The sequence below is a fragment of the Idiomarina sp. H2 genome (assembly GCF_004364275.1).
GTDB lineage: Bacteria > Pseudomonadota > Gammaproteobacteria > Enterobacterales > Alteromonadaceae > Idiomarina > Idiomarina loihiensis.
The window spans coordinates 1-115343 of record NZ_SNZY01000005.1 but is presented as its reverse complement, the minus strand read 5'-3'; the positions used below and the strand labels follow the sequence as shown (position 1 = coordinate 115343).

Sequence of the window (115343 nt, the reverse complement as noted above, 5' to 3'; positions counted from 1 at the left end):
ATCGCGGTCAACATCGGGGTGCTCTTCCCATTTTTGTAAACGCTGTTTGTCGAGCTCTAAGTCTTTCGTCAGTTCGGTACGGATGTCACAGCGCTCAAGTAGTTCGGTGACAGCAAACAGGGCGTTAAAAAAGGGTTCAGCCTGTTCATCAAAACAGACTCGGCTGGCTTTTAACTGTTCGAAGCCATGTTCTAAACGCAAATAAGTTCGCATACGCTCCTGAAGCGGATATTCATAGAGAATGTTGTCGTTATCAGTAGATGTCATGCGATTGCCGATTGTTGAACTCTGTTGCTATGATAGCGGATTACTCTTCCTGTGCAACGGTTGCCGCAAGATAGCGCTGATGCAGTTGGTTAACTTGCCGACGTAATTGGTCGATACTGCCCTCGTTATTCAGAATATCATCCGCTTTGCGAAGTCGTGTCTCACGACTCAGCTGAGCTTTCATTATTGCCTCAACTTCTTCTTTTGGACTCTCGTCGCGCTGAATGGTTCTTTGCAGTTGCAATTCTTCCGGAACATCCACGACTAATACCCGCTGGCAGTACTTATCTAAATTATTTTCCAGTAACAGCGGCGCTGATAAAATTACATAGGGTGAGCAGGCCTGTACCAGTTGAGTCAGAATTTCCTCACGTATGGCTGGGTGCAACAAGCTGTTCAACCAGTCTTTTTCTGCAGGGTCAGAGAATACTTTTTGGCGTAGCGCTTTGCGATCAAGCTCGCCTTTGTCGGTTAGCAGATCTCGACCGAAATGTTCTGCAATTGCTCGCAGGCAGGGGGTGCCCGGCATTACCACCTGACGGGACACAATATCGGCATCGATCACGGTTATGCCCAATTTTTCAAACTCAGCTGTGGCTGCCGACTTTCCGCTACCGATACCACCGGTTACACCAACTACATAGGTCATACTCAAGTTCCCCCTAACCAATGCCAGTAGCTGAACAACAGCTCCATACCATAGAAATAACTCAGCAGGCCTCCGCCGATTAGAAAAGGCCCAAAAGGTATGGGTTGAGAGCGGCTTTGCCGGCGTAACATAATCAGGCCTATTACGGCTCCGCAAACCGAGCTGGCAAGAATTGTGACCGGCAACAGAGTCGCGCCGGTAAAAGCGGTGATAGCTGCCAGCAGTTTAAAGTCACCATAGCCCATACCTTCTTTGCCGGTGATAAGCTTATAGGCCCAGAACACGCTCCAAAGGCTAAGATAACCCGCTGCGGCACCAATAATTGCGGAGGTTGGAGTCATGTCACTTAAGTCAGAGATAGACCAGAGCAAAGCCACCCAGAGTAAAGGGTAAGTGAGCTGATCGGGCAGTAACTGATGACGCCAGTCAATGACGAACAGGCAAATTAATAACGAAAAGACCGTAGCATATACCAGCGCTGGCAGAGTGAAGCCGAAATACCAGCCTATTATGCCAAACGCCAGGCAACTGATAATTTCAACCAGCCAGTAGGTAACCGGAATGCGAGTTTGACAATGGCGGCAGCGTGCGCGCAAAACCAGATAACTCAACAGCGGAATATTATCGTACCAGGCAATAGAGGCCTTGCATTCAGGGCAATGGGAACCCGGAAACGCGATGGAAAAGCGGTCCTGTTTGGTTACCGGCGTTCCGTTCATTTCGGCACATTCGCGCTGCCATTGACGTTCCAGCTGTATTGGCAGGCGTGTGATCACTACATTCAGGAAGCTCCCAATAACAGCTCCCAGCACCAGCGCGACCATCAATGTCGGTATTGATCCGGCAGCAAGCAAGTATTCCATACTTCTATTCCTTAGTTATTGAAACTGCTGCCCCATAGAAAACAGCGGTAAATACATAGCGACCAAAAGAGTGCCTATAATGCCGCCTAAAACGACCATCAGCAAGGGCTCTGCCAGTGCAATCAGGCGCTCACAATTTTCCTCAAAACGTTGTTGCTTGAAATCGGCAAGTGCGGCGAAGGCATTATCGATTTTACCATTTTGCTCGCCAACTTTAAGAAAACTGAGAGTGCGGGGCTCATTCAGCGCACTGGAACGGAAACTGTCTACCCAACCGTTACCGGACTCTAGTTGCTGATGAATTTGACGCAAGGCTGCTTTATGGGGCAACCAGTTCAGGGACGATTCGGTGCTGAGAATAGCTTGCCGGGTTTCAATACCGGCACGCAGAGCTACTGCCAACCGGTGAAACAGCTGCTGCAGTTTAATATCCTGTAGCAATTGACCAATAACGGGTAATTGAGCAAGTGTGCGTTGGGAGAACAGCGGAGCTTTGTTTTTAACGGTCAAAAGAGTAACTGCCGCAGCTAATATCGCACTGAAAATGACAAATGCCTGCTCTTTCAAAAAAGCTGATGAATTCAGTAAAACGGCAGTGAGCCAGGGTAGTTCGCCTTCGCCAAAAAGCTGAGCAAAGGCAGGCAAAACCCAGCCCATCATCATGAAGCAAACACCAGCTGCCACGAGTAATACAATGACGGGGTAACGCAGCGCTTTGGTTAATTGCTTTTTCAGTTGATGCTGGCGTTTTTCCAGTTCTTGTAACTGCTGTAACGCATCCGCAAGCTGTCCGTTTTGTTCCGCCCAGGCTATGGCATTTATGTCAGCTTTGGGTAACCAGTGTTCATAATAAGTCAGTGCTCGACTGAAAGAGAAGCCATGCTCAATGCTGCGAATACAATCTTCAATTAACCAGCGCAGGCTTCTGGACTTAGTTTCACAAATACTGTGCCGCAGAGCTTCTGAAAGCGGCAGGCCACTCTCCAGTAAACTGGCGGTTTGTTGCAACAGAATGTACCAGAGCGATAATTTAGGCCTAATAAGTTTTCTCTGACGCTTCGATAAGCGTTTCATTTTTGTACAACGGATATGATGTTGCGATAACAGCTGTTTCGCCTGCAACAGTGAGTCTGCATGAACCAGCCCGGATGAATTGCCTGCCTGCCACTGCCAGCAGTGATTAAGAGTCTGCATAACTGAAACGCTCCTTCTCTGCACTGCTAATCAAGCCGCTATCGATATAATGCTGTAGCGCCTGCGAAAAATCCGGAAGCTTCAAATGGCCCAGATAGTGGCGCAAATCTTTAATGGAGGCTCGGGAGCTGATTAGTTTCTGAACTTGCTCTTCAGAGTCATCCAACCAGGGCACAACCTCAAACACCGCCTGACGGTTTTTCTCCGTTTGGTTGTGGCGCTCGGCTACTGGCAGTAAACGTTGGCTGACAATAAGCTTTAATGAGCTGCGAATATCCAGCGGGTTAACACCCAGCGAATGCAAACGCTTTAACGTATCCAGGCAGTTGTTGGTATGCAGTGAACTCAAAACTAAATGACCCGTTTGCGCTGCCTGCACGGCAATTTTGGCTGTCTCTGAATCGCGGATTTCGCCAATAAGGATAACATCGGGGTCTTGTCGGAGGAGGGCGCGTAGAATCGATGCGAAGGTCAGTCCCTGGCGTGTATTCACCATCACCTGACTGCAACCCGGCAGCGGAACCTCAACCGGGTCTTCGACACTGCAGACATTGCTGCGCTCAGTATCCAACTGGTTCATTGCACTGTACAAAGTTGAAGTTTTGCCGCTACCGGTAGGGCCGGTCACCAGAATTAACCCCTGCGTCTGACTTAAACAGCGGGCAAACCAAGCGTACTGTTGTTCCAGCAGGCCGGTTTGCTGTAAGGGGGTAATGTTGTGAGTTGGTTGTAAACATCGCAGCACCAACTTTTCTCCACCGATAACCGGACAGCAGTTTAATCTGAATTCCAGTTGCGTGTTATCACGAGATTGCACGGACAAGCGGCCGTCCTGCGGTTGGCGTTGCTCAGTTAAATCAAGGTTGGCCTGTACTTTAATACGCGAATAAACCTGTTGAGCAAATTCTCGCGCTATAAAATCTAAACGGCGCAGCTGGCCGGCTTCACGGCCTCTGACAACAACACCTTGGTTCAGAGGTTGCAGATGCAGGTCAGATAATCCTTTCTCAGAGCAATAGAGCAGTAGCTGGTTAACGTATTCGATAGCCGAGTCCTTTGGCAGTTGAATACCAGGTAGCCTGCCTTTGCCACGAATCAGCAATACTTTTTTATCGCTGTAAAAGCTCAGTAATACCTCGTCGACCGGGGCAAACCCGGGTTGTTGTACTAACATGAGCCATGTTTTCCCCTGAGCAAAAAGCAGCAAACCATGTTGTTGTAGAAAAGGGTCGTGCTCATTCTCAGAAGAACTCGTCTGCCCGGCCAGATGAGTGAGTGAACAACGCGCGAAGTCAGTCATTAGTAGCTTACCTGCTGTTCACAGTTTTGCACGACTGAGCGCATTTCGCTGTAATCGGAACAGGCAATGTTCCAGTCTAAATGCGTATTCTCGGCGTTGGGTGTCAGTTCAATCTGCAGTGGCTGATTGTTAATATTGACTGAGTTTAGAGTTAGGCGCACGGCAGCGGACTCGGTCAGACTGAGGTCGCTAAGTTCATCGGGCAACGGAGAAGGTAAACCCGGTAGGCCTTTATTTCCCGGCTGATTGCACTGGTTTAACTGCCCTTCAATTTGCCAGCATAAAGCGATACCCAACTGTAACGGCTGGGCATGGGCTAAAGCTTTACTAACTTTGGCCTGCTGGGTGTAATAGGTGTACGACGGAACGGCAATAGCCGAGAGGATGGCAATGATGGCCACCACGACCATCATCTCGATAAGACTGAAACCGTTATCGGGAAAACGAAGAACGGGTAAACGGTGAAAATGTGCTTCCTGCATAATTCAGCTCCCTGTTTAAGAACAGCAGAACTGTGGTTCACCCGGGCGAATTAGTAAATTCTATTTTCCTGTAAGTTATTGGCTATCCACCGCCATTTTCTAGCTATCTTCTGAAATTCTCATTGATAAATCAATTGCCTGGACGTTCTTTGTCAAAGCGCCGGAGGAAATAAAATCAACCCCGGTGGCAGCCAGTTCCGGTAAACGCTCATCGGTAATATTCCCCGAAACTTCTAGTTGCGCGCTGTGCCCGGCATTGTCATGATTTTGCTGTACGGCCTGCTTAATGTCTTCAATACTGAAGTTGTCCAGCATAATCACGTCGGCTTCGGCCTTCAGAGCCTGTCCAAACTCATCCAAATTTTCGACTTCAACTTCCACCGTTTTACCGGGGTTCAGGCGTTTGGCCGCAGTTACAGCCTGAGCAATGCCCCCACAGGCAAAAATGTGATTTTCTTTAATCAGGTAGGCATCAAATAAACCAATGCGGTGATTCACACCGCCGCCGCAACGCACCGCGTATTTCTGCGCTAAACGCATGCCAGGCAGAGTTTTTCGGGTATCCAGTAGTTGCGTTTTATAACCGTCGAGCAATTTGCTGTAGTGATAAGTGGTGGTCGCAGTCGCTGATAAGGTTTGTAAAAAGTTCAGCGCCGTGCGTTCACCGGTTAGCAAAATGCGGCTGGGGCCTTTTAAACGGCAGAGCTCCGTATTGGCTTTCACGTTATCGCCGTCTTTTACCAGCCATTCAATTTCCACGTGATTTCCCATTTGGCGAAACACCTGATCAACCCAGGCACAACCACAAATGACAGCGTCTTCGCGGGTAATAATGCTGGCGCGGGACTGGCTTTGTTCCGGAATCAGTTGCGCAGTAATATCATAACTGGCGTCTTCGCCGGATAAATCTTCCTTTAGTGCGGCGCGCACACCGTCCTGAATAGCAAGTTGCAGCTCGGGCTGACTCATAGATGGCTTTACCTTTTAACAGACAATACGGATACTAGGGGGCAAACTTTACCGTTTTGTTGAGCCTGTGAAAAGCGACCCGATAAAAAATCATAAAATAACGACTGCGGTGCAGCATCCGTCCCCGCATTACGATGAGCGCCCACAGACCGCGGAAGTCAGTCTGCTGGTCATTCATTGTATTAGTCTGCCGGAAGGACAATATGGTACACCTTATATTCGCCAGTTGTTTCTGGGCGAACTGGAACCCGATGAACACCCGGACTTTGCTATTCTGAACGGACTGAGGGTGTCTGCCCATTGTGTGATCCGCCGGGACGGTACGCTTGAGCAATACGTGCCCTTTGATAAACGAGCCTGGCACGCCGGTATGTCCCGTTACTGCGGGCGCAGACGATGTAACGATTTCAGTATAGGCATTGAGCTCGAAGGAACCGACTACAGTGCCTATACTCAACAGCAGTACGAACAATTAATTGCAGTCACTAAGGCGTTAATCAGCACATATCCCAAGTTAAACCGTCGACGTATTGTCGGTCATCAGGATATCGCTCCGGGCCGCAAGACCGACCCGGGCAGTGAATTTGACTGGCAAACCTATTTAAATGCCCTATAAGGAGTCATGAATGGTCCTCATTGCGTTGCTGATAGCACTAAGCGTTGAGCGTTTGTACCACAGCCCTGCATTCTTGCACTGGGCTTTCTATATGGAACGTTGGCAACGTTGGAGCTCAGCCCGTCTGCAGGATGAAAAATGGGAGAGCGAGCCCTTACAGCTTGTGCGTTTGTTGATACCGGCACTGGCTGTTGGTCTGTTGGTGGTGCTACTGGACAACCTGATGGTGACTTTTATTGTCAGTATTCTTGCGCTGCTGCTGGCTTTTAACTGTGAACCGGCCCGGAAAAACTACAAAGAATATTTAAAAGCAGCTAACAGAGGAGATGAGCCAGGTATTATTGAACATCAACAGGCTCTGACTGAATTTGCCGGGCGTCATCAGCCTCACCAAATTAGCGACTCTTTAATCTGGATCAATTATCGGCAATATATTGTGGTAATGTTCTATTTTGTGCTGTTTGGCAGTTTCGGCGCTCTGGTATACGCCAGTCTGCGTTATGCAGAGAAGCAAATAAGCGAACAGCCGTCGACTAACCCCTGGCAGCAGTTTATGTGGTTTGCAGATTGGGTTCCGGCTCGCTTAGCCGGGTTCGGCTTATTAATTGTCGGGCACTTCTCGCGGGCGTTCCCGGTTTGGGTCAAGCACAGTCTGAACCCGCAGGCCGAACCGGATAAACTGCTTTTTAATGTCGCCTGCAAAGCAGAAGACAGCCCTCAGCACCCCGACGACAGAACCGAGCACATTGCTTGCCAGTTGCGCTTAATGCGTCGTCAGCAGATTTTCTGGGTGTGTGTTATTGCCGCCTTGACTCTGACCGGTTGGGTTAGTTAGAGGTTGTACCAGCTGAGAAAAATTTGGACTCAGCGGGTAAATGATTTAGAATAACCGCATCATTTGGTCTGACCAATTTACCGTTATGCCGGATTTACCCATAAAACAAACGAAGCTATCTGACACTATCGTCGCTCATCTTGAGCAGATGATAGTGGACGGACGGCTTGGTGCCGGGCAAAAGCTTCCGTCAGAACGACAGTTGGCTCAGCAGTTCAATGTGTCGCGCCCGTCGTTGCGTGAGGCTATTCAAAAACTGGAAGCAAAGGGTGTCTTAGAGCGTCGGCAGGGCGGTGGCACTTATGTTATTAACAGCATGAATGAGCAACTGACCGAACCTTTATTTGAATTACTGGCCAAACATCCAGAGTCACAATTTGATTTGCTAGAGTTCCGTCATGCACTGGAAGGCATCTCGTCTTTTTATGCAGCATTACGAGGCACCGAGGCCGATCTGGATCGGATTTCCGAGAGTATAAAAGACTTAGAGAATAGCCGGGCTAACAGCATCGATGATCAGGTCAATGCAATAGTGGAATTCTACCACCGTATAGCAGAGGCCTCGCACAACGTTATTTTGTTGCATGTCATTCACGGCATGCAGGAATTACTGGCCGAAAATATTAGGCAGAACCTGGAAATACTGGCGGGTCGTGACGACTTGCTGGGAAAACTGAATCAACACCGTCAGCAGCTGGTTAGTGCCATTGTTGCCGGTAAACCGGAGCAAGCGCGGGATGCGTGTCACCAACATTTGGCCTATATTGAACAAACATTGTTAGACTTAGGCAAAGAACAGTCACGTATTCAACGTTCGCTACGACGTTCCTGAATTGATAAAAAGGTAAGGAATAGCTATGAGTGAAGAATTAAACAAAGATGTCGACCAGCAGGAAACTCAGGAGTGGTTAGATGCTCTTGAGGGTGTGCTTGAGGCCGAAGGCCCGGAAAGAGCGCACTACCTGTTAGAACAATTGGTCGACAAAGCTCGTCGCAATGGCGCTTATTTACCCTATAAGCCAACCACCGCATATCTGAATACCATTCCTGCCAGCCAGGAACCCACTATGCCGGGTAACCAGACGCTGGAATCGCGCATTCGTTCAGCTATTCGCTGGAATGCCGCCATGATGGTGTTGCGGGCATCGAAAAAAGGCGAAGAGCTGGGTGGCCACCTTGCCAGTTTCGCTTCTTCAGCCATGTTGTACGATGTTGGCTTTAACCATTTCTTCCGCGCACCGAGTGAAGGTGACGGTGGTGACTTCCTGTTTATTCAGGGCCATGTGTCACCCGGTATTTATGGTCGTGCTTTCATTGAAGGACGCTTGACCGAAGAGCAACTCAATAACTTCCGTCAGGAAGTCGACGGTAAAGGCTTACCTTCTTATCCGCACCCGAACTTAATGCCGGACTTCTGGCAGTTCCCGACGGTTTCTATGGGCTTAGGTCCAATTCAGGCTATCTATTTAGCCCGTTTCCTTAAGTATCTTACGGACCGCGGCATTAAAGACTGCTCGAAACAACGCGTTTACTGCTTCTTAGGAGACGGTGAAACCGATGAGCCAGAAAGCTTAGGTGCTATTGGCCTGGCCGCTCGCGAAGAGCTGGACAACCTGACCTTTGTTATTAACTGTAACCTGCAGCGCTTAGACGGTCCGGTACGTGGTAACGGCAAAATTATCCAGGAACTGGAAGGCAACTTCCACGGCGCTGGCTGGGAAGTGATTAAAGTTATCTGGGGCCGCTACTGGGATCCGCTGTTGTACCGCGATACCGAAGGTAAATTGCAACAGTTAATGGAAGAAACCGTTGACGGTGATTACCAGAACTTTAAAGCCAAAGGTGGCAAGTTCACTCGTGAAAACTTCTTTGGTAAGTACCCTGAAACCGAAGAAATGGTCGCCAACTTATCTGATGAAGACATTTGGCGCCTTAACCGTGGTGGTCACGATCCGGTAAAAGTGTACTCGGCTTACCATAAAGCGGTAAACACCAAAGGTCGTCCACAGGTTATTTTAGCGAAAACCGTAAAAGGTTACGGCATGGGCGCCGCGGGTGAAGGCAAAAATATTGCCCACCAGGTTAAGAAAATGGATTTAGACGCGGTTAAGCACATGCGCGACCGTTTCAATATTCCGTTTGAAGACAAAGAGCTGGAAGACCTGCCGTACTACAAATTTGATGACGACAGCGATGAAATGAAGTACCTGAACGAGCGTCGCGAGAAGCTCGGTGGTTATATGCCGGTACGTCGTCCGGAAAGCGATGTAGAACTGGAATTGCCTGCATTGAAAGCTTTTGATGCGGTACTGAAAGGTTCAGGTGATCGTGAAATTTCCTCAACCATGGCCTTTGTTCGCGTGCTGACCGCGCTGTTGAAAGATAAGAAAATTGGTAAACGTATTGTGCCAATTATTCCGGATGAAGCTCGTACCTTTGGTATGGAAGGCTTGTTCCGTCAGGTGGGTATTTACTCACACCATGGCCAGAAATACACGCCGCAGGATAAAGACCAGGTGGCTTATTATCGTGAAGATAAGAAAGGCCAGGTGATTCAGGAAGGCATCAACGAGCTGGGTGCTATGGCATCCTGGGTTGCCGCGGGTACCAGTTACTCGTTAAACAACGAGCCGATGATTCCATTCTACATTTATTACTCTATGTTCGGCTTCCAGCGTGTCGGTGACTTAGTCTGGGCCGCTGGCGACAGTCAGACCCGGGGCTTCCTGGTTGGTGGTACCGCCGGTCGCACAACGCTCAATGGCGAAGGTCTGCAGCATCAGGACGGACACAGCCTGGTTCACTTTGGCACGGTGCCAAACTGCATTAGCTATGACCCGACTTACGGTTATGAAATTGCAGTTATCGTGCACGATGGCCTGAAACGCATGTTTGGCGACCAGGAAAATGTTTTCTATTACCTCACCGTAATGAACGAAAACTACCATCAACCAGAAATGCCGGAAGGTGTCGAAGAAGGCATCATCAAAGGTATTTACGAACTGGATAAAGTGAAGGCCAAGAACAAAGCTAAAGGCGATGTTCAGTTGTTAGGCAGTGGTACCATTTTGCAGCAAGTACGTGAAGCAGCGACAATCTTGTCTGAAGAGTACGACGTGAACTCAACAGTTTACAGCGTAACTTCATTCAATGAGCTGGCGCGCGATGGTCTGGATACTGACCGTTGGAACATGCTGAACCCTGAGAAGAAAGAAAAAGAAGCCTACATTACGCAAGTGATGAAAAAGGCGAAAGGACCGGCAGTAGCAGCAACAGACTACATCAAGCTGTACGCTGATCAGGTTCGCGCCTGGGTACCAACCTCTTACCGGGTATTAGGTACCGACGGCTTTGGACGCTCGGACAGCCGCGCTAACTTGCGTAAGCACTTTGAAGTGAACCCGCACTATATTGTGGTTGCAGCACTGAAAGAACTGGCAGACCAAGGTGATATCGATAAGAAAGTGGTAGCTAAAGCTATCAAAGACTACGATATCGACACTGACAAGCTGAACCCGCGTTTAGCATAAGGAGGTACTGAGATGGCCGATCAAATCGAACTCAAAGTCCCCGACGTGGGCGGCGAAGAAGTAGAAGTCATTGAAATTTTGGTCAGTGAAGGCGATACCGTTGAGCAGGAAGACGGTATCGTTACTGTCGAAAGCGACAAAGCTTCCATGGATATCCCGGCATCTTCAGGCGGTAAAATTACCGAGCTGAAAGTAAAAGTTGGCGATACCATTAGCGAAGGCGACGTGCTGGCAATGATTGAGGCTTCCGGAGGAGCCGACGAATCGGATGAGTCTGACAGCGAAGAGGAAGCTGAAGACAAAACCGACGACAAAGCGGACGAAGAAGCAACCAAAGACAAAGCTGAAGAATCGGAAGATAAACAGGAAGAAGAGAAAGATGAAGACTCTGAACCTGAGAAAAAATCTTCCGGGGGAAGCAGCAAAGTTATTGACGTAGAAGTGCCGGATATTGGTGACGAAGAAGATGTTGAAATCATCGAAATTCTGGTCTCTAAAGGTGATTCTGTTTCTGCCGAAGATGGTTTAATTACTCTGGAAACCGATAAGGCGACTATGGATGTGCCTTGCCCGGAAGACGGTGAAATTGAAGAAATGCTGGTGAAGGTCGGCGACAAGGTGTCGCAAGGCTCTGTTATTGCCAAGCTGAAAGTTTCAGGCGGTGCTGATGACTCTGGCGCTGAAGAGAAAGACTCAGCGAAAGAAGAGAAGTCAGAATCTAATAAAGACTCTGGCAAGAAATCTGAAGACAAAGATCAGAAGGATGAAAAAGACAGCGGCAGTAGCGTTAAGCCAAGTAGCGAACGCCAGCCGCCGGTTCCTGATCATCCAAGCCAACGTAGCGATCGTAAAGAAGGCATTCTGCATGCGTCACCTGCGGTACGTCGTGTGGCACGTGAATTCGGTGTCGACTTATCGCAAGTGAAAGGCTCGGGCCCTAAAGACCGTATACTGAAAGAAGACGTGCAGGAGTTTGTTAAATACGAACTGTCCCGTCCAAAAGCCGTGGCTGGTGCAACAGGCCAGGGTGGCGGTGGATTACAGGTTATTGACCCGCCTAAGGTCGACTTCAGCAAGTTCGGTGAAGTGGAAGAAGTTCAGTTGTCGCGCATTCAGCGTAAATCTGGACCAAACCTGCACCGTAACTGGGTGACTATCCCTCACGTAACACAGTTCGATGAGGCCGATATTACTGAGCTGGAAAACTTCCGTAAGTCAGAAAACGAAGTGGCTAAGAAGAAAGATCTGGGCTTCAAGATAACGCCGTTAGTGTTTATTTTGAAAGCGTGTGCCAAAGGCCTGCGTGAGTTCCCGACCTTTAATTCGTCCTTATCAGAGTCGGGTGAATCACTGTACATGAAGAAGTACGTGAACATTGGCGTTGCGGTTGATACGCCAAATGGTCTGGTGGTTCCGGTTATTCGTGATGTCGACAAAAAAGGCATTTACGAGCTTTCGGAAGAACTGGTGGAAATTAGTTCGAAGGCGCGTGACGGTAAGTTGAAAGCAACCGATATGCAAGGTGGGTGTTTCTCAATTTCCAGCCTGGGCGGTATTGGTGGTACAGCCTTTACGCCTATCGTGAATGCTCCTGACGTGGCCATTCTCGGGGTCTCTCGTAACGAGATGAAACCGAAATGGAACGGCAAAGAGTTTGAACCACGTCTGACTCTGCCATTATCGTTGTCATACGATCACCGTGTTATTGATGGTGCTGAGGCCGCGCGTTTCACCGCCTATTTAAGTGGTGTACTGGGAGATATCCGCAAATTGGTGCTTTAAGCACCAATTGGGGTAGGAAATACGAAAAAATTCGCGCTACAATAGCGCCACATTTAGCGTTGACTGAGCGCAGCCGGTGGCTCAACTGGCTGTGACAAAAAAGGGGTTAACATGAGCGACAAAATTACAACACAGGTAGTGGTGTTAGGTTCGGGCCCGGGCGGATATTCAGCAGCTTTCCGTGCAGCTGATTTGGGTCTGGATGTTGTTTTGATTGAGCGTTACAGCACCTTGGGCGGTGTTTGCCTGAATGTTGGCTGTATCCCGTCAAAAGCATTGCTGCATATGACCAAGCACATTGAAGAAGCTCAGCACCTGGCGGAAGAAGGTATTGAGTTTGGCGAACCAAAAATTGATCTGGATAAACTGCGTAAACACAAAGAAAAAGTGGTTGGCCAGTTAACCGGTGGCCTTGGCCAGATGTCAAAAATGCGCAAGGTAAAAGTTGTTAACGGTTACGGCAAATTTACCGGCAGCAACACCATTAAAGTTGAAGGCGACGACGGCGAAACCGAAGTTAAATTTGATAACGCCATTATCGCTGCAGGTTCTCAAGCCATTAAATTGCCGTTCATTCCACATGACGACGACCGCGTATGGGATTCCACCGACGCGCTGGAACTGAAAGAAATTCCTAAGAAAATGCTGTTGTTAGGCGGTGGTATTATCGCGTTGGAAATGGGGCAGGTTTATGCGTCATTAGGTTCTAAAGTCGATGTGGTTGAAATGACTGACCAACTGGTGCCGCCAGCGGATGCCGACATCATCAAGAACTTCAACAAGCAAATAAAAGGCCGTTTTGAGAATATTATGCTCAATACCAAAGCGACCAATGTTGAAGCGAAAAAAGACGGTGTGTACGTGACCTTTGAAGGTGATAAAGCGCCAAAAGATCCAGTCAAGTACGACGCTGTACTGGTTGCTGTAGGCCGTGCGCCAAATGGTAACAAAATTGACGCCGATAAAGCAGGCGTGAACGTTGATGACCGTGGCTTTATCAAAGTTGATAGCCAGATGCGCACTAACGTCGATCACATTTTCGCTATTGGTGATGTTGTCGGTCAACCTATGCTGGCGCACAAAGCGGTGCATGAATCGCACGTGGCGGCAGAGGTTATTGCCGGTAAGAAGCACTTCTTCGAACCTAAAGTCATTCCTTCTATCATGTACACCAACCCGGAAGTTGCCTGGGCAGGTGTTACTGAGAAAGAAGCGAAAGAACAGGGCATCGAATATGATGCAGTGACTTTCCCCTGGTCAGCTTCAGGCCGTGCTATTGCTTCAAACGCACAGCAAGGTATGACTAAGCTTATCTTTGATAAGAACAACCGTATTATTGGTGGTTCTATGTGTGGCACCAACGCCGGTGAATTGTTGGGCGAAGTTTGCCTGGCAATTGAGATGGGCTGTGATGCAGAAGACATCGCGTTGACCGTTCACGCACACCCAACCTTGCACGAATCGGTTGGTTTGGCTGCTGAAATTCAGGAAGGCTCTATTACCGATATGCCGAATCCTAAGGCGAAAAAGAAGAAGTAACATTTTGTTACGATAAATCATCGGTAAAACGGCTGCATTCATCGCGAATGCAGCCGTTTTTTTTGCGCTGAATTTCACAATGCGCTAGTTTAGTGGAGTTAAAATAACGAACACTAAAGAAAGGGTAACAACCGATGAAAAAATTAACCGCTGTAGCGCTTGGCGTATCTATGGCATTAACTCTGGGCGCCTGTTCTCCGCAGCAGGAAGAATCAAAACAACAAACCCAGCAGGCCGAAGAAACAAAACAAGAACTGAGCTCGGGCGTTGTACTTGAGAACTTTGATCACAGCGTTAAACCGCAGAATGACCTATTCCGGTATGTAAACGGTACCTGGATTGATAAGACCGAAATTCCTTCTGACCGTTCATCGGTAGGCTCTTTTTTCGATTTACGTGAGCAAAACCAGAAACGTTTACGCGACATCATCGAATCAGCAGCCTCATCTAACCCAGAGCCAGGCACAAACGAGCGTAAAATTGGCGACTTCTTCAACGCCTATATGGATGTTGAAACGCTAAACGAGCTGGGCGCAAAACCAATTGCAAGCGACTTAGACGCTATTCAGGCACTGCAAGATCATGGTTCAGTTGCTGAACATATGGCACGCATGTTCCGTGGGGGCGTTTCAATTCCATTTGGCTTTTATGTTTACCCGGATGCAAAAGACCCACAAATTAACGCGATGTATGTTTCACAGTCAGGTCTTGGTCTGCCAGATCGCGATTATTACCTGAAAGACGATGAAAAGTTTGAAGAGTTTCGCGACGCTTACCTTGAATACGCCGAGGACATTCTGGCAATGGTCGGTGTTGAAAATGCCGATGACGCCGCTGAACGTATTCTGGAACTAGAAACTCAACTTGCTGATATTCAGTGGAGTCGCGTAGAAAGCCGTGATGCTGATAAAACCTACAATAAAAAGTCAGCTGATGAAGTTGCTGATCTGTTGGCAGACTTTGACTTCAAACGTTTCATCGATACGTCCGACTTATCTGACGTTGAAGAAATGGTAATTCGTCAGCCATCGTACTTTGAAGAGTTTGGTGAATTATTTAACGACGTTGATTTACAGGCCTGGAAAGACTATTTAAGTTTCCGTCTGGTGAACGAGTACGCTTCTGCGCTAAGCGAAGACATCAGCAAGCGTCGTTTTGAATTTTATGGAAAAACCTTACGTGGTACGCCAGAGCAGGAACCGCGCTGGAAACGCGCAGTAGACGCAACCAATAGCGTATTGGGTGAAGTGCTGGGACAGGTCTACGTAAAAGAGTACTTCCCGCCAGAAGCGAAAGAAAAAATGGAAGGCTTGATTGAAAACTTGCGTGATGCTTATGGTCAATCGATTCGTAACCTGGAGTGGATGACGGACGAAACCAAAGAAAAAGCTTTAGAGAAGCTGGAGAAGTTTGACCCGAAAGTAGGCTATCCAAGCAAGTGGCGCGACTACAGCGAACTGGAAATTTCGTCAACTGACTTAGTTGCTAACTACAAAGCTTACGCTGAGTTCAATTATCAGGAAGAAATTGCCAAAATTGGCGGTCCTGTTGATGAAGAAGATTGGGGCATGACTCCGCAAACAGTCAACGCTTACTACAGCCCTGTACGTAACGAAATCGTTTTCCCGGCCGGCATTCTGCAGCCTCCATTCTTTGATATGGACGCTGAAATGGCGGTGAACTACGGTGGTATCGGTGCGGTAATCGGTCACGAAATGGGACACGGTTTTGACGACCAGGGTGCCAAATACGATGGCGACGGTAACCTGCAAAGCTGGTGGACTGATGCTGATAAAAAAGCGTTCGAGGAACGGACTCAGCAATTGTCTGCACAGTACAGCGAGTATGAACCTATCGAAGGCCTTAACGTTAACGGCGACCTGACTCTGGGCGAAAATATTGGCGATTTAGCCGGCCTGACCATCGCGTACGAAGCGTACAAAATGTCATTAGACGGCGAAGAAGCGCCAGTTCTGGATGGCTTTACCGGCGAACAGCGTGTGTTCATTGGCTGGGCTCAGGTATGGCGCGGCAAGTATCGCGAAGATGCTATTCGTGAGCAGGTTATGAGTGACCCGCATTCACCAGCCGTGTATCGTGTTAACGGTACCGTTGTGAACGTTCCGGCGTTTTACGAAGCCTTTGATGTTAAAGAAGGCGACGAGCTGTTCGTTCCGGCTGAAAACCGCGTTACTATCTGGTAAGCTACTGGTATGACGCAAGTAGCCTGATGTTTACATCAGGAGCAATATAGGACCTGACATAAATGTCAGGCTACGATATGAAAACACTAACGGTTGTCTGGGTATTAGTTGCAGCATTGCTGGTGGGAAGTTTCTCCTCACCAGCAGTGCATGCTATGCCTATGTCAGACACCGTTAGTGCTTCATCATCTCACGATATGTCACAGCATGACTGTTGTGATGAGTCCGATATGTCGATGGAACAGTCGAACTGCGACAGCGAAAGCTCCTTTTGTCAGCAGTGTGAACAACATTGTGCCGGTCAACTGGCGTTGATAAATCCATTCAAACAACTTTCACCAGCAGCATCCACACACGCTGTCGGCCCCCTTTATTCAAACCTTCCTGTTATTACTGAAACGCTGATACGTCCGCCGAAACACGCAGTTTAAGTCCAGTTTTTACGTCTTAAACCGTTGTTTTCGAGGAAATACCATGCGTTATTGGATAGCTATATTTGTCCTGATCCCATTTTTAACTTTGGCTCAGGAACACAATCACAATCATTCAGAAGATCAAAACCCGTTCGAGCAGAGCACCGAATATGTGTGCCCTATGCACAGTCAGGTGGTTCGTGACGAGCCGGGAACCTGCCCAATTTGCGGTATGGATTTGGTTAAAAAAGAACCTAAAGATGACCAGGCTGAGGACCATTCTGAGCATCAGCAAGGGAGTGCGGCTGCGAGTGAAAAAAGCTTCACCGTACCAGAGTCCAGTCAGCAGGCTATTCGGGTAACCACCGCAAAAGCAGTTCGTAAAGACTTACAGCCGCAACTCATGGCGCAGGCTCAGGTACGTTGGCAGGAATCTGCACAACGCCATATCCACAGTCGCGCCGAAGGCTGGGTAGAAGAATTACACGCCGACGTTGAAGGTCAGTGGGTAGAAAAAGGCGACAAACTCTACAGCCTGTACGCACCAGACCTGGTTGTTGCACAGGACGACTATCTGCAACTGCTTGATTCACTCTCGGATATCCGCAACGGTGACAACCAGAAAAGCTTTAAACGCCGTGGCCAGCAACGTTTGCGTTTGCTGGGTATGAGCGAGACGCAAATTAAAGCGCTGGAGCAAGGTGGCGAAACCGAATATGTGGTGGACTATTACGCGCCTGAGTCTGGCTATATTACCAGTCTGGATATTCAGGAAGGCATGTATGTGTCTCCCGGGCTTAAATTACTGACTCTGACGCAGGACAATCAGCTGTGGTTTTTTGCCGATGTTCCGGCGCGTTACAGTAAACAGTTAAAAACCGGACAAATGGCACATATATCTTCTGAACATTTTCCCGGCGGCCACTGGATGAACACCATTGACTACATTTATCCACAAGTCGACCCGAAAACCCAAACCATCAAAGTCCGCATTCCGGTTAACGACTCCATTGACCGGCTACGTGAAGGCCTATGGGCAACCGCGCACATTGAACTGGAGCCAGTAAAAGACGCAGTGGTTGTGCCGGTTGCTAGCTTAATTGTCACCGGAACCAATAACCGCGTGGTGGTTAAATCCGGTGAGCGCAAATTTGAAGTGCGTGAAGTAACGACCGGGCTGCGTGTGGGCAACGAAATTGCCATTGAAGAAGGTCTTCGGGAAGGTGAGTTAGTGGTCACTTCCGGGCAATTCCTTCTGGATTCTGAAGCCAGCTTGCAAGGCCTCGGCCTGGGTAGCAGCGACGACGCTCCTGCGCCACAACATAACCACTAGGAGGTTTTATGTTAGCTCGTATTATTGAAGCCTCCATACGTAATTCGTGGATGGTGTTATTGCTGTTCTTAGGTCTGGCATTCTGGGCCTGGCAGTCGCTGCAGCAGACCAAACTGGACGCAATACCGGACTTATCGGAAGTGCAGGTTATCGTCAAAACCAATTACCCGGGACAAGCGCCGGCGGTAGTGGAAGAGCAGGTGACGTATCCGCTGTCCAGTGTAATGCTTTCCGTACCTAAAGCCACCTCCGTACGTGGGTTTTCGTTCTTTGGCGACTCGTATGTATACGTTATTTTTGAAGACGGAACCGACCCCTACTGGGCCAGAAGTCGGGTGAACGAATACCTGGATCAGGCACAAAGCCAGCTTCCGGACCAGGTTCGGCCGGAGTTAGGTCCCGACGCATCTGGCATTGGCTGGGTGTATCAATACGCATTGGTCGACGAAACCAATCAGCTCAACTTAGGCGAACTAACCCGCCTGCAAAACTGGTTTTTAAAACAGGAGCTGCAAAGTGTGCAGGGCGTGGCTGAAATTGCCACTGTTGGTGGCATGGTCGAAACCTATCAGGTGGTGCTGCAGCCGGAAGCCTTGCATCGTTATAACCTTACTCTGAACCAAGTAAAGCAAAGCATTCAGCAGGCCAATAATGAAGTAGGTGGCTCTGTGGTTGAAATGGGCGAAGCCGAATACATGGTACGTGGCTTAGGGTATTTAAAAAGTGTCGAAGACATTCGCAAAATTCCCTTGCCGCTCACATCAGAGCAGCAGGGTACTGTGCTGTTGGAAGAAGTGGCTGATATTCGCATTGGGCCGCAGGTGCGCCGCGGTATTACCGAGCTGAATGGTGACGGCGAAGTCGTGGGTGGTATTGTGGTGATGCGTCATGGCGAAAATGCCCTACAAACCATTGCCGCAGTAAAAGATAAACTGGAGGAGCTAAAACAGGGTCTGCCCGACGGCGTCAAAGTGGTGCCGACCTATGACCGCTCAAACCTGATCCAGGCATCGACAGATAACCTCACCACCAAGCTGATAGAAGAAATGTTCTTTGTTGCTGTGGTGTGCATTTTGTTTCTCTGGCATGCGCGCTCGGCAGTGGTGGCCATTATCAGTTTGCCGCTGTCGGTGTTGTTCGCGGTGTGGATAATGAACATGCTGGGTATCAGTGCCAACATTATGAGCCTGGGGGGAATCGCCATTGCGATTGGTGCGTTGGTGGATGCTGCCATTGTCATGATCGAAAACACCCACAAGCATCTGCAGAACTATCAGGAACGGCATCAGATAGTAGCTAAAGGCGCCGCGCGGCTGAAAATTGTGAATGAAGCCTGTCGCGAAGTGGGGCCTTCACTGTTCTTCTCGCTACTGGTCATTACCGTCAGCTTTGTTCCGGTATTTGTGCTGCAAGGCCAGCAGGGGCGTCTGTTTGAGCCTTTAGCCTATACCAAAACTCTGGCCATGGCCGCTGCCGCAATTATTGCCGTGACACTTATTCCCGTGCTGATTGCGTTACTGGTTCGTGGGAAAATACCTGCTGAAGAAAAGAACTGGTTGTCGCGTGGGTTAATTGCGCTTTACCGGCCACTGCTGGCTTTCACACTTAAGTTCCCTAAAACCATTATCGTGCTGGCTCTTTTGGTTACGGCTTCTGCCTGGCACCCGTATAAAGAACTCAATTACGAGCTGATGCCGCCGCTACATGAGGGTGACCTCATGTACATGCCCACCACTCTGCCGGGTATCAGTGTTGAAAGTGCCGGTGAGTTGCTACAGCAAACCGATAAGCTCATTGCAGAGCAGCCCGAAGTTGAGCGTGTGTTCGGTAAAGTCGGTCGTGCTGACACCGCCACCGATCCGGCACCAATGACGATGATAGAAACCAGCATTACTCTCAAGCCTGAAAGTGAATGGCGTGAAGGAATCACGGTGGACGACATCATTGCTGAGCTGGATGACCGGGTGCAAATACCTGGCGTGACCAACGCCTGGGTTCAGCCTATTCGTACCCGCATTGAAATGCTGGCCACCGGCGTTAAAACCCCGTTGGCTATTAAAGTCAGCGGTAGTGACTTTCGTGAAATAGAAAAGTTGGCGACCCGTATTGAAAATACTCTTTCTGAAGAGGAGGCGACAGGTTCGGTCATTGCAGAGCGCTCTGGTGGCGGTCGTTATATCGAGATAGAGCCGAAACTGCGTGAAGCTGCCCGTTACGGCATTAGCCAAAGCGACATTCACGATCATATTCAGTACGCGATTGGTGGTGCGAATATTGCGACATCGGTACAGGGAAATGAGCGTTTTCCTATCAACTTGCGCTATCCGCGAGAGCAACGCGACCATATCGAGAAGCTGAAAACTCTGCCGGTTAAATCGGCCTCCGGAAAATGGCTGACGTTATCCGATGTGGCTGACATTAGGGTGACTCAGGGCCCGGCTATGCTGAAAAGTGAGGACGCCCGCTTAAGCAGCTGGATCTTTATTGAACCGGCTAAAGGCATCACGGTTAGCGACTACATTAATCAAGTCGGCGATGCTATGGCTAAAATGGAAATACCGGTAGGTTACAACTGGAGCTGGACCGGGCAATACAAAGCCATGCAACAGGTGGAAAGTGATTTAAAAGAGATCATTCCTCTGACGTTGCTGGTTATTCTGTTGTTGCTTTACATGACCTTCCGTTCGCTACCGCAGGCATTACTGGTGATAGGTACCTTACCTCTGGCATTAACCGGTAGCTTATGGCTGATTTATCTGTTGGATTACAATCTGTCACTGGCCGTTATTGTCGGCATGATAGCTCTTGCCGGTGTCGCCGCGGAATTCGGCGTGGTGATGTTGTTGTATTTAAACAATGCCTGGAAAGCCGTGGCGTACGACAAAAATCAGCTAAAAGCAGCAGTAGAAGAAGGCGCGTTGCTGCGGGTACGACCCAAAGCCATGACCGTGCTGACCATTATTGTCGGCCTACTACCGATAATGCTGGGCGGCGGTGTTGGTAACGAAGTCATGCAGCGCATCGCCGCTCCTATGGTGGGTGGTATGGTACTGGCACCACTAATTTCCATGCTAGTGATCCCCGCCGTGTTTTATCTAGCGCGGAAGTAATTACTTATGGGTCTGAATTTATAGGTCAGGTGGTGTGGTGGATAAAGAGTGCGCCAGACGGCTGTAGTGAACCATTGAGGAGGTGTGCAGCGCCATGGATGGCGCTGCCCAAGCCCTACAGGGATGTATTCACGGGCGTCCTCCACAATGGTTCACTACAGCCTCCAGCGCTCGTCATCCGGCACACCACCTGACGTGAACGTTAGGCAAACCGCTGCCAGATAGCGTTAGCAGCGGGGCCTAACGTCCTGTTTGCAGAGCGCACCAAATGAATTTCGAGGCGCACTTGCTGAACGAATCCGGGAATGCTAATTTCAACCAGCTTGCCCTGCTCAAGGGCGTCCAGGGCAATGTGTTTGGGAATAATGCCCCAGCCAAAACCGGCCATTAGCAATTCAAACTGAGTATTCACCTCGTTCACCCTTATGCGCTGCTGACTGGGCAGACGCAGTACTGCATCCAGATTAATGCCTATCTCCAGATTCTGCGGTACCAGCATAGGCAGCTCTAATAAATCCTGGCGACTTTGCGGCATACGACCAAACTCTTTCATCAGCGCGGCTGACATCACAACCGTTAATTCAAACGGTGCCACCGGCAGAGTTTCAAAGTCGCCGTACTGGCGAAATAAAGGCAGCCAGGGGCACAAAGCTAAGTCGGCGCTGCCGTTATCGATACGCTTCAGCGCCCGCATTTGTGACTCGCCGTCTACGTGCAGTTCGGTAGCAGGGTATTGTTGTTGAATGTGCTGAATACTGGGTACCCAGAGTTTGCTGTCACAGGTATGGTCATAGCACAGCGTCAGCAAAGGTTCTGCACCGTGCTTTAGTTGGTTAGCAAGTGATTGCAGCCGTTGCTGCTGACGTACCACTTCCTCTGCCTGCCGCAGAAAATGCTGACCTTGCTCGGTCAGTTCCAGGCGATAACCGTCACGGTTAAATAAGGCGAAACCGGCGTTCTCTTCCAGTTTTTTCAACGCCATACTCACTGCAGACTGTGTGCGGTTGAGTTGCTCGGCTGTTTTTTGCAGACTACCGAGGTTAGCTACGGTAATCATCATTTTTAGGTGAGATAAATTCATTAAATTTTTCTGATTATCTTTTTAATTTTAATTCAATATAACTGTAACTATACTTACGGTAAACTTATTCCAATTAAATTTCCCTGAAAATATCGGAACTGAATTCATGCGCTGGCTGAAACCTCTTTCTATCGCTCTGGCTGCTGTTGTTATAGCGGCGTGCAGTGAACAAGCAGAAGTTAATGATACTCAACAAGCGCGCCCGGCGCGGCTTATGCAAGTGACTGAAGCTGACGGTCCGCGGTTACGCGAATTTCCGGCGGTGGTCGAGGCGGCTAAAGTGGCGCAATTGACGTTCCGCGTTGCAGGAGAAATTACCGAGTTACCAGCCCGGCCGGGTACCGAAGTAAAGCAGGGCGACCTTATCGCACAGTTGGATCCAACCGACTATCAACTGGCTGTCGATCAGGCAAAAGCACAATATGAGCTGGCGTCTTCTCAATATGAACGAAACCAAGTTTTAGTTAATGAAGGTGTCATGTCGGAAGGGCAGTTTGACCAAATAGAGTCAGAATTAGCCGTTGCTAAGTCAAACTACGAAACCGCAAAAGCGAACCTACGCTATACCAGGCTCACAGCACCTTTTGACGGCGTTGTAGCTAACCTGGCCGTGGAAGCTTATGAGAATGTGCAGGCTAAACAGCCCATTGTGACGTTACAAATCAGCAACGCTATTGATATCAGTATTAATGTACCGGAAAAACTCTTTGCCAAGGTTAAAAAGCAAATCGATTATCAGCCTGAAGTGCGCTTTGATGCCGCACCGGAATTTACTTATCCGGCTCATTTAAAAGAGTGGGACTCGCAGTCTGATGGCGCGACGAATGCTTATGAAGTCGTATTCACTTTACCTAAACCTCAAGATATCAACGTGCTGCCAGGCATGACCGCAACGGTTATTGTCGATATTAATGAAGTGCTGCGCTCCTCTCAAATTGGCATGGTGGTTCCGGCTAAAGCGGTGTTTAGTGAAACAAACGACGCTTCCTATGTCTGGGTTGTTAACGACGATATGCGCGTGCAAAAACGTAAAGTGAATGTCGGACCAATGACCAACGATGGCCTTACGGTACTCGACGGGCTGCAGGAGGGGGAAACCATAGTCATAGCAGGCGTTCATCAGCTGAAAGAGAATCAGCAAGTTCGTGAATGGCAACGTGAACGGGGTCTGTAATGAATATAGCTCAATACAGCATGGAGCGAAAAACCACGAGCTGGATGTTATTCCTCATCCTGTTAATTGGTGGCCTGGTTGCCCTGACTCAGCTTGGTCGTCTGGAAGATCCCAAATTCACAATTAAGCAAGCCATGGTCATTACGCCATACCCGGGAGCATCAGCTCAGCAGGTAGAAGAAGAGGTGACCTACAAGCTGGAAAATGCCATTCAGGAGCTAAGTTACGTCGACCACGTAAAGTCGATTTCCAAGCCCGGGTTGTCGCAAATAACGGTTGAGATGAAAAGCATCTACCGTGAAGAGCACTTGCACCAAATATGGGACGAATTGCGGCGTAAAATTAACGACACCAAAGGTCAGCTTCCTCCTGGCACCAGCGAGCCTATTATTCGCGATGACTTTGCTGACGTGTATGGCGTTATGATGGCCATTACCGGGCCCGATTATTCCTACAAAGATATTGAGCATTATGCTGACTTTTTGCGTCGTGAACTGGTTTTAGTTGATGGTGTAGGCAAAGTCACTCTTGCGGGAGAGCAACAAGAGCAGGTTGTGGTAGAAGTGTCGCGCTCACGCCTGGCAAATTTTGGGGTTCCCCCCAGCCGTATTGCTGGGCTGCTGCAAACTCAGAATGCCGTAGCAAACGCCGGACGGGTAACCGTTGACCAGGAAGCATTGCGCATTGCAACCAGCGGTGAATTTGCCAATGTGGAAGATATGGCAAAGCTGGTTATTAGTAACCCCGGCGCTGAACAGCGTATCTACTTGCGTGATGTAGCGACCATTTATCGTGAAACCAAAGACATTCCGGATCATGTGGTGCGCTATAACGGAAAGGCTTCCTTGTGGCTGGCATTGTCATTTGCGGATAACGTGAATGTTGTCGAAGTGGGAGAGCGTCTGCAAAAACGAATGGATGAGCTGGAGTATGCTAAGCCTATAGGGATGTCTGTCGACCGTATTTACGATCAGCCGCATCAAGTTGAAAACTCAGTTAATGATTTTCTGCTGAACCTGGTAGAGGCGGTGGCCATCGTTATTATTGCATTACTGCTGACCATGGGCTTCCGTAGTGGCTTGCTGATTGGCACGGTACTGTTGTTGACGGTGCTGGGCACCTTCATTTTTATGCGCCTGGGAGATATTAACCTGCAACGAGTTTCCCTCGGTGCGTTGATTATTGCGCTGGGCATGCTGGTGGATAACGCGATAGTCATTGCCGACGGTATTATGGTTGGTATGCGACGGGGCATGAGTAAAGTGGATGCCGCCGTTAGCGTGGTCAAGCAAAACCAGTGGCCGCTACTGGGAGCGACTGTTATCGGCATTATTGCCTTCGCGCCAATCGGTTTATCGTCAGACGCCACTGGTGAATTTGCCGGGAGTTTATTCTGGGTGCTGCTGATCTCCTTGCTGCTGAGTTGGGTGACTGCACTGACCCTCATTCCGTTTTTAGCCGACCGCTTATACTCTGCGAAGGACATTGGTAATAGCGATGAGCAGGACGATGTCTTTTCTCATCCGGTTTATCGTGGCTATAAGAAAATGCTGGCTGTTTGTTTGCGTCACCGCATTATCAGTATGCTGGTAATGCTCGTGACGTTGGTGGCAGCGGTGGTTGGATTCGGACAGGCGAAACAAGCATTTTTCCCGCCATCGACAACGCCGTTATTTTATGTCGATCTCTGGTATCCTCAGGGTACCGACATTCGTCATACCGAACAGGACTCTAAGCGCCTGGAAGATTATCTTCTGGAGAAAAGTGACGTCACTTCGGTTGCGACAACCATCGGGCAGGGCGCGCCGCGATTTACCCTGACGTATCTGGTGGAAAAAAGTTACGAAAGTTATGCGCAGTTGCTGGTACGGGTAGAAGGCAAAGACGCGATGGATGCGTTAATGCGTGACATTCGTGAGCGAATTCGTGAAGAGCATCCGGACGTTGAGGACAAACTGATACGGGTTGAAATTGGTCCGGCTACTCCGGCAAAGATTGAAGCACGTTTTTCCGGCCCGGATATTGGTACCCTGCGTGAGCTAAGTAAAAAGGCCCAGGCTATTCTTGCCGAGGATTCAGGCGCAGTAAACATTCGTTCCGACTGGCGTACGCCGACCAAATTGTTGCGGCCGGAATACGACGAAGCGGCAGGCCGGCGCGCCGGCATTACAAAAGAAGACGTGAACAATCTGCTACTGGCTAATTTTGTTGGCCGGCAAATTGGCATTTACCGCGATGGCACCGATTTATTACCGATAGTGCAGCGTGCACCCGCGGCAGAGAGGGTCGATTTAGACAACTGGCAGGAGCTGCAAATTTACAGTCCGGCGTTCGACCGTTTTGTACCTTTGGCTCAAGTTGCGCGTTCAATTGATGTGGTTTGGGAAGACCCTTTAATACTCCGTCGTGACCGTAAGCGAACACTCACTGTTATGGCCGATCACGACTTACTGGGTGAGGAAACGGCCGCGCAAGTATTTGAGCGGGTCCGGCCTAAGCTTGAGGGTATCGACTTGCCGCTAGGTTACGAATTAACCTGGGGCGGCGAGCATGAAGCCGCCGGTAAAGCCGAAAAAGCGTTGTTTGGTGCCTTGCCCTTAGGTTTTCTGGTGATGTTTATTATCACCGTGCTGCTGTTTAACAGCATTCGTCAGGCCGCTGTGTTGTGGACGACCGTACCACTTTCCATTATTGGTGTGACTGTTGGGCTCTTGCTTTTGGATAAACCCTTTGGCTTTATGGCGTTACTCGGCTTCCTCAGCCTTTCCGGCATGCTGATTAAAAACGGTGTGGTGTTACTGGAACAGGTTAATGCTGAGCTTGACGCCGGTAAAGAAGCAACCCAAGCGTTAAGCGATGCTGCGGTTAGCCGTGTTCGTCCGGTAGGCATGGCGGCAGCCACCACCATTTTGGGGATGATCCCGCTGCTGTTCGATGACTTCTTTGCCAGCATGGCAACGGTCATCATGTTTGGTCTCGGTTTTGCCACTTTGCTGACCTTGTTTGTTGTGCCTGTCATGTACGCCATAGTGCAACGAGTACCGCGCCCGTAACCCGGGCGCATTCACCCCATTTATACCCTGAATTATCTGTTTTATAGCCCCGTGTCATGGGAATTTAACAGTAAAATCCGTATAATGCGCCGCACTAGTGAACCGTCTAGAATTCATGCAAGCAAATGAGAGGTACTATAAGTGCTTAAAGAATATCGTCAGCACGTAGAAGAGCGCGCCGCAGAAGGCATCCCTCCGAAGCCATTAAATGCCGAGCAAGTAGCCGATTTAGTGGAATTACTGAAAAATCCTCCAGCAGGCGAGGAAGACTTTCTGGTCGAGCTGTTAGCCGAGCGTGTACCACCTGGTGTGGACGAAGCGGCTTATGTTAAAGCAGGCTTTTTAAGCGCCGTTGTTAAGGGCGAAATTGAAAGTCCGGTTGTGAGTAAAGAATACGCAGTGAAGCTGTTGGGCAATATGCACGGCGGTTACAACATCGTCACTTTGGTGGAATTGCTGGACGACTCTCAGCTGGCTGAACTGGCGGCAAAAGAACTGAAAGAAACCATCTTAATGTTCGACGCCTTCCACGACGTGGAAGAGAAAATGAAAGCCGGTAACGCGCTGGCGAAAGAAGTGGTTGAATCCTGGGCCAATGCTGAATGGTTTACCAACAGCGACGAGCTGGCTAAGTCCATTAAAGCAACTGTCTTTAAAGTGACTGGCGAAACCAATACCGATGACCTGTCTCCGGCACCAGATGCATGGTCTCGTCCGGACATTCCTTTGCATGCTAAAGCGATGTACAAAATGCCACGCGAAGGCATTACCGATGCAGGCAAGCAAATTGAAGAATTAAAAGAAAAAGGTCACCCGGTTGCCTTCGTTGGCGACGTAGTGGGTACCGGTTCTTCACGGAAGTCGGCAACCAACTCCGTATTGTGGAACATTGGCGAAGACATGCCGGGCACACCGAACAAACGTGCCGGCGGTATCTGCATCGGATCTAAAGTTGCGCCGATTTTCTTCAATACCATGAAAGACGCAGGTGCGTTGGTGTTTGAAGCCGACGTTGAAAAAATGAACATGGGCGATGTCATCACTATCTACCCATACGAAGGCAAAATCGAGAACGAAGCCGGCGAAATTATCGCTGAATACGATTATGCGTCTCGCGTAATTTTAGATGAAGTCCGTGCCGGTGGCCGTATTAACCTGATCATTGGTCGTGGCCTGACAGAAAAAGCACGTGAATCTCTGGGCATGGGTCCATCAGACTTATTCCGTAAGCCAGAGCAACCGGCAGACAGCGGTAAAGGTTTCTCGCTGGCGCAGAAGTTGGTCGGTAAAGCTTGTGGTATGGAAGGTGTTCGTCCGGGCGCTTATTGCGAACCTAAGATGACCACTGTCGGCTCTCAGGACACTACCGGTCCTATGACTCGTGACGAACTAAAAGACCTGGCATGCCTTGGTTTTAACTCAGACTTAGTTATGCAGTCGTTCTGCCACACCGCCGCTTATCCTAAGCCCGTTGACGTTGAAACTCAGCACACCTTGCCTGACTTTATCATGAACCGTGGCGGCGTAAGTTTGCGTCCTGGCGACGGTATCATCCACAGCTGGTTGAACCGTATGTTGTTGCCAGACACTGTTGGTACCGGTGGTGACTCACACACGCGTTTCCCGCTGGGTATTTCATTCCCGGCCGGCTCTGGTCTGGTCGCGTTCGCCGCAGCTACAGGTGTTATGCCGCTGGACATGCCTGAATCGGTATTGGTGCGCTTCAAAGGCGAAATGCAGCCTGGTATCACCCTGCGTGACTTGGTTCATGCCATTCCTGCATTCGCTATCAAAGAAGGTCATCTGACCGTTGATAAGCGTGGCAAGAAGAACATTTTCTCAGGTCGTATCTTAGAAATTGAAGGTCTTGATCATTTAACCGTTGAGCAGGCATTTGAATTGTCTGATGCTTCTGCTGAGCGTTCAGCGGCCGGTTGTACCATCGATTTGTCTGAAGAGTCGGTTGCCGAGTACCTGCGTTCAAACATCACTATGCTGCGTTGGATGATCAACGAAGGCTACGGCGATGCGCGTACGTTGGAGCGTCGTGCCCGTAAGATGGAAGAATGGTTAGAGAACCCGCAGCTAACGCGTGCCGACAAAGATGCCGACTATTCTACGGTTATCGAAATTGACCTGAACGACATTAAAGAACCTATCGTTTGCTGCCCGAACGACCCGGATGACGCGAAGTTCCTGAGCGAAGTTTCAGGTAATAACGTTGATGAAGTCTTCATTGGTTCGTGCATGACCAACATTGGTCACTTCCGTGCGGCGGGTAAATTGTTAGAGAAAAACTCTGACCCATTAAATACCCGTTTGTGGATTGCTCCACCAACGAAAATGGACAAAGCGCAGCTGGAAGCTGAAGGTTATTACGACATTTATGAGCGTAATGGCGTGCGTACCGAAATGCCGGGTTGTTCGCTGTGTATGGGTAACCAGGCACGGGTAGAACCGGGCGCAACGGTGCTGTCTACCTCAACCCGTAACTTCCCGAACCGTTTGGGTGATGGCGCTAACGTTTACCTGACCTCTGCAGAGCTTGCCGCTGTCGGTGCAATTGTGGGTCGTCTGCCAACTCCGGAAGAATACCTGGAGTACGCACAGGACATCAATTCGATGGCTGGCGAAGTCTATAAATACCTGAATTTCGACCAGATGGATGCCTTCCGCGACGCAGAAAAAGCGGCCAAGGAAAACATCATCCCAACCATCAACGTGGCTTAATGAGTGCTTAGGTTGCAAGGACTCTTTACGAGGACGCCCGCAAGTACTTCCCTGTAGGGCTTGGGCAGCGCCATCCATGGCGCTGCACACCTCGTTAAGAGTCCTCGCAACCGTTGATCGCACTCATTAGCAATTTATAAAACCGCTTCGGCGGTTTTTTTGTGTCCGATATTCAGTAGCCTGATGTTCACATCAGGTGGGATACTGTCTCTTAGTGAGGAAAAAGAAAGATTAGCGGGTGCGTAAGAAAGGGGCAGGTTCTTCACTTATGAGCGTTATGAGTGTTGAGTACTTCTGTGGCGGAGTGTCGAAGGCCATGGATGGCCTTCGTCAAGCCCTCATGGATGAGCTCGTAGCGTCTCCGTCACAGAAGTACTCAATGCTCAAGCGAAATAAGTGAATAACCTGCCCCTACCTGATAGCGGGGGGCTGTTCTATTTCTGCTCAGCAATCCAGTCGTTGATGTGTTGTTCTAGTACTTTCAGTGGCACGCTGCCGTTTTCCAGTACCGCATCGTGGAACTCACGAATATCGAACTTATCACCCAGCTGTTGCTCGGCTTCTGCACGCAAACGCTTAATGGTCAGTTCGCCCAACTTGTACGAAAGTGCCTGCGCAGGCCAGGTAATGTAACGGTCAATTTCGGTTTTCACGTTATGCAGTGACAACGCGGTGTTGTTGGCCATAAAGTCCATTGCGCGTTCACGGCTCCAGCCTTTGGCATGCATACCGGTATCCACCACTAAGCGCGCCGCGCGCCACATTTCGTAGCTTAAACGACCAAAGTTGCTGTAAGGGTCTTCATAGAAACCGGCTTCCAGACCTAAGTACTCAGAGTACAGACCCCAACCTTCACCAAACGCAGAAATATAGGTTTGCTGGCGGTACTCTGGTAAATCTTCCAACTCGCCGGCAATAGCGTTTTGTAAATGATGACCCGGAACGGCTTCGTGCAATGTCAGCGCTTCCATCTGATATAACGGACGGCGATCCAGTGCGTAGGTATTGACCCAGTAGAAACCGGCGCGGTCGTCGCGATTCGTTCCAGAATAGCGACCTGTGGTGTATTTCGGTGCTATTTCTTCAGGAACCGGGGCAATGCCGTATGGCTTCCGTGGTAGGGTCTTGAACAGCTTGGGTAATTCGCCATCCATCTTTTTTGCTATCCAGGCAGCGTAATGCAGCAATTCTTCTGCGGTTTCCGGATAGAACTGGTCGTCGGTACGTAAGAACTCGACGAACTCATCAAAGCTGCCATCAAACCCGCTTGCTTCAATAGCTTCCAGCATTTCACCACGAATACGCGCCACTTCCTGTAGACCAATTTGGTGAATTTCATCCGCAGTTAAATCTAACGTAGTGTAATGTTTAATACGGTTTTGATAAAAAGCGTCGCCATTCGGCAGTTCGCTGGCACCAACGGTTTCACGTGCATTTGGAAGATACTCGGTGACCATAAAGTTGAAGTAGTCGTCATACGCCGGCATGACTTGCTGGTCAATGGCTGTTAAGGCATCTTCTTTTAGTTGCTTCCATTGCTCGTCATTAATAAAGCCCGGTTGTTCGGAAAACGGCGAGAAATAAACGCTTTGATCAGCGTCCTGTACAATGTAGGCCAGTATACTCTCTTCAAAGCCCGCCATTGCGGCAGCTGGCTGGGTATAACCTTCTTCTATCGCCTTACGTAACCAATGCGTTTGTTGTTCCATGTAACGAGGAATGGAACGCAGTTTCGCAATGTAATTCTGATAATCTTCAGCCGAAGAGAACGAGGTGTACGATGGCATAAAAGCAAGAGAACTATGGAAACTACCCTCTGCTGTCAATGGCATGTAGTGTGCTTTAAAACGATACTCATCTACTTTATTTTTTAACGTATAATGGATCATCGCATGATTAATTTGGTCATCCCGGCTAAGCGCGTTAAGGTTAACGGCGTTAAGCTGTTCGAGCCACTTTGAGCGTTGTTGATAGCGTTTTTCTAACGCCTCCGGTGACATATCGGTCAGCTCAGTATCGCTGGACTTATTCAGTTCTTCCCAGATAGTGTCAGCCAGCTGATGAAACTCGGCAGCAGGGCTCAGTTGCTGTGTGCTGCTACGCTGGGTTTGGTTATCAGCTGTGGTGGTGCAGGCAGTAACGCCCAGCAAACCAAAAATAAGTATCAGATTGCGCATGATTTTTCCTTGCGGTGTCATAACGAATACAGGCATTCTATAATGCCTCTTACGCTAATTAATGTAAAAGCGAATAGAACGAACCCACAAAAATAACAGTTAAATGGGAGAATAGGGTGGATAAAGCTCAGTCAGGAGTCTACGCGGAACCTAATCTGCATGGTCTGACGTTGTTTTGTCATGTCATGAGCGACGACGTTGAAAGTTTACGTCGCAAGTTAGCTCGTTTTCCAGCAATTTTACGCGATCTTGACGCCCGTTTCTCTGAAGGCATGTTAACAGGCTTTGTTGGCATAGGGGCGGACTACTGGGATATTCTTTATCCGCATAAGCGACCGCTTCACTTGCAGGCTTTTCCCGAGCTCAGCGATGGCGACCGTGAAGCGCCAAGACACCCCTATGATCTTGTTATACAGATTCGTTGTGATCGTTTTGACGCTAACTACTTGGCGGGACGCACGTTAATGGAATGGTTTGGCTACGACATTGAAGTGGCTGAGCAAATCCGTTCCTTTCGTTATCTGGACGGCCGCGACTTAACCGGCTTTATCGATGCGCCGGATAACCCGCGGGGTATGCGCAAGCGTAAAGTCGCTTTAGTTGAGGCGCAGGACGATGCGGACTTTGTCGACGGCAGCTACTTATTCGTACAGAAGTTTCGGCATGACTTGCGTCGTTGGGACTACTTAGGCCCTGAAAAGCAGGAACTGCTAATGGGACGCGAGAAAGTATCTGGTGAACGTTTATCAGAAGCCAAAATAGAAGGTGTCACTCACGCTGCGAAAAGTCGCTTAATTGATAGTAGCGAACAGCCTATTCCACTATTGCGGCAGAATATGCCCTGGGGCGACTTGCGCGAACAGGGGCTTCTGGCAATGTATTTTAGCCATTCGCCTAAAATGGTTGTTCAGTGGCTAAAGAACCGTTATTACGCCGACGAACAGGGAGCTTACGACCCTTTACTAGATTACTCACAAGCCGTGTCCAGCTCAGGTTTTTTTGTTCCTTCAATGCGCTTTATGGAAGCGAACAAAGAAGTTGCCGAAGACATAGCGGATTATGAAGAGGGCAGTACCGCCTGATTCGCAAACAGCTCGCGTACTTTTCGCAGAGTGAATTCAATATCAGCAACTTTAAGCGGTGCAATAAAAATCGTGTCGTCACCAGCAATAGTGCCAAGTACACCTTCTTTTTTACCGACCGAGTCCAGCAACCGCGCAATTAACTGAGCGGCGCCCGGACTTGTGCGAATAATGACCATCACATCATTATGCTGAATATCCAGTACAAGCTGGCTTAATGGTGCCCGGGTGGAAGGCACGGCTAAATCAGGCGGTAAACAGTAGACCATTTCCTGTTTCGCATTGCGGGTACGAACCGCTCCTTGCTTACTCAGCATGCGCGACACTTTAGACTGGCTAATGTTATCAAAGCCCTCGGCTTTTAAGGCGTTAACAATTTCCCCTTGAGAGCCATAACGCTCTTCGCGGAGCAAAGTTTTAAAAGCTTCGAGTAACGTGTCCTGCACCATGTGAGTGTCAAATTCCTATGCTGTTTACGTGCTATAATAATAGACAGTGTACTGCATAAAGATGCGCTATTCGAGTGCTGAATGTGTATCGCGCAAAGTTGTATTTTTATTGATATAGGAGTACAGTTTTGCCCCAAATTCTGCATTTTTAAGCAGTTTAAATTGACCAACAAAAACGGAGTCTGAGATGAAAGTAGCCGTATTAGGTGCGGCCGGTGGTATCGGCCAGGCATTGTCATTACTTCTGAAAACCCAATTACCAGCAGGTTCAGAATTATCGTTGTATGACGTTGCGCCAGTAGTTCCAGGTGTGGCGGTTGACTTAAGTCATATCCCTACCGACGTGAAAGTAACAGGCTTCGGTAAAGACGACTTAGCATCAGCATTAGTTGGCAGCGACATCGTATTGATTCCTGCCGGCGTACCACGTAAGCCGGGTATGGATCGCTCTGACCTGTTCAACATGAACGCCGGCATCGTTAAAAACCTAGTGCAAGGCGTTGCAGACAACTGCCCTAACGCCTGTGTTGGCATCATTACTAACCCAGTAAACACCACGGTTCCAATCGCTGCCGAAGTCCTGAAAAAAGCAGGCTGCTACGATAAGCGTAAACTGTTCGGTGTTACTACGCTGGACGTTATCCGTTCAGAAGCCTTTGTTGGTGAGTTGCGTGGTCTGAACCCGGAAAACGTTAATGTACCAGTTATCGGTGGGCATAGCGGCACAACCATTTTGCCATTGCTGTCTCAGGTTGAAGGCGTTGAGTTTACAGAGCAAGAAATCAAAGACTTAACTCACCGTATCCAGAACGCAGGTACCGAAGTAGTTGAAGCCAAAGCTGGCGGTGGTTCAGCAACCCTTTCTATGGGTCAGGCAGCAGCACGCTTTGCCTTGTCACTGCTGAAAGGCCTGCAAGGTCAGGACACTATCGAGTGCACCTACGTAGAAGGCCCGGGCGACAACGCTAAGTTCTTCGCGCAGCCAGTACGCTTAGGCAAAAACGGCGCAGAAGAAATCCTGTCTTACGGCAAACTCAGTGCATTCGAACAAAAATGCATGGACGAAATGCTAGACGGCCTGAAAGGCGACATCCAAACTGGCATCGACTTCGCCAGCTAAGCTGAAATAACTTTCAGCAGTCCGCTTTTGAAAATATTGGGGCGGCTATTACAGGAGACGCTACAAGCTCATCCATGAGCGCTCGACGAAGGCCGTCCCTGGCCTTCGACGCTCCTGTAATAGCCGCCCCAACATTTCCACGCTACTTGCTGAAAATTATCTCAGCACTTTCTCCAGATAACCCACAATGGCGTATCGCCAATACTGACCAACCCCAATATCTGCATGCTACTTGCTGAAAGGTATGTAGCCTGACGTTCACGTCAGGTTCAATGTTCAAATATCTCACCTGATGTGAACATCAGGCTACGGAAATGGTTGATGGGGCAGGCTGTTGGATTGCGAGCGTTACGAGTGTTGAAGGTTTCTATGGCGGAGTGTCGAAGGCCATGGATGCTTATTGGAAATGCCTAAAGCGGGAAGGGTTGTGTTTCGGAGGTGTGTAGCGCCATGGATGGCGCTACCCAAGCCCTACAGGGATGTATTCACGGGCGTCCTCCGAAACAGAACCCGCTCCCCCAAGGCATTTCTTACGCCACTCGGTCGACTGCAAGGTGGGTTAGGGTGAGCAGGGCTTGTTTGTAGTCGGAGTCGGGGAGTTCACTTAGGGATTCACGCGCTTGTTCGGCGGCTTCTAAGGCTTTGTCGCGGGTGTACTGCAATGCTCCCGTTCGTTCCATAGCGGTCAGCACGGTTTGTAAGTGCTCACGTCCGTCGCCTTGCTCAATGGCTTCGCGAATCAGCTTTTGTTCTACTTCGTTGCCGTGCCACATAGCGTATAACAACGGCAGTGTGGGCTTACCTTCCGCTAAGTCATCACCCGCATTTTTGCCCATAGATTCGCTGTCCGCGGTGTAATCCATTAAATCATCTACTAGCTGAAACGCGGTACCCAGGTAACGACCGTAATCAGCCAGTTGCTGAGTCACCTTTTCGTCTTGTGCGGTTAGTACACCGGCTAACTCGGTAGCTGCTTCAAACAACTTGGCGGTTTTGCCGTAAATAACATTAAAGTAGCTGGCTTCTGAAGTATCCGGGTCGTTACAGTTCATTAACTGTAAGACTTCGCCTTCAGAAATGATGTTGGTGGCGTCCGCTAAAATACGCAGAATCCGCAGGGAGTCTAAATCGACCATTAACTGGAAGGCGCGGGTATAAAGGAAGTCACCAACGAGTACGCTGGCTTCATTACCGAACACTGCGTTGGCGGTTTTGCGTCCGCGGCGCAGTTCCGATTCATCAACGACGTCGTCGTGAAGCAGAGTCGCGGTATGAATAAACTCGATAATCGTAGCAAGTTTGCGGTGATCGTTACCTTCATAACCCAGAGCCCGACAAGCTAATATGGCTAGCAGCGGCCGTAAGCGTTTACCGCCACTGTTGACAATATAAAGGCCTAACTGGTTAATTAAGGCAACATCCGATTGAAGTTGTTCACCTATTAATGCATTAACACCAAGCATGTCGTCTTTGGCTAATGCGTTAATGGACTGCATATCCATCATAGATATCTGTTTATTTACAAAATTTAACGGAAAACAGATGGTACACTATTTATAGCAGAGCGGAAACTCAATCCGCGGTAAGCGGTGCCGCTTTTAAGTTCAAATTAAGGGTTGCGATCGCTGACTGGATTACGTACAATTCGCGCCCTGATTTGAATTTGGATGCCCAATAGGGTTGTGGAGAATAATATGTACGCAGTATTCCAAAGTGGCGGTAAGCAGCACCGTGTGTCTGAAGGCCAAATCGTCCGCCTGGAAAAACTGGAAGCAGCTACCGGTGATGTAGTTGAATTCGACCAGGTTTTGATGGTTTCTGACGGCAACGATGTAAACATCGGTGCTCCGTTCGTGTCCGGTGGTAAAGTGAAAGCGGAAGTGATTGATCACGGTCGTGGCGATAAAATTAAAATCGTTAAGTTCCGTCGTCGTAAGCATTCTCGCCGTCAACAAGGCCATCGTCAGTGGTTCACGGAAGTGAAAATCACTGGTATCAACAGCTAATTAAGGAGTAACGACATGGCACATAAAAAGGCTGGTGGTTCTACTAAAAACGGTCGCGACTCAGAGAGTAAACGTCTCGGTGTTAAGCGCTTCGGTGGTGAGTCTGTGTTAGCAGGCAACATCCTGGTTCGTCAACGTGGTACTAAGTTCCACGCTGGTGCGAACGTTGGTATTGGTAAAGACCACACATTGTTTGCAACCTCAGAAGGCAAAGTGTCTTTTGATGTGAAGGGCAGCAAAAACCGTAAATTTGTGAGCGTTATTACTGACTAATAATGCGAACATAAACTGAAAAGTTTCGGTTCTGAAAGCCCTGCCTTACGGCGGGGCTTTTTCATATGTGCTAGAATTTTGCACAGTATTCTATAAGTGATAAGTAGCAGATTGCGATGAAATTCGTTGATGAAGTAGAAATCCGCGTAGACGCGGGTGACGGTGGTAATGGTTGTATCAGTTTCCGTCGCGAAAAATATATTCCCAAAGGCGGCCCTGACGGCGGCGATGGTGGCGACGGCGGTGATGTCTATCTAGAAGCAGACGAGAACCTGAATACCCTTATCGATTATCGTTTTGAACGTTTTCATAAAGCTGAACGCGGTAAAAACGGTATGGGCAAAAACTGTACGGGCAGGCGCGGTAACGACATCGTGCTGCCGGTTCCTCCTGGTACCCGCGCTACCGATATTGATACTGGCGAAGTTCTTGGCGATTTGACGAAACATGGTCAACGTTTAATGGTAGCCAAAGGTGGTTTCCATGGTCTGGGTAATACGCGTTTTAAAAGCAGTATAAACCGTGCGCCACGACAAAAAACCGATGGTACTCCTGGCGAAGTACGCCCGCTAAAACTGGAACTGATGTTGTTGGCTGATGTTGGTTTGCTGGGTATGCCGAATGCCGGTAAATCGACTTTTATTCGCTCGGTTTCCGCAGCACGCCCTAAAGTGGCCGACTATCCGTTTACCACCCTGATACCAAACCTGGGTGTTGTGCGTCCCGCTCCGCATCAGAGTTTTGTTATTGCCGATATCCCCGGTCTTATTGAAGGCGCGGCCGAAGGTGCTGGACTAGGCATACAATTCCTAAAACATTTAGAGCGTTGCCGTTTATTACTGCACTTGGTAGATTTAGCCCCGTTTGATGAAACCGACCCTGCCGAGCAGGCGCGTATTATTATCAACGAGCTGGAAAAATACAGCCCGAAACTGGCTGAAAAGCCACGCTGGCTGGTCATCAATAAAGTCGACTTGCTGCTGGACGAAGAGGTTCAGGAGAAAGTAGACGAGCTGGTTAAATCTCTGAACTGGGACGGCCCGGTGTTCCAAATCGCAGCTCTGGAAGGGCGTGGCAGCGACGCGCTTTGTCGTGAGGTAATGTCTTATCTTGAAACATTGCCAGCACCTGACACTGAGCAGCATGAAGAAGCCGACCCGGTTGAGTTCATGTGGGACACTTACCACGAAGAAGTTCTTGAAGAAGAGATGGATGACGAAGATGACGACGACGATGACGATGATCACGACGTCGAAGTTATTTATCAGAAGTAGCCTGACATTGATGTCAGGTGAGGTCTTGGTCCTGACGTAAGCGTCAGGCTACGCATTAAGGATATCGCCGAATGAAAATATCACTCGTGGTTGCTATGGCCGATAATCGGGTTATTGGAAAAGATAACAAAATGCCATGGCACCTGCCGGACGAGTTGCAATATTTCAAAAAAATTACCTTAGGTAAGCCAATTGTTATGGGGCGCCGGACTTTTGAGTCAATTGGTCGTCCTTTGCCCGGCCGCAAGAATATCGTTCTAAGCCGTCGAACGGATCGTTCGGAAAATCAGGACAGTCAGGTGATTTGGGTGTCTGGGGTGCAACAGGCAATAGCCGCTGCTGGTCCAGTTGATGAACTAATGGTGATTGGCGGAGGAAAAATTTATGAGAAATTTTTACCCCTCGCAGACCGACTATATGTTACTAAAATAGACCTAAATGTTGAGGGTGATACTTACTTTCCTGATTACCATCAAGTCGCCGACTGGCGAGAGGTAGAGCGGCAAAACTTTGCCGCTGATGAGCGCAACTCCCATAACTTTAGTACTCTTATTTTCGACAGATTAAGTTAATAAGAAGTTATAAATTCAGTAACTTACATGAATTTTAAGCCATTGCAGCAAGCTTGAGTTCGTAGTATCATCTTGATGAATTTTTGAACAATCTTGTGATGGGGTTTTAGATGAAAGCAATTGTATTAGGCACCATGATGGCTGCCGTTGCGGCAACAGGCGTAACTTTTTCAAAGAGCGCAGAGGCAAATGAATTAGCCTTAAGCTTGTGCACATACGTACAGGGTGATGACACCATGCGTATGCGTAAAAAATTACGTGATGCTCGCGTTCGTGTACGTGATATTTACACTGGAATTCAGTGCAATGGTCAAAGCTTATTGCAATTTGCCATGTCGAATGGTTCACAAGACATTGGTGAGTTCATTGTTGGTCGCTTGTCCGTAGACGAACTGAAAGCTTCTGGCGACTACGAATGGGCACAGTCTAATGGTCATGGCAGTAGCGCAATTGCAGTAGCAATTAAAGATCGCGCTGGCCTATAAGTTAGGTACTAATAAAGTTACTCTCTAAAAGCCTGCAATTTTTGCAGGCTTTTTTACATCTTCTAACAAATCAATCAGTGACTTACCTTGTAATTCTCCCCTGTTCTCTACGACAATGGATCCGTTGCATATATAAACGGAATCGCTATGAAACGATGGATGGCATTATCGCTACTGTTACTGGGTCTGGTACCGCTCAGCAGTCAGGCACAGACAAAATCAAACGAAGCTTCGAGCTGTTATTTGCCGGGTGTGCAAGAGAAACTGCACTGTGGCACAGTTTCAGTCCCTGAAAACTACGAACAACCGGACGGTAAGCATATTGGTATTTACTACGCTATTCTTCCGGCTGTTCAGGAAGGTTCGCAAGCCGATCCTATGCTCATTCTGGCCGGAGGGCCGGGGCAGGCCGCTACCGAATTAACTCCGATGATAGCGCGTATGTTCGAAGCGGTGCGTCAGAAACGCGATATCCTTCTAATTGATCAGCGTGGCACGGGCAAAAGTCATCCGCTTGAATGCGATATTGAACGTCCTGATGAATTGATACGTGCTGACGACGAGCAGGATCTTAGAGCCCTGAGTCGTGAATGTCAGGAACAGTATCCCGATACAGATACAACGCAATATCATACCGTTAACGCCGTAAAAGACTTTGAACGGGTACGTGAACATTTAGGTATAGAGCAACTCAACCTTTATGGAGGCTCTTACGGAACGCGTGTCGGGCTAACTTATTTACGTGAAGCGCCTACTTCGGTTCGTACGGCTACGCTCGATGCTGTGGCCCCGCCTCAGGTAATTATTGGGCCCTTTGGTCAACACGGAGCCAATGCGTTTGACGAAATGCTAAAAGATTGTTCAGAACAAAGCCCCTGCCACGAGAAGTTCCCTAACCTCGAGCAAGAATATTATGAGGTGATGAATGAGCTGGAAACCGGAGACATTCTGCTAGAAACGCGGGATCCTCTGTCGTTTGAGCCGCTGGAAATAAAACTGACTCCCGGGCGTTTTAGTTCAATTATCCGTGTTGCCTTATATCACCCCAATACTCGTCAGTTATTGCCCTATGCCATTCATTCTGCAGCTGCAGGAAACTACCACGCCATACTGGGTTTGATGGGCGGTACTATGTCGCAGAACAGTATTTACCTCGGACTTATGCTGTCGGTTGTGTGTGGCGAAGATTTACCCCGGGCTACTCCGGAGCTTTTTGCGCAGGACGGTAACAATCAGTTTATTGGTAGCCGAACAGGTGATGCCTTTGTTGATATGTGTGCGGGCTGGCAGTCATCAAGTGTCCCTGCTTACTGGTCCGATCCTGTTGTCAGTGATAAACCGGTACTGCTGTTATCGGGTGAACTGGACCCGGTTACTCCTCCCGAATGGGGCGAAATGGCTCATAGAACCTTACCTAACAGCAAACACCTGGTAGCCCCTAACGCGGGACATACTATTGCTAGCCATACCTGTGCTAATACACTTATTGCAGACTTTATCGAGCAAGGTTCTATCGAGAATATTGAAGGTAGCTGCCTGGAAGAGCAAAGGCTTAAGCCATTTGTGCTGAACCAAAATGCAGCGGGGCTATAAATAATGATAAACGTAGATGCACTGACAAAAACATTCAAAAATGTGCAAGCGCTGGACTCACTCTCTTTTCAGGCAAAAGACGGCCAAATCACTGGTCTTCTTGGACCAAACGGAGCCGGGAAGACCACTTGTCTGCGGATTATTTACGGGCTATTGCAGGCTGATACGGGCAAGGCTGAGATTGAAGGTGTTGATGCCAACCAAAACCCTATTGGTGCACGCCGTAACCTCGGTATATTTCCTGATAAGTTCGGCTTATACGAACGTTTAACCGTGCGCGAGCAAGTAGCGTATTTCGCCGGTTTACACGGGCTAAAAGGCACGGAGCAAAAGCAGGCGGTTGAGAAGGTGATAGAAAAGCTGGATATTAAAGAGCTTGCAGACCGCCGCACGGCAGGGTTTTCACAAGGCCAGCGGATGAAAGTTGCACTGGCTCAGGCTTTAGTACACAGCCCAAAGCACTTGATTCTTGATGAGCCCAGCCGCGGTCTGGACGTTATGAGTACCCGAATTTTAAGGGATGTGCTGCGCGAGCAACGCGCTCAGGGTACCTGTATCTTGTTTTCCAGCCACGTTATGCAGGAAGTTGCTGCGCTATGTGACCGAGTGGTGGTTATGGCAAAAGGCAAAGTTGCGGCTGAAGGAACACCACAGGAACTTTGCGATATGACCGGCGAGCAACAACTGGAAGACGCCTTCGTTAAAATTATCGGTACGGACGAGGGGATAGCAGCCTGATGAGTGCATTAACTTCTGTATGGAAAAAAGAGTTCCGGGACGCTATCCGTGATAAACGCTCCGTTTTAGCGGCAATGTCCTATGCGTTTTTCGGCCCCTTATTAATGGCGGTAGCCTTCTTTTTCTTAATAACGCAACTGACCGATCCAGCGGACGTTGAAATTACCATTGAAGGCAAAGAAAACGCCCCTCAACTCGTTGAATTTCTGAGCGAACGTGGTGTTGTTGCCAAAGAAGGGGAGTGGGCGAAAACCGAAACGCCGATAATATTAACCTTACCGGAAAACTGGCAGGAGAATGTGAGTAAAGCCGAGCCGGTAGAGGTAACATTGCGTGCCGACTGGTCGGCACAAAAGCAGCAAACCGAGATTAAACGTGTTGAGCAAGCAGTGCAGGCTTACTCAAGTCAAATAGCGGCTTACCGGTTGACATTACGGGGTGTTGATCCGCGTGTCATGCAACCGGTGCAACTGCAAAAACAGGACCTGGCAACCCGGGGTTCAAAAGCGGCCTTGATTATGGGCAGTGTGCTGGTGTTTATTATTTTGTCCGTGTTCTGGTCTGGCATGAATGTCGCTATCGATATTAGTGCTGGTGAACGCGAGCGTAACTCACTGGAATTTTTGTTGAGTCAACCGCTAAGCACCTGGGACATTGTTACCGGTAAAGCACTGACCGCAACAACCTTCTCATTGTTTGGCGCAATACTGTCACTGGTACTCATACCCATTATATTTGCCTACGTTCCACTACACGAAATAGGCATGAACGTGAACTTTAGCGTAGGTATGATGGTACTGATGTTTGTTTTGCTGGTACCGCTGGCTTTGCTTGCGACCGCGCTGCAATTGTTCGTGTCCTTCCGCGCTAAAAACTTTAAAGAAGCACAAACCTACATCAGCTTCTTATTGATTATTCCCATGGCAGCGTCATTCGGTGTCGAATTTGCACGGCTTAAAAATCCAATTCTCTACTATCTCCCGCTAACCGGTCAGCATCAGGCTTTTCTGTCACTGATACGCGGTGAGAACGTGAATGTCATGGGAACGGTCATCAGCGCAATTGCCACCCTGGCAGCGGCATTGCTGCTAATGAAATACATAGCCCGAATGCTCAAAAGCGAAAAAATCGTCTTCGGCCTGTAGCGGGGCTGAATAGCGAGCGCTGAGGTTACAAGGGCCATTGTGGAGGACGCCCGTAAATACATCCCTGTAGGGCTTGGGCAGCGCCATCCATGGCGCTGCACACCTCCACAATAGCCCTGTGTAACCGTCGGCGCGCTCACTATCTTCCGCTTCAGTTAAGAAGCTACTTAAGCTGTGATGAGAGAGATTAGAAGGGCTGGCTGTTCACTTGTGAGCGTTACGAGTGTTGAAAGCCTCTGTGGCGGAGTGTCGAAGGCCATGGATGGCCTTCGTCAAGCTCTCATGGATGAGCTCGTCGCGTCTCCGTCATAGAGGCTTTCAATGCTCAAGCGAAGCAAGTGAGCAGCCTGCCCCTGTCCCCCCTCAGTCGCGTAGGCGGCCGTAGTGGTAGTAGAGCCATTGGCCTAGGCGGCGGAAGCGTGGTAATGGGAAGGGTTTTAGTTGAGACTGGTAGTAGGGCAGTTCCGGCAGGGGCTTTTCCATGGCGGCTTCTGCCAGTCTTTGACCGGCCAGGGCGGTAAAGCTAACACCGGCGCCGCAGTAACCCATGCTGGCGTAGATATTATCTTTCACTTTGCCTATTCGCGGGTAATCGTCCAGTGACACACTGACCCAGCCGCTCCAGAAATACTCCCATTTGTTCACTTCTCGTAGTTGCGGGAAAGTCTGATGTAATGCCTGCAGTAAGCGTTTAGCATATATCGGCTTCTCTGCGCTTTTCCCTTGAATGGCACCACGACCACCAAACAATAAGCGGTTATCGGGCAGTAAGCGGAAGTAATACTTCAGGATGCGTGTATCCATTATGGCGTATTGAGGTGAAAGTTTAATACTCTCAACCTGTTCGTTACTCAGAGGTGGGGTGGTAATAATGCTTGAGAGTACCGGTAGCGAGCGGCTGGCAAGCTCCGGCAACAGTTTCCCTGAGGTATAGCCATTAGAACAAACCAACAGCTTACGGGCGCGTACAGAGCCTTTGGCGGTTTGCAGATACACTCCTTTGCCGCCAAGCGACACTGCCTGAGTTACCGGGCAGTGTTCAACTAATTGCGCACCAGCGGCAGTTGCCCTTCGCGCGGTAGCTGCTGCTAACAAAATGGGGTTAAGAGCAAAGCAGTCGGTGAAGCCTAATGCGGCATGGGCCTGTGGGCTTGAAATAAGCCCCGAGAGTTGATTTTGGGTGAGCCATTCAACGGGTTGATTAAACTTTTTAAGCTGCTCATATTGTTGTTTCAATGGTGCCACGGCGCTGTTGCGGTGCGCTATTTTCAGGTAGCCGCCGTTTTGGCGCTGGCACTGCGACGGGCAATAACGCAAAGTTTCTTCAACCAGTTGCAGTGCCTTTTGATGTTCATCGGCAATGTCTTGCGCAATGTCAGCACCAAGGCGTTCAGCCCAGGCCGACAAGCCCAGTCGGCCGGTACTTTTCATCACAAACCCGGCATTACGCGACGAACAACCCCAGGCCAGTTGGTTGGCTTCAAATACTGCAACAGAATGCCCATTTTCGGCCAGAACCCGAGCCGCGTTTAAGCCCGTGTAACCCGCACCAATAACAGCAAATCCCACTTCCTCCGGCGCATCCACACACTCCGGAAACTCGGCCTGCGTATGCTGCTGCCAATAACTAGGCTCAGGAGCATCATGAGGCCCCGGAGGCGCATTAACCAAAGGATCATACATAAACACCCACCTATAAAACGGAGAGGGAAGACAGCGAGCGCTGAGGTTACAAGGGCTATTGTGGAGGCGCCCGTGAATACATCCGTGTAGGGCTTGGGCAGCGCCATCCATGCCGCTGCACACCTCCACAATAGCCCTATGTAACCGTTGGCGCGCTCACTATCTCCCGCCTCATATAAAAAGCCAACTTAAGCCGCTATGAGGGAGGCAAAAGGGGCAGACTGTTCACTTGTGAGCGTTACGAGTGTTGAAGGCCTCTGTGGTGGAGTGTCGAAGGCCATGGATGGCCTTCGTCAAGCCCTCATGGATGAGCTCGTCGCGTCTCCGCCACAGAGGCCTTCAATGCTCAAGCGAAACAAGTGAGCAGTCTGCCCCAAGCCCATGCAACCTCAGCGCTCGCTATTCGGAGCCTTACGTATCGAATTTCAGCAGCATTTCGCCGGCGTTGCAGTAGCAGATGCCGTCGCATACTGGGCAGTAGTAGCCGTCTTCTACTGAGGCTTTGTACCAGCGCTTTTCATGTTGCTTAATCATTTCACCGCCGCAGCGGGTGAAATATTCATAGGCACTGTTATTGGGGCTTTGCATCCAAATGTGTGCTAAACCACCACGGCAGCCCAGCTCTTTGGCGGCTTCAATACTACGGAACAACAGTTCTTTGCCTATGCCCAGACCGCGTGCCTTTTCTGACACGGCTGCGCATTTAAAGTAGCACAGCTTATCGGCCGGAATTGGCCAGGCGTCTGGGGTGCAAAAATCATCAATTGGCCATTGTCCGGGCGCCAGGGTAATGCGCACGCCCAATGGGGTCTCACCGCGCAGAGCTATCCAGTTCAACTGTACATTACCAACGGTACCGCCGGCTAAATACTGCTGAAAACTCTCTTCGTTCAGGTAGTTGTCACCATGAACTTCATTGGCCAGATCAATAACGGCCGCCATATCGGCAGCCGTTATTTCACGATAAATAATATCGCTCATTAGTAGCGGTACTCGTCTGTCTTAAACGGACCTTCCACATCAACGTGAATGTAGTTAGCCTGATCCGCTGTCAGCTTAGTGATAACACCGCCAAAGCCCTGCACCATATAACGCGCAACTTCTTCATCCAGTTGCTTAGGCAGAACTTCTACACGCAGATATTCTTCCTGCTTCTTATTTTCCATGTCGGCAAATTTCTGCTCGAACAAGTGAATTTGAGCAAGTACCTGATTAGCAAAAGAGCCATCCATAATACGGCTGGGGTGGCCGGTTGCATTACCTAAGTTCACCAGACGGCCTTCGGCTAACAGAATCAGGTAGTCGTTGTCGTCGTCTGAACGGTAAATTTTATGAACCTGTGGCTTAATTTCTTCCCAGCGCCAGTTTTTGCGCATAAAGGCCGTATCAATTTCGTTGTCAAAGTGGCCAATGTTACAAACCAGGGCAGTAGGCTTAAGCGCAGCCAGCATGTAACGGTCACATACGTCCATATTACCGGTTGTGGTCACAATCAGGTCGGTGTTTTCCAGCAAGGCTTTGTTGATGTTGTCGCCGGTACCGTTGTTTTTGCCTTCAAGGTAAGGAGAGACCACTTCAAAGCCGTCCATGCAGGCTTGCATGGCACAAATTGGGTCAATTTCGCTGATTTTAACAATCATGCCTTCCTGACGCAGGCTAGCGGCAGAACCTTTACCCACATCACCATAACCAACGACCAGAGCTTTCTTACCTGACAATAAGTGGTCAGTAGAACGCTTAATGGCATCGTTTAGTGAATGACGGCAGCCGTACTTGTTGTCATTTTTTGACTTAGTTACAGCATCGTTCACGTTAATGGCCGGTACTTTCAGAGTGCCTTTTTCCAGCATATCGAGCAAACGGTGAACACCGGTAGTGGTTTCTTCAGTAATGCCGTGAACTTTCTCCAGCATCTGCGGGAATTCGTCGTGGATCATCAGGGTTAAATCACCGCCGTCGTCCAGAATCATGTTGGCATCCCACAACTCACCGTCTTTATGGCAAGTCTGCTTTAAGCACCAGTCGTATTCTTCTTCGGTTTCACCTTTCCAGGCAAATACCGGCACACCGGCAGCAGCCATAGCGGCAGCAGCGTGATCCTGAGTAGAGAAAATGTTGCACGATGACCAACGCACTTCGGCACCCAGTTCAAGCAATGTTTCAATCAACACAGCTGTTTGAATGGTCATGTGAATACAGCCAATAATACGAGCACCGGCCAGTGGTTTGCTGTCAGCGTATTTACGGCGGATAGTCATCAACGCCGGCATTTCAGATTCAGCAATCGCAATTTCCTTGCGGCCCCATTCGGCTAAGCTAATATCTGCTACTTTGTAGTCTTGTGAATTTTCTGCACTCATAGTGACTCTCTTTTTCAGTGATTTCTGTCAGTGAATTTTAAGTAAATTCAAGCAGTTTGGGCGCTCATAATGCGCTCAATTAATTGTTGCTGTCGGTCTTTATTCAGTCGGGGACCAAATTCAGTGACCAGCTCCGCCGCCGCATGGCTGGCTAAACGACCAGCGTCTTCCAGCGACATATTACGCGTTAAACCATAAAGCATAGCACCAGCAAACATGTCGCCTGCACCATTGGTATCAATGGCTTTAACCGGCACGCCCGGAATATGTACCTGACGTTCACGGTTAGCAATTACAGCACCGTCTTTACCTAAAGTAATAGCAACCGTGTCGGCCTGCTTTAGTAATACGGATAAAGCCGCCTGAGGATCGTCCTTACCGGTTAATAATTCTGCTTCTTCGCGGTTGCAGAACATTAAATCGACACCACCATCCAGAATTTCATCAATTCCGCTACGGAAAAACTTCACCATGGCAGGGTCAGAGCAAGTCATAACCAGCTTTGTATTGTTTTCCCGTGCCACTTTTTTCGCATGCTGGATCGCGCCACGCGCAATTTCTGAGGTAATTAAATAACCTTCAATATAAAGGTAGTCGGCTGCTGCAATGGCATGGTCGTCAATTTCCGCGCTAGATAAATCGGCCGTTATGCCCAAATGAGTACGCATGGTGCGTTCGGCGTCAGGAGTCACCATAACCAGACAGCGCCCAGTAGTGCCCGGATTCTTCTGTTGGTGAAGGCTGGTTTCTATGCCTATTTGTTCTAAATCCTGACGGTAAAACATGCCGGCTTCGTCGTCAGCAACTTTACAGCAGTAGTAGGCCTTGCCGCCGAATTGAGCGAAAGCCACCAACGAGTTAGCTGCTGAGCCACCGCCGCTTTGCTTTTTCAATTCGCCCAGTTGACTAAGTTCTGCAATCAGAGTGTTTTGAGCGTCTTCATCAATCAGCTCCATCATGCCTTTTTTTAAATCGTGCTTCTGCAGGAAGTCTTCAGAGACTTCAAACTCCTGATCCACCAGCGCATTGCCAATGCCGACTACATCAATGGTTTTCATAATATTAAACGGTTGCTTATTAGGGCGCGTAGTATACCCGATGAGTCACTCAGGGTCGATAAATGAACAAGGCAAAAAGTGCAATAACCAGACAAGCAACGAAAAAAACCTGCCACTGCCTTTGCCAGCGGGGCGCTCTCGATATCAACAACTCGGCGGGACGTCCTTCAAAACGCTGTCTCGCTATACGAGTTCCCTGCACTTGTATAGGCCCGCCCAAACTGACCCGGTGACAATAGCTGAAGCTTTGTATCCAGCTGAGCAGAATAGTAGAGAACAAAGGGTTACGTTTTAACGGCTGCAGCCTGAATTTATTACGCTGAAATAGCGCTATAAACCGTGCAGCCAAGGCCAGCAAAAATGAAGGCAAGAAATGGGTTACGGTGTGAAGCCAGTGTGTTGCCAGACCAAAGTGTCGGTACTTTGCCTGTGCAACCGGCCAAACCTGAGTCAGTTCGGAAAGGGTTCGTACCCCAAGTGCCGCTAGTGGCCCACCAACAAACCAGAAGAGCAAAGGCGTAAAGCGATGCTCCAGAATGCTGGTTGCGCGCAGTTCGATGCTGGTTTTGGCAATGCCATGTTCACTCAGTAAGTCGCAGTCGCGCCAGGTTATGCGGCTTAGCCAGGCGCGGGCGGCATTCTTGCGGCCGCGTTGCAGGTGGCTATCGGCTAATTTTATGGCGTGACTGACGGGCTGCTGACGCAGACTCACCAGTAAAATTAGCCAGCCAATAGCCAAAGACACTTCAGCACCGGCAAATACAATAGCTGCTGGCAGCAATACCAGCAGTGACATAGTTAACCACGCCAAAAAACCGGCAAGGCGCTGTTGGCCGACAGGGCGGTTGGGTTTGTTAACCTTGCCGCTCATGTAGGCGGCCATTAGCCGCAAAACGGCAAAGGGGTGCCACTGCTCTGGCCAGGGAAACCAGCGCTCTGCTAGCAAAGCCAGCAGAGCCAGAGCGACAGGTGATAATAATATGTCGGTTAAAAGTTCCGTGTTCATGCAGCTATACTGCCACGGAGCAAGTTAAGCGGCAATCGGCTGGTTATTCTTATCTTTATTTGTTGGTACCGCAGCACGAACATGTTCAGCCTGACGGATTTTACCGTGAATGTAGTCGTGCAGCTCGGCAACGCGATAGCCGGGTTTTGCTTTAAAGCGCAGGAACGGCAGTCCGGCAGCAGATAAGGTGTTCTTCAGGAATAAGTTACGTTTCTGCTGGTTCATTGACGACTGACCTGGCTCCAGCTCAATAGCTGCTTTAACCTGCATGGTGTGAATATCGCATAACACGTAGTCAAGAATGCGTTGGCTGGCTTTGTTGTGGGCATCTTTGCGTGCGGTAGAGGATAAACCTGAGCGCACGGTAACAATGTCGCTTAAACGAACTTTGGTGAATATGCGGAAGCTGTCGCCGACCGACTTTTCCAATAGTGTCAAAAACTGATCTTCCTGCGCGGTGCACAAGGAAACGTCTTTTAGCTTATAGGGGTAGGGTACATAGTTTTCAGACATTCGGCTGGCAATAATAGCCACCGCAATTAACACTACAACAAACAACAACAGGATAATTTCCATTTTTCACACCTCATCAGAAAATTGACGCTCTGTGAGGTGTGAAGCAAAAGCTGTGCCAGCTATGGCTGCTTATGGAATTTATTTAACCAAGGCTATGCCGAGTAACCGCCGGGAACACCTTTGGTCGTGACACTCACCGCGTCGTGTGCGTGCAGTGACTCGTAATGGTTAACCCGCAACCAGAAATCACGGAAGTTCGACATCTGGTTTAACTGATGTTGTAAGCGACGCGAGGCGTCCTCACAGAACATCAGGTTCTGTCCATTTAAACGCGCAAACTCTTGCTCGTCTTCACGTTTAACGGCCGCTTGTACTGGTGTTTTAAGAGCCCCTTCAATGGCGTCAATGAGTTCTACAATGGGAAAGTCATTAACACTGTCGCTTAAGGCAACTTTAACCTCAGCAACTGAACGTTGGCTGTGCGGTGTTGCAACAATACCTTCGGTGGAACCCAGCCACTCGTGCATGATGCTGGCATCTACCTGTTCCTGACCGGCAAATTTCTCGCTAAAGGCATCCTGAATTAACTGGCGCGCTAAAGCCGCAGAGCAAGGGCAAGTCGATGAATAAGGGACATCGACAGACAACTCCAGCTTTAACTGACCCGCATCGTAGCGGCCGGTTAAGCTGACGGGGTACGCTTTCCAGCCCTGCTTTTTGCTAATCAGCGATTTGCGGCGCAGGTGATAGTCAAAATCAAACTTAATAAAGGCCTGATCACTGATGTCTTTATGGCTTTCGATAAAGTCATTCAGCAACTGCTTTAAAGTATCGTGACTGAGCTCACCTTCGGTCGACATTTTGTCCAGCAACAAATACAAGCGAGACATGTGAATACCCTTGGTTTTCGGGTTTTTCAGATTGACAAAAGCTTCCACTTTAGCTGCTACCGGGCGTTCTGGTACGCCGGCTGCTGCTACCATCAATGGAACTTCAATATTGCTCATGCCAACCCAATCGAGAGCTCCCTCTGTCTGGGCCTGCGTTTGGTTGGCTACGTCGGGCATAACTGTTGGCATTCGTTGTGAACTCCAAGTGTCGTGAATATTGTCCGGCCTGTTTGATCTTGATCAATGAGGCTCAGTCTAAAGGTGGGCATTATATCGCAGAATTTCACCAGGTGACACCGATTGCCCTAATCGATTCTGTCTGCACAGTGGTTGACTCAAAACAGGAATACGCCGAGGATAGGGTTTTGGATTGATGGAGCATAAAAAGATGGCAGAAAAATCGGCGATAGACACCGAGTTATTACAGCAATACGTCGATACCTTAGGCGTTGAAGGCGTGAATTCAACGCTGGCGACTTTTGACGGTATTATTCAAAGCTATGCGCAATTATTGCATCAGGCAGCTAAAAGCCGTAATGAAGACGAGCTACGCAAACAGGCGCATAAAGTTAAAGGTGCTTGCGGTTCAGTCGGTTTAACTGAGTTATCTAAGCTGATGGAAAAGATTGAGAAAGAAGAGTGGGAGTGGCCGGTAGCTGAGCGTTTATTAATTGAATGGGCCGATGCGGTTATTCCGCACCGACGCCAAATTGATGCCTGGTTAGCTGAGCATCACTGAGCTTGCTGATCAACCTCGCCGATAAAGCGATAGCCTTCACCATGGATGGTGGTTATTAAGTTCGGTGTTTCCGGGTGAGACTCGAAATGCCGACGAATTCGGCGAATGGCAACGTCAACGGTACGGTCATTCGGACGCAGTTCTCGATCCAGCATACGTTTAACCAGAGTTTCACGGTCAAGAATGCGGCCCGGGTTAGATAAAAATAACTCCAACGCACGATACTCACTTTTCGGCAAGCGGAACATTTGGTTTTCCGGTGAGTACAGGCAGCGACTGTCGCTGTTCAAACGCCAGCCATGGAACTGGAATTCAACACTGTTGTTTTCAACCGGACTGCCTGAGCGTGATGCTTCAATACGGCGACACAGGTTGCGTACACGAATTGTCAGCTCTTTTGGGTTATAAGGTTTAATGAGGTAGTCATCAGCCCCTAACTCCAGTGCTAACAGGCGGTCATCTTCGCTGTCACGACCGGTTAAGAAAATTAACCCAATGTTGTCGCTTTCACGTAAGGATTCCGCAAGTTCCAGACCATTTTTACCTGGCAAATTGACGTCCATAATTACGACATCCACACGTTCCTGACGCATGATGTTTTCCATTTGCAGGCCATCAGCAGCATCAAAAACTTCGTAGCCTTCTTGTTGGAATAGACGTGTGAGGGTCTGGCGCGTAACAACTTCGTCTTCAACAATCAGTATTCTGGCATTCATAAGCGTTGATTTTCCCGGAAAGTTCGTCGCTGTGCGTACGGTGTTGAACTTATATTTATAAAAGTTATGACGTTACATTATGACTTTTGTTTGAGATTTTTCAAGCATTGCTGACCAAAGTGACAGGAAAACGGACAATAAACTCCACGCCGTTCTTTTCTTCACTAAAGAAGTGAATGTTTCCGCCCAGTACCTGAGTCACTAAATTGTAGACCAAATGCAGACCCAGCCCGCTGCCGCCGGAACCTCGTTTGGTGGTCACAAAAGGGTCAAATATTTTACGGTTAATATCACTGGGAACACCTTTACCATTGTCGGTATAAACCATTTCCAGCTTGTCATCACCTACCATAGTAAAGCTAATGTCCACTCGTCCGCTGCTATACCCTTCAAAAGCATGGATCATAGAATTGACAATAAGGTTAATCAGCACCTGATTTAACGGTCCGGCTTTAGCGCGCACAGTCAGCCCTTCAGGGCATGAAATACGGATAGGGAATTTCTCCGGATCCAGGCGTCTGGGCTTAACCGAAATAAGAACATCGTTCATGAACGACGGAATATGAATATCCCGGTCAATTTCTGATGACTGATCAACTGCCACCTGCTTGAAGCTGGTAACCAGATCCGCCGCCCGGCCCAAATTACGGTAAATAATTTGCAGGTTTTCATCGCAATCACTTAAAAAGCGCTCGAACTCTGAGGTTGAAATTCGCTTCTCGTCGAATTTCTCCTGCATTATCGTTAATTTGTCCTGCAGCAAAGTGGAAGCGGTAACTGACAGACCTATTGGTGTATTAACCTCGTGGGCAATACCGGCCACCATGTCGCCCAGTGACGCCATTTTTTCCGATTCAACCAGTTGCCCCTGATACTGGTGCAGTTGTTCCAGTGTTTTAAGCAGCTCACTGTTGGATTCTTTTAGTGCCTGGGTACGCTGAGTAACCTGACGTTCCAGCTCGGTATTTAACTGACTGGCTTCTTCTTCGGCCCGGCGCTGCCGGCTAATGTGTTGCTGCACACGATCAAGCATGGTGTTAAATGCGTGCGCCATCATATCGAATTCAACCAGCTTTGACGGCGCCAGGCGCAATGAATAGTTTTTGTCCCGGGCAACCTGAGAAATCACATCAACTACGCTGTCTAATGGCGTGACAATAGTCTTTCGCAAGCGCAAAGTTATTAGCCAGCAAAGTAGCAGTGTCAGTACGAAAACCACGCTGGCAATGCCAATTGAGCGCCACATGAATAAGCGGGCCTGCTCCAGTGAGCCACGCAAATACACGTAACCAATGACTTCATCGTCAAGTACTACGGGCTGAGAAACTTCAATGTAGTTGTCGTTAGTTTGCGGTGTTGTCAGTTTATCCAGTTTAGCGAACCGCGCCGGAATAGGGGGCAGGCCTTTTTTATTGTAGCTCGAGAAAAAGGTCAGTTCGTTACTGGTTTCATCCATTTTGTAGACATGAACATGCTGAATAAACGAGGTGTTCTCTAATGAACTCAGGCGTTGTTTTTCGTTAGCGTTGTCATTAAAAACTAAGCTGCTGGCAGCGTTGCCAGCCACAATGCGGGAATAAGACAAAGCCTGGTCATGCAATGATTCCTGATATTGTGCAACCTGACTCACAATATTAACCGTAAAACCGACGAGAAGCGCGAAGCTGGTGACCAACAACACGATATAAATCAGTATGCGCTTCAGTGAAATGGTATGCATTCAGTCTACGGCTCAATCTCTGAAAAAATTATATGTTTACTAATGTTAGCAAAGCGTTAACAAAAAAGGCATCAGTTAAACAAAAAAACGGGTTATTTATCGACAAGTTGCATGGTAAACACGATAACGGCCATTATCGGCTATAACACTGCAGTTGCCAAACACCGATTCAATAACCTCTGGCCAGGGCAGAAAACGGTTAGCAACGACTCTAAAAGCACCTTGTTTATTAAGGTGTTGCCGGGCATTGCTAATAAATTTCCGTGCAATTTCATAGTCGGTTCTCTGTCCGGTGTGAAACGGGGGATTACTGACAATGAAATCAAACTGTCCGGCATTTTCCGGTATGCCATCGGCTAAACGCAACTCGGGTGTTATTGGTTCATTGGCCAGTGTTATCTCACTGGCGGCAATGGCAATAGGACTCACATCACAGGCCATAAGTTCAGTGGCCACTGAAGCTAACTGCTTAGCGATAACTCCCGCACCGCAGGCAAAATCCATACCGCGGCCTTTGGGTAGATCCTTAATATGTTGCAGTAACAGCAAAGTTGCCGGGTCAATATGCTCACGACTGAATACGCCAGGCAAAGTAACAAAAGACTCTTGTTGCTGGTTTAATTCATAAGTGATGTTTTTGGCGTAGTCCTCAACCGAGGCGCTTTGATGAACCTGCTCATTGCGTTCACTGGCAAAAAGCAGGCAATGGTTTGCCGAAGCCAGTTTCTGCGGCGGCTGTAACCAGGCAGGCAAATGTTTCATTAAAGGTTGAATACCAGAGCGTTTTTCGCCGGCAAACCATACCGGAGTGCCAGTTGGTAACGACGCTAACTGTTCCAGTAAATACTGATTCAGCTCTTTTTCCTTTGCTACCAGAAATAAAACACCGTCGTAATGACTAAGGTTAGGAGGTTGAATTTGGCAAAAAACCGGGCGCCCGGCTGCTTTCCAATAAGCCGCGTGACCCGCGTGAAAACTCCAGGCCGAGGCATTAGGTAAGGCAGATAATTCGCCACCACCGGGATGAATAACCAATAATGAGCCATTAGCCCAGGGTTGCCCGGACTGACGTCCAAGCATAGATAAAATTGCAGCTGACATAGTGATACTCAACGGCTTAGAGCAAGCTGTCTACTCGTAGTTTTTTGTCCTGAAGTAAGAACATTGTACCATTTCGATGTTCTTTTATGCGCAGACTTTTCTCTTTAAAGATAAACAAAATACCCGGGAAGACTTCTTTGCTGACCATAGTGCGCAAAACGGGGTGGTTTTCGAATGCTTCCAGTATCGAATCTATGCTGGTTCGGGTATTAACAATGCGAGCTTTAAGTTTGCGTAACTCAATTTTTAGCTTTTTCTGGTATTCGAGTTTTTTCACGCCATCTTCCAGTTTGTCGCAACGGTTTAACCCCTGCTGTACCACTTTTACTCTGGCCAGAGTTTTTGCCAGCAGCGCACGCATACTGTTTAAGTGCTGAAGTGACTGGGGGTCAGCGGGCGGAAGCGACCAGTAAATACGGGTTTTAGTGCCAGCCGGAGCGCCCAGCTGTCCACAATAGACATGATCACAGGTTTCAATAGTGCCACCAATGAGTTTGCCGCGGGCATTACGGCCTTCACCACCAATGGCCAGCGGTCCTTTGGTTATGACATGGCAATGGGTTAACTGTTTGTCCGTATTCACACCGGTTTGAGCTTCAAAGTAGGAATACTGAGCATAGGCACACCAGATGGAACCACCGGCAACAAGCTTGGTGGACACATCGGGTATCCATTCATCGGCGTCTTCGTCGTTCTCAGCATTATCGCCTGAATGAATCAGGTGACCGATACAACCTTTACGCACCGTGATATTGCCTTCGGCATGTAACTCGGCTGAATCGACATAGCCACCTACCGTAATGTCGCCTGTACAAGTTACCTTCATTCCTTCACTGACATTGCCGGTGACAATCACGCTGCCCTTAAACTTAACGTGACCAGTTGATACATCGACGTTGTTTAACTGCATAACATCATCAACCTGCACGCTGTTTTCGTTAAAGCTGGGCATGCCGGTCCGGTCTGCAACAATTAAATTGGCATCGGTATCGCTAACACGAGTGCCTTCACCGGGTTTAAAGTCGCGGTCCTCACCGTCGCGGGCTTCCAGTTCCTGGCCAAAAACAGTAAAGCCAACACGACCTTTGCTCGGAGGTATCTTCTGCAATAGCGGAGAGTCTGGATCAACCGTGACTTCGGCTCCTAAATCGCGCATGTCCGCCGTACCGTCTTCACGCAACTGAGGGCGTAACACGCGTTTTCGAGCATCATCTGTCAGGGGTTTAAATTTGGCATTGCTGCCATTGATAGGGTATTTTCCCTTGGCCACGGTAACCGATAGCTCAGCACCGGGTGGAGCTTCATTAGTGTGTTCAACCAAGGCGTCAATAGCCTTGCGCTGAATGCCCGAGGTGATTTTCTTTTCCTTCAGCTTGGCAATGATAGATTCCTGCGTCAGGGCTTTGCCGCCATAACCGACAATACCGCTGGCAGTGACTTTCATATCATCGTCGCTTACTTGCAAATTTAAATCAGCGTCAAAAATCTCGGCAATAGCGACTTGAAAGGGAATGCTGCTGTTAGAGTCTTTACTGTAATGCTGGGAATACTTTGTTGCGGTTTGCAGCAGCATTTGTGGATCAAGCAATTTTGCAGCCGAAAACTTAGAAGCCTGCCAAGCTTGCTGTAGTTTATCTGCTTTGACCTCTGAGGGAGGGGTGCCGGCATCAATACTGATGTACACATCTCTTTCAGAAACCCGGAAACTGACCGGACTGGACATAGGGCGCCTGTACTCTAATTGTTGTTATAATTTTTATCGGGCTATTTTAACGAATGTTTACCCTTTTTTGTATTAATTTTAATCGTCCAGGACAACTTCATTACAGTAGCTTGCTATTTTTTCATTCACTGCGGCTAATTCAACGTTAACTTGTGTAATTGCTTCAGCGCGCTGCTCATAAGTCTTCTGCTGCCAGTTTTTGAAAAGTTGTGCAGCCAAAAGGCTCAAGTCAGTCGCGCCAATAGTAGCACTTAAACTTTTTAACGTATGTAACTGTAAGCGGGCCGCTTCAACATCTTCTAATAAGTCCTCTGTATTCAGCAAAGGAGCAAACTGTTCCAGGTAACAGTTCAGCACTTCCCGGTAGAGGTTGTGCTGGTTATCACAATGGCGCAGACCGCGGTTAAAATCAATCTGTACTGAATTACTGCTCATAAGGTTTGTTCTCGTAAACCTCGGTAAAAGAATCAACGCTTTCGGTAGCGTCCGACATGGCGTCTTTATCAAACTGTGCAACGTTGAATAAGGCTTCGCCTTCATTAGCTACCGGAATATTACTGCAGCCTATAATAATGCCGCGTACCGGAGATTCAACCGCATCGCCTTCGCCACCATGCGGGTTAACGCTTAAGGCTAATACTTGTTGTTTCTGAATGGTTTGTCCTAGCTCAACTTTGGGAATAATAAGGCCGTCGCGTTCTGCCCGAACCCAGGTGGAACGACGGGCAATGACAGGTGTAATACGACGACCACGACGGCGGCCTTTCATCATTTTTAAGTGCTTCATTACATTCTGTACGCCAATAACGCCGGCACTTATCGAGGCCTCATCAAAGCGCAGTCCTTCACCTGCCTCATATAAAATGAGAGGAATACCGAGCTCATTGGCTAAAGCCCGCAAGGAACCGTCGCGCTCTTTAGAGTGCAGAATAACCGGCGTGCTGAAAACCTTCGCCATGGCCAGTGCTTTTTCGTTTTCAACGTCTACCCGAATTTGCGGCAGGTTACTGCGGTGAATAGCTCCCGTGTGCAAGTCCACAATGTGGGTCGACTTTTTGACCAGCTCTTCACTGAACAAATACGCCATACGACTTCCCAGAGCACCGCGTTCCGAGCCGGGAAAGCAACGGTTTAAATCACGCCGGTCAGGCAAGTATCGAGACTGCTGAATAAACCCAAATAAGTTAACAATAGGCACCACGACTAAAGTGCCGCTGAGCGTGCGGGCGTCGGTGGTATTAATTAAGCGTCGGCAAACTTCAATGCCGTTCAGCTCATCACCATGAATAGCCGCGCAAACCAGCAATACGGGGCCGGGCTTGGTGCCATGAAACACATCTATGCGTAAGTCCAGCGGTGCGTCGTTATACAAACGCAACGCGGGCAGAGTTATATGCTGATGCGATCCCGGCTCTACCCATTGTCCAGCCAGTTCAAAACCGTTCATTTTATCCTTGCCCTTTGGTACGGGTTTTATGCGCTTTGGCGTTTTTCTCAAGGAAGGTAATAATTTGCGACGCAACGTCTTTCTCGGTTGCCTGTTCAATACCTTCAAGCCCTGGTGACGAGTTCACTTCCATAACTAATGGACCGTGGTTAGAGCGTAAGATATCCACACCCGCTACGTTAAGCCCCATGGTTTTAGCGGCTTTAACCGCCGTTGCGCGCTCAGCCGGAGTTAGCTTAACTAGTGACGCGCTGCCGCCACGGTGCAAATTTGAACGAAACTCACCGGCTTTTGCCTGGCGCTTCATTGCTGCAATGACTTTGTCGCCAATAACCAAACAGCGAATGTCCGCACCACCAGCTTCTTTAATGTATTCCTGCACCATAAAGTTGGAGTGCAGACCCATAAAGGCTTCAATAACACTTTCAGCGGCCTGACGGGTTTCGGCTAACACCACACCAATGCCCTGAGTACCTTCCAGCAATTTAATAACCAGCGGTGCACCGCCAACCATGTCAATGAGGTCAGGAATGTCCTGTGGCTGACTGGCAAAACCAGTTGTCGGCAGGCCTATGCCTTTTCGCGACAGCAATTGCAGCGAGCGCAACTTGTCGCGGCTACGGGAAATGGCAACCGACTCATTTAACGGATAGCTGCCTATCATTTCAAACTGGCGCAAAACAGCGGTGCCATAAAAGGTCACTGACGCTCCAATACGCGGAATAACGCAGTCGTAGTGGGGCAGTTCCTTGCCGTGCTTATGGATAGATGATTCACGCGCATTAATGTTCATGTAACATCTTAGCGGGTTAAGCACGTCAACTTCGTGTCCACGCTCTTCAGCGGCTTCCACTAAGCGGCGAGTTGAATAAAGTGAGGCGTTACGCGATAAAATCGCAATTCTCATTGCTCTTCTCCTAATAAGTGAGAGGCTTGTGGATCTACGATAAAGTTTCCGCGCATGGCTTGTCGACCCAATAACATACGGAACTTCATGGTGTCTCTATTAGTTAATGTCAGTTCGACCGCCTGGTCAAACTTACCCAGTTGTAATCGGGTTCGGATCACATAACGGGTTTCAGTATGACCGCCGGAGTCGGTTACTTCACGTTTATCAAATACCGGGGCTTCGCACACTTGTTCGCGCAAAGAGCCTTGCTCCGGGTGCATAAAAATACGCAACCATTCCTGGCCGTCGCGTTCAAAAGGTTCAAGTTTGAACGCGTGTAAACACGAAGTTTTGGCGCCAGTATCGACTTTCATATGAATCAGATTAATATTGAGTTCAGGAAGTGCTCCCCACTCTTGCCAGCCAATTGTTGTCATTGTGCTACCTTGTTGTAAATCTTGAATGCTTAATACAGTATTTTTGGTAAAACGCAATTTTTATTGATCGATAGCCATAATTTTTACGTTCGTTTTGAAAACTGCTAGGTTTAATAAGATACTTAGTAATAAGACTCAACTTAAGGATAGCTCATGTCTGTTTGCCCATCTTGTGATTGTCGAAAACCTTTGGGGTTTGGCATTAAAATGGCCTTTCAGCCCATTGTCGATATTTCCAGGAAAAGCGTATTCGCACACGAGGCTCTGGTTCGCGGAGAAAACGGCGAGGGTGCCGGACGAATATTGGGGCAAGTGACTGAAGACAACAAGTACACTTTTGATCAAACCTGTCGGGTTAAGGCAATAGAGACAGCTTCTCGTATTCAATTACCGGGCAGTTTGAGCATTAATTTTATGCCTAACGCCATTTACGAACCGGAAACCTGCCTGGCAACCACTTTATCGACAGCCCGCAAAACCGGGTTTGACCGGAATAAAATTATTTTTGAGGTGACTGAGCAGGAACAGGTTGTGAGCCAGGAGTTTCTGGTGGAAGTGTTTGAAGCTTATCGTAAAGAGGGGTTCAGAACCGCCATCGATGACTTTGGTGCCGGTTACGCCGGGTTGAATTTATTGGCTGACTTTCAGCCGGACATCCTGAAAATTGATATGAAGCTGATTCGGGACATTAATCACAATAAAGTGAAGCAAACACTGGTTCGTTCCATTCAGCAAATTTCAGAAGAGCTGGGTATCCAGCTAATAGCCGAGGGTATTGAAACCGAAGACGAGTACAAATACCTGCGCGACAGTGGCATTACCCTAATGCAAGGCTACTTCTTCCAGAAACCCATGCTGGAAGCCTTCCAGGACATTAATTTCCCGTAACCTGACATTTATGTCAGGTGAGATCCTGGTTCTGTGCGCCCTGTAACCTGACATTTATGTCAGGTGATATATCGCTCCTGACGTAAACGTCAGGCTACTTACGCGATGCCTGTAACTTCTGCAAATGGGCTTTAAAATCGTAAATGTCGCGGTCCAGCGCATTGGAACTTACGTAAAGGTCGTAACCAAGTAATTCCCGCATTTGTTCCATGCGCTTACCAAACACACCAATTAGCCCCTTATAAACAGTGCCATTAGGGCTAATGTAACTGTCCGGAATATCAAAATAAGGTGTATAATCCTCGCGCTCCGGTGCCTGATGCCGCAACGCCATAGTCAGCAACTGACGTTGTTCGAACAATAAGGCAGAAGCAAGCCGGGGCGAAATATCATCCAGCACTTCTTCAACCTGATACAACCGGAACCCCAGAAAGGGGGCGTCTTCAAGCTCCAGCACCCGGTTCACTCGGGGAACGTCGTAACGGATAATATTTTCCCAGCGAATCTGCCATTGTCCACGGCGGTGCAAATAACGAATGCCGTCTTCGGTTATCACCAGTGAAACCGGAGGCTCTATCACTTTACCAATGCCTAACAGCAAGAATATGCCGGACGTTGCGCCGAGCACCACAGTAACACCCACCGGAATATCGTCTCGCACCAGATGAAGGAAAACCAGTAGCGCAAACAACAATACCGCCAACCCACAAAAGGTTAATGCATTGCGCTTAGCCTGAGGACTGACATTAAATTGCATAGTTTCTCCTGTGTACAACCGATGATTCCTCGGATTACATAAACATCCGCTGCAATATCTGCCGGGTGAAATCCTTCTTAAGATAAAAGCCCCGTGGGCGCACTTCAATTATAGTACCTTCCGGGCCAATGGCCTCGGTCAGCGCCGAACCGTCTGCGGCTTTGGGGCGAATTTGCATGGCTTCCCCCTGACGTGCGGTAATACTCTCAACCTGGCCCAAAGCAATACGGTCCATATGCTCTTCCCAGTCGTTGCGCAGCAAGGCTTCTTCCTGTTCGCTAGGTATCCACAAAAACGCACTGCCAACTACCCGCTTGGCTAAAGGCACTTCGCGGCGGCCGTCAATGGGCAGCCACAACACCTGTTGTAATTTATTTCGTACGTTAGAAGTGGTCCATTGGACTCCCTGAATATTTACTAAAGGAGCGGTACAGACAAAAGTGGTTTCCAGCGGTTCACCGTCGGGCGTTACCGGCAGCGTTTTGAGTTCAACACCCAGCTCAGGGAAGTCCTGCGTGGGCTTAGAGCCCGCAGTGGCGCCCAGTTGCAGCTCCAGTAGTTGTCCTACCCAGCCTTTATCGCGGCGCAAATCTTTGGGTACCTTTAATTCGGTTTCAGCGGCCAGATCAGCAAATGTACGGCCGGCTAAAGCCGCCGCGCGCTGAAACAATTCATCAATGGACTGAGGGCGTTGTGGCTTGTCGGTCATGACTTAAATCTTCGTAAATAGTGAATCAGCATTTGCCCGCAACCGGGCTTTATGGAAGAATCCACTGTAACAGAGAATAATTGAGGATGCTCGCGTGATAGATGCAGAAGGGTTCCGGGCAAACGTAGGAATCGTCATCTGTAACGGGCATGGGCAGGTATTTTGGGCTCGTCGAATTAACCAGCAAAGCTGGCAATTTCCGCAAGGAGGAATTCACGAAGGCGAGACCCCTGAGCAGGCAATGTACCGCGAACTCTACGAAGAGGTCGGGTTAAAGCCGGAGCAGGTTGAAATTCTGTACACCAGCCGACAGTGGTTGCGTTATCGCTTGCCAAAGCGCTTAATTCGACGTGAACAGCGGCCCATGTGTGTTGGACAAAAGCAAAAGTGGTTTTTGTTACGGCTAAAATGTCGTGAAGAAGACGTAGATGTTTTACATTCAGGCCACCCTGAATTTGATGGCTGGCGCTGGGTCAGTTATTGGTACCCGGTGCGGCAGGTCGTATCCTTCAAGCGCGATGTATATCGTCGGGTGATGAAAGAGTTTGCCACGCAGGCGATGCCATTTCGAGCTTCGGGAGGGCGTCAGCACAGGCGCAAACGTTAAATATGATGTTGGTTACATTGCAAAGGATAGTCCAGGGCGTCAATAAAGCGCCTGATTTCAACATGGCATTAACTACCATGGTGAGTCAGGTGCGCGAAGCCTTAGAAACCGACAGTTGCAGTGTATTTTTGGCCGACAACGACCAGCGTCAGTTTGTTATGGCGGCCAGTGACGGCTTGCGTGCCGAAGACGGAAAACCCGTCCGGGTCGACTTTGGCGAAGGTATTATCAGTTTAGCGGCACAACGAGAAGAGCCGCTAAACATTGCCGATGCCAGTATGCATCCCGCCAACAAAAAACTCAGCGACACCAACGAGAATATTTATAAGGGCTTACTAGCCGCTCCTATTATCCACCGCCGCAAAGTGCTGGGTATAGTGGTGGTGCATCAAAGTGTGGCGCGCAGTTTTAGTCGTGAAGAAGAAGCTTTTATTGTTACTTTGGCAGCGCAGTTGGCGGCAGTTATAGCGCATGCCGATGCCAAAGGTTTGCTGGTTAGTGAACACTCCCCCTGGATACACAGCTTAAGGGGCTTGCCCGGTTCGCCCGGTGTGGCCGTGGGTGAGGCTTATGTGTCGCGACCAGAAGCGCGTATAGATGAAGTGACTCCACGACGTTCCGACAAACCCATTCACGAAATTCGCAAGTTCCGTCAGGCGGTTGCACGTACCCGAGCCGACTTAAAAGAACTGTCCAGGCGCATGGCGGGGCAGGTGCCGGATGATACGCTGGCAATTTTCGATGTGTACCAGGGCATGCTGGACGCGGCCAGTATGGGCGACGCCGTCGAAAACATGATTAAAGAAGGCTGGCGCGCGCAAACCGCATTAAAATACGTGGTCGAGCAGTTTGTTGCTCAGTTTGAGGCATTAGAAGACTCTTATCTGCAAGAACGCGCCACCGATGTGCGTGACATAGGTCAGCGGGTGCTGTTGCACTTACAAAACCGTCAGCGCAAACGCAAGCCCTTGCCGGACAACTTCATTTTGATAGCGGACGAAGTCACTGCTTCAATGTTGGCCGAGCTGCCGCGAGACCAAATTGCCGGTATCATTTCATTAAATGGTTCGAGTAACTCGCATGCCGCTATTATGGCGCGCAGCATGAACATTCCGGCGGTGCTGGGTGTCGACGACATCGAGCTGCACTTCTTCTCCGACCGCTTGCTGGCAGTAGATGGCTACACTGGCGAAATTTATGTGGACCCGCCAGCGCAAGTATTAACTCAGTTTCATCAGTTAGCCGAAGAAGAACAAGAACTGCGTGACATTGTTACCGAGCACAGTCATTTGCCTGCAGAAACGCAGGATGGTCAGCGCATAAGCCTGCACCTGAACCTTGGGCTGGATGTTACTCACGACTACCTGAAAACGCTGAACATCGATGGCGTGGGTCTGTATCGCTCAGAAATACCTTTCATGATGCGCGACCAATTGCCCACAGAAGACGAACAAACCGAAATGTATCAGGAAGTGCTGGATCAGTTTCCTGATCAGCCAGTGGTTATGCGTACTCTGGATGTTGGCGGAGACAAGCCGCTACCCTATTTTCCGTTAAAAGAAGACAACCCATTTCTGGGGTGGCGCGGTATAAGGTTAACTCTGGACCATCCGGAAATTTTCCTGATTCAAATTCGCGCTATGTTGCGAGCCAGTATTGGCAAAAGCAATTTGCGTATTTTGCTGCCCATGATAACCAGCACCAGCGAAGTTGACGAAGCGTCACGGCTTATCAAACAAGCGTATTTTGAGGTAGCCGAAGAGCAGGGCTGTGAAGTGGGTGTTAACCTGTTTCAGCCGCAGCTGGGCGTGATGATAGAAGTGCCCGCCGCTATTTATCAGTTGCCGGCTATGGCCAGCAAAGTCGACTTTTTCTCGGTCGGCAGTAATGACCTGACACAGTATTTGCTGGCGGTGGACAGGAATAACCGCCGCGTTGCCAGCCTTTATGACGCCTACCACCCGGCAGTATTAGCCAGCCTGGATGAAATCGCCCGGCGCTGCGAAGAAATTGGTAAGCCCGTTAGTGTCTGCGGCGAGTTAGCCGGTGATCCGGGCGGTGCTTTACTGCTGGTGGCTATGGGTTATCGACAGCTCAGTATGAACAGTTATAACGTCGACCGGGTGCGCTGGATACTGCGTAATGTGCGTTCCAGCACGTTAAACGTGATGCTGGCTAAAGCTTTGCAGGCACGTAACCCCGATCAAATTCGCAAAATGATTGCCGAGAAGATGGAAAGCATCGGACTCGGTGGTTTTGTCAGAGCAGGGAAATAAGCATGTTACTCACCACCTGGATTTGGTGTATTGGCGGCGGAGCAGTGGCGGGTTTATTAGCCGGCTTGCTAGGTATTGGCGGTGGTCTGGTTATTGTGCCACTACTCATTTATTTACTGCCTATTATTGGCGTGCCGCCGGAGCTGGTTGTCCCCAGCGCAATTGCCACCAGTCTGGCAACCATTTGCATGACCACAGCCAGTGCATCACGTGCGCATGCTAAACATGGTTTGATGGAGAAATTCTGGCTAATTAGGGTATTGCCGGGCTTGTCTGTTGGCGCAATGACGGGCGCTTTTCTGGTCACTGTTGTTGATCCGGACTGGTTAAAAATCATTTTCTCAATTGTGTTAATAGCCCTGGCTGCCCGCATGGTACTTCCGCAGAAAACTGGCGAACCATTAACTTCAGTTTCTAAACGGTTAGTGGCGCTGGGCAGTTATATTATCGGAACCATATCGGGCCTGGTTGGCATTGGCGGTGGTGCGCTGACCGTGCCATTTTTAAGCCGTATGCGCTTACCGGTGCGCCAGGCTATCGCCATTTCCTCGCTCGGCAGCTTTGTTATTGGTTGCAGCTCGGTCGTAATGTTCATTTTAAATGGCTGGTTGTCGGGTAGGGAAACCGGTGCTTTAGGTCTAATTAATGTGCCTGCCTGGTTAGGGATTTCCGTTGCATCGGTGCTATTCGCCCCACTGGGTGCTAAACTGGCGCACAAATTACCAGTTAAACAGTTACAGCGCGTTTTTGCGGCGTTTTTAATTCTGGTCGCCATACAACTTATTTTTAATTAACTATAAAGCAGGGAGTACAAGCAGTGCCGTCTAATGACTATTGGCAATTTCCCGCCATTGATCCTGTTCTTTTTCATATTTGGGGACCTTTGGACATTCGCTGGTATGGCCTTGCCTATATAGCGGCTTTTGCCTTCGCTTATTTTTGGGGCATGCGCCAGACCAAAACAGACCCTAACTGGAGCAAAGAAGAATTCAGCGATCTGATGTTCTGGGGTTTTATCGGCGTTATTCTCGGTGGTCGTATTGGTTATACCCTGTTCTATCACTTTGACTACTTTATCGATAACCCGTTGTACCTGTTCTACATTCACGAAGGCGGTATGTCATTCCACGGCGGCTTGCTGGGTGTTATTGCTGCTATGTATCTGTATGCCCGCAAAAAACAGCGCTCGTTTTTGCAAGTAGGCGACTTTGTTGCTCCGTTAGTGCCTATGGGGTTATTTTTCGGACGCATTGGTAACTTTATTAACGGCGAGCTTTGGGGGCGTGCGGCAGAAGTGCCCTGGGCTATGTATTTTCCCAGTGGCGGGCCGGTGCCACGCCATCCGTCACAGTTATACGAAGCTTTGTTAGAAGGCCTGCTGTTGTTCGCTGTTATTCTGTGGTTCCAGCGCAAACCCCGAGGCGTTGGTGCGGTTAGCGGGTTGTTTCTGTTAGGCTACGGCGTGGCTCGTTTCATAGTTGAGTTCTTCCGGGAGCCCGATGCACACTTAGGTTTATTATCACTCGGCATGTCCATGGGCCAATGGCTGACCCTGCCAATGATTATTCTGGGTATTATTCTCATGGTACGTGCAAAGCGCGCCGCTTAAAATGGGGGTCGCGGGAAGCGGCTGTTGGGTCACATGTTTCGCTTGAGCGTTAAGGGGCTCTATGCCAGAGACGCTGCAAGTTCATCCATGAACGCTTGACGAAGGCCATCCATGGCCTTCGACACTCTGGCATAGAGCCCCTCAACACTCGTAACGCTTACATGCGCCCCAACAGCCGTTTATCAGCCTTTAGCCCTTAAACGTCAGCGCTACACCGCAAATGGGTATTTAATAGGCTCGTGGCACTCGTAGCCGCTGACGGTGAAATCATCTTTGCTGACCCAGGTTTCAATATCTTCAAGAGACTTAATTTCTGGATTTATGTGCAACTTAGGCGACGGGAAAGGTTCGCGCTTCAGCTGTACATCACGCATGAGTTCCAGCTGGTTCTCATAAATGTGAGCGTTCACTATCTTGTGGTAGGCCTTGCCCGGCTTGTGACCAGTAATTTGTGCCACCAAAGCTAAAAGAGCAAAGCACTGAATTTGGTTAAAGTTGAGTCCCAGTGGCACGTCACAGCTGCGTTGGTAAGAGGTTAGGTAAAGCGTGTCGCCTAACAGCGAAAAGTTGTGGGTATGCATGCACGGACGCAAACAACCCAGTTCAAATTCACCAGGGTTATAGAAAGTAACAATTTCCCCACGGTCATCAATGCCTTTCGACAGGTTATTAATGACCTTTTCCAGCTGGTCTAAGTGGCTGCCATCCGGCTTTTGCCATGAGCGCCCCTGCACACCGTAAACGCGGCCCATGTCGTCTTCGCCTTTGCGATTCGCATTATTCAGCCATGCCTGGTTTTCGTTGGCATTGGCGTCCCAGGTTTTGCAGCCAATATCGCGGAATTGAGCGGCGCTATCGTAGCCACGTAAATAGCCTAAAAGTTCAGCAATAGCCGACTTGTAATAGCTTTTCCGGGTAGTAATTAGCGGGAATTGGTTGTTGGCAACGTCGTACTCTAAGTCGGCGTTTATAACCGTTAGACAATTAATGCCTGTACGTTCATTTTTAACCCAGACCCCTTCGTCGACAATGCGTTGACACAGTTGTAAGTATTGCTTCATTTTTTAAATAAATTGTGTTGTGCGTAATGTTTTATATCGTACCTGATGCAATAGCATCAGGCTACTGTGTGCGCTAGAATAAAAGCATTCAACAATGGCCGGGAGCCTGAATCTATGACGTTAAAAGTCACCCTGTGCGATGATTCCAAAATGGCGCGTAAGCAGCTACTACGCACGCTGCCAGATGACTGGGATGCAGAGGTTCACCAGGCGGAGCACGGAGAGCAGGCGCTGACGTGCGTGCGCGAAGGTCGCGCCGAAGTACTGTTTCTGGACTTAAACATGCCGGTAAAAGACGGCTACGAAACTCTGCAGGCTATAAAAGAAGAGCAACTAGAGACTCTGGTTATTGTCGTGTCCGGTGACATTCAGCCCGAGGCTCAAAAGCGTGTGCAGGCGCTGGGGGCTATGGCTTTTGTGAAAAAGCCCATGAAGCCAGAAGACATACAAACTCTGTTGCAGCAATTTGGTTTGTACCAACCGGCCGCGGGTCAGCTTAAACTGGCCGATGAAACACCACAGGCTCCGGCGAATCCGCTGGATGTTTACCGGGAAGTATCGAACGTTGCCATGGGGCAAGCAGGTGATCACTTAGCCCGGGTGCTGGATACCTTTATTGAACTGCCTGTACCTAATGTCAATTTTATCGCCCCTTCCGAGCTGCACATGGCCATAGAGTCTATCGACACCAACAAGCAGGTGGCCGCGGTAAGTCAGGGGTTTTCCGGCAGCGGTATTCTTGGCGAAGCGCTAACGCTGTTTAATGACGCCTCTATTGACGATATTGGCAAGTTGCTGGGCGCCAAGCTTGGTGAAAGCGGCTCAATTAAGCAGCAACGCATAGAGTCATTAATGGATGTCGCCTCCATTTTGTCCTCGGCGTGTTTAAACGGCTTAGGCCAGCAACTGCATGTGGAATTTGCGGCGTCGCAGCCGGTGCTGTTAGGCGAACATCAGTCAATGCGGGAATTAATTAAACATGGCGAACATCGCTGGCAGAAAATTCTGGCAATAGAAATAGGTTATCAGTTACCGGAGCACAAACTGGCTTTCGACTTACTGCTGTTATTTCCGGCCGACGCGGTTAAAATTCTTGACCAGCAGCTGGCTCATTGGCTTCAGGGAGACGACGAATGATAGACGATATGGACGAACTGCACAGTAAACTGAGCATTCTGGGCGCCATTGATGTCGGTATTGTGGTTATTGATAACGACAACAACATTCAGATGTGGAACGAGTTTATGCAGAATCACAGTGGCCTGCGGCCTAGTGAAGTACGCGATAAAAACTTATTTCGCTGCTGTCCGGGTATCGAAGAGGCTTGGTTTCAGCGTAAAATTGACCGGGTGCGGCAGTTAAATTCGCGGGTGTTTATTACCTGGCAACAACGTCCTTACGTCTTTCGTTTTCGCCACAGCCGCCCAATAAGCGGGCAGAGTGAATGGATGTACCAGAATGTCACCTTAATTCCGCTGAAGAACCCGCGTGGTGAAGTGCACCAGGTGGGCATTATTATTTACGATGTGAGTGAACAACCCAGCCATGAGTGAAGAAGTACCTGATCAACGTTTTGGCGGCGTAAGCCGTGTATACGGACAAGCGTCGTTAACGCAGTTTCAGCAGTTACATATTGTGGTCGCCGGGCTTGGCGGCGTTGGCTCATGGGCGGTGGAAGCTCTGGCGCGTACAGGTATTGGTAAGCTAACGCTAATCGACCTGGACGATGTGTGTGTCACTAACATTAACCGACAGCTACCGGCTACCGATGACACCATAGGCCAGCTTAAGAGCGAAGTACTGGCGCAGCGGGTGAAAAGCATTAACCCTAACTGCGAAGTGCGGGTAATTGACGACTATTTGCTGCCGGAAAACTTTGAAGAGTACTTAACCGGCGCCGATGCCGTGCTCGATGCCATAGACAGCGTTAATACTAAGTCTGCTTTGGTGGCCTGGTGCAAGCGTCGCAAGTTACGCATAGTGGTGTGCGGCGGAGCGGGTGGGCAGATAGACCCTGGTATGATCCGCGTCGGTGACCTTGCCAAAGCCAAACAAGACCCGTTGTTGGCTAAGGTGCGCTCACAACTGCGCCGCGACTACGGCTTTTCCAAGAACCCCAAACGTAAATGGGGCGTTGACTGTGTCTATTCCGAAGAGCAGTTGCGCTATCCAATAATTTCCGGTGAACACGAAGGCGAAGTCACGCTGCAAAAACCGGGCTCCGGCACCATGCGCATGGACTGCAGCTCCGGCTTTGGCGCCGCCATGGTAGTCACCTGCAGCTTCGCCATGCAAGCCACCGCTACATTATTGAAGCGATTGACATCCAAAAAATAATCTTTTGCGTGATATAGGTTGCAAAAATAGATTTTTTTGTCTATTTTGAGTGTAATATCACTCAATTTTAAGTGTGTGCTGTACATTATTATAACTATGTCCGAAGGCGGGTTAGCAAGTATTCCAAGAAAGTTGAAACTCTGGGGGCTGCTATGAGCAAAAATAACCGGCTTAGCGGCGAAGAGCGAGAAGCTCTTATTGAGCGCATTGCGCTACAGCTATTACAGGGTGAAATAAGCCAGGGACAAGCGTTGCAGGAGTTCAGAAAAAAAATTACTGCAATGAATCAAAGCGACTATGCCGAGCTCACGAAAACTTCCCGAAAGACCGTTTCGGAAGTGGAAAATGACTTGGGTAATTATTCTAGTGATGTCATTAATAGACTGTTTAAGCCTTTTGGACTAAAAGTTGGCCTGGTTCCGGCATCCGCTCGGTTAAAGCGCCGTACATTGAAGGTATCGTGAGCGCGCCCGACAGTTATGGGAGCTACTGCGGAGGTGTGCAGCGCCAAGGATGGCGCTGCCCAAGCCCTACAGGGATGTATTCACGGGCGTCCTCCGCAGTAGTTCCTATAACCTCAGCGCTCTCTCACGCCTCAATAACCCGCAGCTTCAAGGTTTTGGCTACCTGGTACAGGCCGTTGCTGCGCGAGGGGCTGAGCGCGTTGTCCAGGCCTTCGGCGCGGTAAAAGGCGTCAATGTCAAAGGCCGCTATTTCCGCTACCGGGCAGCCATCCAGCCGTTGTTGCAAAAACGCCAACAAGCCGCGCACTATGCGTGACTCCGAGTCAAAACGAATTACTACGGCCTCCACATCAGAAGTATCCAGCCACAGCCACACCCGAGCCTCGCAGCCACCCACCAGATGATCGTCATCACGACATTCCGACGGGTATTCTGGTAGACTTTTAGCTTGTTGAACTAAGTGACGAAAAAGCTGTTCCCAGCTGGCCATGTAAACTCTCCCTTACGGCAATAGAGTTTTATTCTCCCATAACTTGTGAGATCGACGCCAGTCTAGGATAATGGCAACATAATAAATACCAACATTCAGAACATTCCAGAAAAAGGAAGACAACATGAAGATACTTGTCGCGGTTAAGCGCGTCATTGACTACAACGTCAAGGTGCGCGTTAAACCAGATCAGTCCGATGTCGATTTGGCAAACGTCAAAATGGCACTTAACCCATTCTGTGAAATTGCGGTAGAAGAAGCCGTACGCCTGAAAGAAGCAGGCACAGCAGACGAAGTGGTTGTCGTTTCTATTGGCCCTAAAGCGGTTCAAGAACAACTTCGCACCGCCTTAGCACTAGGTGCAGACCGTGCTATTCAGGTTGAAACCGACGACATGCCTGACTCTTTATCTGCCGCCAAAATCTTAAAAGGCGTAGTAGAGAAAGAAGGCCCCGACATGGTTATTCTGGGCAAACAGTCTATCGACTCAGACAACAACCAGACCGGCCAGATGCTGGGTGCTTTAACCGGTATGCCACAGGGCACTTTCGCGTCTAAAGTGGAAGTGGGCGACGGTTTTGTTAACGTCACTCGTGAAATCGATGGCGGACTGCAAACCGTTAAGCTGACTCTGCCAGCGGTTGTCACCACCGACCTGCGCCTGAACGAGCCGCGTTATGCATCGTTGCCAAACATTATGAAAGCCAAGCGTAAGCCGCTGGAAACCACAACTCCGGACGAACTGGGTGTGGAAGTTAAGCGCACTATTAAGCTACTGAAAGTTGAAACGCCTGCGGAACGTAGTGCCGGCGTGAAAGTCGCTGACGTAGATGAGCTGGTCGACAAACTGAAAAACGAGGCGAAAGTATTATGAGCATCTTAGTGGTAGCAGAACACGACAATAACGCGGTTGATCCATCAACCCTGAAAACGTTAGCCGCTGCACAGAAAATCGGTGGCGACATCGAGGTACTGGTTGCCGGCAAAGGGTGCTCAACCGTTGCTGAAAACGTAGCAAAAGCCGACGGCGTGAAAAAAGTCATGCTGGCAGACAATGAAGCTTACGAGCATCAGTTGGCGGAAAACATTAGCGAATTGGTAGCCGACTTAGGTAAAAACTACAGCCACATTCTGGCTCCGGCCACAACTACCGGCAAAAACTTCATGCCGCGCGTTGCTGCATTATTAGACGTAGCGCAGGTGTCTGACATTATCTCGGTAGAAAGCGACGACACCTTTAAGCGTCCTATCTATGCGGGTAACGCCATTGCCACCGTGCAGTCAGAAGACAAAATCAAAGTCATTACCGTTCGTGCAACAGCGTTCGATGCTGTCGCAGAAGAAGGCGGTAGCGGCGAAGTTGAAAGCATCGATTCTGTTTTTAACAACGACAAATCGGAGTTTGTTGAAGAGCAACTGGCAGAATCAGAACGTCCTGACCTGACTTCAGCAGAAATCGTTATTTCTGGTGGTCGTGGTATGCAGAACGGCGAAAACTTCCACTTGCTGGAAGACGTCGCCGACAAACTGGGCGCTGCCGTAGGTGCATCACGCGCTGCAGTAGACGCCGGTTTCGTACCTAACGACATGCAGGTTGGTCAAACCGGTAAAATTGTTGCACCGCAGCTTTATATTGCGGTAGGCATTAGTGGTGCTATCCAGCACTTAGCCGGTATGAAAGACTCTAAAGTCATTGTTGCCATAAACAAAGACGAAGAAGCACCTATCTTTCAGGTCGCAGACTACGGGTTAGTTGCCGACTTATTCGATGTACTACCGGAATTAAACAGCAAAATCTAACGCCTATAGAGCTGTTAAAACCGCTACTGACGCGCAGTTTTAGCCGTCAGTAGCGACATTTCCCCGCACTTTTTCTAACAACTTGTTATATTTTCGTGTTCATATACTTGCATATTTTTAACTCATCGGACATGATTCAGACATAACCGCCAAACAAGTTAAAAAGATTAGGTGGCTCACAATGAAAAGAAGAACAACTATGCTAAAAAAACTTCCTCTGGCTACGGCCATTGCACTGAGCTTTGCAGCATCAGGCCAGGCAGCTGACTTTGAAGTCGGCGATTATGAAATTAAATTCGATTCTATTCTGTCTTACGGCGCAGCGTGGCGTATGGAAGATCAGGCTAACCATCTGATTCATCCGGGTAACATGGCTGGCGGAACGGCAGGTTCTAGTGTCGGCGACGACGGTAACCTTAACTTCGATAAGGGTGACTTAGTCTCGTCGGTATTCAAAGGCGTACACGATTTAAGCATTGATGGCGGCAGTCATGGTGCCTTTATTCGTTTCAACTATTGGTACGATCATGTGGTTTCAGAAGAAAATATGCCGCATGGTCACGCGGGTAACAATTATTATTCTGATACCAAATTAAATGACGATATCTTTGACGATTACTCACAAGGTAAAGGTGTCGAACTATTGGATGCCTTCGTTTACGCTAACTTTGACTTAGGTGGCATGCCAACTAACGTTCGTTTGGGCCGCCAGGTATTAAGCTGGGGTGAAAGCTCTTTTATTTTTAACGGCATTAACGACATTAACCCGTTAGACGTTAACGCAGCCCGTCGTCCGGGTGCGGAAATTAAAGAAGCCCTGCTGCCAGTTGGTATGTTCAGCACCAGTATTGGTTTAACCAACTCACTCAACTTAGAAGCGTTTTACCAGTACGAGTGGGATAACACCAAACTCGATGGTTGTGGTACGTATTTCTCAAGCGTTGATATTATTGGTGGTCCGGGTTGCGGCAAGGTTACGCTTAACCCGCAATTAGTTCCGGGTGACCCTAATAGTTACCTAAGTGACTTTGAATCGGTACAAGCAGGTGCTTATATTGGTAGTAACCCAGTTTTAGAAGCCTCTGACAGCGGCCAGTGGGGGGCAAACCTGCGTTATTATTCGTTAGATCTTGGCGCTGAATTTGGCGTTTATTATCTTAACCTGCATAACAATACGCCTATTATTTCGGCTTATAACTGGACAGAAGATCCTCGAGCGAGCCAGGAAGGCGTATCGCCTCTTGATCTTGGTTTTACCTGGTCTTCTCCTAATGGCTACCCTATTGATGGCCCCCGGTTAGTACTCGAGTACCCAGAAGACACCGAAGTGTATGGCTTTAGTTTTAGTACTAACTTAGGCCTATGGTCAGTTTCCGGTGAATACAGTTACCGTGATGGTGTGCCTGTGCAAATTAACACCACCGAAATTTTAACGACTGGTCTGCGTCCAAATGTGCCAAGTACCTTTTCAAACCGCTTTAATAACACCCCGTTTGGCGGTAATGGTTTAGCTCATGGTTATGACCGTTTAGACGTTAGTCAAACCCAGTTAAGCTTTGTGCGTTTTGTTGACCGCTTGTGGGGCTCTGATCGCATGACTTTCGTGGGTGAAGTAGCGATGAATAACGTTCACGACATGCCGGGATTACAAGAGCAACGTTATGGTCGTCTGCCATTGTATGGTAAGTGTTTAACTCAGGCTGATATGAACCCGCTTATTGGGGCAGCCGAGCAGGCTGGCCGTGGTGATGTTGCACAACAATTCCAAAGCCGAGTCGGTAATTGCGAGGGTTTTGCTACATCTACTGCCTGGGGTTACCGCACTCGCTTCCAGTTTGAATATTCAAACGTTTGGCAGGGCTGGGGTTTAAACCCAACTATTCAGTTTAACCATGACGTAAACGGCTACTCAACTAACAGTAACTTTATTGAAGGTCGTAAGTCATTAGGTTTGAATTTGGTAGCCGACTACCTGTCAACCTACAAGGTTAGCTTAGGTTACACCATGTATTCTGATGAAGAACTCGATCCGCTTTCTGACCGCGATTATGCGTCAGTCAGCTTCTCATACGCGTTCTAATACATTGATTCACACCGTGAATCACGATAAAACCGTCTCTACTGAGGCGGTTTTTTTATTATGTAGCCTGACATTTATGTCAGGAACAATATCTCACCTGACATAAATGTCAGGCTACATCACGGCAGGTTACATTTTCCGGGAGAACAACAATGAAAAAATGGATAATAACAGCGGCGGCGCTGATGCTTTCAGGTACAGCCGCAGCCCAGGAAAAACTCCAGTTAGAAGACATCTTCACGCTGGAATACGCATCATCACCAACTATTCATCCCAGCGGCGAATGGACAGTATTTGTTCGTCAGTCTATGGACATAAACAACGATCGCAAAGTGGGGCGTTTATGGGCCAGCCTGCCAGACGGTGATATTCGCCCGTTAACCGGCAGTCAGGGCAGTGAAAGCCAGCCGGTCTGGTCACCCAGTGGCGACCGCCTGGCGTACGTATCAACCGAAACCGGCTCCCCGCAAGTGCATATTTACTGGGTCGATTCCGGTGACAGCGCAGCAGTTACTCAGCTAACACAAGCGCCGTCTGGCTTAAGCTGGTCACCCGACGGCAGCCAAATTGCGTTTTCCATGTTTACACCTAAATCGCAACCGGCACCGGTCAGCTTACCGGGCAAACCCGAAGGTGCCGACTGGACTGCTGCGCCTAAGTATATCGACAAAGGCAACTACCGTTATGACGGCGGTGGTTATGCCAAAGACGGACACCAGCAAATCTATGTTATTCCGGCGACCGGTGGCTCTCCGCGTCAGCTAACAGACGAAGAATTTAATCACGGTGGGCAACTCTCGTGGTCGCCGGACAGTAAGCATATTTTCTTTTCGGCAAACCGCCGTGATGACGCATTCCGTCAGCCAGTTAACAGTGAAATTTACCGCTTAACTCTAAGTACCAAAGAAATTACCGCAATGACAGAGCGTGACGGCCCCGACGGTTCGCCAAAAGTCTCTCCAAACGGCGAGAAAATTGCTTTTACCGGTTATGACGACACCAAAATGAGCTTTCAGGCGGCTAATTTGTACGTAATGGACTTAGACGGTTCCGATGTCGAACTGCTGACAGGAGACTTAGACCGCAGTGTTACCGGGTTTGAATGGGACCGCGACAGCGAAGGTGTTTACTTTACCTACGACAACAATGGGGTCGGACAGCTGGCGCGCACCGACTTAGACGGAGATCATACCCAACTGACCAACAGAGTCGGCGGTCTGTCTTATGCCCGGCCATATGGCGGAGGTGACTTCAGCGTAGCCAAAAACGACCGCATAGCGTTCACCATCTCCAACCCAATGCGTCCGGCGGAGCTGGCACGGTGGGACGACGGAGATGTACAGCAGCTCACCCGGTTAAACGAGGACGCGCTGGCGCACAAGCAGTTAGCTAAAGTAGAAGAAATTAACTATAAATCGAGTGTTGACGGCCTCGACCTGCAGGGCTGGATAGCCTATCCACCGGGTTTCGATAAAGACAAAGATTATCCGCTAATGCTGGAAATCCACGGTGGTCCGCACACTAACTATGGTCCGCGCTTTGCGGCTGAAATTCAGTTATTTGCTGCGGCCGGCTACGTGGTGCTTTATACCAACCCGCGGGGCAGTACCAGTTATGGTTCGGACTTTGCCAATGAAATTCACCACAACTACCCCAGCCACGACTACAACGACTTAATGGACGGCGTAGACGCAGTTATTAACAAAGGCTTTATCGATAAAGACGAGCTTTACGTTACCGGTGGTAGTGGCGGCGGCGTGCTAACCGCCTGGATAGTCGGCCATACCGACCGCTTTAAAGCGGCGGTTGTGGCTAAGCCGGTTATTAACTGGTACAGCTTTGTGCTTACCGCCGATATGTACAACTTTTTCTATCAGTACTGGTTCCCCGGTCTGCCATGGGAGAATATGGAACATTACATGAAGTATTCGCCTATCAGCTATGTCGGCAATGTGACTACGCCAACCATGCTGCTGACCGGTGAAAACGACTACCGCACGCCTATGTCAGAAACCGAGCAGTACTATCAGGCACTGAAATTGAAAGGTGTGGACACCGCTATGGTTCGCATTCAGGACTCAGGCCATGGTATTTACGCGCGGCCCAGTAACCTGATGAACAAAGTAGCTTATATTCTGCATTGGTTTGAAAAGTACAAAGGAAAGACAAAGTAGCCTGACATTCATGTCTGGTGGGATGCCGTTCCTGACGTAAACGCCAGGCTTGCGCGTCTGACAACATTATTCAGAAAAAACGACTACCGGAGGCTCATTGCAGATTTTTCTGCAGTGAGTCTTTTCACATTCAGTTAATTGCGTCAGTAGTCAAAACCGTGTTTAATACGCACATATTTTGCCATATCCTTTCTACGTATACACAGCTTTAAAGCGTATTCGAAGACACTCACTTATAAACAAAAAGCATTGCATGAATTACAAAACCTTTTTGATTAATTTAGATCGTTCTAAACAGCGGCTGGCCGACGCCAAAACACAGCTTGATGCTTTAAATATTCCATTTGAACGTGTCAGTGCCGCTGATGGAAGTAAACTGACGGAATCTGAGCGAGCCTGCTTTGATAAATCAACGGCTCAGCAGCGTTATCATTATGATCTGACATGGGGCGAAGTCGGTTGTTATTTAAGCCATATTCGCTGTTGGCAGAAAATTGTCGATGAGAAGCTCGATTACGCCGTCATTTTGGAAGATGATCTGCATCTGAATGAGGATTTCGTTAAAATCCATGGCGTTTTGGAACAACTGGAATACCCCTGGTCATTTATTAAACTAGGCAATCCATTTAAGTCTCGTCAGGAAACCCCCTTGGAAAAGCAGGATGGATTTAGTCTGGTGAGTTATGACAAAGCGCCATCCGGAACGTGCGCCCAAGTGGTCAGCTATGAAGCCGCCAAACGTTTGCTGGCTGCAAGATCGAGTTTCTTCCGTCCTGTCGATGTGGATTTACAATGGCAGTGGGAAGTACCGATTAAAGTGCTGGGACTCACTCCTTATGTAGCAGGGCATAATTTGAGTTTCTTAAGCGAAATTCAGCAAATTGAGCAACGAAAAGATAAACAGAAAAGGCGTTTGGTAAAAATAAAGGAAATGTTACGCTTTAAATGGCAACAGCGTAGGAGCCGGACATAAGCATGAAAATTGTTACTGTAATTCCCACCCTGACCAGCGGCGGGGCTGAGAAAGTTTGCTTACGCTTACATCAGTTAATGTTAGATAATGATATAGAAAGTCATTTGGTGGTGTTATCTCAGCAAGCTCACTACCGTACAGATGACTTTCCGAATCTACATTTTTTACCGTTGGATACACCGAAGAATATCGATTTCTTTTTTAAAAGACGGCTCGCTACAAAACTACTGCAACAGGTTTTTGACGATATTGAAGCTGAAGGCTCTATTGACGCGGTTTTCTCACACTTGGATGAATCACATTTAATTGTGGCGCAATTACAGACTTCTGCTAAACGCCACTATGTTGTTCATACATCGGTAGTCGAAGAATTGCTGGCTAGTCGGCGTGGGATACTAAAACACCGCCGTTTATTACGAAAAAAGAAGGTACTCAATGGTCGTTCAATTATAGCCGTATCACAAGGGCTGGCTGACGAAATTCGTGAGTTAGACTGGTTGAAACCAAGTCAAATTACTACAATTCTTAATCCGCTTGATGCAGAACAAGTTGAGCGCGAATCCAGGGAGCCGGAGCAGGTGACGGTTGATAGTGACTATATTTTACACATAGGCCGCTTTGCTCGCGCTAAACGCCATGACGTATTATTTGACGCTTTTGCAATATTACGAAAAAGTCACCCCAATCTGAAACTGGTATTATTAACCCGAATATCAAAAAAGCTCAAAAAGCAATTAAAATTACGAGATTTAAACCATTGTGTGATAACGCCTGGATTAGTCCAAAATCCGTACCCATGGATACGCCATGCACGCTTGCTAGCGTTAAGTTCTGACTTTGAAGGTTTTCCTAATGTGCTTAATGAAGCATTAATGTGTGAGACACCCTTTGTATCTACTGACTGTCCGCATGGGCCCAAAGAAATTGTGGCTAACTTTCATCCGGAATGGCTAGTGCCTCGTAACAATCCTCAGCTACTTGCCGAAAAAATTGATGAGCTGCTTAGAGACAGGCAAAAAGTTGATTTAAATGCCTGGCCGCTACGTAAAGAAGTGGAGCCAACGCGAGTCCTTGAGCACTATATTGCAGCAGCAAAGGCAGCAGGGACTGGTGTATGAAAATAGTACATGCCATTTTGACACACAGCTTTGCGGGTAGTGAACGGCATGCGGTAGAACTGGCTAATCTGCAGGCGGAAGCCGGGCACGATGTCAGTATGATTTTGCATTGCCGGGGCACTGAGCAACGCGATAACGCCATTATCCAGCATATTAATAAAAACGTTACTATTCATGTAGTAAGTGGTTGGCGTGGACTGGCACGCTGGCGCTGCCGTAGACTCATTAAAACAATAAATCCAGACGTTGCACATGCGCATTTGAGTGCTGCCTGTAAAGCTTTGAAAGGGTTGAAAGGTCAGTGTTTACGAGTTGCGACGTTACATATTTACTATAAGCCTCAACAACATAAACACTTGGATGCGTTAATCGCTATTGCGCCGTGGCAACTTGATGCGATTCCGGCTGCTTTACGACAGAATTGCACACAGATAGATAATTGGAGCAAGCCCCTGGCGGCTAGCGGCGATGCACGCCAGCGGCTACGCAAGCAATATGACATAGCTGATGATGCGATAGTTTTTGGTGCGCTAGGCCGTGTTGTCGCCAGTAAAGGACACGAAACGCTAGTTGATGCTTTTAACTTAGCTGAGGTGCCTAATAGCCGTCTGGTAATTGTTGGTGATGGAAAAAACTGGCAGTCTATTAGAGATAAAGCTGACGATAGTATTGTTATGCCGGGGTTTTCTCAACAGCCGCAGGACTGGCTGGCGTGTTTTGATGTCTTTGTGAGTGCAGCCAACAGCGAACCTTTCGGATTGGTTTTCCTTGAGGCAATGCATGCTGAGCTTCCGGTTGTCGCAACCGCTTCAGAGGGCGGAAAGTATTTACAATCATATTTCGGCTATCCGTTAAGTGAAATTGGTAACGCGCAACAACTGGCAACTCAAATGCGTCAGGCGGCTGAGAACTCTTCTCCGGTAAGCTATGATATGAGTAATTTCGAACCGCAGGCTAAATGTGCAGAAGTTATTAGCTTTTATCAGCAGCAGTTGAAGCGGTTAGTACAACATCGGTAAGTTAGTTAGAATAAATAACACCAGTTATCAAGCGGACGGCTATGTCACAAATTTTAGTTACCGGAGGTGCCGGTTACATTGGGTCACACACTGTAGTTGAGTTAATCATTGCGGGACACGAGGTGGTCGTTCTGGATAACTTAGTTAACAGCTCTGAGCAGAGTCTGAGGCAAGTGCAGGAAATTACGGGCAAGCCGCTGACCTTTATTCAGGGCGATGTGCGCGATACCGTTAAAGTAGCGGAAATTTTAGCAACTCACGACATCGACAGCGTTATCCATTTTGCCGGACTAAAAGCCGTAGCCGAGAGCGTGAACAAGCCTCTGGAGTACTACGATACGAATGTAAACGGAACTTTGTCTTTATGTTCGGCGATGCATAAGTCTGGAGTGAAAAGCATCATTTTTAGTTCATCAGCAACGGTTTATGGCGCTGAAGCGCCTGTGCCTTATGTTGAATCTATGCCGCGAGGCAGTACGTCCAACCCTTATGGGGAGAGCAAAGCCATAGTGGAGCGTATACTCACCGACTTAGCTCATGCAAACCCGGACTGGTCGGTCAGCTTACTTCGCTATTTTAATCCTATTGGCGCGCACCCCAGCGGACTTATTGGTGAAGACCCAAAAGGTATTCCTAATAATTTGTTGCCCTTTATCACACAGGTAGCCATAGGGCGAAGAGACAAGTTATCCATTTTTGGAAACGACTACCCGACCGAGGATGGTACCTGCGAGCGTGATTATCTTCATGTAGTCGATTTAGCTAAAGGCCACCAGGTGGCTGCTGAGAAATGTGCGCAGCACTCGGGAGTACATACCTACAATTTAGGAACCGGTCAGCCAGTGTCGGTGCTGAACATGGTTAAGGCCTTCGAGAAGGCGAATAATGTGTCAGTACCTTTTACCTTTGAAACGAGAAGACAGGGTGACTTAGCGGCATTCTGGGCAGATACCGCGAAAATTCAGCAAGAACTAAACTGGACGGCACAACACAGCCTGGAAGATATGGTGAGAGACGCGTGGCGGTGGCAACGCCAAAACCCTAATGGTTATGAAACGTAATTAATTGTAGCCTGACACAAAACAAAGGAATAGGACCATGCCCTGGAGCACTCTTTTAGCCGAAGAAAAGCAGAAGCCTTATTTTCAGCAACTGTGGCAGCGCGTAGAGCAGGCGCGGCAGGAAACCGTAGTGTATCCGCCCAAAGAAGACGTCTTCAACGCACTTAAGCTCACCGACCCGGAAAACATTAAAGTGGTTATTCTGGGGCAGGACCCATACCACGGCCCCGGTCAGGCGCATGGTTTAAGTTTTTCGGTACCCGAAGGCGTCAAGTTTCCGCCGTCGCTGCGCAACATGTTTAAAGCCATAGCCATAGATTACCCCGATACGGTATTGCCACAGCATGGTGATTTAACCAGCTGGGCCGAGCAGGGTGTGTTGTTGCTGAATACGGTACTTACGGTAGAGCAGGGTAATGCGCACAGTCACGCCAGTTGGGGCTGGGAAACCTTCACCGATACCGTTATCAGCAAAGTGTCGGACGCAACCGATCATGTGGTGTTTTTGCTCTGGGGCTCGCACGCGCAGAAGAAAGTACCGCTTATTGACGGCAACAAACATTGCATTCTGACCGCACCTCACCCATCGCCGTTATCAGCGCATCGCGGGTTCTTCGACGCCAACCATTTCCGCAAAACCAACGATTATTTACAGCAACACGGCCGCCAGCCCATTCGGTGGGTGTAGTTCACGTAAAATTAAACAAACCGCTGCAGCAGCTTGGCGACCATGGGGTGTTCGAACGGGCGCTTCAGGGTTATGGCGTAAAAATGCTCGAATACATTGGGCAAGGTTAAGTAGCGCTTCAACTGCCCGCTGGTCAGCTCGTCCCGCACCACAACGTCGGGAATGACCGCCAGCGCGCCGGTATCCCTGGCTAACAGTCGCAGCATCGCCATATCGTCGGCCTCGGCCAGCACTCGCGGTTGCCAGTTGTATTCCGCACTGAGCATATCGAAGGCCGCACGCAACGGCATATTCTCCGGCGGCAACACCCAGTTATTTTCGCGCAACGCCGCATCGGTTAACTGTTCTATGTCGCGCCCCGGTGGCCCAATAACAGACACCGGCTGCCGCGCCAGCAAGCGGCTTTGCCACAACTGCTTATCGCTGCCGCGCACACTGGTATTGGCCAGCGCAATATCAATTTGATGATCCGCCAGCTCATTAAATAACTGGTCCGGCGTCATCGAATGCAGCCGGTACTGAACGTCCTGCTGATGCACCAGCTCGTGAATAAAAGCTTCCACAAAGTTACGCGACATAGTCGAGGCATGACCAATGCGCACAACCAAATCACTGCCGTCCATGCCTTGCTTTAGCTGGTTAACCAGGTTCTCACCCTCGTGGAAAATACGGTCGGCATACTGGCGTGCAATGTACCCGGCCTGAGTCAGCACTAACTTACGCCCTGTGCGCTCAAACAGTGGGGTACCCAGCCACTCTTCCAATTGTTTTATTTGCGCCGACAACGCCGACTGCGACACATGAAGCTTCTGCGCGGTTTGGGTTAAATGCCCGTTTTCTGCCACGTGCCAAAAATAATAAAGGTGTTTATAATTCATCGGGCTTACCAACCGTTCACTTAAAACGAATGAAATTATAGTTTATATCTATTTTACTTAACATCAAGCCAGCCTCCATAATTACTCCAAATAAGACACACGAGGCGCATTCATGGCAGAATGGTTGACACTATCGGGCATACGACCGGTTTTACTGGTGCTGGTTGCAGTATTAGCGTGGGTCGTTACGCGCTACGCCTTCAGAAATTTCCGGCTGGATCCGCGCCGCCGCTCATTCGTCACCAAGCTGGTTGGCTGCCTTACAGCGGTCTTCATTCTTATTGTCAGCAATAACCTTATTGTCTTTTTCGCCGCCTGGATGGCAATAAGCCTGCAGTTGCACAGCCTGCTTATGTTCTACCCTGAACGCGACCGCGCCGTACTGGCTGCGCACAAAAAATTCATTCTGGCACGCTGCTCCGAAACCTTTCTGGGCACGGCGTTTATTATTATGTACTTAACCACCGGCAGTCTGCAGCTGGACACGGTTTTGCAGCAGTTCGGCACTGCCCCCACGCACCTTTCTCAGCACATTGCCGCGTTGTGTCTGGTTATGGCGGCTCTCATTAAATGCGCCCAGCTACCCTTGCACGGCTGGCTCATTCAGGTGGTTGAAGCACCAACCCCGGTTTCTGCTTTACTGCATGCCGGCATTATTAACCTGGGCGGTTTTTTGCTGCTGGCAACCGTACCACTATGGAGTAACAGCGCGCCGGCCGTATGGCTGCTGTGTCTGGTGTCGGCGGCGTCGTGCTGCTTTGCCGCCCTTATTATGGCCACCCGCATTAGCATAAAAGTGCGTTTAGCCTGGTCTACCAGCGCGCAAATGGGGCTTATGCTGCTGGAAATTGGTCTGGGTTATTATGACTTAGCCCTACTGCACCTGGTGGCGCACTCAGTGTATAAAGCCCATGCGTTTTTGTCGGTAAGCGAGGTCGCAATAATAAAGCAGCCTCAGGCCCGGTCGTTGTGGCGTATTGGTGTTGTCTTTATAGCGTTTCAGGGAATTATTGCCGCCGCCTGCTGGTGGTTTCTCGGTAACCCTAAATGGCTTCCGTCGGCGTTACTCGCCATGGCGCTAACTACCTTATGGATGAACCTGCATCAGAAGCTGCTGCGAATTGCGGTGTCGGCGTTAACTGTCGTAGTTTACCTTTTGCTGGGTGCGTTGGCGCATCAGATTATTGAGCCGCAGCCACCATTCAGTAACGTCTGGCTGGAACCCGCGGTAACCCTTATGTTTAACGCCTTCGCCTTTACCTACTGGCTGGTGCATCACACGCCGTCGCACCGGCTTAGCCAGCGCTGGTTCATTACCTTAAACGCCGGGTTGTATCTAGACGAATGGTTAACGCGGCTGGTGCTGTGGCTCTGGCCCAGTCACCCCATTCACTATTACCAGCGGCAGGGTCGCATTCAGCAGGAGAAACACTCATGAGCGCAGCGAATCGTTTAGCGACTATTGCCGAACAAGTGAGTAAAGCCATTGCGCCGCAGTGGCCGTTGTCTCAGTGGATAGCGGTTAACCCCTTCTGGCATTACCGCCAACAGCCGGTAGCCGGTGTTGCTGCGCACTGGCGTTACAGCGCCGGAACGCGTTTGCTCATGAGCCCGGACTTTTACTGGCAACAATGGCAGCAAAACCGAATAGACGCAGCGCTGGTCACCAACAAAATGGTAAACGAGCTGGAGCAGCGGTCCCTGCTAAAAGCGCAACTGCCGCAGTGGCGTAACCTAAGCCAGTTGGTGGACAAATACACGCGGCGTCGCCGCAAAATGCGCTGGAACGACGAGGTGGTGCTGCAAATTAGCCAAACCTGTGGCTTATTTATGCAGTTTCCAACCCGCTTTCAGCAGGCCGGTAAAGACAGCTCGTTGTATCAGCATTGGCTGACTATTTCGCGTGCCGATCGCGGCATTGAAACCTTAATGGACGAGGCTGAACTCACCGAATTGTTCGCACAATTGCCGGATGACCCACACAAGCTTATTCAAGTGTGCCATGACAACTTTTTAAGTGACGCGTCAGATTACGCTCTACGCTGTTACAGCCAGGCGCTTATCAGTGACTTATGGGGTTGGGCTGCCGCATTTGCGTATCAGGACGCCCGTCAGGACAGCCAGTGGGTATTCGAGTTGTTGTGCATTCGGCTGGCCTGGGAATATATTCTGTGGCAGCTGGCCGAGCGCACCAATACTAAGGTTTACCAGCAGCTGCAGCAGGCTTTAAGCGCACAAATTGAAAATTGTGAAGGGCAGGTGGCTCATATTGAGCAGCACAATAGCTTATTGTGGCAGTGGCAGGCAGCTTACGAACGCTCGCAGCTAAGCAGGTTGCAGTTTAAACCCGACACGGCAGAAGAGAACAACACGCCGGACGTGCAAGCGGTGTTCTGCATTGATGTGCGCTCAGAGCGTTACCGCCGTGCGCTTGAGCAGGCCGGAAAAAGCCTTGGCAGCTACGTACAAAGCAAAGGCTTTGCCGGGTTCTTCGGGGTGCCGCTGGCCATTCAGCGCAAAGGTCGCGATGTTCCTCATGTACCGGGGTTACTGCAGCCGGCGTATTACATTAAAGCACCGGCGCGTAAGCAATCGGTTGGTTCCTTATTAAGCAATATGTTCAATGCGCCAGTATCCATGTTCAGCGGCGTTGAGGCGCTGGGCTTAAGTAAACTAAAGTCTTTACTCACTGGCGTGCCCGGACAACTGGCTACGGCTAATAATGCGTACATTGCTGACGGCAGCATTTGTGAGCACAGCGGTGAAGCGTCAATAGAATCGCTGGTGAATATATGTCAGCAGGCTCTGGCGGGAATGCAGTTTGAGCGTTTTGCGCAGCATATTGTGCTGGTCGGGCATGGCTCGCATCACAGCAACAATGCTCAACGAGCAGGGCTTAACTGCGGCGCCTGCGGCGGTCAAACCGGTGCGTTAAGTGCCCGGGTGCTAGTACGGCTGCTTAATAATCAGAATATTCGTGAGCATTTACGCGAGCAGGGCGTTGCTATTCCTGAAGCTACCCAGTTTCATTCCGCTCTGCACGAAACCGTCACCGACAAGGTTATCTGGTTATCTAATAACGTGCCGGACAGCGTCAAACAAGTGTTCCGCGCAGCAACAGAAAAGCTAACCCAGGCCAGTGGCGAGTCAGCAAAAGACCGTGAAACACGCTCCGGCCACTGGGCTGAGCTACGTCCGGAGTGGGGGTTGGCTGACAACAACGTCTTATTTTTCGGGCAGGCTGAGCGGCTAACCTCTGCTGAAACTATCGGCGGTAACTTTCTGCACGACTACAACAGTAAAAATGACCCGAATGGCGAACTGCTGGCTCAACTCATGAGCGCGCCGGGTCTGGTCGCAAACTGGATAAACTGGCAGTACTACTGCTCGGTAACCGAGCCCAAACAACTGGGTAGCGGCAATAAGTTGCTGCATAACCGGGTAGCCAACGATATTGGTGTTTTTGAAGGCAACGGTGGCGACTTGCGTCAGGGGCTGGCCTGGCAGTCGGTGCATAACGGTAGCGACTTTGTGCATCGGCCTATGCGGCTGCAGGTTGTTGTCGAAGCGGCCGAAACGGCCATTCATCAGGCGCTGGCCAGAGCTAACGCCTTTAATGAACTTTTTGAACAACAGTGGGTCAATCTGCATCGACTGAACGCGCGAGGTGAACTATGTCCAGTGACAACACCAGTAACAGCAAAATGACAGCGACAACCTGCCGTACCCTGAAAGCCTTTTATGACTGCGTGCGCTCGCGGCCGTTTAACCAGCCCTTCGCCCTGCGCTACAACGACGGCAGCATCGACCACGGGCTGAACTCCGAAGAAGCCGCCAAAGAAAGCCTGCGCACCCACCACAACCCCTACCTTGAACAACCCGTTGTTGTTGAGTGGTAGTAGCCTGATATTTCGATCCTATCACTAATGCGACTTATCTATGGAGTATATTAAAACGTAAATTTTAAAATTTGTGTTTTCTTTGTTTTTTTACTATATTTAAATTCAATTTTTTGCTTTGGATAACAGTAATGGCAAGGGTTAGAGTACCACTTTCTATGGAAAAACTATTTTCGGAATTTCCACCTGAGGCGGTTTTTAAAGCAATGAAAACTTATAGTATCACCAACTCGAAAGGTGAGTACTTACCGTGGGACAAATTCAAGTGGCGGGTTAAAAAAAGCGATAACGCAGAGCTCGCATGGTTAGCAACCAAAATTGCCAGAACCAATGTGAGTCGCAATTTATCAGAGTTATGCATTATCAATGACGCATCTTGCTTTAAAGCCTGTATCCCCGACTCTTTACAGGCAAAACTCCATTATATTGATAAGCTGACCGGAGGTTCGCAAAGCGTTTCCGATCATCCTTTCTTCGGAAAGCAGGAAAAGAATGCCTATTTAGTCCAAAGTTTATTGATGGAAGAGGCTATTACGTCTTCGCAACTGGAAGGAGCGTCGACAACGCGCAAAGTTGCGAAAGAGATGCTTGAATCGGAGCGTCAGCCACAGAACAAATCCGAACAAATGATCGCCAATAACTACCGTTTAATGAAGCGGGCGGTCAGTCTGAAGAGTGATGAATTAAACATTCCTCTTATTTTGGAGTTACATGAGATAGCGACCCATAATGCTATCGATAATGACGCGGTTCCGGGTGAGTTCAGAACGAGCGACGATATTGATATACGCGACCAATATAACGACGTAGCGCATGTGCCGCCGAAAGCGAGTAGCCTACAGGAACGTATGGAAAAGCTGTGTCAGTTTGCCAATGAAGAGCACGGACAACTTAACTCGGATAATTTCATTCATCCTTTAGTCAAAGCTATCATTCTGCACTTTATGGTGGCCTATATTCACCCGTTTGGCGATGGCAACGGACGTACTGCAAGAGCTTTGTTTTATTGGTTTATGCTGAAGTCGGGCTACTGGCTGTTCGAGTATGTGTCCATTAGTAAACTGATTCAGGAAAAACGTACCGACTATGATCAGGCGTTTTTATACACCGAAACTGACGATAATGACCTAACGTACTTTCTGTATCATCAGGTCGGCATTGTGGTGAATGCAGTTGATGCCTTGAGGGACTACATAGAGCGTAAACAAAAAGAAATATTCGAGTTCATGAATTGGGTTGAAAAAAGCTCTGTTGCCAAAGCTCTAAAAAGGGGGCAACTGGACATATTAAAAGAAGCGGTGAAGAACCCGGGGCGGGTATTCACCGTGAAAACCGTGGCAAACAACCTTGGATGTAATGAGAATACCGCACGGACCTATTTAAACGACCTCGCCAAGCGAGACTTGCTATTGGTGGGTAAAGCCAGCAAAGGCAAAGCCATGCGTTACATTGCGCCCGCTGATCTTGCCGAACGGCTGTAGTCGTACTCCTGACGTAATTACGTCAGGTGCGGTATCTATTCAACAAAGTAGCTAACAGGAAGGTTAAAATATCTGGCAAAGCCTTTTGCTTGGTTTAGGTTGACAGTGCGCTTGCCGTTTAATAGCTCGCTTATTACGCTTTGAGGCGCTATATTCTTCAAGTCTTTCTGTTTTACTGAGCGGGTTTCCATTAGCATTTTTAGCTTCTCGGCAACTGGAACAGTAGGTATTTCCATTTGATTTTCAAATTCTTCGATGCGATCAGAAATTGCGTTAGCAAACACTAGCACAATATCGTTTTCGTGCTGAGCCAAATCCATTAAGTAGTCCATAACAGCGGCTCTATCAATAAGCTCTTTTTCAGACTGAATGGGTGTATAAGTGTAATGAAAAAGTTCAACGGCAGTTCCAGCAAACTCCGTTGCTGTAGCACTTATTGCAGAAGCTACTTGCCCTAGTGCGACCATTTCGTCCTGTTGAGCGTTCATAGTCATTACCTTTTTAATTTGGTTGTAAGAATGCGCATTAAGAGAGCTTTGACTAAAAATATGACACCATAAATCTAACCCTGCTTGCCACTGAGGGTATTGAAGCATGGCATTTTTTACTCGCTTCTTTGTGATAATTCTCAAAATGCATCCTATGCTGATAAAAATATCGCATTTTGCGATATTTAGCAACTTAAAGTGAAACTAAGATTTCGGTGAACCAAGTAACAAGGCTACACAAGCCGGTATGGGAAAAGAATCAGACAAAGCATACTGTGCTGTATGAAAAAGCCATGCGCTACATTGCGCCCGCTGATCTCGCCGAGCGGTTGTAGCTGATCTTATTTACATTCGTTTTAAAATTCATTCGTTCAAATGAATTTTGGATTTAAAAACTCGGGTATTGTCTATTTTCATTCTTTCGAGTGAATTATGTTGATTTTCTGCATTCTTAGATCTATATTCACTCAATCTAATGAATTAAGAACCGCACCTGATGCAATAGCATCAGGCTACAAGGCTTTCGCATCGGGTTGCACGGTGCATGTAGCCTGACGTTATTACGTCAGGTGCGGTCCAGAAAAGGAGCACCCATGTTGCTGGAAGCAAAAGACACAAAAACCATCGGGCGCATTGCAAAAATCGTGCGGCAGCAACAAGAGCTGGATCAGACAACAGCTGGCGCTTTTGCAGGCTGTGGCATTAATTTTGTGAGTCAATTCGAAAATGGCAAGCCAACAGTGCAACTGGAAAAAGCCCTAAATGTACTGAATGCGCTTGGCATAAGAGTCTACCTAGACATTCCTGACAGTGTTTCAAGTAACAAGCTCACAGAATTAACCGGACAGTCCAATCATGAGTAGTTCACTTGTCGAAGAGCGAAAACTCGACGTTTACATTAACGACAAGCCTGTTGGGCAGCTAAAAGAGCACAACGGGCTTTGGGTTTTCGAGTACACGCAAAGTTGGCTAAAAGACCCCAAAAGTTTTGCTTTAACGCCCTCGCTAATCCTAAACAAAAAAGAGCACATAGATACCGGAACGCAACGTCCCGTACAGTGGTTTTTTGACAACCTTCTGCCAGAGGAAAAAGCTCGGGAGGTTCTGGCAAAAGACTACGACTTAGACAAAGAAGACGCGTTTGCTCTGTTAGAAGCAATAGGCGGAGAGTCTGCCGGAGCTATTACATTATTAAACCCCGGAGAGGCTTTACCGCCGGGTGACCTGTTCCCGTTAACCGACGGTGACATTAGCCGTCGTATTCATACGCTTCCGAAAGGACAAATGAATAGCAAACAGCGCAAGCGTATGTCGCTGGCTGGCGCTCAGCATAAAATGTTGTTGGTTATTAACGACGAAGGCCGGTTCGAACCCAGCGGAGAAACACCCTCTACCCACATTTTAAAACCAGAGCATACCCAACCCGAATTTTACTGGTTTACCGTTCGTAACGAATATTTCGTGATGACGCTGGCACAGCGGTGCCAGCTAATTGTGCCTAAAGTTTCTATAGATTACGTGCCAGAACCCATATACATCGTTGAGCGTTTTGATCGCGCAGGCACTTACCCAAATACCCAGCGTTTACACGTTCTTGATGGCTGCCAAATGCTGGATATTTCAGCATCTGCGAAATATCGTGCAAGCAACGTAACAGCGTTAAAACGCTTGGTCGATATGACCCGGGCACCAGCACAAACGGCTTTTCGACTGTTTCGTTGGGCGCTGTTTAATTTTCTTGTCGGCAATGGCGATGCGCACCTTAAAAATTTAACGTTTCGCTACAGCGTAAATGACTGTCAGTTAATGCCTCATTATGATTTGCTCTCTACAGCGGTATACGCTGACGCAAGAGATCATGTCAACGAAGAGCTGTCGCAACCCATTGGCGACGCTCATCATTTTGGGCAGGTGACACGACAATCTGTTTTAGCGTTCGCAGAGGACTTAGGGCTTAACAAGTTCGTCGCAGAGCGAGAAATAGAGCGGCTGTGCAGAAGCATTCAGCAAGAAGCCGACAAACTTATCACCGAGCTTGAGCAACAGCCCAATTTTGAGTCAAAAGCCAGCGAGTTGCAGCTGTTGCGCAATATACGATACCGCTGTATTGGTGAATTCGCGAGCCAACTCAGCTGACGACTATCCCATACCGATCTTTTATTTTCGCAGCCAACGCCAAACGGGCGTCGGGCTCTCCGTGAATTAAGCGTATGCGCTTCACCGGAGCTTCGGTGGCATCTATAAAATCTAAAAGCTCTTGTTGGTCGGCGTGAGCGGAGTAGCCGCCTAAGGTGTAAATGCCCGCCTTTATGTAAACACGCTCGTGGTCTAAGTCGACATAACCACCGCGCGGACCGTAGGTTTGTATATCGCGCCCCGGGGTTCCGGCGGCCTGGTAGCCCACAAACAACACATCGGTGCGCGAATCGGGCAGCAAGGCTTTTAAGTAATTGAGCATACGTCCGCCGGTGCACATACCGCTGGCGGCAATAACAATGCAGGGGTCGCCGCTGCTTTTTAAATAATTCACTACGCGCTCATGGTCACTGTGGTCGTCTACCGTCATCATACGGTCGAAGTTTAACGGATGTCGGTCTTCGTCAACCCGTGCCAATGCCTCTTCGTCCCACAACGCCTTCATGGCTCGGTACTGTTTGGTAAATTGCGCGGCCAGTGGCGAATCTAAAATAACCGTCATTTTGTGCCATACGGCATCCGCTACCCCAGTCTCCGCTTCCTTAGCCCTTGCTTTATGAATAATGTCTTCTAACTCGTACAAAAGCTCTTGCGTACGGCCAATACTAAACGCCGGAATTAAAATAGTGCCTTTGTTCTCCACACAACGCTCAACCACCGACTTCAGGTGTTGCTCGCGGTCAAGGCGCGACTCATGGTTCTTGTCGCCGTAAGTGCTTTCCAGCAACAGAAAGTCGGCGCGCTCCAGCGGGGTAGGGTCGGGCAGCAACGGCGTGTTTTTACAACCCAGGTCACCCGAGAACACCACACGGTAGTGATTATTCACATTCTCAATTTCCACATAAGACGACCCCAGAATATGGCCCGCCTGACGAAAGCGCAGCTTAAAGCGCTCAGTAGAGAAGTCGGCAGGCAGTTCTAACCAATCATCGTACTCCACCGGCTGTAGCTGGCGCTGCAGGCGAGTCACTACTGCATCAATAATATCGGCGTTGCGGGTTAAGCCCACCTTTAACGCGTCTTCAATCACCAGCGGCAACAAATGGGCGGTAGCTTTAGTGCAGTAAATAGGGCCGGAAAAGCTGGCAATCAACAACCAGGGAATGCGACCCACGTGGTCAATGTGGCAGTGGGTCACCACCAACGCCTGCACCTTAGTAATATCGAAATCAATTTCTTGGGTGTTTGAGTCCGCGCCCGAACCCGAGGTTTCAGCCCCCTGAAACAACCCGCAGTCAATTAAAAGTGAGTGGTCACTGTCTAACAACAGTTCGTGGCAAGAGCCTGTAACGCCCTCGAACGCGCCGTGATGAATAACATCCATGTGTAGGTTCCGTCTCGTTTAAAACAACCAGATTACAAAAACCAACGGAAAAGCGCTATCGGACAAAAGGGTGATATTGGATCATTCCAAATAACCGAGGTCTTTAAGTTTACAGTAGGTTATCTTTTTTGATAACTAATTGTAGACCTAATTGGTTGCTTGGTGTACGCTAGGTTATTAAGTTTATTAACCTAATGTGAACCTATGAGCACACATCAGTTGAAAGGTAAGTTACATGCGTTGCAAAAATATACACATCATGCGCTTGTATCTATGCCACAATTTAAGATGTTAATGCCAGAATATTCAAACGATGCACTAAAAGTCCGTCTAAATTACCTGGTAAAAAAAGGCGTCCTTCAAAAGATTTGTCGGGGAGTATGGGCTTTTCCTGAAAGCCACTATTACCACTCGACGAGTATTTTTCACTTACCGCATTTGGTGCGGCCATCAAGCCTTAATTACCTCAGTTTGGAATCTGTACTCAGCAAATATAGCGTTATTAGTCAGCAGATGTTTGATTATGCCACTGTAATGACAACGGGGCGGAATGGAATATTCAAAACTCCGCTTGGGACGCTCGAGCTTACACATACTAAGCGTGACCCAATGGCAATCACTAATGAGACGTATCCATTAGATGATTACCCATTGAGAGAAGCGACAATAAAGAGAGCGTACTTAGATTTGAAAAACGTCGGACGAAATCTCGAATTGGTTGACCAGGATGCTTTAAGTGAAGCGATTACAAGACAAGGAAGTGATAACTATGAACATTAAATCTCTTGCGCAAAAAATTTGTGCTGATTCGTCTGAGTTAGCGGGTCTTACAACAACAGTTGAAAAAGAGCTGCTCCATTATGAAGTACTAGCTTCAATGGCAAAGCACGGTTTTCTTAAACAACTTACCTTTCAAGGTGGTACCTGTCTGCGAATGATGTATGGATCGAGTAGGCTATCGGAAGATTTGGATTTTGTCGGCGGCGCAGATTTTGACTTTGATCAGCTAGCTCATCTTCGTGATTGCCTACATGAAGACCTGTCGCAAAGGCACAATCTTAAAGTCAATGTGACTGAACCTAATTATGGAAAGTTATCGAATAAAGAGGCGATTCAGGTAGGCCGTTGGAAAATATCTATTGAAACCGAGCCTGATAAGAAAAGCCTGCCATGGCAGAAAGTGAAATTGGAAGTTGCAACAGTTATTGCCCATACGCAAGTTCTAAGGCCGCTTGTAAAAACCTATCCTAGTGTTCCCGATGCCTACGTAAGCATTCTTCTCAACTGTGAAACTCTCGAAGAAATTGCTGCTGACAAGTTTGTTGCTCTAGCCCTGCGCCGTTCGATTAAAGCACGAGATGTTTGGGATATTGCTTGGCTAAATCAGCGTAATGTACAGGTAGATGCGGAGTTAGTCCGAACCAAGTTTCAGGACTATCATCAACCTGCCGGTTTTGAAGCGCTTTCCGGGCGGTTACAAGAACTACCTTCTTATATGGCTTCAGGTGATTTTCAGCAGGAAATGCGACGCTTTCTACACTCATCAACGGTCGCTAATAGTATCGAGCAGGATGGTTTTATCGACTATCTTACCGATACCGTGATCCGAATGGGCGACCAGTTGTTACGAGAGCAAGGTAGTGACTCGCCAAAATTTAAGATGTGAGTCGAGTAGCAGGAACAGATTAGCGTTACAGTTATGTTCAAAACCAAGTTTAATGCGACAGTTATGTCAAATTAATAATCGACAGATTCGTCAGTACCGGTTTACTCCGCCGGTAATGTAATCCGGCAACTGAACTAACCGCTTAAAATATCATCAATTACTAACAATAAAGCCGTTGTAGGAAAAGGGCTGCATACGGTATGATACCCGCTTGATCAAAATTCAGAATAATACGAATAAATTACATAATTACCTGCACCACCGGCCTATGGGAACCGCAACCCATGGGCGGTAGCGTGCCTGAAGGCCCAATAATGACAAACGATACTCATAACTACGACCCTCAACGGCATTCGGATTACCAAGACGACGAAATTGACCTGCGCGAGCTGTTTGGCATTATCTGGCAGGGCAAATGGTGGATTATTGCCATTACTTTTGTGTTCGCCGTGGGCTCGGTTATTTACTCGCTAAGCCTGCCGAATATTTATAAGTCAGAGGCAACCTTGGCGCCGACGGAAGAAGCTAGTGGTGGCGGACTCTCGCAAATGGCGGGGCAATTGGGTGGTCTGGCAAGCTTAGCTGGCGTTAATCTCGGTGGTGGTAATACCGACAAAACCACAATCGCCCTCGAAATTTTAAAGTCTCGCGCCTTCATAAAAGGCTTTGTCGAAAAGTACGACATTTTGCCAGAGCTTATGGCGGTAGAGGAATGGAACCGAGGCAGCGGTGTTGTCTTTAACAACGAGCTGTATAACCCGGACACCAAAGAATGGGTCAGAGAAGTCGAGCCACCTAAACAGCCGGAACCGTCTAGCTGGGAGTACGTAAAAGTTTTCAGAGAGAGTGTACTGGAAGTTAGCAAGGACGACACAACCGGTCTCGTAACAATAGCAGTAAACCATCAGTCACCCGAAGTAGCTGAACAGTGGGTAGTTTGGCTTATTGAAGAAATAAACAACCACATGCGTGAGCGTGACATTCAGGAAGCCCAGCGAAGCCTTGAATATTTAGATAAAGAACTGCAAAGCACATCGTTAAGTGACATGCAGCAGGTATTCTATCAGCTAATAGAAAAGCAAACACAAACAATTATGCTGGCGAATGTGCGCCCAGAGTACATTTTCCAAACGCTAGACCCAGCCGTAGTGCCAGAACAAAAAGCCAAACCATCGCGTGCGTTAATATGCATTATTGGCACCTTCTTAGGCGGCTTTTTAAGCGTCGGCTTTGTGTTAGTCAGAAATATATTTAGAAAAGAGACGAAAATATAGTGAAGGGCTGAAATTTTGTAATAGCAGGACCTATTGCTAAATTTGTAAATTTAATCTTATTAATCAATAAGTTAAGTAAGATTTAAGTGCCATTTTTCAGTCTCAAACACAACAAAAATTGTCTTTCCAAGAAAAAATCCTGAGTTTTAATACCGAAAATTTTCGGCATTTTTTTCGTTTGAATGAGAATTTTAAAGTAGTACATCTTTTCCATTTTTAAACTAAGTGGTAATCCTGTGAAAGATTTCAAAAGTGATTTAGTTGAATTATTAAACAGTAAGAAAGCCAAGATAGGTATCTTAGGTTTAGGTTATGTGGGGCAACCGTTAGCACTTCGCTACAGCTCATTAAATTACAAAACGATTGGCTTTGATGTTGATGAAACAAAAGTTGCTGAACTTAACACGGGGCACAGCAGCATCGAACATATAAGCGATGATGCTATGAAAGCTGCGGTTGATAATGGCTTTGAAGCCACCGCCGACTTTGAGCGAGTTTCTGAATGCGATGCGCTTATCTTGTGTGTACCAACACCGCTTAACAAATACCGTGAGCCGGATATTAGCTATGTGACTCGCACCACTGACATGATGGCTCCCTATTTGCGAGAAGGTCAGGTGGTGTCATTAGAAAGTACGACCTATCCGGGTACAACAGAAGAAGAGCTTTTGCCAAGAGTTGAGCAAAATGGTTTAAAAGTAGGAAAAGAGATTTTCCTGGTCTATTCACCTGAACGAGAAGACCCTGGGAACCCGAACTTTAATACACAGACGATTCCTAAAGTGGTTGGCGGTCATACACCGGCTTGCAGAGAAGTTGGAGTGGCGCTTTATGAGCAAGCTATCGATAAGGTTGTTCCCGTAAGCTCAACCAAAGCTGCGGAACTGACTAAGTTATTAGAAAATATTCATCGCGCTGTGAATATTGGCTTAGTTAACGAAATGAAGATAGTTGCGGACAGCATGGGCATTGATATTTTCGAAGTTGTTGACGCTGCGGCAACAAAACCATTTGGTTTTACCCCTTACTATCCGGGACCCGGGCTCGGTGGACACTGTATTCCTATTGATCCATTTTACTTAACCTGGAAAGCTAAGGAATACGGTCTTAATACACGTTTTATTGAGCTATCGGGTGAAGTAAACCGTGCTATGCCCGAGTATGTCGTGAACAAACTCATGGACGGCTTAAACAAGCATCAAAAGTCAGTAAATGGCAGTCGAATATTGGTATTAGGTATTGCCTATAAAAAGAACGTTGATGACATGCGCGAATCTCCTTCTGTTGAGATAATGGAGCTAATTCGCGATAAGGGCGCAGAAGTTGCGTACAGTGACCCACATGTACCAACTTTCCCCAAAATGCGTGAACACAGTTTTGATTTAGACAGTACTGAATTAACACCAGAAAACTTGAATAGTTTCGATGCTGTCATTCTGGCAACTGATCACGAAAAATTTGATTATGACGTAATATACGAAAATTCTCGGATAATTATTGATTCGCGCGGCAAGTATAGAGAAAAGAACGGAAAGGTGATTAAAGCGTAATGACTGATTCAAATACGAATAAGAACTTTGCCCTTGTAGGTGCTGCTGGTTATATAGCCCCCCGCCATATGAAAGCGATAAAAGAAACCAACAATATCTTAAGTGCGGCTTATGACACTAACGATTCGGTCGGTATTATTGACAGCATTTCGCCACAAAGCGAATTCTTTACTGACTTTGAACGTTTTTATGAGCACGCTTGGCAGTTAAAGCGGAACAACAGCACAAAGTTAGATTATGTTTCGATATGCTCTCCAAATCACATGCATGCTTCGCATATAGCCGCCGGTTTACGTTTAGGTTGTGATGTTATTTGCGAAAAACCTTTGGTTCCAACGAGTAACGATTTAGATGAACTAGAACGGGTTGAACAAGAGACGGGCAAGAAAGTTTACAACATCCTTCAACTACGCCATCACCCGGCAATCATTGAGTTACGGGATAAGGTGGCTAATTCAAAAAAAGATGAGAAACACGAAGTTGAGCTTACTTACATCACGTCTCGTGGTAAATGGTATCTCGAGAGCTGGAAGGGTGACCCAAGAAAGTCATTTGGTGTGGCAACTAATATTGGCGTGCATTTTTTCGATATGCTGCATTTTATTTTTGGGAAGTTACAGACGAATGTGCTTCATTACACTGATGACCTGAAGGCATCTGGCTACTTAGAATATGAAAATGCACGAGTAAAATGGTTACTTTCCATTGACGCCAATGACTTACCGGATGAAGTGAAAGGTAAAAAAACAACCTACAGAACCATTAATTGCGATGGTGAAGAGTTAGAGTTTTCAGGTGGTTTTACCGACCTTCACACAGTGAGTTATCAAGAGATACTAGCGGGTCGAGGTTATGGTATTAAAGATGCCCGACATTGTGTGGAAACCGTAGAGCAAATTCGTACTCAGCAGCCGCAATCTGCAGAAACTAAGGAAGCACATCCTTTTCTGGCATTACTTCTTAAAAAATAATACACAGTATTCAAGGCGAACAGGTACATACTATGAGTTACTATCAACATGAATCGGCAATTGTAGATGAAGGAGCTCAAATTGGTGAAGGCAGCCGTGTCTGGCATTTCGTGCATGTTTGCGGTGAAGCCCAAATTGGCAAAGGTGTTTCATTAGGGCAAAACGTTTTCGTCGGTAACCGAGTGAAAATTGGCGATAACTGTAAAATACAAAATAATGTTTCAGTCTACGATAACGTGTATTTAGAAGAAGGCGTATTTTGTGGGCCCAGTATGGTTTTCACCAATGTGTATAACCCTCGTTCGCTGATAGAGCGCAAAGACGAATATAAAGACACTTTAGTTAAAAAAGGGGCTTCTTTAGGGGCTAATTGCACTATTGTTTGCGGTATTACTATCGGTGAGTACGCTTTTATCGGTGCCGGAGCCGTTGTGAATAAAGATGTGCCTGCTTATGCACTTATGGTGGGTGTACCGGCTAAACAAATTGGCTGGATGAGTGAACACGGCGAACAATTAGATTTACCGTTGACTGGTGATGCTAAAGCTGAATGTTCTCATTCAGGCGCAACCTATACATTAAATGGACAAACCGTGATTAAAGAAGGTTAATTAACATGCAGTTTATTGATTTAGCCGCTCAGCAGGCAAGAATTAAAGATAAAATTGATGCAGGCATTGCGCGCGTTCTTGCCCACGGCAAGTATATTCTAGGCCCGGAAGTTCAAGAGTTAGAAGAAAAATTAGCCAATTATACAGGTGCAAAGTACTGTATTACCGTGGCAAACGGAACCGATGCCCTTCAAATTGCACAAATGGCATTGGGTATTGGTCCGGGAGATGAAGTTATTACACCAGGCTTTACTTATATTGCGACGGCAGAAACCGTGGCCTTATTAGGCGCAAAGCCGGTTTATGTTGATATTGATCCTAAAACTTACAATATTGACCCAGAACTCATAGAAGCCGCTATTACTGAAAAAACGAAAGCGATTATTCCTGTATCTCTATATGGGCAGCCTGCTGACTTTGACCGTATTAATGAAATTGCCAATAAATATAATATACCCGTTATTGAGGACGGTGCACAAAGCTTTGGTGCAACCTACAAAGGCAAAAAGTCGTGTAACTTGAGCACTATAGCTTGTACAAGTTTCTTCCCAAGTAAACCTCTGGGATGTTATGGCGATGGTGGCGCTATATTTACTAATGATGAAGAGTTGGCAGCGGTCATGCGTCAGATTGCTCGGCACGGTCAAGACCGCCGATACCACCATATTCGAGTCGGTATAAATAGCCGTTTGGATACTCTACAAGCGACTATTTTACTGCCTAAACTAAATATACTGGATGACGAAATTGGACTGCGCAATACTGTAGCTGAGAGCTACACGCGGCTTTTGAATGAGGCAGGAGTTAATTCAACACCATTCATAGAGCCTCACAACACATCGGCGTGGGCGCAATATACTATCCAAGTAGACAATAGAAGCGAAGTTCAAGAAAAGTTAAAGAGCAAAGGAATACCAACAACAGTGCATTATCCCATTCCTTTGAATAAGCAGCCAGCAGTCGAAAATAAAACTTCGAACCTTAATGTCGGTGACACTGTTGCTGAAAAAGTTATTAGCTTACCTATGCATCCTTATCTGGATTATTCATCGCAAGGATTGGTAATAAAGGCCCTGAAATAATGAAAGTTCTGGTTACAGGCGGGGCAGGCTTCATAGGCTCAGCCGTTATCCGCCATTTAATAAATGACACTGACTACAGTGTTGTCAACGTTGACAAGCTCACCTACGCAGGCAACTTAGAAAGCTTGACACCAGTCAGCGATAATAACTGCTATGAACTCGAGCAAGTCGATATATGCAACGCTAAAGAAATAAAGCGCGTATTTGAGCAGCATCAGCCAGATGTAGTCATGCACTTAGCGGCAGAGTCTCACGTGGACCGCTCCATTGACGCCCCTGGTGAGTTCATGCAAACCAATATTATTGGTACTTATACGCTGCTAGAACAGGCAAAAGCTTACTGGCAAAACTTGACGGAGAGTCGAAAGGCGACCTTTAAATTTCATCATATTTCTACTGATGAAGTTTACGGTGACTTACCCCATCCAGACACGCATGCAGATGAACTCCCACTATTCACCGAAACCACCGCATACAAACCCAGCTCACCGTACAGCGCATCAAAAGCCAGTAGTGATCACTTAGTCAGAGCCTGGCATCGGACCTATGGTTTACCAACCGTTATTACTAATTGCTCCAATAATTACGGCCCGTATCATTTTCCTGAAAAACTCATTCCATTAATGATATTGAACGCTCTAGACGGTAAACCGTTACCCGTTTACGGCAAAGGTAACCAAATACGAGATTGGCTGTACGTGGAAGATCACGCCCGAGCTTTAGTTAAAGTAGCAGCAGAAGGCCAAGTCGGGGAAACCTACAACATTGGTGGGCATAACGAAAAGCAAAACATTGAAGTCGTCACCACTATTTGCGGCATACTCGATGAGCTAGTACCGAACAACAGCTCATATAAAGACTTAATAACGTACGTTGAAGACCGCCCCGGCCATGACATGCGCTACGCCATTGACTCCACCAAAATTAAAAACGATTTAGGCTGGATACCCGAAGAAACCTTTGAATCGGGTATTCGTAAAACGGTGCAGTGGTACTTAGACAACCAAGAGTGGTGTCAGCGAGTACAGGACGGTAGCTACCAGCGAGAGCGGTTAGGAAGTGCACAGTCAGGAGAAGTTGAATGAAAGGAATAGTATTAGCAGGCGGCTCAGGCACGCGCTTGTATCCAATAACAAAAGGTGTGTCGAAACAGTTATTACCTATTTACGACAAGCCGATGATTTACTATCCGCTGTCGGTATTAATGCTGGCGGGTATACGTGAAATACTCATTATTTCCACCCCTGAAGACTTGCCAAATTTTGAAAAGCTGCTAGGTGATGGCTCTCAGTTTGGAATGGAGCTTACCTATAAAGAGCAACCAAGCCCTGATGGTTTAGCTCAGGCCTTTATTATTGGTGAGGAGTTTATTGGTGAAGACAGTGTGTGCTTAGTGCTTGGTGATAACATTTATTATGGGCATGGATTTAGACCCAAACTACAAGATGCCGTAAAACGGACGGAGACTAATGGGGGAGCAACCGTCTTTGGCTACCAAGTAAAAGACCCTGAGCGTTTTGGTGTAGTGGAGTTTGATGACAAGAAGCGGGCTATTTCAATTGAGGAAAAGCCTGTGGAACCTAAATCTAATTACGCTGTCACCGGGTTATACTTTTACGACAATGATGTAATTGAAATAGCAAAAAAAGTAATACCTTCAGCGCGTGGCGAATTAGAAATAACCTCAATTAATGAAGCTTATTTACAGCGTGGGTACTTGAATGTTGAGCTTTTAGGGAGAGGGTTTGCTTGGCTTGATACCGGAACAAATGAAAGTTTGCTGGAAGCTGCGCAGTTTGTGGAAACGATTGAAAAACGACAAGGCTTTAAAGTAGCTTGTTTGGAAGAAATAGCATTTAATAATAATTGGCTAGATAGAGAACAGGTAGTTGAAGCCGGTAGACTAATGAATAAAAATGGTTACGGGCAATATTTAATAGCTCTTGTTAAAGGACAACTATGAATCATAAACCTATTTATGTGACGCAACCCTATTTGCCACCACTAAAAGAATTCATTCCTTATTTAGAAGAAATCTGGCAAAGCAAAGTTTTGACTAATAGCGGTCCTATGCATCAAAAACTAGAAAAAGAGTTGGAGAAATATCTTGGGGTTAATCATATTGTCTTGTTTAATAATGGCACTAACGCATTGCTTAGCGCACTTCAAGCGCTAGATCTTAAAGGTGAAGTAATAACAACACCCTACTCTTTTGTTGCTACTACCAACTCCATAGTATGGAATAATTTAACACCGGTTTTCGTGGATATAGAGCCTAGAACGTTAAACTTAGATCCGGCTAAAATCGAAGCTGCAATTACTTCAAAGACAACTGCTATTATGCCAGTGCATTGTTACGGCAATCGCTGCGAAGTCAATGCAATACAAGCTATTGCCGACAGGTATAATTTAAAAGTTCTATACGATGCCGCTCATGCATTTGGTGTACAGGATGAAGGGGGTAGTATACTTCGTTATGGTGATTTAAGTGTAATAAGTTTCCATGCCACTAAAGTATTCAATACATTTGAAGGCGGGGCCGTTGTGTGTCATAGCGCGGAAACTAAGGAACGTCTTAGCCAGCTTAAAAATTTTGGTATTATAGATGAAGTAACCATTAATGAAGTCGGAATTAATGGTAAAATGAGCGAAATTAATGCAGCTTTCGGACTGCTCCAACTTAAGTATATTGATAAAGCTTTGAAGGAACGATATGAAATCGATAGGTTCTATCGAGAAAATTTATCTGATGTTACCGGTATTCATATAATAGATAGCAATGTTGAAATAGCCCGTAACTATTCTTACTTTCCTATTTTAGTCACGGATAAGTATTCATTAAGTCGTGATGCACTTTACGAAAAACTCAAGCAACACAATATTTTTTCACGTCGTTACTTTTATCCACTAATAAGTGACTTTCGGGTATATACTGATTTAAATTCAGTTGAAGGAAAAAATCTACCAGTAGGGAAAGATGCTGCCCAACGTGTATTATGCTTGCCAATATACGCCGGTTTTGATGAGCAAGTTTCTCGTGTTGTGGAAATTATACGGGATCTGTAAATGAGCTTCTTAAGCGAACAACAAATAAAGTTAATGGGTTTTAAATTTATTGGTGAAAATGTTTATCTATCAGATAAAGCTTCATTTTATAACTGCTCCAATATCAGCATAGGCAATAATGTTCGTATAGATGATTTTTGTGTGTTGTCTGCAGGTAGAGGAGGAATTGAAATTGGTAACTATATTCATATCGGTGTTTATAGTTCGCTGATTGGTTCTGGTCAAATCAGCTTGTTGGATTTTTCAAACATATCTTCTAAGGTTTCGATATACAGTAGTAACGATGACTATAGCGGTGAATGGATGACAAATCCAATGGTGCCGCAAGAGTTTACTAATGTAGACAATTCTAATGTCGCTATTTGTAAACATGTAATTATTGGCTCCGGAAGTATTGTATTGCCGGGAGTTACCTTAGAAGAGGGGGTTGCAGTAGGAGCACTCAGTCTTGTTTCAAAAAACTGTGACGCTTTTGGTATCTATTCAGGTGTCCCGGCAAAAAGAATTAAAGAGAGAAAAAACTATATAAAACAATTAGAAGCGATGTTACGTGTCTTTTAAAAAGAATATCATTGCTAACTATACCAGCCAAATTTACGCCGCTGGTATAGGTATTCTAATTTTACCACTATACATAAGATATATTGGAGCGGAAGCTTATGGCTTAGTTGGTTTTTTTGCCATGTTACAGTCTTGGTTTTCACTTTTGGACTTAGGGCTTACACCGACTATAGCGAGAGAAACAGCGCGTTATCGTGGTGGTTCTATGTCGGCTCTTAAGTATCGTCAATTATTTCGTGCATTAAGCGGCCTTTTTCTAGCTGTTGCATTTATAGGTGGTTGTGGGCTGTGGTTTTTAGCTGAGTCGATTGCTAATAAATGGTTGAAGGTAGATGAGCTAGATATTGTAACCGTAGTCGTTGCAGTAAAGATAATGGCGATAAGTGTAGCGTTACGTTGGCTAGGGGGGCTATTCAGAGGAGTAATTACTGGCTCCGAAAAAATATTGTGGTTAAGTATTTTTAACGCAGCGATTGCGACGCTCCGGTTTCCGGCCGTCTTCATTACGATGTGGCTTTATGGGTTTACAGTTTCTGTGTTTTTCTGGCATCAATTAGCTTTAATTATATTTGAAGTTGTTAGTCTACATATAATGAGCAATCGCCTTAAACCTGACGTATTAAATAGTGCAAGCATCGGTTGGTCATTTCAACCGATAAAGCCCTTACTCAAGTTTTCGCTAACCATTGCTTTCACGTCTTCTGTATGGGTGCTTGTGACGCAAACAGACAAGTTGATATTGTCCGGTATTCTGCCATTGAAAGATTATGGATTTTTTACTTTAGCAGTTCTGATGGCAAGCGGAATAATGATTCTTAGTGCTCCTATTAGTACTGTTATAATGCCACGTATGGCACGTTTGAAAGCAGAGCGTAATCACGATGAAACTATTGCAATCTATCGCAATGCTACTCAAATAGTAAGTGTAATTGCCGGTTCCGCTGCAGTAACAATGGCTTTTTGTGCTAAACCGTTATTGTATGTTTGGACAGGAGACTATGAGGTCACTAATAATGCTGCTCCAATACTGACTCTTTACGCTTTAGGTAATGGTGTTTTAGCGATTTCAGCGTTTCCCTATTATTTACAATATGCAGTTGGTAATTTGCGTTATCATTTGATAGGTAATTTAGCTATTGTAATTGTCTTAATTCCGGTGATTATTTTTTCTGCCATCTATTATGGTGGAGTAGGTGCCGGATGGGCGTGGTTGGGAATTAATAGTCTTTATTTTATTGTCTGGGTCGGATACGTGCATAGAAAGCTAGAGCCGGGACTGCATCGAGTTTGGTTCATAGAGGATGTGTTCGTAATTACGCTGTCATCAGTATTATCTTTACTGTTTATTCATAACTTTATTCTTAATGAAAAAAACCCCCTTCTATTTATCATAGTTTCTGGTCTAACTAGTCTAACTGCGTCTACAATTGCGTCTAGATTTTTTAGAGAAAAGATTCGAAAAAGACTGAATTTTAAATGTATAAATCTAATTTGAATTTATTTTTATCTAATAATGAGCTACCTTCTCAGGAGGAGATTGTATCCTATTTTAACTCTAATAAACCAAAAGTGTCCATTCTATGTACGTGTTATAATCACGCCAAATATATTGAATCGACTATTAAAGGGTTTTTGATTCAAAAAAGCAAGTTCCCATTTGAGATTATTATTCATGATGACGCTTCTAAAGACGGATCAAAAGATATAATCGAACGGTTTCGAGAAAAGTATCCCAGTTTAATTAAACTTATCATTCAAGACGAAAATGTTTATAGTAAAGACAAGCAAGCTCCGTTAAGGAATTGTTTGGATAGCGCTGAATATGATTATATAGCATTATGTGAAGGTGATGACTTCTGGTTTGATCCTGAAAAACTTGAAAAACAAATGAATGTTTTGTTGTCACATAAAGACCTTTCTATGGTCGTAGCGCCTGGATTAGTAAGTGAAAGCCCCTTTAGTAAAAAAAAGTTACATTGTTATCATGGAGCGGATTCAATAACGTTTAACAACATAAATTCGGTTCTTTATCAATCAAATCAGTTTGCACCAACTGCTAGTTATCTATTCAAAAGGTCAATTTTAAACTTTTTATACTCCGATGCTTTTTCAGAAATGAGCATTACGGATCTTTTCATAGAAATCTACGCTATCCGCCTTGGAGGTATAATTTATATACCTGAAATCATGAGTTATTATCGTTTAGCTTCATTCGGTTCATGGTCAGAGAAAATGAGGGACGGTGGAACAGAGGCTTTAATAGAATATTATTATTCATTGTATTCTCTGATAGATAAAGATCCTTATCTCCGAAGTTTGAATTGGGAAAGAAAGTTAGCAATAATTTCATTGTCTATAGCACTTTCCTTTTTAAAGAATAAAGACTATAAAGGCTTTAAGAGCTATCTAACTTTGTCTAGGTTTCACCATAATTTTCCCCAGTTTAAGTTTCGAATTATCTATATGTTTTCTCAAACGCCATCATTATTGAATATATTATTTACTTTACTTGGGCGGTTTAAGTGAAGTTAAAAGCCATATTTTTATTGTTCTTTTTTGTGTTTTGGTGGGTGTTTTGGTTGTACCTCTCATTTTTTGAACAAAATACATTCGTTAGCCCAAGTTTTTTTGTTTTTATCCAGTTTAATTTTTTTATCACTTTCTTCTTTTGTGGTGCATTACTTTCCATTTATATGTATGGGGCGAGTCGAAATCAGTCTAGTACGGCTTCAATAGTTAATATATCTGAAAATAAATTGAAATTAATATTTTACATCATGTTATTCTTTTTAGCGTTGACAGTACTCGTCGCTTGGTTTTCGGGGGTTTTCTCAAAAAGTTATTTGAATTATTTTGCTGAAGTCCGCGGTACTGAAGCTGATTTAACTGGAGGTGCTACTGGTTTAGATAAGATCCTTGCCTTTTTGGCGTTTCCGTTCTCTATTTTTTGTTTAATATTGGGGTTAGTTGTAGACAGGGTAAAACATATTAGCATAACTGCCGGATTTTTTTTATTGTTATACTCTTATGTTTATCAAGTTAACTACCCTATTATGTATTCTTTTCATATTATTCTCATGACTTCTTTTTTAAGAGGATTATCTAAATCATTTATTTCGGTCCTGGTCGTATGCCTTCTTCTTGTTTTAATGGCAGCGTCAATGCGATATGGCTCTTTCGATTTTATAGGGGTTTTAAATTACTATTTAGTAAATTATCATATAGTTGGATTTTCTCTATATGATTATTATTTTTATGATGAGCAAGGTTTAATTCATCAGCATACTTTTGGATTTTCCAGTTTAGGGGGGATTTCTCAGTCACTTCTAATTGTAATTGATAAGCTTGGTGTTGATGGTGAGCTTCTTTCGACTACTAATAGTTATATATCAAAACCAGTTGTTGTTGGTGTTGATGGAGTTACAAAAAGTAATGCATTTAATACGATGATTTTTACTTTCTTTCGTGACTTCTCATATTTCGGTATTTTCTTAGGCGGCGGAGCTTATGGATTTTTTACCTTTCGAGCATACTTTAAAAGTATTACATCCATCTATAGCAGAGTTGTTTTTGTTGTTTTATCTTTTTCTTGGATGATTGGGTTTATGATTAGCCCGATTGAGCGACCCTACTTTTGGTTTTGTTTAATATTTTCATTTATTTTTCTAAAGAAGTTTATTTTCAAGAGAGTTTTCTATAATGAGTAAAATTGCTCTTCTATCAGCCGCATCCTCTATCCATACGGTTCGCTGGGCGAACGCTTTAAGTTCAGCAGGACACGAAATTCATGTGATATCCCAGCATCAAGTTGAAGAACCACTTAATCCAGAAGTTATATTACATCAGTTTCCATACTTTGGAACCATAGGATATTACCTCATGGTACCAAAAGTACGAAAGCTACTAAAAGAGATTCGACCGGATATAGTAAATGCGCATTACGTAAGTGGCTACGGAACAACCGCCCGTTTAGTAAACTATAGTCCTTTATTGTTGTCGGTATGGGGGAGTGATGTTTATCTTTTTCCATATAAATCACTTTTTCATAAATGGCTTGTAAAAAAGAATCTTCGTGCTGCTGATAAAATTGCTTCAACAAGTCACTGTATGGCGGCACAAATACGTACTTTAGTTCCTGAAATAAAAAAAATTGCTATCACTCCGTTTGGAGTCGATATGGCTGCTTATCAAAATATTAGGCCGGTAGATTCTATTCAAAAGTCAAAGATTGTTATAGGCACGGTTAAGACAATGAGTTCAACCTACGGTATTGACACTCTCATCGAAGCGTTTTCTCAGTTATTAGTTCGGCTGGAAAGGGGAGATACCAGAAAGCCACAACTTGAGTTACGCCTTGTTGGAGGGGGGGAACAAATGCACGAACTTTTCGCTCTCGCTGAACAACTTGGTATTGCTGAAAAGATAGTTTTTGTTGGTCGAGTTCCACATTCTAAAGTTCCAGAAGAACTGGAGAAGCTTGATATTTACGTTGCATTAAGTCGATTCGAGAGTTTTGGAGTTTCAATTCTTGAAGCTGGGGCAGCAAAAAGGCCGGTAGTAGTCTCGGATGCACAAGGTTTACTCGAAGTTACAAAAGACGGTGAAACCGGCTTTGTTGTACCAAAAGCAGATCCGAAAGCCGCAGCAGATGTGCTAGAAAAAATAGTGTCAGATCCTGAATTAAGACGTCAAGTTGGATTAGCTGGTCAACGACATGTCATGACAAATTATTCTTGGGATTCTTGTGTTAAAAAGATGCTCAACACTTATAAAGAGACAATACAGGATAAGTAATTTAAGTCGAGTAAGTGAGGAAAAGAATCTCATCATAATCGGTGCTCATCTGCAATTTGTAAAAGCTTGTTTGATTCTCATTAAGATTCACGGCGCATTCGATGTTATTAAAAAAAGGGGCAAGTAGTGGCTAAAGCGGTTTGGATAATTAATCAATATGCATCGCTTCCAACAACGGGGATTGGCGGGCGTCACCGAGCTTTAGCCAGAGAACTAGTAAAGCTTGGGTATGATGTAACATTGGTTTCTTCCCGTTGGACTCATCTAGTACGGGATGCAGATTTGAATGCTGGTGCGCCAGATCAAGAGGAGTTCGAGGGCTTTAGATTTATTCGACTCCCGTCTCGTAAATATCAGCACGCTCACGATAAATTTAGGATATGGAATTGGTTTGTTTTTGCGTGGCAAGTTAATAGGTTAGACCGTCGACTTAAAGCAAAGCCGGATATCGTAGTTTACTCTTCTCCTTCTTTAGTCGGCGTTCTCGGAGCCAAACGACTTGCAAGCAGAGTAAATGCCAAATTAGTTTTTGAGGTTCGTGATATTTGGCCTCTCACCTTTCGGGAGGTTGGTGGATATTCTGAAAGGAATCCATTCATTCAATTTATGCAATGGATTGAAGATTATGCTTATCGAACTGCTGATCATGTTACCTCAAATTTGCAAGGTGCGGTTGAGCACATGGAATCGCGGGGATTATCCAACAAAAATTTTACTTGGATAGGCAATGGTTTTTCTCTTGATGAGTTAATAGAGACGGAAGAGCTTCCTTCGTCGATCGACGATAGAATTCCAACTAAGGGGTTTAAGGTGTGTTATGCAGGAACTATAGGTAGCGCAAATGCGCTTGATTCATTGGTTGACGCAGCAAGTTTGCTATCCCGTAAGCGAACGGATATTCATTTCATTTTAGTGGGACATGGGAAAAATAAAACTTCGCTTGAAGCGAAAGCGAGAAGCTTAAAGCTTTCAAATGTGACATTCTTAGAGCCTGTATCTAAACAAAAAGTACAAAAGATAATTGAAAAGTGTGATGCATGTTTTATAGGCTGGAAAAGCTCAAATCTTTATGAATATGGTATAGCAGCAAATAAGTTATTTGATTATTTATACTCTGGGAAACCTATTTTACATGCATTTTCAGGGCGCTATGATCCTGTGGTGAAGTATGGTGCTGGAATAACGGTACCAGCGGAAGATGCTTGTGCAATCGCAAGAGGAGTTGTAAGTTTAGCAGATATGTCTTCTGAAAATAGGAAACTAATGGGGGAAAGGGGGTATACGGCTGTAGTCGCTGACCATGAGTATGGTGTTTTATCAAAAAAGTATGATGAGTTATTCAAAGAACTTTTGAAAGATAAAGATTATTAAGATAGATATGTTGAAACGGTTTTTTGATTTTGTGTCGTCAGCTGCAGCATTAGTAATATTATTTCCTGCCTTTGCTTTTCTGGCATTTGTAATTTACTGGAAGCTAGGCTCCCCTATCCTCTTTAAACAGGTTCGACCTGGTAAAGGCGGTAAGCCATTTAAAATGATTAAATTCCGCACTATGCGCGATGCGTTTGATGAAGATGGTAATCCATTGCCAGATTCTGAAAGGATTACTTCGTTTGGTCGTTTCTTACGCTCTACCAGCCTAGATGAGTTGCCGGAGTTGTGGAACGTTCTAAAAGGTGAAATGAGTCTTGTTGGCCCTCGTCCTCTCTTGATGGAGTATTTACCGCTTTATTCTAAGAAGCAATATCGACGTCATGAAGTTAGTCCAGGAATAACCGGGTGGGCACAAGTAAACGGACGCAACGCGATAAGTTGGGAAGAGAAGTTCAAGCTTGATGTATGGTATGTGAACAATCAATCGGTTTGGCTGGATATAAAAATTTTATTTATGACACTGAAAAAAGTCTTTGTGCGCGAGGGAATTGCAGCCGAAGGCGAGGCAACGATGAGTAAATTCAAGGGGACTAAAGATGACTGATGTTATTGGAATATACGGTGCTAGTGGCTTTGGAAGAGAAGTGTTGCCGTTAGTTAGGGAGCAGTACAGTTCCGTTGAACTTGTTTTCATTGATGATGGTTTTCAGTCTGACAATCTTAATGGCTATAAGGTTCTGAGCTTTGATGATTTTTTGGAGGTAGAAGCAACGTCAAAAAAATTGACGGTGGCAATAGCAGACAGCAAAATCCGAGAGGCTGTGACTAAAAAGTGTGAAGAACGAAACTTGCCTATTATTAATATCAGTGCAAGCAATGTTGTTATATTAGACGAAGTAGAAATTGGCCAAGGCTCTATTTTGTGTCCTTTCGTCACGGTTACTTCAAACGTTCAAATTGGAAAGTCTTTCCATGCCAATATATATAGTTATGTCGCTCATGATTGTGTTATTGGTGATTACGTAACCTTTGCGCCAAGAGTTCATTGCAATGGAAATATTCATATAGATGATTTTGCCTATATAGGTACGGGGGCTGTAATTAAACAGGGCTCCCCAGACAAGCCTTTAAAGATTGGTAAAGGAGCTATTGTAGGTATGGGAGCCGTTGTTACAAAGGATGTTCCTGCGGGGACTATAGTGATCGGAAATCCTGCGAAACCATTGGAAAGAAAAAGTTAATGTTAAACACTAAATTTTCCCCTTGGCCTTCTTTTACCCAAGCAGAAGCTGATGCTGTTTCAAACGTTATTCTCTCGAATAAAGTTAACTACTGGACCGGTCAAGAAGGCCGTCAATTTGAAAAAGAATTTGCAGAGTATACTGAGTCTAAATATGCAGTGGCGTTAGGTAATGGCACACAGGCGTTAGATTTAGCTTTAATTGCATTGGATGTTGGGCCGGGCGATGAAATTATTGTAACGCCACGTACATTTTTAGCGTCAGTTTCTTCAGTCGTCACTGCTGGAGCTACTCCTGTATTTGTTGATGTTGACCGTGATAGTCAAAATATAGAAGCGCCAGCTATAGAAAAGGCGATTACCAAAAAAACGAAGGCAGTAGTTGTAGTTCATCTAGCGGGTAGGCCAGCTGATATGGATCCGATTATGTCATTGGCGGAAAAGCATGGCTTTTATGTCATTGAGGATTGCGCTCAGGCACATGGCGCCAAATATAGAGGCTGCTCTGTTGGTAGCATAGGTCATATTGGTGCTTGGTCATTTTGCCAGGACAAGATTATGACTACCGGTGGTGAAGGCGGTATGGTCACGACCAATGATGAAGCCCTTTGGCGCAAAATGTGGTCGTATAAAGATCATGGGAAAAGCTACGAAGCGGTTTATGAGCGAGAGCACCCACCGGGCTTCCGTTGGTTACACGAAAGTTTTGGAACCAATTGGCGCATGACTGAAGTACAGGCTGCTATTGGTCGTATACAACTCACACACATGCCTGAGTGGACGCAAAATCGTCAAAAGAATGCCGAAGCCATTACCGAGGTATGCAGTGAGTTTAACTGTGTTCGCACACCGGTCGTACCTGAGCACATGGAGCATGCTTGCTATAAGCACTATTGTTTTGTGAAGCCTGAAAACCTAGCAGAAGGCTGGACACGAGACCGAATAGTTAATGAGATAGTTGAGCGTGGTGTTCCTTGTATGCAAGGCTCGTGCTCTGAAGTGTATTTAGAAAAAGCGTTCGATGGGACGGGCTACCGGCCTGAGGAACGACTCGCTATTGCTAAAGAGTTAGGTGAGACTAGCTTAATGTTTCTTGTGCACCCAACATTAACGGATAGCGAAATAGAAAAGACCTGTGTAGTGATTAAAGACGTACTCTCACAGGCACAGAGTTAAAGCATACCTCGGATTGTGTCAGAGGTAGTTAAGACTGCATAAAAGCCGGAAAGGAAATATAGGTAAAAAGACACAATCAATGCAAACCATGACACTACAAAACTATACTGGTGCATCATTGCTTAACGCACGACAGTTAAACCTGTCTATGAGCTTAATGCTTGGCGAGCAAACGCGCCCTAAGCAACTGACTAAGCAGCAGCTCATGCAATTGCTGAATGTGCTGGAATCTTTGGCTATGTCATCGAAGGTGTTGTTTGATGGCTCCATACAGCAAGGTGATAAACAGCAACTTAAAGACCATAACCATCTCTACCGAGACCTTCTTAAAGAAACCAGTTTGGTTGCAACCGACCAATGGTTAGGCTGCTGCCAGCAGGCCGCGACTCAGTCCGTATTACTGATTAAAGAATGGTTGGAAAGCCCTGAGCGCTGGTCCGAGCAATCGCCCGTTGCGCAAAAAGACGCCGAAAGCTTTAAACACGCACTACTGGAAGGCTTTACCCAAAAGTTTACCGACAGACGCAAGCTGGCTAAAAGCACCTTAACGGATAATAACTTCCGCGGTGCAAAATGTGTCGCCGGTTTATTGGTGACTATTGCCGAGCAAGCCCCTTTTGACCAACCCACCGTTTCTGACTTCACGCTTGCGTTTAACCAGGCAGCGCAAAGTGATGATGACACTTCTCATAAAACCGGACAGTTAGTCTCCGGACTTATAGACCGCTTCCGTGTCAACTTTGTGAATGAATTAGCTGAACAGCATAATGCAGTTTATGTTGCAGCACCCGCCATTGAAGACTTAAAAGCGCAGCAAAGTGCACTGCTTTGGCGCTACTTAGGTAACCAACTGCAACAGCAGTCGAGCCTGAATGAGTTACAAAGCCTATCGCAAACTGAGTCGGAAGCGCTGCAAAGCTTTCCGTATGCTTACGCATTGTTGATGCAGAAAAAGGTCACCAGCCCCACCAAACTCCTCGATTTACTCTTCAAAGTCCGTGATGACGCTGTTATTGCTCAGCAAGCCAAAGAAGAGCAAAGTGGAAAGCGGTTTGTGCATGAGTGGAGCTTAGAAGAGTTTCAGGATATGCACGCCGGTCTTTTCGGCGATACCTTTGCCGCAATAAACAATCACAAAACCGCTTGGCACGAAAACTTATTAAACATTGGTCGTTCATGTCTACCAGCACTGCTGTCTGTAGGCTCCGCGGGTTTAGGCATCGTGATACCGGAAAGCGCGGTTGAAGGCACTATCGCTGTGAGTATGGCTTCTGCCGGTGTGGCGCTTGAAAATGCAAATCGGTTTAGTGGCAATAGCGCGAGCGATAATAAGAGCATAAAACTTTACCGCGATAACTACATGCACTGGAACAAACTCTTGGATAAGGCCGCTACGCAGACCTCAAGAGGTATGTCTTTGCAGGGACGGGTAGAAGATATTTTTGGTGTGCCAGTAGCTCGGTAAAATATCTGTTAGAAAAAGCAAGAAAAAGGAAAATATAATGTGCGGTATCGTAGGAGCAACCTCTGAGCGCCATGTTGGCGAGGTTTTATTAGAAGGTTTAAGACGCCTTGAGTACAGAGGTTATGACTCAGCCGGGATGGCAGTCATCGATAAAAGCCAACAGCTGAAAAGCACACGACGTACCGGAAAAGTACAAGCCTTAGCGGCGGCCATTGAAACTGAGTCAATGGACGGAACGCTGGGTATTGCCCATACCCGTTGGGCAACACATGGTGGCGTCACTGAAGCCAATGCGCATCCGCATGTATCGAATAATGACATTGCTGTTGTTCATAACGGTATTATTGAAAACCACGATTCGCTGCGAGAGCAGCTAAAGACGCTGGGCTATGCGTTTAACAGCCAAACTGACACCGAAGTGATTGCTCACTTAATTCACCATGAGTGCCAAACCCAACCAAGTTTAGTTGAGGCTGTGAAAGCAGCGACACGCCAACTTGAGGGCGCTTATGGCACGGTGGTTATTGATAAAAATGACCCAGAGCGGTTAGTGGTAGCACGCTCTGGCAGTCCGTTAGTCATAGGCGTGGGAATAGGTGAGAACTTTGTTGCCTCTGACCAACTGGCGCTGTTGCCCGTGACCCGGAAGTTTATCTACCTAGAAGAAGGGGATGTTGCCGATATTACGCGAACCGCTATCGATATTTTTGATGAAAGCGGCCATGCAGTAGAGCGCAACGTTGTTGAGTCAGACAGTCAGTACGACGCGGGTGGTAAAGGCGACTACCGCCACTTTATGCTGAAAGAAATTTACGAGCAGCCGATTGCCGTCCGAAACACGCTGGAAGGACGCGTATCTGACACTACCGTTTTGGATGATGCGTTTGGCAAAGGTGCGAATGCGTTATTAAAAGAGATTGAGCACGTTAAAATTATTGCGTGCGGTACGAGCTACCATGCCGGTATGGTCGCAAGCTATTGGCTTGAGTCGTTAGCTAATGTGTCGTGTAGCGTTGAGATTGCGTCAGAGTTTCGGTACCGACAGTCGCATGTGAAACCCAACACACTGCTTGTCACGATTTCACAAAGTGGTGAAACAGCGGATACGCTTGCTGCTCTGCGACTGTCAAAAGAGCTTGGCTACAAAGGCAGCTTGACCATATGTAATGTTGAAACATCGTCTCTGGTTCGCGAATCGGACTTGGCGTTTATGACACGAGCCGGCACTGAAATTGGCGTGGCATCCACAAAAGCCTTTACCACGCAGTTAACCGGATTGTTGATGCTGACCGTTGCCATTGGTAAACACCGAGGAATGCCTTTAGAGCAGCAAAAGAGCCTGGTCCACTCGTTGCAAACACTGCCCGCCAAACTTGAAGAAGCGGTGTCACTTGCGGACGATATTGAGCAGTTGGCGTATGAGTTTACCCATAAAGAGCACAGCATTTTCTTAGGGCGCGGCAACCAATATCCTATCGCCATGGAAGGTGCACTAAAACTGAAGGAAATTTCATACATTCATGCAGAAGCTTACGCCTCTGGTGAGCTAAAGCACGGTCCTTTGGCGCTTATCGACGATGAAATGCCGGTGATTGTTGTTGCGCCGGACAATGAGCTTCTTGAAAAGCTTAAGTCGAACGTCGAAGAAGTCCGGGCTCGTGGTGGTGTGATGTATGTCTTTGCTGATAAAAACGCACAATTCAAGACCGATGAAACGATGAATGTCTTAAGTGTTGGTCATTGTGAGGATGTTATTGCCCCTATTGTGTATACCGTTCCGCTCCAATTGTTGTCTTACTATGTTGCGCTGGTTAAGGGAACCGACGTTGATCAGCCTCGTAATCTCGCAAAATCGGTCACGGTCGAATAATTACTGATGAAAATATTGGTCACCGGAACAGCGGGGTTTATCGGTTTTCATACGGTATTGAGGCTACTCAAACAAGGCCATACCGTAGTCGGGCTAGACAGTATTAATGATTACTACGATGTAAGCCTCAAATATGGTCGGCTAAAAGAAAGCGGCATAAAGCGAAGCAATATTGAATACGGCGTAAGGGTTCGGTCGGAGTTGCATTCTGGTTACTCTTTTATACAGCTAGAACTTGAAGATAAGCCCGCATTAGACGCCCTGTTTGAACAAGAGCAGTTTGACGCCGTATGTAACCTGGCTGCCCAGGCTGGGGTGCGTTACTCGCTGGAAAACCCTAATGCTTATATAGACTCCAACATTGTCGGTTTTATGAATGTGCTTGAGGCTTGTCGCCATCATGCCGTTAAAAACTTAAGCTATGCGTCTAGCTCATCGGTGTATGGCTTAAATGAGGCTATGCCGTTTTCAACCTCGCACAGTGTGAACCATCCGGTGAGTTTGTATGCTGCCACCAAAAAGTCGAACGAACTTATGGCGCATACTTACGCGCACTTGTATGGCATACAATGCACCGGTTTACGGTTTTTTACTGTTTATGGGCCCTGGGGCAGGCCCGACATGGCGCCCTTTATTTTCACCAAAGCCGCGTTAAATGGCGAGACCATTAAGGTATTTAATAACGGTAAAATGAAGCGAGATTTCACCTATATTGATGACATTGTTGAAGGTGTGGTGCGCGTTATTGAAAATCCGTGCAAAGTCACCAGCGAATGGGACGCTAAACAGCCAGACCCGTCCAGCTCCTTGGCACCTTATAAAATTTATAATATAGGTAATAGCCAACCTATTGAGCTGATGACCTTTATAGAGGCTGTTGAAAATGCGGCAGGCGTTGAAATACCAAAAGACTTTCAGCCCATTCAGCCAGGGGATGTTGTAGCCACTTATGCCGATGTGTCTGAGTTAGAAAACGATATGGGGTATAGGCCGTCAACACCGGTGACAGAGGGGATGAAGCTTACGGTTGAGTGGTACAAGCAGTTTTATAAAGTCTAAATTTCGTAATAAGAACGAATAATTGGGTATTTTATGAAAATAGCAGTAGCGGGCACTGGGTACGTTGGTTTATCAAATGCTGTACTTTTGGCGCAGCATAATGAGGTTTATGCGGTTGATATTATAAAAGACAAAATCGACCTTATTAACAGTAAGCAGTCACCCATTGAAGACAAGGAAATATCTGAGTTTCTTGCGACAAGACAACTGAACCTTAAAGCTACATTGAGCCCTGAAGAGGCTTACAGTAATGCTGAATATGTCATTATAGCCACACCAACAGATTACGACCCCGAAACTAATTACTTCAATACCAGTAGCGCAGAAGCGGTTATAGCTCAGGTTAAGCAAATAAACCCCGACGCTATAATGGTCATAAAGTCGACCATTCCCGTCGGTTACACCCAAATGCTGAAAGAGAAAATGGGTACTGACAACATTATTTTCTCACCGGAATTTTTGCGCGAAGGCAAAGCCCTTTATGACAATCTGTACCCTTCACGTATTATTGTCGGGGAGCGCTCTGAACGCGCCGAGCTCTTTGCTAGTTTATTAAAGCAGGGCGCAATTAAAAAAGACGTTTCAACCCTGTTTACTGACAGCACGGAAGCCGAAGCCATTAAGCTTTTTGCGAATACCTATCTTGCTATGCGCGTAGCTTATTTTAATGAGTTAGATACGTATTCAGAAGTGCATGGTCTGGATACCCGCCAAATTATTGAGGGGGTTAGCTTAGATCCTCGCATTGGCGACCACTACAATAATCCCAGTTTTGGTTATGGTGGCTATCGGCGTTTTTCAACCTAGTTGTCCAAAAAACCTGTTTTAAGCAACCGCCGTATTACGCTTAATTTCCTCAACATTGGAGGGATTTAGCGCAACGT

At 47.4% G+C, this 115343-nt stretch carries 103 protein-coding genes and 1 pseudogene (1 of these 104 running past the window's edge); 71 read left to right on the top strand and 33 right to left on the bottom strand.

Going from position 1 to position 115343, the window contains the following annotated elements; all coding sequences use genetic code 11:
• From zapD to nadC, 7 genes are all read right to left on the bottom strand, one after another.
• Window positions 1-267, bottom strand: the 5' end (the start) of a protein-coding gene (gene zapD / locus DET62_RS08035) for a cell division protein ZapD (protein ID WP_034818590.1). It extends 498 nt beyond the left edge of the window; only the first 267 of its 765 coding nucleotides appear in the window; it begins with the start codon at window positions 265-267; its stop codon lies off the left edge, out of view.
• Window positions 268-307: 40 nt separating this feature from the next.
• Window positions 308-916, bottom strand: a complete 609-nt coding sequence (gene coaE / locus DET62_RS08030) for a dephospho-CoA kinase (RefSeq protein WP_110013581.1) — start codon at window positions 914-916, stop codon at window positions 308-310.
• A gap of 2 nt (window positions 917-918) precedes the next feature.
• On the bottom strand, window positions 919-1779 hold the full coding sequence (locus tag DET62_RS08025) for an A24 family peptidase (RefSeq protein ID WP_011233711.1): 861 nt from the start codon (window positions 1777-1779) through the stop codon (window positions 919-921).
• A 15-nt stretch (window positions 1780-1794) separates the two neighbouring features.
• Window positions 1795-2973, bottom strand: coding sequence for a type II secretion system F family protein (locus DET62_RS08020; RefSeq protein ID WP_110013582.1), 1179 nt, complete (start codon window positions 2971-2973; stop codon window positions 1795-1797).
• Window positions 2960-4273, bottom strand: coding sequence for an ATPase, T2SS/T4P/T4SS family (locus tag DET62_RS08015; protein WP_110013583.1), 1314 nt, complete (start codon window positions 4271-4273; stop codon window positions 2960-2962). Before DET62_RS08015 ends, DET62_RS08020 begins: the two co-directional genes overlap by 14 nt.
• Window positions 4273-4755, bottom strand: coding sequence for a prepilin-type N-terminal cleavage/methylation domain-containing protein (locus DET62_RS08010; RefSeq protein WP_034818576.1), 483 nt, complete (start codon window positions 4753-4755; stop codon window positions 4273-4275). Before DET62_RS08010 ends, DET62_RS08015 begins: the two co-directional genes overlap by 1 nt.
• Before the next feature lie 99 nt (window positions 4756-4854).
• On the bottom strand, window positions 4855-5724 hold the full coding sequence (gene nadC, locus DET62_RS08005; protein ID WP_110013584.1) for a carboxylating nicotinate-nucleotide diphosphorylase: 870 nt from the start codon (window positions 5722-5724) through the stop codon (window positions 4855-4857).
• 67 nt (window positions 5725-5791) lie between these two features.
• Between nadC and ampD the strand changes: the two genes are divergently transcribed.
• From ampD to DET62_RS07955, 10 genes are all read left to right on the top strand, one after another.
• The gene (ampD, locus tag DET62_RS08000; RefSeq protein WP_110013585.1) at window positions 5792-6340 is read left to right on the top strand and encodes a 1,6-anhydro-N-acetylmuramyl-L-alanine amidase AmpD; all 549 of its coding nucleotides are present in this window, start codon (window positions 5792-5794) and stop codon (window positions 6338-6340) included.
• A gap of 10 nt (window positions 6341-6350) precedes the next feature.
• Entirely contained in the window at window positions 6351-7175 is an 825-nt protein-coding gene (gene ampE, locus DET62_RS07995) for a beta-lactamase regulator AmpE (protein ID WP_110013586.1), read from the top strand.
• A gap of 85 nt (window positions 7176-7260) precedes the next feature.
• Window positions 7261-8007, top strand: coding sequence for a pyruvate dehydrogenase complex transcriptional repressor PdhR (gene pdhR / locus DET62_RS07990; RefSeq protein WP_110013587.1), 747 nt, complete (start codon window positions 7261-7263; stop codon window positions 8005-8007).
• Between the two features lie 25 nt (window positions 8008-8032).
• On the top strand, window positions 8033-10705 hold the full coding sequence (gene aceE / locus DET62_RS07985; RefSeq protein ID WP_110013588.1) for a pyruvate dehydrogenase (acetyl-transferring), homodimeric type: 2673 nt from the start codon (window positions 8033-8035) through the stop codon (window positions 10703-10705).
• A gap of 12 nt (window positions 10706-10717) precedes the next feature.
• Window positions 10718-12487, top strand: coding sequence for a dihydrolipoyllysine-residue acetyltransferase (aceF, locus tag DET62_RS07980; RefSeq protein ID WP_110013589.1), 1770 nt, complete (start codon window positions 10718-10720; stop codon window positions 12485-12487).
• Window positions 12488-12598: 111 nt separating this feature from the next.
• Window positions 12599-14026: a dihydrolipoyl dehydrogenase gene (gene lpdA / locus DET62_RS07975; protein WP_110013590.1), complete on the top strand. Its 1428-nt coding sequence runs from the start codon at window positions 12599-12601 to the stop codon at window positions 14024-14026.
• Between the two features lie 134 nt (window positions 14027-14160).
• The gene (locus DET62_RS07970; protein WP_110013591.1) at window positions 14161-16230 is read left to right on the top strand and encodes a M13 family metallopeptidase; all 2070 of its coding nucleotides are present in this window, start codon (window positions 14161-14163) and stop codon (window positions 16228-16230) included.
• A 77-nt stretch (window positions 16231-16307) separates the two neighbouring features.
• The gene (locus DET62_RS07965; RefSeq protein ID WP_133566286.1) at window positions 16308-16661 is read left to right on the top strand and encodes a hypothetical protein; all 354 of its coding nucleotides are present in this window, start codon (window positions 16308-16310) and stop codon (window positions 16659-16661) included.
• Between the two features lie 43 nt (window positions 16662-16704).
• The gene (locus tag DET62_RS07960) at window positions 16705-17976 is read left to right on the top strand and encodes an efflux RND transporter periplasmic adaptor subunit (RefSeq protein ID WP_219968602.1); all 1272 of its coding nucleotides are present in this window, start codon (window positions 16705-16707) and stop codon (window positions 17974-17976) included.
• An 8-nt stretch (window positions 17977-17984) separates the two neighbouring features.
• On the top strand, window positions 17985-21086 hold the full coding sequence (locus DET62_RS07955) for a CusA/CzcA family heavy metal efflux RND transporter (RefSeq protein ID WP_110013593.1): 3102 nt from the start codon (window positions 17985-17987) through the stop codon (window positions 21084-21086).
• 202 nt (window positions 21087-21288) lie between these two features.
• Here DET62_RS07955 and DET62_RS07950 read toward each other — a convergent pair whose 3' ends face one another.
• Window positions 21289-22167, bottom strand: coding sequence for a LysR family transcriptional regulator (locus DET62_RS07950; RefSeq protein ID WP_110013594.1), 879 nt, complete (start codon window positions 22165-22167; stop codon window positions 21289-21291).
• Between the two features lie 106 nt (window positions 22168-22273).
• On the opposite strand from DET62_RS07950, the gene DET62_RS07945 reads away from it, so the two are divergent.
• From DET62_RS07945 to acnB, 3 genes are all read left to right on the top strand, one after another.
• A complete protein-coding gene (locus tag DET62_RS07945) occupies window positions 22274-23341 on the top strand; it encodes an efflux RND transporter periplasmic adaptor subunit (protein WP_110013595.1) in 1068 nt (355 codons plus the stop codon).
• The gene (locus DET62_RS07940) at window positions 23341-26394 is read left to right on the top strand and encodes an efflux RND transporter permease subunit (RefSeq protein WP_110013596.1); all 3054 of its coding nucleotides are present in this window, start codon (window positions 23341-23343) and stop codon (window positions 26392-26394) included. The genes DET62_RS07945 and DET62_RS07940 overlap by 1 nt, the downstream gene beginning before the upstream one ends.
• Window positions 26395-26535: 141 nt before the next feature.
• A complete protein-coding gene (gene acnB, locus DET62_RS07935) occupies window positions 26536-29124 on the top strand; it encodes a bifunctional aconitate hydratase 2/2-methylisocitrate dehydratase (RefSeq protein ID WP_110013597.1) in 2589 nt (862 codons plus the stop codon).
• A 434-nt stretch (window positions 29125-29558) separates the two neighbouring features.
• On the opposite strand, the gene DET62_RS07930 is transcribed toward acnB, so the two are convergent.
• A complete protein-coding gene (locus tag DET62_RS07930) occupies window positions 29559-31301 on the bottom strand; it encodes a DUF885 domain-containing protein (protein ID WP_110013598.1) in 1743 nt (580 codons plus the stop codon).
• A 116-nt stretch (window positions 31302-31417) separates the two neighbouring features.
• On the opposite strand from DET62_RS07930, the gene DET62_RS07925 reads away from it, so the two are divergent.
• Window positions 31418-32383, top strand: a complete 966-nt coding sequence (locus DET62_RS07925; protein WP_110013599.1) for a Dyp-type peroxidase — start codon at window positions 31418-31420, stop codon at window positions 32381-32383.
• Here DET62_RS07925 and argR read toward each other — a convergent pair.
• Window positions 32359-32832: a transcriptional regulator ArgR gene (gene argR / locus DET62_RS07920; protein WP_011233732.1), complete on the bottom strand. Its 474-nt coding sequence runs from the start codon at window positions 32830-32832 to the stop codon at window positions 32359-32361. The genes DET62_RS07925 and argR overlap by 25 nt on opposite strands.
• Before the next feature lie 187 nt (window positions 32833-33019).
• Between argR and mdh the strand changes: the two genes are divergently transcribed.
• Window positions 33020-33952, top strand: coding sequence for a malate dehydrogenase (gene mdh, locus DET62_RS07915; protein WP_011233733.1), 933 nt, complete (start codon window positions 33020-33022; stop codon window positions 33950-33952).
• 530 nt (window positions 33953-34482) lie between these two features.
• On the opposite strand, the gene ispB is transcribed toward mdh, so the two are convergent.
• Complete coding sequence (ispB, locus tag DET62_RS07910) at window positions 34483-35454, bottom strand: octaprenyl diphosphate synthase (RefSeq protein WP_110013656.1); 972 nt, start codon at window positions 35452-35454, stop codon at window positions 34483-34485.
• 192 nt (window positions 35455-35646) lie between these two features.
• On the opposite strand from ispB, the gene rplU reads away from it, so the two are divergent.
• From rplU to DET62_RS07870, 8 genes are all read left to right on the top strand, one after another.
• On the top strand, window positions 35647-35958 hold the full coding sequence (rplU, locus tag DET62_RS07905; protein WP_011233736.1) for a 50S ribosomal protein L21: 312 nt from the start codon (window positions 35647-35649) through the stop codon (window positions 35956-35958).
• Between the two features lie 15 nt (window positions 35959-35973).
• On the top strand, window positions 35974-36231 hold the full coding sequence (gene rpmA, locus DET62_RS07900) for a 50S ribosomal protein L27 (RefSeq protein ID WP_011233737.1): 258 nt from the start codon (window positions 35974-35976) through the stop codon (window positions 36229-36231).
• A gap of 116 nt (window positions 36232-36347) precedes the next feature.
• On the top strand, window positions 36348-37505 hold the full coding sequence (cgtA, locus tag DET62_RS07895) for an Obg family GTPase CgtA (RefSeq protein WP_034818493.1): 1158 nt from the start codon (window positions 36348-36350) through the stop codon (window positions 37503-37505).
• Window positions 37506-37576: 71 nt separating this feature from the next.
• Window positions 37577-38077, top strand: coding sequence for a type 3 dihydrofolate reductase (gene folA, locus DET62_RS07890; protein WP_110013600.1), 501 nt, complete (start codon window positions 37577-37579; stop codon window positions 38075-38077).
• Window positions 38078-38187: 110 nt separating this feature from the next.
• Window positions 38188-38562: a DUF3718 domain-containing protein gene (locus DET62_RS07885; protein ID WP_110013601.1), complete on the top strand. Its 375-nt coding sequence runs from the start codon at window positions 38188-38190 to the stop codon at window positions 38560-38562.
• Between the two features lie 147 nt (window positions 38563-38709).
• Window positions 38710-40155: an alpha/beta hydrolase gene (locus tag DET62_RS07880; protein ID WP_110013602.1), complete on the top strand. Its 1446-nt coding sequence runs from the start codon at window positions 38710-38712 to the stop codon at window positions 40153-40155.
• Window positions 40156-40158: 3 nt separating this feature from the next.
• The gene (locus DET62_RS07875) at window positions 40159-40893 is read left to right on the top strand and encodes an ATP-binding cassette domain-containing protein (RefSeq protein ID WP_110013603.1); all 735 of its coding nucleotides are present in this window, start codon (window positions 40159-40161) and stop codon (window positions 40891-40893) included.
• On the top strand, window positions 40893-42038 hold the full coding sequence (locus DET62_RS07870; protein WP_110013604.1) for an ABC transporter permease: 1146 nt from the start codon (window positions 40893-40895) through the stop codon (window positions 42036-42038). The genes DET62_RS07875 and DET62_RS07870 overlap by 1 nt, the downstream gene beginning before the upstream one ends.
• A 363-nt stretch (window positions 42039-42401) precedes the next feature.
• On the opposite strand, the gene DET62_RS07865 is transcribed toward DET62_RS07870, so the two are convergent.
• The 7 genes from DET62_RS07865 to folE2 all read right to left on the bottom strand — a co-directional run bounded on the left by DET62_RS07865 (window position 42402) and on the right by folE2 (window position 49740).
• Window positions 42402-43721 (bottom strand): FAD-binding oxidoreductase, encoded by a 1320-nt coding sequence (locus tag DET62_RS07865; RefSeq protein WP_110013605.1) that lies wholly within the window; start codon window positions 43719-43721, stop codon window positions 42402-42404.
• Window positions 43722-44132: 411 nt separating this feature from the next.
• Entirely contained in the window at window positions 44133-44702 is a 570-nt protein-coding gene (locus DET62_RS07860; RefSeq protein ID WP_034818489.1) for a GNAT family N-acetyltransferase, read from the bottom strand.
• The gene (gene ahcY / locus DET62_RS07855) at window positions 44702-46081 is read right to left on the bottom strand and encodes an adenosylhomocysteinase (RefSeq protein WP_034818488.1); all 1380 of its coding nucleotides are present in this window, start codon (window positions 46079-46081) and stop codon (window positions 44702-44704) included. Before ahcY ends, DET62_RS07860 begins: the two co-directional genes overlap by 1 nt.
• A 47-nt stretch (window positions 46082-46128) precedes the next feature.
• Window positions 46129-47139 (bottom strand): adenosine kinase, encoded by a 1011-nt coding sequence (locus DET62_RS07850; RefSeq protein WP_110013606.1) that lies wholly within the window; start codon window positions 47137-47139, stop codon window positions 46129-46131.
• A 49-nt stretch (window positions 47140-47188) separates the two neighbouring features.
• Window positions 47189-48145 carry a cobalamin biosynthesis protein gene (locus tag DET62_RS07845; protein WP_110013607.1) on the bottom strand — a complete coding sequence of 319 codons (957 nt, stop codon included), beginning with the start codon at window positions 48143-48145 and terminating at the stop codon, window positions 47189-47191.
• Window positions 48146-48169: 24 nt separating this feature from the next.
• Entirely contained in the window at window positions 48170-48721 is a 552-nt protein-coding gene (locus DET62_RS07840) for a DUF2726 domain-containing protein (protein WP_034818485.1), read from the bottom strand.
• 92 nt (window positions 48722-48813) lie between these two features.
• The gene (gene folE2 / locus DET62_RS07835; protein ID WP_011233750.1) at window positions 48814-49740 is read right to left on the bottom strand and encodes a GTP cyclohydrolase FolE2; all 927 of its coding nucleotides are present in this window, start codon (window positions 49738-49740) and stop codon (window positions 48814-48816) included.
• A gap of 199 nt (window positions 49741-49939) precedes the next feature.
• Between folE2 and DET62_RS07830 the strand changes: the two genes are divergently transcribed.
• On the top strand, window positions 49940-50290 hold the full coding sequence (locus DET62_RS07830; protein WP_034818550.1) for an Hpt domain-containing protein: 351 nt from the start codon (window positions 49940-49942) through the stop codon (window positions 50288-50290).
• Here the strand turns inward: DET62_RS07830 and arcA are convergent.
• The 8 genes from arcA to DET62_RS07790 form a co-directional block, all read right to left on the bottom strand.
• Window positions 50284-51006: a two-component system response regulator ArcA gene (gene arcA, locus DET62_RS07825; RefSeq protein ID WP_034818483.1), complete on the bottom strand. Its 723-nt coding sequence runs from the start codon at window positions 51004-51006 to the stop codon at window positions 50284-50286. The genes DET62_RS07830 and arcA overlap by 7 nt on opposite strands.
• 100 nt (window positions 51007-51106) lie before the next feature.
• Window positions 51107-52726 (bottom strand): ATP-binding protein, encoded by a 1620-nt coding sequence (locus DET62_RS07820; RefSeq protein WP_011233753.1) that lies wholly within the window; start codon window positions 52724-52726, stop codon window positions 51107-51109.
• A gap of 96 nt (window positions 52727-52822) precedes the next feature.
• Entirely contained in the window at window positions 52823-53827 is a 1005-nt protein-coding gene (locus DET62_RS07815; protein ID WP_034818482.1) for a class I SAM-dependent methyltransferase, read from the bottom strand.
• 16 nt (window positions 53828-53843) lie between these two features.
• A complete protein-coding gene (locus tag DET62_RS07810) occupies window positions 53844-55550 on the bottom strand; it encodes a FapA family protein (protein WP_110013608.1) in 1707 nt (568 codons plus the stop codon).
• Between the two features lie 78 nt (window positions 55551-55628).
• The gene (locus DET62_RS07805; protein WP_034818480.1) at window positions 55629-55985 is read right to left on the bottom strand and encodes an Hpt domain-containing protein; all 357 of its coding nucleotides are present in this window, start codon (window positions 55983-55985) and stop codon (window positions 55629-55631) included.
• The gene (locus DET62_RS07800; RefSeq protein ID WP_034818479.1) at window positions 55975-56997 is read right to left on the bottom strand and encodes a succinylglutamate desuccinylase/aspartoacylase family protein; all 1023 of its coding nucleotides are present in this window, start codon (window positions 56995-56997) and stop codon (window positions 55975-55977) included. Before DET62_RS07800 ends, DET62_RS07805 begins: the two co-directional genes overlap by 11 nt.
• A 1-nt stretch (window position 56998) precedes the next feature.
• Window positions 56999-57904 (bottom strand): 30S ribosomal protein S6--L-glutamate ligase, encoded by a 906-nt coding sequence (gene rimK / locus DET62_RS07795; RefSeq protein WP_011233758.1) that lies wholly within the window; start codon window positions 57902-57904, stop codon window positions 56999-57001.
• A complete protein-coding gene (locus tag DET62_RS07790; RefSeq protein WP_011233759.1) occupies window positions 57901-58323 on the bottom strand; it encodes a RimK/LysX family protein in 423 nt (140 codons plus the stop codon). The genes rimK and DET62_RS07790 overlap by 4 nt, the downstream gene beginning before the upstream one ends.
• A gap of 153 nt (window positions 58324-58476) precedes the next feature.
• Here DET62_RS07790 and DET62_RS07785 point away from each other — a divergent pair, with 153 nt between their 5' ends.
• Window positions 58477-59211 (top strand): EAL domain-containing protein, encoded by a 735-nt coding sequence (locus DET62_RS07785; RefSeq protein WP_034818477.1) that lies wholly within the window; start codon window positions 58477-58479, stop codon window positions 59209-59211.
• A 94-nt stretch (window positions 59212-59305) separates the two neighbouring features.
• On the opposite strand, the gene DET62_RS07780 is transcribed toward DET62_RS07785, so the two are convergent.
• Window positions 59306-59968 (bottom strand): DUF2982 domain-containing protein, encoded by a 663-nt coding sequence (locus tag DET62_RS07780; RefSeq protein ID WP_110013609.1) that lies wholly within the window; start codon window positions 59966-59968, stop codon window positions 59306-59308.
• Between the two features lie 34 nt (window positions 59969-60002).
• Window positions 60003-60677 (bottom strand): DNA mismatch repair endonuclease MutH, encoded by a 675-nt coding sequence (mutH, locus tag DET62_RS07775; RefSeq protein WP_110013610.1) that lies wholly within the window; start codon window positions 60675-60677, stop codon window positions 60003-60005.
• Window positions 60678-60771: 94 nt separating this feature from the next.
• On the opposite strand from mutH, the gene rppH reads away from it, so the two are divergent.
• The 4 genes from rppH to lgt are packed head-to-tail and all read left to right on the top strand — an operon-like array spanning window position 60772 to window position 65169.
• Complete coding sequence (gene rppH, locus DET62_RS07770) at window positions 60772-61284, top strand: RNA pyrophosphohydrolase (RefSeq protein ID WP_011233763.1); 513 nt, start codon at window positions 60772-60774, stop codon at window positions 61282-61284.
• Between the two features lie 5 nt (window positions 61285-61289).
• Window positions 61290-63560: a phosphoenolpyruvate--protein phosphotransferase gene (gene ptsP, locus DET62_RS07765; protein WP_034818547.1), complete on the top strand. Its 2271-nt coding sequence runs from the start codon at window positions 61290-61292 to the stop codon at window positions 63558-63560.
• A gap of 2 nt (window positions 63561-63562) precedes the next feature.
• Window positions 63563-64354, top strand: coding sequence for a sulfite exporter TauE/SafE family protein (locus tag DET62_RS07760; RefSeq protein ID WP_011233765.1), 792 nt, complete (start codon window positions 63563-63565; stop codon window positions 64352-64354).
• Window positions 64355-64377: 23 nt separating this feature from the next.
• Window positions 64378-65169, top strand: coding sequence for a prolipoprotein diacylglyceryl transferase (gene lgt / locus DET62_RS07755; protein WP_034818474.1), 792 nt, complete (start codon window positions 64378-64380; stop codon window positions 65167-65169).
• A 209-nt stretch (window positions 65170-65378) separates the two neighbouring features.
• Here lgt and DET62_RS07750 read toward each other — a convergent pair whose 3' ends face one another.
• Window positions 65379-66230, bottom strand: coding sequence for a thymidylate synthase (locus DET62_RS07750; RefSeq protein WP_034818473.1), 852 nt, complete (start codon window positions 66228-66230; stop codon window positions 65379-65381).
• 114 nt (window positions 66231-66344) lie between these two features.
• On the opposite strand from DET62_RS07750, the gene DET62_RS07745 reads away from it, so the two are divergent.
• The 4 genes from DET62_RS07745 to DET62_RS07730 all read left to right on the top strand — a co-directional run bounded on the left by DET62_RS07745 (window position 66345) and on the right by DET62_RS07730 (window position 69031).
• Complete coding sequence (locus DET62_RS07745) at window positions 66345-67367, top strand: response regulator (protein WP_110013611.1); 1023 nt, start codon at window positions 66345-66347, stop codon at window positions 67365-67367.
• Window positions 67364-67783: a PAS domain-containing protein gene (locus DET62_RS07740; RefSeq protein WP_011233771.1), complete on the top strand. Its 420-nt coding sequence runs from the start codon at window positions 67364-67366 to the stop codon at window positions 67781-67783. The genes DET62_RS07745 and DET62_RS07740 overlap by 4 nt, the downstream gene beginning before the upstream one ends.
• On the top strand, window positions 67776-68567 hold the full coding sequence (tcdA, locus tag DET62_RS07735) for a tRNA cyclic N6-threonylcarbamoyladenosine(37) synthase TcdA (RefSeq protein ID WP_110013612.1): 792 nt from the start codon (window positions 67776-67778) through the stop codon (window positions 68565-68567). The genes DET62_RS07740 and tcdA overlap by 8 nt, the downstream gene beginning before the upstream one ends.
• Window positions 68568-68719: 152 nt before the next feature.
• Window positions 68720-69031, top strand: coding sequence for a transcriptional regulator (locus DET62_RS07730; protein WP_051018709.1), 312 nt, complete (start codon window positions 68720-68722; stop codon window positions 69029-69031).
• Window positions 69032-69155: 124 nt separating this feature from the next.
• Here DET62_RS07730 and DET62_RS07725 read toward each other — a convergent pair whose 3' ends face one another.
• Window positions 69156-69521: a SufE family protein gene (locus DET62_RS07725; RefSeq protein WP_110013613.1), complete on the bottom strand. Its 366-nt coding sequence runs from the start codon at window positions 69519-69521 to the stop codon at window positions 69156-69158.
• A 124-nt stretch (window positions 69522-69645) separates the two neighbouring features.
• Here DET62_RS07725 and DET62_RS07720 point away from each other — a divergent pair, with 124 nt between their 5' ends.
• The 9 genes from DET62_RS07720 (at window position 69646) to ung (ending at window position 80434) form a co-directional block, all read left to right on the top strand.
• Complete coding sequence (locus tag DET62_RS07720) at window positions 69646-70395, top strand: electron transfer flavoprotein subunit beta/FixA family protein (protein ID WP_011233774.1); 750 nt, start codon at window positions 69646-69648, stop codon at window positions 70393-70395.
• Complete coding sequence (locus DET62_RS07715; protein WP_110013614.1) at window positions 70392-71321, top strand: FAD-binding protein; 930 nt, start codon at window positions 70392-70394, stop codon at window positions 71319-71321. Before DET62_RS07720 ends, DET62_RS07715 begins: the two co-directional genes overlap by 4 nt.
• A gap of 181 nt (window positions 71322-71502) precedes the next feature.
• Window positions 71503-73401, top strand: coding sequence for a DUF1302 domain-containing protein (locus tag DET62_RS07710; RefSeq protein WP_243734909.1), 1899 nt, complete (start codon window positions 71503-71505; stop codon window positions 73399-73401).
• A 152-nt stretch (window positions 73402-73553) separates the two neighbouring features.
• Window positions 73554-75575, top strand: a complete 2022-nt coding sequence (locus tag DET62_RS07705) for a S9 family peptidase (protein ID WP_110013616.1) — start codon at window positions 73554-73556, stop codon at window positions 75573-75575.
• A 253-nt stretch (window positions 75576-75828) separates the two neighbouring features.
• Window positions 75829-76548, top strand: coding sequence for a glycosyltransferase family 25 protein (locus DET62_RS07700; RefSeq protein ID WP_110013617.1), 720 nt, complete (start codon window positions 75829-75831; stop codon window positions 76546-76548).
• A gap of 2 nt (window positions 76549-76550) precedes the next feature.
• Window positions 76551-77666: a glycosyltransferase gene (locus DET62_RS07695; protein ID WP_110013618.1), complete on the top strand. Its 1116-nt coding sequence runs from the start codon at window positions 76551-76553 to the stop codon at window positions 77664-77666.
• On the top strand, window positions 77663-78685 hold the full coding sequence (locus tag DET62_RS07690) for a glycosyltransferase (protein WP_110013619.1): 1023 nt from the start codon (window positions 77663-77665) through the stop codon (window positions 78683-78685). Before DET62_RS07695 ends, DET62_RS07690 begins: the two co-directional genes overlap by 4 nt.
• Before the next feature lie 41 nt (window positions 78686-78726).
• On the top strand, window positions 78727-79746 hold the full coding sequence (gene galE, locus DET62_RS07685; protein WP_110013620.1) for a UDP-glucose 4-epimerase GalE: 1020 nt from the start codon (window positions 78727-78729) through the stop codon (window positions 79744-79746).
• Window positions 79747-79783: 37 nt separating this feature from the next.
• A complete protein-coding gene (ung, locus tag DET62_RS07680) occupies window positions 79784-80434 on the top strand; it encodes a uracil-DNA glycosylase (protein WP_110013621.1) in 651 nt (216 codons plus the stop codon).
• An 11-nt stretch (window positions 80435-80445) separates the two neighbouring features.
• Here ung and DET62_RS07675 read toward each other — a convergent pair whose 3' ends face one another.
• The gene (locus tag DET62_RS07675) at window positions 80446-81312 is read right to left on the bottom strand and encodes a LysR family transcriptional regulator (protein WP_110013622.1); all 867 of its coding nucleotides are present in this window, start codon (window positions 81310-81312) and stop codon (window positions 80446-80448) included.
• Window positions 81313-81424: 112 nt separating this feature from the next.
• On the opposite strand from DET62_RS07675, the gene DET62_RS07670 reads away from it, so the two are divergent.
• The 4 genes from DET62_RS07670 (at window position 81425) to DET62_RS07655 (ending at window position 86692) form a co-directional block, all read left to right on the top strand.
• Window positions 81425-82750, top strand: coding sequence for an NADH-quinone oxidoreductase subunit L (locus DET62_RS07670; RefSeq protein ID WP_110013623.1), 1326 nt, complete (start codon window positions 81425-81427; stop codon window positions 82748-82750).
• Window positions 82747-85020, top strand: coding sequence for a putative inorganic carbon transporter subunit DabA (locus DET62_RS07665; protein ID WP_110013624.1), 2274 nt, complete (start codon window positions 82747-82749; stop codon window positions 85018-85020). Before DET62_RS07670 ends, DET62_RS07665 begins: the two co-directional genes overlap by 4 nt.
• Window positions 84987-85211, top strand: a complete 225-nt coding sequence (locus DET62_RS07660; RefSeq protein WP_243734908.1) for a hypothetical protein — start codon at window positions 84987-84989, stop codon at window positions 85209-85211. Before DET62_RS07665 ends, DET62_RS07660 begins: the two co-directional genes overlap by 34 nt.
• 206 nt (window positions 85212-85417) lie before the next feature.
• Window positions 85418-86692, top strand: a complete 1275-nt coding sequence (locus tag DET62_RS07655; protein ID WP_243734905.1) for a Fic family protein — start codon at window positions 85418-85420, stop codon at window positions 86690-86692.
• Between the two features lie 35 nt (window positions 86693-86727).
• Here DET62_RS07655 and DET62_RS07650 read toward each other — a convergent pair whose 3' ends face one another.
• Window positions 86728-87372: an XRE family transcriptional regulator gene (locus tag DET62_RS07650; RefSeq protein ID WP_133566285.1), complete on the bottom strand. Its 645-nt coding sequence runs from the start codon at window positions 87370-87372 to the stop codon at window positions 86728-86730.
• 401 nt (window positions 87373-87773) lie between these two features.
• On the opposite strand from DET62_RS07650, the gene DET62_RS07645 reads away from it, so the two are divergent.
• Together DET62_RS07645 and DET62_RS07640 are read left to right on the top strand one after the other, a co-directional pair.
• On the top strand, window positions 87774-88043 hold the full coding sequence (locus DET62_RS07645) for a Cro/Cl family transcriptional regulator (RefSeq protein ID WP_110013628.1): 270 nt from the start codon (window positions 87774-87776) through the stop codon (window positions 88041-88043).
• A complete protein-coding gene (locus DET62_RS07640; RefSeq protein ID WP_110013629.1) occupies window positions 88036-89316 on the top strand; it encodes a HipA domain-containing protein in 1281 nt (426 codons plus the stop codon). The genes DET62_RS07645 and DET62_RS07640 overlap by 8 nt, the downstream gene beginning before the upstream one ends.
• Here DET62_RS07640 and DET62_RS07635 read toward each other — a convergent pair.
• Complete coding sequence (locus DET62_RS07635; protein WP_110013630.1) at window positions 89309-90700, bottom strand: MBL fold metallo-hydrolase; 1392 nt, start codon at window positions 90698-90700, stop codon at window positions 89309-89311. The genes DET62_RS07640 and DET62_RS07635 overlap by 8 nt on opposite strands.
• Before the next feature lie 204 nt (window positions 90701-90904).
• Between DET62_RS07635 and DET62_RS07630 the strand changes: the two genes are divergently transcribed.
• The 23 genes and pseudogenes from DET62_RS07630 to DET62_RS07520 form a co-directional block, all read left to right on the top strand.
• The gene (locus tag DET62_RS07630) at window positions 90905-91480 is read left to right on the top strand and encodes a hypothetical protein (protein WP_110013631.1); all 576 of its coding nucleotides are present in this window, start codon (window positions 90905-90907) and stop codon (window positions 91478-91480) included.
• Window positions 91470-92366: a nucleotidyl transferase AbiEii/AbiGii toxin family protein gene (locus tag DET62_RS07625; RefSeq protein WP_110013632.1), complete on the top strand. Its 897-nt coding sequence runs from the start codon at window positions 91470-91472 to the stop codon at window positions 92364-92366. Before DET62_RS07630 ends, DET62_RS07625 begins: the two co-directional genes overlap by 11 nt.
• Before the next feature lie 314 nt (window positions 92367-92680).
• Window positions 92681-93640, top strand: a complete 960-nt coding sequence (locus DET62_RS07620) for a Wzz/FepE/Etk N-terminal domain-containing protein (RefSeq protein ID WP_110013657.1) — start codon at window positions 92681-92683, stop codon at window positions 93638-93640.
• Between the two features lie 236 nt (window positions 93641-93876).
• A complete protein-coding gene (locus tag DET62_RS07615) occupies window positions 93877-95190 on the top strand; it encodes a nucleotide sugar dehydrogenase (protein WP_110013633.1) in 1314 nt (437 codons plus the stop codon).
• A complete protein-coding gene (locus DET62_RS07610; protein ID WP_110013634.1) occupies window positions 95190-96161 on the top strand; it encodes a Gfo/Idh/MocA family oxidoreductase in 972 nt (323 codons plus the stop codon). The genes DET62_RS07615 and DET62_RS07610 overlap by 1 nt, the downstream gene beginning before the upstream one ends.
• Before the next feature lie 32 nt (window positions 96162-96193).
• The gene (gene wbpD / locus DET62_RS07605; RefSeq protein WP_110013635.1) at window positions 96194-96772 is read left to right on the top strand and encodes a UDP-2-acetamido-3-amino-2,3-dideoxy-D-glucuronate N-acetyltransferase; all 579 of its coding nucleotides are present in this window, start codon (window positions 96194-96196) and stop codon (window positions 96770-96772) included.
• A gap of 5 nt (window positions 96773-96777) precedes the next feature.
• On the top strand, window positions 96778-97854 hold the full coding sequence (locus DET62_RS07600; RefSeq protein WP_110013636.1) for a DegT/DnrJ/EryC1/StrS family aminotransferase: 1077 nt from the start codon (window positions 96778-96780) through the stop codon (window positions 97852-97854).
• On the top strand, window positions 97854-98939 hold the full coding sequence (gene rfbB, locus DET62_RS07595) for a dTDP-glucose 4,6-dehydratase (protein WP_110013637.1): 1086 nt from the start codon (window positions 97854-97856) through the stop codon (window positions 98937-98939). Before DET62_RS07600 ends, rfbB begins: the two co-directional genes overlap by 1 nt.
• A complete protein-coding gene (gene rfbA, locus DET62_RS07590) occupies window positions 98936-99817 on the top strand; it encodes a glucose-1-phosphate thymidylyltransferase RfbA (RefSeq protein ID WP_110013638.1) in 882 nt (293 codons plus the stop codon). Before rfbB ends, rfbA begins: the two co-directional genes overlap by 4 nt.
• On the top strand, window positions 99814-100920 hold the full coding sequence (locus DET62_RS07585; protein ID WP_110013639.1) for a DegT/DnrJ/EryC1/StrS family aminotransferase: 1107 nt from the start codon (window positions 99814-99816) through the stop codon (window positions 100918-100920). Before rfbA ends, DET62_RS07585 begins: the two co-directional genes overlap by 4 nt.
• Window positions 100921-101481, top strand: coding sequence for an acyltransferase (locus DET62_RS07580; RefSeq protein WP_110013640.1), 561 nt, complete (start codon window positions 100921-100923; stop codon window positions 101479-101481).
• Complete coding sequence (locus DET62_RS07575) at window positions 101471-102976, top strand: oligosaccharide flippase family protein (protein WP_110013641.1); 1506 nt, start codon at window positions 101471-101473, stop codon at window positions 102974-102976. The genes DET62_RS07580 and DET62_RS07575 overlap by 11 nt, the downstream gene beginning before the upstream one ends.
• Entirely contained in the window at window positions 102958-104007 is a 1050-nt protein-coding gene (locus tag DET62_RS07570) for a glycosyltransferase (protein WP_110013642.1), read from the top strand. Before DET62_RS07575 ends, DET62_RS07570 begins: the two co-directional genes overlap by 19 nt.
• Window positions 104004-105188 carry an O-antigen polymerase gene (locus DET62_RS07565; protein ID WP_110013643.1) on the top strand — a complete coding sequence of 395 codons (1185 nt, stop codon included), beginning with the start codon at window positions 104004-104006 and terminating at the stop codon, window positions 105186-105188. Before DET62_RS07570 ends, DET62_RS07565 begins: the two co-directional genes overlap by 4 nt.
• Entirely contained in the window at window positions 105181-106275 is a 1095-nt protein-coding gene (locus DET62_RS07560; RefSeq protein ID WP_110013644.1) for a glycosyltransferase, read from the top strand. Before DET62_RS07565 ends, DET62_RS07560 begins: the two co-directional genes overlap by 8 nt.
• Before the next feature lie 126 nt (window positions 106276-106401).
• Window positions 106402-107646, top strand: coding sequence for a glycosyltransferase family 4 protein (locus tag DET62_RS07555; protein WP_110013645.1), 1245 nt, complete (start codon window positions 106402-106404; stop codon window positions 107644-107646).
• A gap of 7 nt (window positions 107647-107653) precedes the next feature.
• A complete protein-coding gene (locus DET62_RS07550; protein WP_110013646.1) occupies window positions 107654-108253 on the top strand; it encodes a sugar transferase in 600 nt (199 codons plus the stop codon).
• Window positions 108246-108890: an acetyltransferase gene (locus tag DET62_RS07545; protein WP_110013647.1), complete on the top strand. Its 645-nt coding sequence runs from the start codon at window positions 108246-108248 to the stop codon at window positions 108888-108890. The genes DET62_RS07550 and DET62_RS07545 overlap by 8 nt, the downstream gene beginning before the upstream one ends.
• Window positions 108890-110065, top strand: a complete 1176-nt coding sequence (locus DET62_RS07540) for a DegT/DnrJ/EryC1/StrS aminotransferase family protein (RefSeq protein WP_110013648.1) — start codon at window positions 108890-108892, stop codon at window positions 110063-110065. Before DET62_RS07545 ends, DET62_RS07540 begins: the two co-directional genes overlap by 1 nt.
• Window positions 110066-110144: 79 nt before the next feature.
• Window positions 110145-111530: a hypothetical protein gene (locus DET62_RS07535; RefSeq protein WP_110013649.1), complete on the top strand. Its 1386-nt coding sequence runs from the start codon at window positions 110145-110147 to the stop codon at window positions 111528-111530.
• 37 nt (window positions 111531-111567) lie between these two features.
• Complete coding sequence (glmS, locus tag DET62_RS07530) at window positions 111568-113400, top strand: glutamine--fructose-6-phosphate transaminase (isomerizing) (RefSeq protein WP_110013650.1); 1833 nt, start codon at window positions 111568-111570, stop codon at window positions 113398-113400.
• 6 nt (window positions 113401-113406) lie between these two features.
• Window positions 113407-114459, top strand: a complete 1053-nt coding sequence (locus DET62_RS07525; RefSeq protein WP_110013651.1) for an NAD-dependent epimerase — start codon at window positions 113407-113409, stop codon at window positions 114457-114459.
• A 33-nt stretch (window positions 114460-114492) separates the two neighbouring features.
• Window positions 114493-115248 (top strand): annotated as a pseudogene (locus DET62_RS07520) (nucleotide sugar dehydrogenase); the annotation flags it as partial.
• Window positions 115249-115343 lie beyond the last annotated feature (95 nt).

Excerpts from the sequence above, each read along its gene's own strand:
- mutH (WP_110013610.1), bottom strand. The coding sequence starts at position 60,677 with ATGACCGACAAGCCACAACGCCCTCAGTCCATTGATGAATTGTTTCAG.
- DET62_RS07570 (WP_110013642.1), top strand. The coding sequence starts at position 102,958 with ATGTATAAATCTAATTTGAATTTATTTTTATCTAATAATGAGCTACCT.
- DET62_RS07965 (WP_133566286.1), top strand. The coding sequence starts at position 16,308 with ATGAAAACACTAACGGTTGTCTGGGTATTAGTTGCAGCATTGCTGGTG.
- DET62_RS07830 (WP_034818550.1), top strand. The coding sequence starts at position 49,940 with ATGGCAGAAAAATCGGCGATAGACACCGAGTTATTACAGCAATACGTC.
- coaE (WP_110013581.1), bottom strand. The coding sequence starts at position 916 with ATGACCTATGTAGTTGGTGTAACCGGTGGTATCGGTAGCGGAAAGTCG.
- DET62_RS07760 (WP_011233765.1), top strand. The coding sequence starts at position 63,563 with ATGTTACTCACCACCTGGATTTGGTGTATTGGCGGCGGAGCAGTGGCG.
- DET62_RS08025 (WP_011233711.1), bottom strand. The coding sequence starts at position 1,779 with ATGGAATACTTGCTTGCTGCCGGATCAATACCGACATTGATGGTCGCG.
- DET62_RS08020 (WP_110013582.1), bottom strand. The coding sequence starts at position 2,973 with ATGCAGACTCTTAATCACTGCTGGCAGTGGCAGGCAGGCAATTCATCC.
- DET62_RS07665 (WP_110013624.1), top strand. The coding sequence starts at position 82,747 with ATGAGCGCAGCGAATCGTTTAGCGACTATTGCCGAACAAGTGAGTAAA.
- glmS (WP_110013650.1), top strand. The coding sequence starts at position 111,568 with ATGTGCGGTATCGTAGGAGCAACCTCTGAGCGCCATGTTGGCGAGGTT.
- ung (WP_110013621.1), top strand. The coding sequence starts at position 79,784 with ATGCCCTGGAGCACTCTTTTAGCCGAAGAAAAGCAGAAGCCTTATTTT.
- DET62_RS07535 (WP_110013649.1), top strand. The coding sequence starts at position 110,145 with ATGCAAACCATGACACTACAAAACTATACTGGTGCATCATTGCTTAAC.
- DET62_RS08010 (WP_034818576.1), bottom strand. The coding sequence starts at position 4,755 with ATGCAGGAAGCACATTTTCACCGTTTACCCGTTCTTCGTTTTCCCGAT.
- DET62_RS07740 (WP_011233771.1), top strand. The coding sequence starts at position 67,364 with ATGATAGACGATATGGACGAACTGCACAGTAAACTGAGCATTCTGGGC.
- DET62_RS07625 (WP_110013632.1), top strand. The coding sequence starts at position 91,470 with ATGAACATTAAATCTCTTGCGCAAAAAATTTGTGCTGATTCGTCTGAG.
- DET62_RS07710 (WP_243734909.1), top strand. The coding sequence starts at position 71,503 with ATGAAAAGAAGAACAACTATGCTAAAAAAACTTCCTCTGGCTACGGCC.
- galE (WP_110013620.1), top strand. The coding sequence starts at position 78,727 with ATGTCACAAATTTTAGTTACCGGAGGTGCCGGTTACATTGGGTCACAC.
- DET62_RS07875 (WP_110013603.1), top strand. The coding sequence starts at position 40,159 with ATGATAAACGTAGATGCACTGACAAAAACATTCAAAAATGTGCAAGCG.
- DET62_RS07580 (WP_110013640.1), top strand. The coding sequence starts at position 100,921 with ATGAGCTTCTTAAGCGAACAACAAATAAAGTTAATGGGTTTTAAATTT.
- DET62_RS07960 (WP_219968602.1), top strand. The coding sequence starts at position 16,705 with ATGCGTTATTGGATAGCTATATTTGTCCTGATCCCATTTTTAACTTTG.
- DET62_RS07730 (WP_051018709.1), top strand. The coding sequence starts at position 68,720 with ATGAGCAAAAATAACCGGCTTAGCGGCGAAGAGCGAGAAGCTCTTATT.
- rfbB (WP_110013637.1), top strand. The coding sequence starts at position 97,854 with ATGAAAGTTCTGGTTACAGGCGGGGCAGGCTTCATAGGCTCAGCCGTT.
- DET62_RS07745 (WP_110013611.1), top strand. The coding sequence starts at position 66,345 with ATGACGTTAAAAGTCACCCTGTGCGATGATTCCAAAATGGCGCGTAAG.
- DET62_RS07945 (WP_110013595.1), top strand. The coding sequence starts at position 22,274 with ATGCGCTGGCTGAAACCTCTTTCTATCGCTCTGGCTGCTGTTGTTATA.
- DET62_RS07660 (WP_243734908.1), top strand. The coding sequence starts at position 84,987 with ATGTCCAGTGACAACACCAGTAACAGCAAAATGACAGCGACAACCTGC.
- DET62_RS07620 (WP_110013657.1), top strand. The coding sequence starts at position 92,681 with ATGACAAACGATACTCATAACTACGACCCTCAACGGCATTCGGATTAC.
- DET62_RS07720 (WP_011233774.1), top strand. The coding sequence starts at position 69,646 with ATGAAGATACTTGTCGCGGTTAAGCGCGTCATTGACTACAACGTCAAG.
- DET62_RS07725 (WP_110013613.1), bottom strand. The coding sequence starts at position 69,521 with ATGGCCAGCTGGGAACAGCTTTTTCGTCACTTAGTTCAACAAGCTAAA.
- tcdA (WP_110013612.1), top strand. The coding sequence starts at position 67,776 with ATGAGTGAAGAAGTACCTGATCAACGTTTTGGCGGCGTAAGCCGTGTA.
- DET62_RS07785 (WP_034818477.1), top strand. The coding sequence starts at position 58,477 with ATGTCTGTTTGCCCATCTTGTGATTGTCGAAAACCTTTGGGGTTTGGC.
- folE2 (WP_011233750.1), bottom strand. The coding sequence starts at position 49,740 with ATGCCAACAGTTATGCCCGACGTAGCCAACCAAACGCAGGCCCAGACA.
- rfbA (WP_110013638.1), top strand. The coding sequence starts at position 98,936 with ATGAAAGGAATAGTATTAGCAGGCGGCTCAGGCACGCGCTTGTATCCA.
- DET62_RS07940 (WP_110013596.1), top strand. The coding sequence starts at position 23,341 with ATGAATATAGCTCAATACAGCATGGAGCGAAAAACCACGAGCTGGATG.
- DET62_RS07780 (WP_110013609.1), bottom strand. The coding sequence starts at position 59,968 with ATGCAATTTAATGTCAGTCCTCAGGCTAAGCGCAATGCATTAACCTTT.
- DET62_RS07850 (WP_110013606.1), bottom strand. The coding sequence starts at position 47,139 with ATGAAAACCATTGATGTAGTCGGCATTGGCAATGCGCTGGTGGATCAG.
- DET62_RS07560 (WP_110013644.1), top strand. The coding sequence starts at position 105,181 with ATGAGTAAAATTGCTCTTCTATCAGCCGCATCCTCTATCCATACGGTT.
- DET62_RS08015 (WP_110013583.1), bottom strand. The coding sequence starts at position 4,273 with ATGACTGACTTCGCGCGTTGTTCACTCACTCATCTGGCCGGGCAGACG.
- DET62_RS07950 (WP_110013594.1), bottom strand. The coding sequence starts at position 22,167 with ATGAATTTATCTCACCTAAAAATGATGATTACCGTAGCTAACCTCGGT.
- DET62_RS07630 (WP_110013631.1), top strand. The coding sequence starts at position 90,905 with ATGAGCACACATCAGTTGAAAGGTAAGTTACATGCGTTGCAAAAATAT.
- mdh (WP_011233733.1), top strand. The coding sequence starts at position 33,020 with ATGAAAGTAGCCGTATTAGGTGCGGCCGGTGGTATCGGCCAGGCATTG.
- DET62_RS07930 (WP_110013598.1), bottom strand. The coding sequence starts at position 31,301 with ATGCGCAATCTGATACTTATTTTTGGTTTGCTGGGCGTTACTGCCTGC.
- folA (WP_110013600.1), top strand. The coding sequence starts at position 37,577 with ATGAAAATATCACTCGTGGTTGCTATGGCCGATAATCGGGTTATTGGA.
- DET62_RS07805 (WP_034818480.1), bottom strand. The coding sequence starts at position 55,985 with ATGAGCAGTAATTCAGTACAGATTGATTTTAACCGCGGTCTGCGCCAT.
- rplU (WP_011233736.1), top strand. The coding sequence starts at position 35,647 with ATGTACGCAGTATTCCAAAGTGGCGGTAAGCAGCACCGTGTGTCTGAA.
- DET62_RS07860 (WP_034818489.1), bottom strand. The coding sequence starts at position 44,702 with ATGAGCGATATTATTTATCGTGAAATAACGGCTGCCGATATGGCGGCC.
- cgtA (WP_034818493.1), top strand. The coding sequence starts at position 36,348 with ATGAAATTCGTTGATGAAGTAGAAATCCGCGTAGACGCGGGTGACGGT.
- rimK (WP_011233758.1), bottom strand. The coding sequence starts at position 57,904 with ATGAGAATTGCGATTTTATCGCGTAACGCCTCACTTTATTCAACTCGC.
- DET62_RS07840 (WP_034818485.1), bottom strand. The coding sequence starts at position 48,721 with ATGGAAATTATCCTGTTGTTGTTTGTTGTAGTGTTAATTGCGGTGGCT.
- DET62_RS07700 (WP_110013617.1), top strand. The coding sequence starts at position 75,829 with ATGAATTACAAAACCTTTTTGATTAATTTAGATCGTTCTAAACAGCGG.
- DET62_RS07880 (WP_110013602.1), top strand. The coding sequence starts at position 38,710 with ATGAAACGATGGATGGCATTATCGCTACTGTTACTGGGTCTGGTACCG.
- DET62_RS07865 (WP_110013605.1), bottom strand. The coding sequence starts at position 43,721 with ATGTATGATCCTTTGGTTAATGCGCCTCCGGGGCCTCATGATGCTCCT.
- DET62_RS07610 (WP_110013634.1), top strand. The coding sequence starts at position 95,190 with ATGACTGATTCAAATACGAATAAGAACTTTGCCCTTGTAGGTGCTGCT.
- DET62_RS07815 (WP_034818482.1), bottom strand. The coding sequence starts at position 53,827 with ATGTCAGCTGCAATTTTATCTATGCTTGGACGTCAGTCCGGGCAACCC.
- DET62_RS07525 (WP_110013651.1), top strand. The coding sequence starts at position 113,407 with ATGAAAATATTGGTCACCGGAACAGCGGGGTTTATCGGTTTTCATACG.
- DET62_RS07800 (WP_034818479.1), bottom strand. The coding sequence starts at position 56,997 with ATGAACGGTTTTGAACTGGCTGGACAATGGGTAGAGCCGGGATCGCAT.
- DET62_RS07955 (WP_110013593.1), top strand. The coding sequence starts at position 17,985 with ATGTTAGCTCGTATTATTGAAGCCTCCATACGTAATTCGTGGATGGTG.
- ispB (WP_110013656.1), bottom strand. The coding sequence starts at position 35,454 with ATGGATATGCAGTCCATTAACGCATTAGCCAAAGACGACATGCTTGGT.
- ampE (WP_110013586.1), top strand. The coding sequence starts at position 6,351 with ATGGTCCTCATTGCGTTGCTGATAGCACTAAGCGTTGAGCGTTTGTAC.
- DET62_RS07675 (WP_110013622.1), bottom strand. The coding sequence starts at position 81,312 with ATGAATTATAAACACCTTTATTATTTTTGGCACGTGGCAGAAAACGGG.
- DET62_RS07885 (WP_110013601.1), top strand. The coding sequence starts at position 38,188 with ATGAAAGCAATTGTATTAGGCACCATGATGGCTGCCGTTGCGGCAACA.
- DET62_RS07715 (WP_110013614.1), top strand. The coding sequence starts at position 70,392 with ATGAGCATCTTAGTGGTAGCAGAACACGACAATAACGCGGTTGATCCA.
- DET62_RS07845 (WP_110013607.1), bottom strand. The coding sequence starts at position 48,145 with ATGAACACGGAACTTTTAACCGACATATTATTATCACCTGTCGCTCTG.
- DET62_RS07550 (WP_110013646.1), top strand. The coding sequence starts at position 107,654 with ATGTTGAAACGGTTTTTTGATTTTGTGTCGTCAGCTGCAGCATTAGTA.
- DET62_RS07970 (WP_110013591.1), top strand. The coding sequence starts at position 14,161 with ATGAAAAAATTAACCGCTGTAGCGCTTGGCGTATCTATGGCATTAACT.
- ahcY (WP_034818488.1), bottom strand. The coding sequence starts at position 46,081 with ATGAGTGCAGAAAATTCACAAGACTACAAAGTAGCAGATATTAGCTTA.
- nadC (WP_110013584.1), bottom strand. The coding sequence starts at position 5,724 with ATGAGTCAGCCCGAGCTGCAACTTGCTATTCAGGACGGTGTGCGCGCC.
- DET62_RS07545 (WP_110013647.1), top strand. The coding sequence starts at position 108,246 with ATGACTGATGTTATTGGAATATACGGTGCTAGTGGCTTTGGAAGAGAA.
- DET62_RS07705 (WP_110013616.1), top strand. The coding sequence starts at position 73,554 with ATGAAAAAATGGATAATAACAGCGGCGGCGCTGATGCTTTCAGGTACA.
- DET62_RS07810 (WP_110013608.1), bottom strand. The coding sequence starts at position 55,550 with ATGTCCAGTCCGGTCAGTTTCCGGGTTTCTGAAAGAGATGTGTACATC.
- aceE (WP_110013588.1), top strand. The coding sequence starts at position 8,033 with ATGAGTGAAGAATTAAACAAAGATGTCGACCAGCAGGAAACTCAGGAG.
- arcA (WP_034818483.1), bottom strand. The coding sequence starts at position 51,006 with ATGAATGCCAGAATACTGATTGTTGAAGACGAAGTTGTTACGCGCCAG.
- DET62_RS07870 (WP_110013604.1), top strand. The coding sequence starts at position 40,893 with ATGAGTGCATTAACTTCTGTATGGAAAAAAGAGTTCCGGGACGCTATC.
- lpdA (WP_110013590.1), top strand. The coding sequence starts at position 12,599 with ATGAGCGACAAAATTACAACACAGGTAGTGGTGTTAGGTTCGGGCCCG.
- DET62_RS07585 (WP_110013639.1), top strand. The coding sequence starts at position 99,814 with ATGAATCATAAACCTATTTATGTGACGCAACCCTATTTGCCACCACTA.
- DET62_RS07655 (WP_243734905.1), top strand. The coding sequence starts at position 85,418 with ATGAAAACTTATAGTATCACCAACTCGAAAGGTGAGTACTTACCGTGG.
- ptsP (WP_034818547.1), top strand. The coding sequence starts at position 61,290 with ATGTTGGTTACATTGCAAAGGATAGTCCAGGGCGTCAATAAAGCGCCT.
- DET62_RS07670 (WP_110013623.1), top strand. The coding sequence starts at position 81,425 with ATGGCAGAATGGTTGACACTATCGGGCATACGACCGGTTTTACTGGTG.
- argR (WP_011233732.1), bottom strand. The coding sequence starts at position 32,832 with ATGGTGCAGGACACGTTACTCGAAGCTTTTAAAACTTTGCTCCGCGAA.
- DET62_RS07820 (WP_011233753.1), bottom strand. The coding sequence starts at position 52,726 with ATGCATACCATTTCACTGAAGCGCATACTGATTTATATCGTGTTGTTG.
- pdhR (WP_110013587.1), top strand. The coding sequence starts at position 7,261 with ATGCCGGATTTACCCATAAAACAAACGAAGCTATCTGACACTATCGTC.
- DET62_RS07690 (WP_110013619.1), top strand. The coding sequence starts at position 77,663 with ATGAAAATAGTACATGCCATTTTGACACACAGCTTTGCGGGTAGTGAA.
- DET62_RS07790 (WP_011233759.1), bottom strand. The coding sequence starts at position 58,323 with ATGACAACAATTGGCTGGCAAGAGTGGGGAGCACTTCCTGAACTCAAT.
- aceF (WP_110013589.1), top strand. The coding sequence starts at position 10,718 with ATGGCCGATCAAATCGAACTCAAAGTCCCCGACGTGGGCGGCGAAGAA.
- wbpD (WP_110013635.1), top strand. The coding sequence starts at position 96,194 with ATGAGTTACTATCAACATGAATCGGCAATTGTAGATGAAGGAGCTCAA.
- DET62_RS07695 (WP_110013618.1), top strand. The coding sequence starts at position 76,551 with ATGAAAATTGTTACTGTAATTCCCACCCTGACCAGCGGCGGGGCTGAG.
- rpmA (WP_011233737.1), top strand. The coding sequence starts at position 35,974 with ATGGCACATAAAAAGGCTGGTGGTTCTACTAAAAACGGTCGCGACTCA.
- DET62_RS07635 (WP_110013630.1), bottom strand. The coding sequence starts at position 90,700 with ATGGATGTTATTCATCACGGCGCGTTCGAGGGCGTTACAGGCTCTTGC.
- DET62_RS07750 (WP_034818473.1), bottom strand. The coding sequence starts at position 66,230 with ATGAAGCAATACTTACAACTGTGTCAACGCATTGTCGACGAAGGGGTC.
- DET62_RS07640 (WP_110013629.1), top strand. The coding sequence starts at position 88,036 with ATGAGTAGTTCACTTGTCGAAGAGCGAAAACTCGACGTTTACATTAAC.
- DET62_RS07645 (WP_110013628.1), top strand. The coding sequence starts at position 87,774 with ATGTTGCTGGAAGCAAAAGACACAAAAACCATCGGGCGCATTGCAAAA.
- DET62_RS07540 (WP_110013648.1), top strand. The coding sequence starts at position 108,890 with ATGTTAAACACTAAATTTTCCCCTTGGCCTTCTTTTACCCAAGCAGAA.
- DET62_RS07600 (WP_110013636.1), top strand. The coding sequence starts at position 96,778 with ATGCAGTTTATTGATTTAGCCGCTCAGCAGGCAAGAATTAAAGATAAA.